The sequence below is a fragment of the Phytoactinopolyspora mesophila genome (genome assembly GCF_010122465.1).
Lineage (GTDB): Bacteria > Actinomycetota > Actinomycetes > Jiangellales > Jiangellaceae > Phytoactinopolyspora > Phytoactinopolyspora mesophila.
Genome location: NZ_WLZY01000006.1, coordinates 1 through 114,586, shown reverse-complemented (window position 1 = coordinate 114,586; position 114,586 = coordinate 1). Strand labels below are relative to the sequence as shown.

At 66.4% G+C, this 114,586-nt stretch carries 114 protein-coding genes, 2 tRNA genes and 1 pseudogene (1 of these 117 cut by a window edge); 45 read left to right on the top strand and 72 right to left on the bottom strand.

Going from position 1 to position 114,586, the window contains the following annotated elements; translation table 11 throughout:
- The 7 genes from F7O44_RS17695 to F7O44_RS17665 form a co-directional block, all read right to left on the bottom strand.
- Positions 1-423 carry the beginning of a PucR family transcriptional regulator gene (locus F7O44_RS17695; protein ID WP_162451610.1) on the bottom strand. The gene continues 1,179 nt to the left of window position 1, outside the view, so the window shows 423 of its 1,602 coding nt (coding positions 1-423); the start codon lies at positions 421-423; the stop codon falls past the left edge of the window.
- 187 nt (positions 424-610) lie between these two features.
- Entirely contained in the window at positions 611-1,729 is a 1,119-nt protein-coding gene (menC, locus tag F7O44_RS17690; RefSeq protein ID WP_174255955.1) for an o-succinylbenzoate synthase, read from the bottom strand.
- Positions 1,726-2,643, bottom strand: a complete 918-nt coding sequence (locus F7O44_RS17685; protein ID WP_222851457.1) for a hypothetical protein — start codon at positions 2,641-2,643, stop codon at positions 1,726-1,728. Before F7O44_RS17685 ends, menC begins: the two co-directional genes overlap by 4 nt.
- Before the next feature lie 61 nt (positions 2,644-2,704).
- Complete coding sequence (locus F7O44_RS17680; protein ID WP_162451609.1) at positions 2,705-4,303, bottom strand: ABC transporter substrate-binding protein; 1,599 nt, start codon at positions 4,301-4,303, stop codon at positions 2,705-2,707.
- Between the two features lie 18 nt (positions 4,304-4,321).
- Positions 4,322-5,227 carry a serine hydrolase gene (locus tag F7O44_RS17675; RefSeq protein ID WP_162451608.1) on the bottom strand — a complete coding sequence of 302 codons (906 nt, stop codon included), beginning with the start codon at positions 5,225-5,227 and terminating at the stop codon, positions 4,322-4,324.
- Position 5,228: 1 nt separating this feature from the next.
- Positions 5,229-6,620 (bottom strand): serine hydrolase domain-containing protein, encoded by a 1,392-nt coding sequence (locus tag F7O44_RS17670; RefSeq protein WP_162451607.1) that lies wholly within the window; start codon positions 6,618-6,620, stop codon positions 5,229-5,231.
- 131 nt (positions 6,621-6,751) lie between these two features.
- Complete coding sequence (locus F7O44_RS17665; protein WP_222851456.1) at positions 6,752-7,846, bottom strand: M20 family metallopeptidase; 1,095 nt, start codon at positions 7,844-7,846, stop codon at positions 6,752-6,754.
- A gap of 286 nt (positions 7,847-8,132) precedes the next feature.
- Between F7O44_RS17665 and F7O44_RS17660 the strand changes: the two genes are divergently transcribed.
- The gene (locus tag F7O44_RS17660; RefSeq protein ID WP_222851455.1) at positions 8,133-9,179 is read left to right on the top strand and encodes a lysylphosphatidylglycerol synthase domain-containing protein; all 1,047 of its coding nucleotides are present in this window, start codon (positions 8,133-8,135) and stop codon (positions 9,177-9,179) included.
- Between the two features lie 11 nt (positions 9,180-9,190).
- Here the strand turns inward: F7O44_RS17660 and F7O44_RS17655 are convergent, their stop codons facing one another.
- The 6 genes from F7O44_RS17655 to F7O44_RS17630 form a co-directional block, all read right to left on the bottom strand.
- Positions 9,191-12,532, bottom strand: a complete 3,342-nt coding sequence (locus F7O44_RS17655) for a serine hydrolase (RefSeq protein WP_162451605.1) — start codon at positions 12,530-12,532, stop codon at positions 9,191-9,193.
- Complete coding sequence (locus tag F7O44_RS17650; protein WP_162451604.1) at positions 12,529-13,509, bottom strand: ABC transporter ATP-binding protein; 981 nt, start codon at positions 13,507-13,509, stop codon at positions 12,529-12,531. The genes F7O44_RS17655 and F7O44_RS17650 overlap by 4 nt, the downstream gene beginning before the upstream one ends.
- Positions 13,506-15,401, bottom strand: coding sequence for a dipeptide/oligopeptide/nickel ABC transporter permease/ATP-binding protein (locus tag F7O44_RS17645; protein ID WP_162451603.1), 1,896 nt, complete (start codon positions 15,399-15,401; stop codon positions 13,506-13,508). Before F7O44_RS17645 ends, F7O44_RS17650 begins: the two co-directional genes overlap by 4 nt.
- 1 nt (position 15,402) lies before the next feature.
- Positions 15,403-16,407 carry an ABC transporter permease gene (locus F7O44_RS17640; protein WP_162451602.1) on the bottom strand — a complete coding sequence of 335 codons (1,005 nt, stop codon included), beginning with the start codon at positions 16,405-16,407 and terminating at the stop codon, positions 15,403-15,405.
- The gene (locus F7O44_RS17635; RefSeq protein WP_162451601.1) at positions 16,404-17,987 is read right to left on the bottom strand and encodes an ABC transporter substrate-binding protein; all 1,584 of its coding nucleotides are present in this window, start codon (positions 17,985-17,987) and stop codon (positions 16,404-16,406) included. Before F7O44_RS17635 ends, F7O44_RS17640 begins: the two co-directional genes overlap by 4 nt.
- A 122-nt stretch (positions 17,988-18,109) precedes the next feature.
- A complete protein-coding gene (locus F7O44_RS17630; RefSeq protein WP_162451600.1) occupies positions 18,110-19,666 on the bottom strand; it encodes an N-acyl-D-amino-acid deacylase family protein in 1,557 nt (518 codons plus the stop codon).
- A gap of 231 nt (positions 19,667-19,897) precedes the next feature.
- Here F7O44_RS17630 and F7O44_RS17625 point away from each other — a divergent pair, with 231 nt between their 5' ends.
- Entirely contained in the window at positions 19,898-21,292 is a 1,395-nt protein-coding gene (locus F7O44_RS17625; protein ID WP_162451599.1) for a sodium:solute symporter family protein, read from the top strand.
- A gap of 10 nt (positions 21,293-21,302) precedes the next feature.
- Here the strand turns inward: F7O44_RS17625 and clpX are convergent, their stop codons facing one another.
- From clpX to F7O44_RS17610, 3 genes are all read right to left on the bottom strand, one after another.
- A complete protein-coding gene (gene clpX, locus F7O44_RS17620; RefSeq protein WP_162451598.1) occupies positions 21,303-22,604 on the bottom strand; it encodes an ATP-dependent Clp protease ATP-binding subunit ClpX in 1,302 nt (433 codons plus the stop codon).
- A gap of 227 nt (positions 22,605-22,831) precedes the next feature.
- Positions 22,832-23,440, bottom strand: coding sequence for an ATP-dependent Clp protease proteolytic subunit (locus F7O44_RS17615; protein WP_162451597.1), 609 nt, complete (start codon positions 23,438-23,440; stop codon positions 22,832-22,834).
- 39 nt (positions 23,441-23,479) lie between these two features.
- Positions 23,480-24,115 (bottom strand): ATP-dependent Clp protease proteolytic subunit, encoded by a 636-nt coding sequence (locus F7O44_RS17610; RefSeq protein WP_425501394.1) that lies wholly within the window; start codon positions 24,113-24,115, stop codon positions 23,480-23,482.
- A 1-nt stretch (position 24,116) separates the two neighbouring features.
- Between F7O44_RS17610 and F7O44_RS17605 the strand changes: the two genes are divergently transcribed.
- Positions 24,117-24,320, top strand: a complete 204-nt coding sequence (locus F7O44_RS17605; RefSeq protein ID WP_162451596.1) for a hypothetical protein — start codon at positions 24,117-24,119, stop codon at positions 24,318-24,320.
- Between the two features lie 246 nt (positions 24,321-24,566).
- Here the strand turns inward: F7O44_RS17605 and tig are convergent, their stop codons facing one another.
- Positions 24,567-25,988 carry a trigger factor gene (gene tig / locus F7O44_RS17600; protein ID WP_162451595.1) on the bottom strand — a complete coding sequence of 474 codons (1,422 nt, stop codon included), beginning with the start codon at positions 25,986-25,988 and terminating at the stop codon, positions 24,567-24,569.
- Positions 25,989-26,090: 102 nt separating this feature from the next.
- Positions 26,091-26,166 (bottom strand) — tRNA-Pro (locus tag F7O44_RS17595).
- A gap of 63 nt (positions 26,167-26,229) precedes the next feature.
- Between F7O44_RS17595 and F7O44_RS17590 the strand changes: the two genes are divergently transcribed.
- Positions 26,230-26,303 (top strand) — tRNA-Gly (locus F7O44_RS17590).
- An 81-nt stretch (positions 26,304-26,384) separates the two neighbouring features.
- Here the strand turns inward: F7O44_RS17590 and F7O44_RS17585 are convergent.
- From F7O44_RS17585 to F7O44_RS17560, 6 genes are all read right to left on the bottom strand, one after another.
- Entirely contained in the window at positions 26,385-27,548 is a 1,164-nt protein-coding gene (locus tag F7O44_RS17585) for a site-specific integrase (protein ID WP_162451843.1), read from the bottom strand.
- Positions 27,548-27,745, bottom strand: coding sequence for an excisionase family DNA-binding protein (locus tag F7O44_RS31970; RefSeq protein WP_162451594.1), 198 nt, complete (start codon positions 27,743-27,745; stop codon positions 27,548-27,550). The genes F7O44_RS17585 and F7O44_RS31970 overlap by 1 nt, the downstream gene beginning before the upstream one ends.
- A gap of 16 nt (positions 27,746-27,761) precedes the next feature.
- A complete protein-coding gene (locus tag F7O44_RS17575; RefSeq protein WP_162451593.1) occupies positions 27,762-29,306 on the bottom strand; it encodes a replication initiator in 1,545 nt (514 codons plus the stop codon).
- A 4-nt stretch (positions 29,307-29,310) separates the two neighbouring features.
- Complete coding sequence (locus F7O44_RS17570) at positions 29,311-29,586, bottom strand: hypothetical protein (RefSeq protein ID WP_162451592.1); 276 nt, start codon at positions 29,584-29,586, stop codon at positions 29,311-29,313.
- Positions 29,586-31,109, bottom strand: coding sequence for an FtsK/SpoIIIE domain-containing protein (locus F7O44_RS17565; protein ID WP_162451591.1), 1,524 nt, complete (start codon positions 31,107-31,109; stop codon positions 29,586-29,588). The genes F7O44_RS17570 and F7O44_RS17565 overlap by 1 nt, the downstream gene beginning before the upstream one ends.
- Before the next feature lie 240 nt (positions 31,110-31,349).
- Positions 31,350-31,790 carry a hypothetical protein gene (locus F7O44_RS17560; protein WP_222851453.1) on the bottom strand — a complete coding sequence of 147 codons (441 nt, stop codon included), beginning with the start codon at positions 31,788-31,790 and terminating at the stop codon, positions 31,350-31,352.
- Between the two features lie 121 nt (positions 31,791-31,911).
- Between F7O44_RS17560 and F7O44_RS17555 the strand changes: the two genes are divergently transcribed.
- On the top strand, positions 31,912-32,832 hold the full coding sequence (locus F7O44_RS17555) for a DUF5919 domain-containing protein (RefSeq protein WP_246221207.1): 921 nt from the start codon (positions 31,912-31,914) through the stop codon (positions 32,830-32,832).
- Positions 32,819-33,586 (top strand): inositol monophosphatase family protein, encoded by a 768-nt coding sequence (locus tag F7O44_RS17550; protein ID WP_162451589.1) that lies wholly within the window; start codon positions 32,819-32,821, stop codon positions 33,584-33,586. The genes F7O44_RS17555 and F7O44_RS17550 overlap by 14 nt, the downstream gene beginning before the upstream one ends.
- A 226-nt stretch (positions 33,587-33,812) precedes the next feature.
- Here F7O44_RS17550 and F7O44_RS30445 read toward each other — a convergent pair whose 3' ends face one another.
- From F7O44_RS30445 to F7O44_RS17535, 3 genes are all read right to left on the bottom strand, one after another.
- A complete protein-coding gene (locus F7O44_RS30445) occupies positions 33,813-34,109 on the bottom strand; it encodes a hypothetical protein (RefSeq protein WP_246221192.1) in 297 nt (98 codons plus the stop codon).
- A gap of 573 nt (positions 34,110-34,682) precedes the next feature.
- A complete protein-coding gene (locus tag F7O44_RS17540) occupies positions 34,683-34,970 on the bottom strand; it encodes a winged helix-turn-helix domain-containing protein (RefSeq protein WP_162451587.1) in 288 nt (95 codons plus the stop codon).
- A gap of 5 nt (positions 34,971-34,975) precedes the next feature.
- Positions 34,976-35,242: a hypothetical protein gene (locus F7O44_RS17535; RefSeq protein ID WP_162451586.1), complete on the bottom strand. Its 267-nt coding sequence runs from the start codon at positions 35,240-35,242 to the stop codon at positions 34,976-34,978.
- Between F7O44_RS17535 and F7O44_RS31200 the strand changes: the two genes are divergently transcribed.
- The gene (locus tag F7O44_RS31200) at positions 35,243-35,365 is read left to right on the top strand and encodes a hypothetical protein (RefSeq protein ID WP_281353597.1); all 123 of its coding nucleotides are present in this window, start codon (positions 35,243-35,245) and stop codon (positions 35,363-35,365) included. It begins immediately after the preceding gene.
- A 479-nt stretch (positions 35,366-35,844) separates the two neighbouring features.
- Here the strand turns inward: F7O44_RS31200 and F7O44_RS17530 are convergent, their stop codons facing one another.
- Entirely contained in the window at positions 35,845-36,597 is a 753-nt protein-coding gene (locus F7O44_RS17530; RefSeq protein ID WP_162451585.1) for a class I SAM-dependent methyltransferase, read from the bottom strand.
- A gap of 739 nt (positions 36,598-37,336) precedes the next feature.
- Between F7O44_RS17530 and F7O44_RS17525 the strand changes: the two genes are divergently transcribed.
- Together F7O44_RS17525 and F7O44_RS17520 are read left to right on the top strand one after the other, a co-directional pair.
- Entirely contained in the window at positions 37,337-37,813 is a 477-nt protein-coding gene (locus F7O44_RS17525) for a hypothetical protein (RefSeq protein WP_162451584.1), read from the top strand.
- Positions 37,800-38,204 carry an aminoglycoside phosphotransferase/kinase family protein gene (locus F7O44_RS17520; protein ID WP_162451583.1) on the top strand — a complete coding sequence of 135 codons (405 nt, stop codon included), beginning with the start codon at positions 37,800-37,802 and terminating at the stop codon, positions 38,202-38,204. The genes F7O44_RS17525 and F7O44_RS17520 overlap by 14 nt, the downstream gene beginning before the upstream one ends.
- A gap of 81 nt (positions 38,205-38,285) precedes the next feature.
- Here F7O44_RS17520 and F7O44_RS29680 read toward each other — a convergent pair whose 3' ends face one another.
- Entirely contained in the window at positions 38,286-38,486 is a 201-nt protein-coding gene (locus tag F7O44_RS29680; RefSeq protein ID WP_222851452.1) for a PIN domain-containing protein, read from the bottom strand.
- 1 nt (position 38,487) lies between these two features.
- Positions 38,488-39,009: a helix-turn-helix domain-containing protein gene (locus tag F7O44_RS17510; protein WP_162451582.1), complete on the bottom strand. Its 522-nt coding sequence runs from the start codon at positions 39,007-39,009 to the stop codon at positions 38,488-38,490.
- Between the two features lie 580 nt (positions 39,010-39,589).
- Between F7O44_RS17510 and F7O44_RS17505 the strand changes: the two genes are divergently transcribed.
- The 6 genes from F7O44_RS17505 to F7O44_RS17475 all read left to right on the top strand — a co-directional run bounded on the left by F7O44_RS17505 (position 39,590) and on the right by F7O44_RS17475 (position 42,610).
- The gene (locus F7O44_RS17505; RefSeq protein ID WP_162451581.1) at positions 39,590-39,796 is read left to right on the top strand and encodes a type II toxin-antitoxin system VapB family antitoxin; all 207 of its coding nucleotides are present in this window, start codon (positions 39,590-39,592) and stop codon (positions 39,794-39,796) included.
- Complete coding sequence (locus F7O44_RS17500; RefSeq protein ID WP_162451580.1) at positions 39,787-40,209, top strand: PIN domain-containing protein; 423 nt, start codon at positions 39,787-39,789, stop codon at positions 40,207-40,209. The genes F7O44_RS17505 and F7O44_RS17500 overlap by 10 nt, the downstream gene beginning before the upstream one ends.
- A gap of 781 nt (positions 40,210-40,990) precedes the next feature.
- Positions 40,991-41,326, top strand: a complete 336-nt coding sequence (locus F7O44_RS17490) for a hypothetical protein (protein ID WP_162451579.1) — start codon at positions 40,991-40,993, stop codon at positions 41,324-41,326.
- Positions 41,327-41,616: 290 nt separating this feature from the next.
- On the top strand, positions 41,617-41,889 hold the full coding sequence (locus F7O44_RS17485; RefSeq protein ID WP_162451578.1) for a type II toxin-antitoxin system Phd/YefM family antitoxin: 273 nt from the start codon (positions 41,617-41,619) through the stop codon (positions 41,887-41,889).
- Positions 41,886-42,137 (top strand): type II toxin-antitoxin system RelE/ParE family toxin, encoded by a 252-nt coding sequence (locus F7O44_RS17480; RefSeq protein ID WP_162451577.1) that lies wholly within the window; start codon positions 41,886-41,888, stop codon positions 42,135-42,137. The genes F7O44_RS17485 and F7O44_RS17480 overlap by 4 nt, the downstream gene beginning before the upstream one ends.
- A gap of 260 nt (positions 42,138-42,397) precedes the next feature.
- The gene (locus F7O44_RS17475) at positions 42,398-42,610 is read left to right on the top strand and encodes a hypothetical protein (RefSeq protein WP_162451576.1); all 213 of its coding nucleotides are present in this window, start codon (positions 42,398-42,400) and stop codon (positions 42,608-42,610) included.
- 138 nt (positions 42,611-42,748) lie between these two features.
- Here the strand turns inward: F7O44_RS17475 and F7O44_RS17470 are convergent.
- The 3 genes and pseudogenes from F7O44_RS17470 to F7O44_RS17460 all read right to left on the bottom strand — a co-directional run.
- Positions 42,749-43,657 (bottom strand): annotated as a pseudogene (locus F7O44_RS17470) (phosphotransferase enzyme family protein); the annotation flags it as partial.
- 776 nt (positions 43,658-44,433) lie between these two features.
- Positions 44,434-45,282 carry an alpha/beta hydrolase-fold protein gene (locus tag F7O44_RS17465; protein WP_162451574.1) on the bottom strand — a complete coding sequence of 283 codons (849 nt, stop codon included), beginning with the start codon at positions 45,280-45,282 and terminating at the stop codon, positions 44,434-44,436.
- A gap of 66 nt (positions 45,283-45,348) precedes the next feature.
- Positions 45,349-45,963 carry a TetR/AcrR family transcriptional regulator gene (locus tag F7O44_RS17460; protein WP_162451573.1) on the bottom strand — a complete coding sequence of 205 codons (615 nt, stop codon included), beginning with the start codon at positions 45,961-45,963 and terminating at the stop codon, positions 45,349-45,351.
- Between the two features lie 92 nt (positions 45,964-46,055).
- Between F7O44_RS17460 and F7O44_RS17455 the strand changes: the two genes are divergently transcribed.
- Entirely contained in the window at positions 46,056-47,456 is a 1,401-nt protein-coding gene (locus tag F7O44_RS17455) for an MFS transporter (protein ID WP_162451572.1), read from the top strand.
- On the opposite strand, the gene F7O44_RS17450 is transcribed toward F7O44_RS17455, so the two are convergent.
- Both F7O44_RS17450 and F7O44_RS17445 read right to left on the bottom strand, forming a co-directional pair.
- Positions 47,448-48,251, bottom strand: a complete 804-nt coding sequence (locus F7O44_RS17450; RefSeq protein ID WP_162451571.1) for an aminotransferase class IV family protein — start codon at positions 48,249-48,251, stop codon at positions 47,448-47,450. The genes F7O44_RS17455 and F7O44_RS17450 overlap by 9 nt on opposite strands.
- Positions 48,252-48,330: 79 nt before the next feature.
- Positions 48,331-49,380, bottom strand: coding sequence for a LacI family DNA-binding transcriptional regulator (locus F7O44_RS17445; protein WP_162451570.1), 1,050 nt, complete (start codon positions 49,378-49,380; stop codon positions 48,331-48,333).
- A gap of 93 nt (positions 49,381-49,473) precedes the next feature.
- Between F7O44_RS17445 and F7O44_RS17440 the strand changes: the two genes are divergently transcribed.
- From F7O44_RS17440 to F7O44_RS17425, 4 genes are all read left to right on the top strand, one after another.
- A complete protein-coding gene (locus F7O44_RS17440) occupies positions 49,474-50,763 on the top strand; it encodes an ABC transporter substrate-binding protein (protein ID WP_174255954.1) in 1,290 nt (429 codons plus the stop codon).
- Positions 50,764-50,827: 64 nt separating this feature from the next.
- A complete protein-coding gene (locus tag F7O44_RS17435) occupies positions 50,828-51,712 on the top strand; it encodes a carbohydrate ABC transporter permease (RefSeq protein ID WP_162451568.1) in 885 nt (294 codons plus the stop codon).
- A gap of 5 nt (positions 51,713-51,717) precedes the next feature.
- A complete protein-coding gene (locus tag F7O44_RS17430; RefSeq protein ID WP_162451567.1) occupies positions 51,718-52,623 on the top strand; it encodes a carbohydrate ABC transporter permease in 906 nt (301 codons plus the stop codon).
- A complete protein-coding gene (locus tag F7O44_RS17425) occupies positions 52,620-55,220 on the top strand; it encodes a glycoside hydrolase family 78 protein (RefSeq protein WP_162451566.1) in 2,601 nt (866 codons plus the stop codon). Before F7O44_RS17430 ends, F7O44_RS17425 begins: the two co-directional genes overlap by 4 nt.
- A 53-nt stretch (positions 55,221-55,273) precedes the next feature.
- Here F7O44_RS17425 and F7O44_RS17420 read toward each other — a convergent pair whose 3' ends face one another.
- The 5 genes from F7O44_RS17420 to F7O44_RS17400 are packed head-to-tail and all read right to left on the bottom strand — an operon-like array spanning position 55,274 to position 61,489.
- A complete protein-coding gene (locus F7O44_RS17420) occupies positions 55,274-56,824 on the bottom strand; it encodes an FGGY-family carbohydrate kinase (RefSeq protein WP_162451565.1) in 1,551 nt (516 codons plus the stop codon).
- The gene (locus F7O44_RS17415; protein WP_162451564.1) at positions 56,773-57,834 is read right to left on the bottom strand and encodes an ABC transporter permease; all 1,062 of its coding nucleotides are present in this window, start codon (positions 57,832-57,834) and stop codon (positions 56,773-56,775) included. Before F7O44_RS17415 ends, F7O44_RS17420 begins: the two co-directional genes overlap by 52 nt.
- Positions 57,831-58,901, bottom strand: coding sequence for an ABC transporter permease (locus F7O44_RS17410; protein ID WP_162451563.1), 1,071 nt, complete (start codon positions 58,899-58,901; stop codon positions 57,831-57,833). The genes F7O44_RS17415 and F7O44_RS17410 overlap by 4 nt, the downstream gene beginning before the upstream one ends.
- Positions 58,898-60,397, bottom strand: coding sequence for a sugar ABC transporter ATP-binding protein (locus F7O44_RS17405; protein ID WP_162451562.1), 1,500 nt, complete (start codon positions 60,395-60,397; stop codon positions 58,898-58,900). The genes F7O44_RS17410 and F7O44_RS17405 overlap by 4 nt, the downstream gene beginning before the upstream one ends.
- Positions 60,398-60,406: 9 nt before the next feature.
- Complete coding sequence (locus tag F7O44_RS17400; RefSeq protein WP_162451561.1) at positions 60,407-61,489, bottom strand: autoinducer 2 ABC transporter substrate-binding protein; 1,083 nt, start codon at positions 61,487-61,489, stop codon at positions 60,407-60,409.
- Between the two features lie 201 nt (positions 61,490-61,690).
- Here F7O44_RS17400 and F7O44_RS17395 point away from each other — a divergent pair, with 201 nt between their 5' ends.
- Entirely contained in the window at positions 61,691-62,485 is a 795-nt protein-coding gene (locus F7O44_RS17395) for a DeoR family transcriptional regulator (RefSeq protein ID WP_162451560.1), read from the top strand.
- A gap of 101 nt (positions 62,486-62,586) precedes the next feature.
- On the opposite strand, the gene F7O44_RS17390 is transcribed toward F7O44_RS17395, so the two are convergent.
- The 4 genes from F7O44_RS17390 to F7O44_RS17375 all read right to left on the bottom strand — a co-directional run bounded on the left by F7O44_RS17390 (position 62,587) and on the right by F7O44_RS17375 (position 66,192).
- Positions 62,587-63,387, bottom strand: coding sequence for an endonuclease/exonuclease/phosphatase family protein (locus F7O44_RS17390; RefSeq protein ID WP_162451559.1), 801 nt, complete (start codon positions 63,385-63,387; stop codon positions 62,587-62,589).
- Between the two features lie 62 nt (positions 63,388-63,449).
- Positions 63,450-63,971 (bottom strand): hypothetical protein, encoded by a 522-nt coding sequence (locus F7O44_RS17385; protein ID WP_162451558.1) that lies wholly within the window; start codon positions 63,969-63,971, stop codon positions 63,450-63,452.
- Positions 63,972-64,086: 115 nt separating this feature from the next.
- Positions 64,087-65,343, bottom strand: a complete 1,257-nt coding sequence (locus tag F7O44_RS17380; RefSeq protein ID WP_162451557.1) for a hypothetical protein — start codon at positions 65,341-65,343, stop codon at positions 64,087-64,089.
- A gap of 207 nt (positions 65,344-65,550) precedes the next feature.
- Positions 65,551-66,192 carry an NADPH-dependent F420 reductase gene (locus F7O44_RS17375; protein ID WP_162451556.1) on the bottom strand — a complete coding sequence of 214 codons (642 nt, stop codon included), beginning with the start codon at positions 66,190-66,192 and terminating at the stop codon, positions 65,551-65,553.
- A 360-nt stretch (positions 66,193-66,552) separates the two neighbouring features.
- Between F7O44_RS17375 and F7O44_RS17370 the strand changes: the two genes are divergently transcribed.
- Positions 66,553-67,665, top strand: a complete 1,113-nt coding sequence (locus tag F7O44_RS17370; RefSeq protein WP_162451555.1) for a fatty acid desaturase family protein — start codon at positions 66,553-66,555, stop codon at positions 67,663-67,665.
- A gap of 234 nt (positions 67,666-67,899) precedes the next feature.
- Complete coding sequence (locus F7O44_RS17365; protein WP_162451554.1) at positions 67,900-68,988, top strand: ROK family protein; 1,089 nt, start codon at positions 67,900-67,902, stop codon at positions 68,986-68,988.
- 15 nt (positions 68,989-69,003) lie between these two features.
- Here F7O44_RS17365 and F7O44_RS17360 read toward each other — a convergent pair whose 3' ends face one another.
- Positions 69,004-69,756: a sugar phosphate isomerase/epimerase family protein gene (locus F7O44_RS17360; RefSeq protein WP_222851450.1), complete on the bottom strand. Its 753-nt coding sequence runs from the start codon at positions 69,754-69,756 to the stop codon at positions 69,004-69,006.
- Positions 69,757-70,089: 333 nt separating this feature from the next.
- Here F7O44_RS17360 and F7O44_RS17355 point away from each other — a divergent pair, with 333 nt between their 5' ends.
- From F7O44_RS17355 to F7O44_RS17325, 7 genes are all read left to right on the top strand, one after another.
- On the top strand, positions 70,090-71,679 hold the full coding sequence (locus F7O44_RS17355; RefSeq protein ID WP_162451552.1) for an amidohydrolase family protein: 1,590 nt from the start codon (positions 70,090-70,092) through the stop codon (positions 71,677-71,679).
- A gap of 44 nt (positions 71,680-71,723) precedes the next feature.
- A complete protein-coding gene (locus F7O44_RS17350) occupies positions 71,724-73,013 on the top strand; it encodes a type III PLP-dependent enzyme domain-containing protein (RefSeq protein WP_162451551.1) in 1,290 nt (429 codons plus the stop codon).
- Between the two features lie 71 nt (positions 73,014-73,084).
- Positions 73,085-73,549, top strand: a complete 465-nt coding sequence (locus tag F7O44_RS17345) for a RidA family protein (RefSeq protein ID WP_162451550.1) — start codon at positions 73,085-73,087, stop codon at positions 73,547-73,549.
- Complete coding sequence (locus tag F7O44_RS17340) at positions 73,549-75,030, top strand: M81 family metallopeptidase (protein WP_162451549.1); 1,482 nt, start codon at positions 73,549-73,551, stop codon at positions 75,028-75,030. The genes F7O44_RS17345 and F7O44_RS17340 overlap by 1 nt, the downstream gene beginning before the upstream one ends.
- Positions 75,031-75,237: 207 nt before the next feature.
- Positions 75,238-76,506 carry an aminotransferase class III-fold pyridoxal phosphate-dependent enzyme gene (locus F7O44_RS17335; protein WP_162451548.1) on the top strand — a complete coding sequence of 423 codons (1,269 nt, stop codon included), beginning with the start codon at positions 75,238-75,240 and terminating at the stop codon, positions 76,504-76,506.
- A 110-nt stretch (positions 76,507-76,616) separates the two neighbouring features.
- Positions 76,617-77,513: an SMP-30/gluconolactonase/LRE family protein gene (locus F7O44_RS17330; protein ID WP_162451547.1), complete on the top strand. Its 897-nt coding sequence runs from the start codon at positions 76,617-76,619 to the stop codon at positions 77,511-77,513.
- A complete protein-coding gene (locus F7O44_RS17325) occupies positions 77,510-78,283 on the top strand; it encodes an SDR family NAD(P)-dependent oxidoreductase (protein ID WP_162451546.1) in 774 nt (257 codons plus the stop codon). Before F7O44_RS17330 ends, F7O44_RS17325 begins: the two co-directional genes overlap by 4 nt.
- Before the next feature lie 67 nt (positions 78,284-78,350).
- Here the strand turns inward: F7O44_RS17325 and F7O44_RS17320 are convergent, their stop codons facing one another.
- Positions 78,351-79,616 carry a glucarate dehydratase family protein gene (locus F7O44_RS17320; RefSeq protein ID WP_162451545.1) on the bottom strand — a complete coding sequence of 422 codons (1,266 nt, stop codon included), beginning with the start codon at positions 79,614-79,616 and terminating at the stop codon, positions 78,351-78,353.
- The gene (locus tag F7O44_RS17315; RefSeq protein WP_162451544.1) at positions 79,613-80,524 is read right to left on the bottom strand and encodes a 5-dehydro-4-deoxyglucarate dehydratase; all 912 of its coding nucleotides are present in this window, start codon (positions 80,522-80,524) and stop codon (positions 79,613-79,615) included. Before F7O44_RS17315 ends, F7O44_RS17320 begins: the two co-directional genes overlap by 4 nt.
- Positions 80,525-80,681: 157 nt before the next feature.
- Between F7O44_RS17315 and F7O44_RS17310 the strand changes: the two genes are divergently transcribed.
- The 3 genes from F7O44_RS17310 to F7O44_RS17300 all read left to right on the top strand — a co-directional run bounded on the left by F7O44_RS17310 (position 80,682) and on the right by F7O44_RS17300 (position 83,065).
- Positions 80,682-81,482: an IclR family transcriptional regulator gene (locus F7O44_RS17310; RefSeq protein WP_162451543.1), complete on the top strand. Its 801-nt coding sequence runs from the start codon at positions 80,682-80,684 to the stop codon at positions 81,480-81,482.
- Positions 81,483-81,495: 13 nt separating this feature from the next.
- Positions 81,496-82,341 carry an NAD-dependent epimerase/dehydratase family protein gene (locus F7O44_RS17305; protein ID WP_222851449.1) on the top strand — a complete coding sequence of 282 codons (846 nt, stop codon included), beginning with the start codon at positions 81,496-81,498 and terminating at the stop codon, positions 82,339-82,341.
- A gap of 73 nt (positions 82,342-82,414) precedes the next feature.
- Positions 82,415-83,065, top strand: coding sequence for a LysE family translocator (locus F7O44_RS17300; protein ID WP_162451541.1), 651 nt, complete (start codon positions 82,415-82,417; stop codon positions 83,063-83,065).
- 15 nt (positions 83,066-83,080) lie between these two features.
- Here the strand turns inward: F7O44_RS17300 and F7O44_RS17295 are convergent, their stop codons facing one another.
- Positions 83,081-83,449 (bottom strand): hypothetical protein, encoded by a 369-nt coding sequence (locus F7O44_RS17295; RefSeq protein ID WP_162451540.1) that lies wholly within the window; start codon positions 83,447-83,449, stop codon positions 83,081-83,083.
- Between the two features lie 205 nt (positions 83,450-83,654).
- On the opposite strand from F7O44_RS17295, the gene F7O44_RS17290 reads away from it, so the two are divergent.
- Positions 83,655-84,089, top strand: coding sequence for a hypothetical protein (locus F7O44_RS17290; RefSeq protein ID WP_162451539.1), 435 nt, complete (start codon positions 83,655-83,657; stop codon positions 84,087-84,089).
- Positions 84,090-84,148: 59 nt separating this feature from the next.
- Here the strand turns inward: F7O44_RS17290 and F7O44_RS17285 are convergent, their stop codons facing one another.
- The 4 genes from F7O44_RS17285 to F7O44_RS17270 are packed head-to-tail and all read right to left on the bottom strand — an operon-like array spanning position 84,149 to position 86,865.
- Positions 84,149-84,787 (bottom strand): LysE family translocator, encoded by a 639-nt coding sequence (locus F7O44_RS17285; protein WP_162451538.1) that lies wholly within the window; start codon positions 84,785-84,787, stop codon positions 84,149-84,151.
- Positions 84,788-84,846: 59 nt separating this feature from the next.
- Positions 84,847-85,575, bottom strand: a complete 729-nt coding sequence (locus tag F7O44_RS17280) for a maleylpyruvate isomerase family mycothiol-dependent enzyme (protein ID WP_162451537.1) — start codon at positions 85,573-85,575, stop codon at positions 84,847-84,849.
- Positions 85,572-86,234 (bottom strand): pyridoxal 5'-phosphate synthase, encoded by a 663-nt coding sequence (locus F7O44_RS17275; protein WP_162451536.1) that lies wholly within the window; start codon positions 86,232-86,234, stop codon positions 85,572-85,574. The genes F7O44_RS17280 and F7O44_RS17275 overlap by 4 nt, the downstream gene beginning before the upstream one ends.
- Positions 86,209-86,865, bottom strand: a complete 657-nt coding sequence (locus F7O44_RS17270) for a TetR/AcrR family transcriptional regulator (protein WP_162451535.1) — start codon at positions 86,863-86,865, stop codon at positions 86,209-86,211. The genes F7O44_RS17275 and F7O44_RS17270 overlap by 26 nt, the downstream gene beginning before the upstream one ends.
- A gap of 203 nt (positions 86,866-87,068) precedes the next feature.
- Here F7O44_RS17270 and F7O44_RS17265 point away from each other — a divergent pair, with 203 nt between their 5' ends.
- Positions 87,069-88,049, top strand: a complete 981-nt coding sequence (locus tag F7O44_RS17265; RefSeq protein ID WP_162451534.1) for a hypothetical protein — start codon at positions 87,069-87,071, stop codon at positions 88,047-88,049.
- Between the two features lie 245 nt (positions 88,050-88,294).
- Positions 88,295-88,480: a hypothetical protein gene (locus F7O44_RS17260; protein ID WP_162451533.1), complete on the top strand. Its 186-nt coding sequence runs from the start codon at positions 88,295-88,297 to the stop codon at positions 88,478-88,480.
- Positions 88,481-88,569: 89 nt separating this feature from the next.
- Here F7O44_RS17260 and F7O44_RS17255 read toward each other — a convergent pair whose 3' ends face one another.
- A complete protein-coding gene (locus tag F7O44_RS17255; RefSeq protein ID WP_162451532.1) occupies positions 88,570-89,043 on the bottom strand; it encodes an NUDIX domain-containing protein in 474 nt (157 codons plus the stop codon).
- Positions 89,044-89,272: 229 nt separating this feature from the next.
- On the opposite strand from F7O44_RS17255, the gene F7O44_RS17250 reads away from it, so the two are divergent.
- From F7O44_RS17250 to F7O44_RS17220, 7 genes are all read left to right on the top strand, one after another.
- Positions 89,273-89,719, top strand: a complete 447-nt coding sequence (locus tag F7O44_RS17250) for an SRPBCC family protein (RefSeq protein ID WP_162451531.1) — start codon at positions 89,273-89,275, stop codon at positions 89,717-89,719.
- Entirely contained in the window at positions 89,716-90,075 is a 360-nt protein-coding gene (locus F7O44_RS17245) for an ArsR/SmtB family transcription factor (RefSeq protein ID WP_174255952.1), read from the top strand. Before F7O44_RS17250 ends, F7O44_RS17245 begins: the two co-directional genes overlap by 4 nt.
- Positions 90,072-90,464 carry a VOC family protein gene (locus tag F7O44_RS17240; protein ID WP_162451530.1) on the top strand — a complete coding sequence of 131 codons (393 nt, stop codon included), beginning with the start codon at positions 90,072-90,074 and terminating at the stop codon, positions 90,462-90,464. The genes F7O44_RS17245 and F7O44_RS17240 overlap by 4 nt, the downstream gene beginning before the upstream one ends.
- Positions 90,465-90,523: 59 nt before the next feature.
- Positions 90,524-91,018, top strand: a complete 495-nt coding sequence (locus tag F7O44_RS31955) for a cation:proton antiporter regulatory subunit (protein WP_162451529.1) — start codon at positions 90,524-90,526, stop codon at positions 91,016-91,018.
- A gap of 12 nt (positions 91,019-91,030) precedes the next feature.
- Entirely contained in the window at positions 91,031-92,209 is a 1,179-nt protein-coding gene (locus tag F7O44_RS17230; protein ID WP_162451528.1) for a cation:proton antiporter domain-containing protein, read from the top strand.
- Between the two features lie 236 nt (positions 92,210-92,445).
- Entirely contained in the window at positions 92,446-93,285 is an 840-nt protein-coding gene (locus F7O44_RS17225; RefSeq protein WP_174255951.1) for an alpha/beta hydrolase, read from the top strand.
- Between the two features lie 63 nt (positions 93,286-93,348).
- A complete protein-coding gene (locus F7O44_RS17220; RefSeq protein WP_162451527.1) occupies positions 93,349-94,101 on the top strand; it encodes an SDR family NAD(P)-dependent oxidoreductase in 753 nt (250 codons plus the stop codon).
- Between the two features lie 25 nt (positions 94,102-94,126).
- Here F7O44_RS17220 and F7O44_RS17215 read toward each other — a convergent pair whose 3' ends face one another.
- The 4 genes from F7O44_RS17215 to F7O44_RS17200 form a co-directional block, all read right to left on the bottom strand.
- Entirely contained in the window at positions 94,127-95,218 is a 1,092-nt protein-coding gene (locus F7O44_RS17215) for a PP2C family protein-serine/threonine phosphatase (protein ID WP_162451526.1), read from the bottom strand.
- Between the two features lie 78 nt (positions 95,219-95,296).
- Positions 95,297-96,124, bottom strand: a complete 828-nt coding sequence (locus F7O44_RS17210; protein WP_162451525.1) for an Fpg/Nei family DNA glycosylase — start codon at positions 96,122-96,124, stop codon at positions 95,297-95,299.
- Between the two features lie 177 nt (positions 96,125-96,301).
- Positions 96,302-96,814: a ribose-5-phosphate isomerase gene (locus F7O44_RS17205; protein ID WP_162451524.1), complete on the bottom strand. Its 513-nt coding sequence runs from the start codon at positions 96,812-96,814 to the stop codon at positions 96,302-96,304.
- A 211-nt stretch (positions 96,815-97,025) separates the two neighbouring features.
- Positions 97,026-97,685, bottom strand: a complete 660-nt coding sequence (locus F7O44_RS17200; protein WP_162451523.1) for a mycothiol-dependent nitroreductase Rv2466c family protein — start codon at positions 97,683-97,685, stop codon at positions 97,026-97,028.
- Between the two features lie 211 nt (positions 97,686-97,896).
- On the opposite strand from F7O44_RS17200, the gene pepN reads away from it, so the two are divergent.
- The gene (pepN, locus tag F7O44_RS17195; RefSeq protein WP_162451522.1) at positions 97,897-100,455 is read left to right on the top strand and encodes an aminopeptidase N; all 2,559 of its coding nucleotides are present in this window, start codon (positions 97,897-97,899) and stop codon (positions 100,453-100,455) included.
- Here the strand turns inward: pepN and F7O44_RS17190 are convergent, their stop codons facing one another.
- Positions 100,456-101,391 carry an aldo/keto reductase gene (locus F7O44_RS17190; protein WP_162451839.1) on the bottom strand — a complete coding sequence of 312 codons (936 nt, stop codon included), beginning with the start codon at positions 101,389-101,391 and terminating at the stop codon, positions 100,456-100,458.
- A gap of 202 nt (positions 101,392-101,593) precedes the next feature.
- Positions 101,594-103,276: a molybdopterin-dependent oxidoreductase gene (locus F7O44_RS17185; protein WP_162451521.1), complete on the bottom strand. Its 1,683-nt coding sequence runs from the start codon at positions 103,274-103,276 to the stop codon at positions 101,594-101,596.
- Positions 103,277-103,479: 203 nt separating this feature from the next.
- Here F7O44_RS17185 and F7O44_RS17180 point away from each other — a divergent pair, with 203 nt between their 5' ends.
- Positions 103,480-104,220: a phenylalanine--tRNA ligase beta subunit-related protein gene (locus F7O44_RS17180; protein WP_162451520.1), complete on the top strand. Its 741-nt coding sequence runs from the start codon at positions 103,480-103,482 to the stop codon at positions 104,218-104,220.
- Between the two features lie 34 nt (positions 104,221-104,254).
- Here the strand turns inward: F7O44_RS17180 and rdgB are convergent, their stop codons facing one another.
- The 13 genes from rdgB to F7O44_RS17115 form a co-directional block, all read right to left on the bottom strand.
- On the bottom strand, positions 104,255-104,881 hold the full coding sequence (gene rdgB, locus F7O44_RS17175) for an RdgB/HAM1 family non-canonical purine NTP pyrophosphatase (protein ID WP_162451519.1): 627 nt from the start codon (positions 104,879-104,881) through the stop codon (positions 104,255-104,257).
- The gene (rph, locus tag F7O44_RS17170) at positions 104,878-105,600 is read right to left on the bottom strand and encodes a ribonuclease PH (RefSeq protein ID WP_162451518.1); all 723 of its coding nucleotides are present in this window, start codon (positions 105,598-105,600) and stop codon (positions 104,878-104,880) included. The genes rdgB and rph overlap by 4 nt, the downstream gene beginning before the upstream one ends.
- A gap of 198 nt (positions 105,601-105,798) precedes the next feature.
- On the bottom strand, positions 105,799-106,539 hold the full coding sequence (locus F7O44_RS17165; RefSeq protein ID WP_162451517.1) for a PIG-L deacetylase family protein: 741 nt from the start codon (positions 106,537-106,539) through the stop codon (positions 105,799-105,801).
- A 17-nt stretch (positions 106,540-106,556) separates the two neighbouring features.
- Complete coding sequence (locus tag F7O44_RS17160) at positions 106,557-107,312, bottom strand: MBL fold metallo-hydrolase (protein ID WP_162451516.1); 756 nt, start codon at positions 107,310-107,312, stop codon at positions 106,557-106,559.
- Positions 107,313-107,400: 88 nt separating this feature from the next.
- Positions 107,401-108,246, bottom strand: a complete 846-nt coding sequence (gene murI, locus F7O44_RS17155) for a glutamate racemase (protein ID WP_162451515.1) — start codon at positions 108,244-108,246, stop codon at positions 107,401-107,403.
- 103 nt (positions 108,247-108,349) lie between these two features.
- Positions 108,350-109,297 (bottom strand): PLP-dependent cysteine synthase family protein, encoded by a 948-nt coding sequence (locus tag F7O44_RS17150; protein ID WP_162451514.1) that lies wholly within the window; start codon positions 109,295-109,297, stop codon positions 108,350-108,352.
- Between the two features lie 15 nt (positions 109,298-109,312).
- Positions 109,313-109,588 carry a MoaD/ThiS family protein gene (locus F7O44_RS17145; protein ID WP_162451513.1) on the bottom strand — a complete coding sequence of 92 codons (276 nt, stop codon included), beginning with the start codon at positions 109,586-109,588 and terminating at the stop codon, positions 109,313-109,315.
- A 186-nt stretch (positions 109,589-109,774) separates the two neighbouring features.
- A complete protein-coding gene (locus tag F7O44_RS17140) occupies positions 109,775-110,185 on the bottom strand; it encodes a Mov34/MPN/PAD-1 family protein (RefSeq protein WP_162451512.1) in 411 nt (136 codons plus the stop codon).
- A 53-nt stretch (positions 110,186-110,238) separates the two neighbouring features.
- Positions 110,239-111,210 carry an RNA polymerase sigma factor SigJ gene (sigJ, locus tag F7O44_RS17135; RefSeq protein ID WP_222851447.1) on the bottom strand — a complete coding sequence of 324 codons (972 nt, stop codon included), beginning with the start codon at positions 111,208-111,210 and terminating at the stop codon, positions 110,239-110,241.
- On the bottom strand, positions 111,165-111,602 hold the full coding sequence (locus F7O44_RS17130; RefSeq protein ID WP_162451511.1) for a carboxymuconolactone decarboxylase family protein: 438 nt from the start codon (positions 111,600-111,602) through the stop codon (positions 111,165-111,167). Before F7O44_RS17130 ends, sigJ begins: the two co-directional genes overlap by 46 nt.
- 191 nt (positions 111,603-111,793) lie before the next feature.
- Positions 111,794-112,228 (bottom strand): TA system VapC family ribonuclease toxin, encoded by a 435-nt coding sequence (locus F7O44_RS17125; RefSeq protein ID WP_162451510.1) that lies wholly within the window; start codon positions 112,226-112,228, stop codon positions 111,794-111,796.
- The gene (locus F7O44_RS17120; protein WP_281353596.1) at positions 112,225-112,410 is read right to left on the bottom strand and encodes a hypothetical protein; all 186 of its coding nucleotides are present in this window, start codon (positions 112,408-112,410) and stop codon (positions 112,225-112,227) included. Before F7O44_RS17120 ends, F7O44_RS17125 begins: the two co-directional genes overlap by 4 nt.
- A gap of 209 nt (positions 112,411-112,619) precedes the next feature.
- Positions 112,620-113,741, bottom strand: a complete 1,122-nt coding sequence (locus F7O44_RS17115) for a GGDEF domain-containing protein (protein ID WP_222851446.1) — start codon at positions 113,739-113,741, stop codon at positions 112,620-112,622.
- Positions 113,742-114,586 lie beyond the last annotated feature (845 nt).

Here is a 114,586-nt window from a genome sequence, read left to right as displayed (position 1 = left end):
GGCCCCGGCGCCGGCCAGGGTCTCGCCGTCGTCGCTGCCTAGATCGTCGACCGCCAGCAGGGACCGCAGCAGGGAAGACACCTGCACCCAGGACGCGCCGCGGGTCAGCCCGAACACGGCGACCCGGGTGTGCTCGACCGCCTCGTGTACCTCTGCCGCGGTCTCGATGGGCGCTCGGACCACCAGGCCGACACCACCGGAGGCGCCGATGTCATGCAGCACCTTGACTATTTCGTCCGACGCGGCCAGTCCCACGCCGAGCACCAGCGCGTTGGCCGGCAGCTCAGGCGGGTCAAGCGGGTCGTGTATGACAACACCGCCCACCTCTGTGCCGGCGTCGATCCGACCGGCGATGACTTCGAGCAGGGTGGATCCGAGATCGTCGAGCACGCGGCCGAGCGTGGCTCGTGGGCGGTGCACCATCGGCAACACTCCTTGACCGTAGCCGCTGCCGACCCGTCGGAGAGTTGTCCGATCCTACGAGGTGTCGCGCGTTTGTCGGAAGATCCGACAAGCCGCCCCTTTGCCGAATGATCATGTTTGGTGGGTTTTCTCGGGCGTCACCATGCCTGCAGTCATGGTGACGGACGAGAAAAACCACCCAACCTGATCATTTATTGGGGGCGGGCCGCCACTCGGTGGAGGTGGTGCGGGCGGCGAGGATGTCGGGGACAGGTTCTACGCCGAGACCGGGTCCGGCAGGCACGGCCACGCACCCGTCGGCATCGAGGAGGAACGGCTCAGTGATGTCCTCGGCGTAGTAGCGATCCGAGGCGGACGTGTCACCAGGCAGGCTGAATCCCGGTAGCGCGGCCAGCGCGATGTTCGCCGCCCGGCCTAGCCCGGTCTCCAGCATCCCCCCACACCAGACCGCCACCCCGTGCGCTTGGCACAGGTCGTGAATCCGGCGCGCCTCGAGGTATCCGCCGACCCGCCCGGGTTTGATGTTGACGATCCGGCACGCTCCCAGTGCGATCGCATCGGCAGCATCCTTCGCCGACTCGATGGATTCGTCGAGGCACACCGGCGTGCGTAGCAGCTTGGCGAGTTCGGCGTGCTGGCGAAGGTCGTCTTCGGCCAGCGGTTGCTCGATCAGCAGCAGGTCGAACGCGTCGAGCCGGGCCAGCGTCGTCGCGTCGGCGAGCGTGTAAGCGGCGTTCGCGTCCACCTGCAGCAGCAGGTCGTCACCGAACCGCTCGCGCACCGCCCGCACCGGTTCGACATCCCAGCCCGGCGCGATCTTCAGCTTGACCCGCACATACCCCTGTCCCACGAAATCCCGCACCACGTCGAGCAGCTCAGGCACCGTATCCATGATCCCCACCGACACGCCCGCGGGAACACGGTCGCGCACCGCCCCGAGGTATGCGCCTAAGGACTCACCGCGTTCGCGCAGCCACACGTCCAGCACCGCCAGCTCCAGCGCTGCCTTCGCCATCCGGTGCCCCTTGACCGGCTCGAGCACGGCAGCCACTTGCTGTGGGTCCAGCTCCCCGGCGGCCAGCAGCCGCGGAATCAGGAAACGGCGGACGACGTCGGCGGCGCCATCCACGTACTCCGAGGAGTACAACGGCTGACTCATCGCGACGCACTCGCCCCAGCCGTCCGCGTCCGGCGTGACGACCCGGATGAGCAGGACGTCGCGCTCGGACTCGACACCGAAGGAGGTGCGGAACGGAGAACGCAGCGGCATCGAGACCCGGCGCAGTTCAAAGCCATCGATCTTCACGACGCGGTCCTCTCGACGACGTAATACCCCGTACGGGAGAAGCCGCTCACCCGCGCACCCCCGGCGATCAAGTCGCCGAGGACCTCACGTACGGCGAGCCGCCACTGCTTCGCCAGGCCCGGAGCGTGCATCCGCATCGTCTCGATGTCCCCGGGTACCTGGACGAGCAGCTGGGCGGCGCGGTCACGGGCGACGACCGGGCTGGCCTCAGGGAGCCCGGAATCGGTCTCCGCCAACGCCAGCACCGCTCCCGCGGCTTTCAGTTGTTCGGCATCGGCCTCGGTACGGCTGCCGTCACAACTGGCGACGACGACCGGATCCATCAGTTCCCACGCGACCAGGAGCCGGTCGCTGCCCTGTCCGGCGTTCACGGCGTCCGGGATGTCACCGTAGAAGTCGACCAAGTACTCCCGTGGTCGCGCACCCAGCTTGACGAGGTTGAAGTACGCGTTGCGTCGCACCAGCGGGTCGAAGGTCCACGTGATCTCCGCGAGTCCCCGCTCGAGGGCCCAGGCACGCTGATGCAGCTTCAGCGCGAATCCGACGCTTCGTCCGCGCATCCCACCGGACACGCCCGCGATATGGGAGTGCAATGAGCTGCCCGCCGGCGCGGCGAAGAACCCGACGCAGGCCCCCACCAGGAGACCGCCATCGAAGGCACCGGCCAGGTAGTTGCCGCTGTGCGTGAGAGCACGCAGTTGCTCGATGGTGACCAGCGGACTGGACTCGTCGGGCTGCCACACGCTGTGGAACAGCTTGGCCACCGCTTGCAGCTCAGACATCTCGCGCAGATCGCGCACCACCACGCCGGAGTGTTGTGCCGCGCTCCGGGCGGTGTCGTGCGCGATTTCCGCGGCATCGGGAACATTCACCGTCATAACCTCCACGGTGCCTGGCCCACGCTCGTCCGTCATGGTTGCCTCCTCCCATCATCACCCGGGTCTTTCGTCAGCGCGAACGACGGGCCGGTGTTCGTCACTCGTACATCCGGATGGTCGGAGGCGAGAGGTTGTTGGCCAGCAGGCGAGACTCGACACCGTTGAGGAACATCGGCGTGACCAGATCGACGAACGGAACGACGTCCGCCTGGCTCACCAGCGCACGCTCAGCGTCCTCCCACAGGGCGCACCCCTCCTCGAGCGGGAGCTCTGCCGCCTCGGCGGTCAGCGCCTCGTACTCCTCGTTGCCGAGGTGGGCGAAGTTGGTTCCGTCAGGCGGCACCGGACCGGAGAAGAACGGCCCGAGCTGGGATGGAAATGCCACGCTGAGCATGATCAGCCCGGCGTCCCAGTCGCCACTGCCGAACAGCACCTCGTTGATCTGGGCCTGCGTGATCGATTGCAGCGAAACGTCGACGCCGATCGCGCTCCATTGCTGGGCCAGCAGTTCGGCGCCTGCTGCCAGGCCGGGGCCTATGTCGACCACATAGAGCAACGAGAGCGCCAGTGGCTGGCCTTCCTTGGCACGCACCCCGTCCGGGCCTGCCTCCCAGCCTGCGTCCTCGAGTTGCTGTGCAGCCCCGTCCACGTCGTGCGCTGGAAGGCTGCCGGTCACCGTGTCCGCCGGGCATGGCCTCGGTTCGAGACCGCCAACCCCTTCGGAGGGCTTGCCACGACCGTCAGCCGTGACCGTGCCGAGGGCAGTGAGGTCGGCCGCCTGGGTCAACGCCAGCCGCACCGCCGGATCAGCCCCGGCACGTCCGTCAGCCTGGTTGAAGTACAGCTGACCGAGCGGCGCTGTGATCTCCATGATGTCCGCGCCGGACTGCTCCGCGCGCTGGGCGTCCGGACCGGTCGGCAAGACCGCGTCGATCTCGTCCGCGAGGAACATGTTGACCGCTGTCGACTCGTTCCCCACGACGTGCAGGGTGACCGACTTCGGTGTGCCCGGGTCGGACGCCGCCGCCCCCTCGGGTCCCCATTCGTAGTCGTCGCGCCGCTCGAACGTGTAGTGGTCGTTGGGTGCGACGGCTGCGAGCTCGAACATGCCGGTGCCGGCCGCGCCTGATTCCAGAATGGAACGGTCCGCCGTACCCGCCGCGCACACGATCTGCAGCAGCCCGGTCGCCTGCAACAGGAAGGGGTCCGGATTCGGCGACGTCAGTGTCACGGTGCGCGCGTCGTCGTCCGCCGTGACGGCCACGCCCGGTGGAACCCATACGCCGAGCTGCGGTGATCCATTGGCCGGATCGGCGACGAACTCGAAGTTGGCGGCAACGTCGCTGGCCGTCAGCGGGGTTCCGTCCGAGCACGTGATTCCCTCAGCGAGGGTATAGGTCACCTCGTCCAGGCCCACCTCCCACGACTCCGCCAGGTAGGGGACGGCATCGCCCTCCTCGTTGATGAAGATCAGCGAGTCGTACATGAACGTGGTCACCCACCGGGTGTTCGAGAGCACCGTCATCAACGGATCGAGGTTGCCCGGATCGGCCGCTATCACCGCACGGAACGTGCCGTCCTCCACCGGTGCGCGTTCAGCCGGTTCCTCGGTCGGCTCCGCGTCGCCGCTGCCGCCGCACGCGGATATGAGCACCATCAGGGCAGCGGCACCGGCCGCCAAGAATCTCGTACGCATGATTCCTCTTCTCATACGTCACCTGCGCAAATGTTCGACGGCAAGCCGGGCGGCGGTTCCGATCGCCGCATCGACCTGTGGCAGCCGGTAATCAAGGACGTCGGTCCGGGTGAAGACCGCGACCGCGTATTTCTGGCCATCGGGGTAGCTGACAACTCCGGCTTCGTTGCGGACGCCGGGCAACGTACCGGTCTTGCCGGCTACGTCCACCTCGTCCGGGAAGCCCGACGACAGCCGATGCGGCCAGATCTGCTGTGCCATGATCGAACGCACGTCGGCACAGGCCGCCTCCGGAGCCGCCGCGCCGGTCCAGATGGCGGCCAGGAGCGTGGTGGTGTCGCGAGGTGTCGTGGCGCTGGTGCGCGACGGGTCCAGGATGGCCAGTTTCCGGATTCGCTCCGGAGTCGCGTCGGCGAGGGCACCGCCTAGACCGTCGAGTCCGACACCGAGATCATCTGCCATCGACGCGAACAAGTCCGCACAACAACCGACGATGCGTGTACCGGTCAGGCCGAGATCGTCAAGAACCGCTTGGATCCGTTCCTGTCCCACCCGGCGGTAGATGATGTCCGTGGCGGCATTGTCGCTCATCGTCATCATGAACGTCGCCAGGTCACGCCAGCTCATCTCGACGTCGTCGGCGCAGCCGGCGGTGCCGACGCCGCCAATACGGTCGCGTGCGGTGACGGTGGTGCGCTCCTCCGGGTCCAGCCGACCGGCCGCGACCTCGCGGGCGTAGGCGACGACGAACGGGATCTTGAAGACCGACGCGAGGATGACCGGGTTGCCGGCGTTGATGTCGACCTCGCCGTGTTTCGCCTCGGCCACCTCGGGTGATGACGCCACGACCGGCCGGGCGTGCAGGAACCCTTCGACCCCGGCGGAGCGGAAGACCGCGCGGATCTCGTCTACGATGGTCGGCACGTCAGGCCCGCACTCGAGGTACGGCACGCCCCTGATGCAGGAACTGTGCCCGGCCATCGTCGTCGAAATCCACGAACGCGGTCGGCAAGAACATGCCGTACACACGTTCCCGGGCAACGAACGTGTCCGAACGCAACCTGACGATCTCGACTCGTTGTTCCTGTTGCCCGGCGTCCGCGAGGACACCCTTCGGGGTCATGGTCTGCCACAGCCGGCCGTCGCCGTCGGCGTCGACCTCGTACACGGCGACGTCGGAGGCATAACGGCCCACGTACCGCTCGGGCTCAGTTACCGGCTCAGGTTCGGCCGGCGGGGCCAACGGCGTTGGGACGCTCACGCCCGCCAGATCACTCAGCACGCGGCCGGCAACCTCGAAGAACACCGGCATCGGATTACCACCGTTGGTCAGCAACGCGACCGCCACGCCGGCTTCGGGAACGATCCGCAAGAACGCCGACTGCCCGATTGTGCCACCGTCGTGACCGATCACGGTCCCGCCTGGCCAGTCGAAGATCTCCCAGCCAAGCCCCCACGCGTCCCCCAGGATTCCCAGGTACGGAAGGTCCACCTGTCGCTCGCGCATCGCAGCCACGGAGGCTCCGGAGATGATCTGGTTCCCGTCTGGCGATACGCCGCCGGACAGATGCATCTGTGCGAAACGGACCAAGTCGGCAGCGCTCATACTCAGCAACGAGCCGGCCGGAGCGTTCGACGCGGCCAATGACCACACCGGAGCGGGTACGGGCTCGGCCCCCGGCTCGGGTTCGATGTGGCCGAGGGCGGCTCGGTGCATGATGGCCTCGTAGGCGTCGGCGGCACAGTGCTCCAGGCCCAGGGGACCGATTAAGTGATCACGCAGCGCCTGGCCATACGGCTTACCTCGCAGGACCTCGACGACTCTGCCCAGTACGACGTAGCCGGCGTTGTTGTACGAGAAGCGCTGGCCAGGCGGGAACAACTGCTGCACACCGGTGATCACGTCGAGGTACTTCTCCACGGCGTCGTCGCCACGCCCGGTCTCGGTGAAGATGTCACCCTCGAAGCCGCTCACATGGCAGGTGAGCTGCCGGACGGTGATACGGGCGCTCGCTTCCTCGTCCGCCACGCGGAACTGGGGTACGTATGCCCGGACCGGCGCGTCGAGGTCGATAGCTCCTTCGTCGACCAGCTGCATGATCAAGCTGGTGGTCCACACCTTGGTGATGGAACCGATCTGGAACACGGCATCGGTTGTGGTCTCGACGCCCGTGCGTCGGTTCACCACCCCGGCGGCCGCTTCAGCGATGTTCCCGCCGGACAGCACCGCCACTGCCGCCCCCGGTACCTGGTTTTCGGCGATCAGCTCGGCCAGCCGGCCCGGAAGCCAGTCGCGGATCTCATGGAGCTGCCCCATGGTCCCCTCCTCCTCATCGGAAAGCACCAACGTAGGGGCCGTGGCCGCGCGCCGATTCGTCTCAGACGATGAACCGGCGGTCGCGAAGTTGTGCAACGGTCCAGCAGCGTCGGATCGCTGACCGGACGCCGTCAGGCGCCGAGAAGGCGATGAAGCAAGCCGACGACGACGCTGGTGCGGACCGGCATGTGTTCGAGCACCACGTGTTCACCCGGCGCGTGGGCGTTTCCGCCTACCGCGCCCAAGCCGTCCAGCGTGGGCGTTCCAGCGCCGGCGGTGAGGTTGCCGTCCGAGCCGCCGCCGACATGTGCCCAGCCCAGCGGGTCAATACGCAGTTCGGCAGCCACCTCCTCGGCGAGGGCGTACAGGTCTGCCGAGGAGTCCGGCTCCAGCGGAGGATGTGCCGGACCAGCGACGACGTCCAGTCCCGCTCCGGCCAGCCGCGGCGTCAGGCCACGAATGGCCGCGTCGACGCGGCGGTGCTCGGCGACGCTGGGGACCCGGACATCCACCTTCACCGATGCCTCCGCCGGCACCGTGTTCGACGCTGTGCCGCCGGTCATCAGCGTGGGTGTCACCGTGGTGCCGTCCGGACCGGTGCCCAGCTCGGCCAGTGCGAGAATCTGGTGAGCCAGCTCCACCGAAGCGTTCACGCCCTGCCAGGGCTCGAGACCGGCATGCGCGGCTCGGCCGCGAACTCGCAGCTCGTAGAGGGCTATGCCTTTGCGTGCGGTCTTCAGCCGGCCGCCGTCCGCGCTTCCCTCCAGTACGAGTGCCGAGGCACATCGACGTGCCTCGTCCTGGATCAGCTCGCGTGACGTAGGCGCCCCCAGTTCCTCGTCACCACTGACCAGAACAGTCACACCTCGAGGCGACGGCAGCGACGCGAGCGCATGGAACATCTGCACCAGGCCCGCTTTCATGTCGAAGCATCCCGGACCGTAGGCGAGGCCGCCGGCGACGCGCCACGGATGCTTGTCCAGCGATCCCAGCGGCCAGACCGTGTCGTGATGACCGAGCAGCAGCACCTGGTCCCCGGCGCCGAAGCGCCACCGGAGGTGTGTACAGCCGCCCAGCTCGATCCGTTCCGGTTCGGCACCGGTCAGCCGCGAACCCAGCTCCGCCACGACGTCCGCGCTGCGGGCGATCGCCGCCAGGTCCGCGGAGGGCGATTCACAGGTGACCAGCCGACGAAGATCCTCGGCCATCGCTCCCACGGTGGTCATCAGCCGATCTTGTCATGGCAGGCAGGGAGGTGTCTTTGGCCAGTTGTCCAACGATCGGGACGAAGCGTGATCGCGATGCCTCATCTCTATGTGCGCACCCCAAGCCAGCGGTCTCTTTACCTCGCCCGCGACGCCAGCAACACGCACGACACGCCGGTGACCTGCTATTCTTCTATGAATTCCGCCACACTCGATCTAAGGCAGCCGACCTATCGCCGACACGTACGCAGGCCCGCGACCCGAAGCAGCGCCCGTTTCCGCTGCTTCAAGATCGCCGCAGAGTGTGGTGGTAGCGAGCGACACTCAACGCGCTTCCCGTCGTCGCCGTCTCCGGCTGGTGTACCGCGTGGCCGGGATCTCGGCGTTGATAGCCATCATGGTGGTCGGTGGCGTCCTGGTGCTCCCCGAGGCGCTGCCCAACCTGCTGGAAGGAATGCGCCGGCAACCGTTCGCGCCACTCATCGCGGCGGGCTTCTGGGCGGCTGCCACAGCTGCGTCGATCACCGGCAAACGACTCATCGCAGCCGGCCACCTCGGGTGGACAGGCACAACGACCGCGCACATCACCGGAACCGTCGCCAACCGGCTGATCCCCGCCGGAGTAGGGGCGGCCGGAGCGTTCGTCGCGGCACTCAGGCGCGCAGGCGCGTCGAACACGATGGCCGCCGGCGCGGTCGCCATGTGGTCGGCCGGTGGCTGCGTGGCCTACGCAGGCGGGCTGTTGCTCAGCCTGGCCTGGCTCTGGGGAGGCGGGTCACTTCTGGTGGTCGCCATCGCGATGGTGGTGCTGATGATCGTCACCGGCCCCAATCTGGCGCGTCGAGCCGGGAGCGCTATTCGCGGCCTTCCCGTGTGGGCCCGGGCCTCTCGCGGCGCTGGCAGCCAGCCCAGGACCGGCATGGGGCGAGTCCTACGAGATCGGATGTACCGCGTGGCATGCGCTGCCCGCGAGATCGCCTCGTCGGTACGTGCCCGGCCGAAGGTCGCAGTGGGCGTGGTGGTCACACAGATCCTCGCCATGCTGAGCATGGCGGCAGGGTTCGCCATGGTGACGGCCAGCTTCGGACTTCCGGTGACGATAGCCGTCGGCATGGCCGCCTACGTGGCCGGCACCGCACTGGCGGCCACCACACCTACCCCCGCGGGCATCGGCTCGGCGGAGGCCACACTGGTCGGCGCGCTCGTCGTGGTCGGTGTGGCCGCCAGCGACGCACTACCCGCGGTGTTGTTGTTCCGTGCGGTGGTCCTGCTGGCGCCGGTGGTCATTGCCGTGATTCTCGCGACCGTGTGGCCGGCCGCGCACAAGATCGCACACGGCCGGCGTCCGGCCTGAGCGGAGCGGGCTCAGGCGACCTTCGGCGTAGCGCGCGCACCGAAATGCATGTAGGGCCGGCCGTCGTCGAGCGTGTAGAAGGTCACCGGCGTCCACGTTTCGGCGCCGGGCTGACGCAGCACGAACAGGTCCTCGCGCACCGGCACCAGGTCGTACTCCTTGACCTCCTCGTCGAGACCGAGGGAGGTCTGGTCAACCGTCATGCGCATCCGCGGACCATCCGAGCCGGCGAAGACGTCCATGGTCACCAGCGTGCGCTTGTAGGTGCCCAAGTACGGCGTGATGTCCACCGGCACGGGGTCCGCCGGAGGCGCCAGCGGTGTGACCATCTCCACCCCGGCGAGGTCCCGGAAAACCTCACGCACCAGCGACTCATACAGGTCGCGGGTATGGCCGCCGTTGGTGAGTAGCGTCACCGCCAGCCCGGCTTCGGGAAGGATGCGCAGGAACGCCGACTGCCCGATCGTGTTGCCGTCGTGACCGACCAGCCGGGTGCCGTTCCAATCGAGCCGGAACCAGCTCAAGCCCCAGGAGTCGGCCACTGTGTACGGATCAGGCAGGTTGACTTCGTTGGCCTGCATCGATGCGACCGATTCCGCCGCCAGGACCCGGGTCCCGTCGGCAGCCAGACCGCCCGACAAGTGCATCCGGGCGAAGGCAAGCACATCGCCCACGGTGGAGGCGATGAGCCCGGCGGGTCCACCCGAGCGCGGCAGACCCCATACTGGCGCCCGCCTAGGCGCCTCATCCCCTTGGTGCACGTGTCCTACGGCGCTTCGGTGCAACAGGGCATCCTCGGGCAGCGTCACGGTGTGGTCGAGGCCTAGCGGCGTGTACAGCAGGTCTTTCATCGCCGCGTCCCAGACCTGCCCGGTGAGCTTCTCGATCACCCGGCCGGCAAGGGTGAAGCCAGCGTTGCAGTAGGACCAGGTAGCACTGAGCGGATGGTTGTGCTGAAGGCTGCTGAGCGCGTCTACGTAGCGTTCCAGGCATTCGTCACCCCGTCCGGTGTCGTGGAAGAAGTCACCGTCGATCCCGCTGGTGTGGGTCAGCAGATGCCGCATGGTGACCTTCGCGGTCACGTCGGCATCCACCAGTCGCAGTTCAGGCAGGTACGTCACCACGGGTTCGTCGAGATCCAGCTTCCCGGCGTCTGCCAGCGCCATGACGGCTGACGCCGTCCAGACCTTCGTGATCGAGCCGATCTGGAACAGCGTGTCGGTGGTGACCTCGATACCCGTGTCGACGTTGGTGACCCCATAGGCCACCTCCACCGTGTGCTCACCGCTGGCGATCCCCAGGGTCGCACCGGGGACCTTGTACTTCTCCGCGAGTTCGGCGAGCCGGTGCTGCCAGTGGTCGCGGTCGAGAGGGGCAGCGGTCATCAGACTCTCCTTCACGGTATGACGGGTGACCCAGTCGACGAGTCGCTGGGAATAGTCGAGACGGTGAGACGGGCGGCCTTCGAGGATGAACAGGTGCGACGCTTCGGGGTAGAGCACCAGCTCGGACGGCACACCGCGGTTGCGCAGCGCCGCGAACCACAGCTCGGCCTGCCCGACCGGACAGCGATCGTCAGCGAGTCCATGCAGGATCAACGTCGGGGTGCTGACCTGGGACACGTAGGTGTAGGGCGATTGCCCGGCGAGCCGGTCGGGATCGCGATACGGCAGCGAGCCCAGTTCGAGGTCGATGAACAGCGGGCCGACGTCAGACGTGCCCGCCATGCTGGCCAGGTCGGAGACCACCCCGGCGGCTACCGCGGCGGCGAATCGATCGGTCTGGGCGGTGAGCCAGCACGTCATGTAGCCGCCGTAGCTGTATCCGGACAGCGCCAGCCGGTCCGGATCGGCGATTCCATCGGTGACGAGTTGCTCGACAGGTTCGAGGAAGTCCCGCTGATCGCCGACACCCCAGGCCCCGACCGCGGCGGTGAAGAACGCTTCGCCGTATCCGTCGCTCCCCCTCGGATTCAGCAGCAGCACCGACCACCCCCTGGCGGCCAGCAGTTGTTGGTAGGCATGCCCCGGATCCGGCGCCGGGCTCCATGCGTTGTGCGGGCCACCGTGGACGTCCACCAGCAACGGTCCCGGCGCCGGCGCGCCGGGATCACGGATCAGCCACCCGTGCACCTCGGTGCCGTCGGAGACCATGAACACCCGCTCCTCGGGCGTGATCAGGTCTAGTTCAACGGTCATGTGCGCCGTGACCACTGTTTCGTCACCGGCGTCCAAGTCGACGACGGACACCTCGCCGTACGTGTCCCGGGATGCCACGATGACCGCTACCCGGTCAGCATCCGACGCCACGGAGAGACCGGACACGACCCGGCCGGCGTCGCCGACGAGCAACCGCGGCGCGCCGCCGGTCAGCTCGACCATGTAGACGTGGGTACAGCCCCGATCCTGCACACAGAAGACCACCCTGCGCCCGTCGGCACTGATCTGCGGCAACCCGCCGGGGTAGCCGGGCCCACCCGGCATCACGTTGCGGTCCAGGCCGGCTGCCAGGTCGACGACGGGGCCGCCGTCCAGTGGCACGCGCAACAGCATGTTGTGCCCCACGCTCACATCCTGGCGGCCGACCACGAGCAGGTGATCACCATCGGGTGTCCACGTCACCGGGCCGGCCAGACCGTCGTAGTCCCCCGCCCGTACCGGAACCGGGTCCGCCGCCTCAACGTCGATCACGTACACGGCGGACACCCCGGTGCGATCGGCGTCGGCACTCTTCGCGGCCGGAAACGCCAGCCGTGTTCCGTCCGGCGACCACTCGGGCGGGCCCGCGTGCCAGTCACCCCGGGTGAGCTGCCGGGTCTGGTCCGTTGCGACATCGACGACGTGCACGTGCTGCCGGGCTCCGCGGAGCAGCCCGGCACCGTCACTGCGATAACCCAGGCGGTCAGCGACTATCGGCGCCGAAGCACGCCGAGTCCGCGCGTCGTCGTCCTCGCCGGGTCCCGCCCAGGTGTCGACGGCTGCGGTGAAAGCGATCCTGGTGCCGTCCGGGCTCCATACCGGGGCACCGGCGCCGCCGGGCAGGCTGGTCAGCTGCCGTGGCTCGCCGCCGTCAGCCGCCAGCAACCAGACCTGCGAGGGGCCACCGGCGGCCCGCAGGAACGCGATGGTCTGGCCGTCCGGCGACCACGTGGGCGACGAATCCGCTGCTCCGTACGTCAGCTGCCGCGGCTGGGCCGTGGCGGCGGTGACCCGCCACAGTGCCGCCCGGTTCTCGTCGGCGTCCAGGTCCGCGGTCCGAAGCACGTAGACGACGGTGCTTCCGTCCGGGGAGATGGCCGGCTGCGCCGGGATCTCCAGCGCGAACAGGTCCTCCTCTCTCATGCGGCGTTTCATGGTGCCTCCAGGTGTGTGGCCAGGATGTCTTGCCCGGCGAAGTGACACGCGGCGCGGTGCGGACGCATCTGCGCACCGGTGTGTGGGTCTTCGTCAGCGCAGATCGTGCGCGACGGAAGAATCAACGGTCCGTACGGGCACCGGCGGTGGAACGCACAGCCCGGCGGCGGTTCGTGGGGCGACGGTGGATCTTGATCGAGTGCGGCGTTGTCGGCCGGCACGGCGTCGTCGAGCGACGTGCCGATCCGGGGCGCGGCGTCCAGTAGCGTTCTGGTGTAAGGGTGTCGCGGCGCGTTGAGCACGTCGCTGGCCGGACCGGCCTCCACGATGCGGCCGAGGTACATCACCGCGATGATGTCGCTGACATAACGCACCACCGCCAGGTTGTGCGAGATGAACAGGATGCTCAGGCCGAGCCGACGCTGCAGATCACGGACCAGGTTGAGTACGGCTCCCTGGACGGAGACATCGAGCGCCGAGGTGATCTCGTCGGCCAGGATCACCTCCGGCTCGGCGGCCAGTGCCCGGGCCAGCGCCACCCGCTGGCGCTGGCCACCCGAGAGTCCCGAGGGAAGAGAGGACGCCCGTGCCGGATCGAGATCGACCAGCTCGAGGAGTCTGGCGAGCTCGGCGCGCCGCTCCTTGCGGCTGCGCCGCTCCGGGATCGCCTCCGCTATGGAGTCACCGATGGTCATCCTGGGGTCGAGCGAGGAGTACGGATCTTGGAAGACCATCTGCAGCTTCCGCCTGGTGCGGGAGCGGTCCAAGACGGCGCCATCGAGCAGGACCTGCCCGCCGGCCATGGGCGCCAGGCCGACAGCGGCTTTGGCCAGGGTCGATTTTCCGGAGCCCGATTCACCCACCAGGCCCACGATGGACCCGGCTGGCACTTTGAGGCTGACGCCGTCGACGGCCGTCACGGCGGCCGGTCCGGTTCCGAAGCGCACGGTCAGGTCGCGGAATTCCAGCTCTCTCATGCCTTACCCCCTGCGCTGGTCCCACCGGCGGGCTCCAGCGAACTCAGCTGCGGATGCCAGCAGGCCGCACGCTGGCCCGCGGACACCGGGGCGAGCGCCGGGAGCCGGCGACAGGCGTCGTCGGCCAATTCACACCGGGGCGCGAAAGCACACCCAGGCGGGCGGGCACCGGGATCCGGGGGCCGGCCGGAGATGGTCACCAGTGGTTGCTCCCGGTCACTGGTCATGTCCGGTACTGCTCCGAGCAGCGCCCGGGTATAGGGATGGGCGGCGGCCGAAAGCCGCGACACTGGTAGCTCCTCGACGACGCGGCCGGCGTACATGACGACGATCCGCTCGCACATCTGCGATACGACGGCGATGTCGTGCGAGATGAGCACGACGGCAGCGCCGGTCTCCTCCTGCACTTCCCGCAACAACCGGAGCACTTGGCGCTGGACCGTGACATCAAGCGCCGTGGTGGGCTCGTCGGCGATGATCAGCTTGGGCGAACTCATCAAACCCATCCCGACCATGGCCCGCTGGCGCATCCCGCCGGAGTACTCGTGCGGGTATTGCCGGGCCCGCCGCTCCGGACTGGGAATACGCACCTTGCCAAGCCGGTCCACCGCCCGGGCGAAGCCCTCCCGGCGCGCTGCCCCCTCATGGATCCGGGTGACTTCGGCCAGCTGCCAGCCGATGCGCATCGACGGGTTGAACGACGTCATCGGGTCCTGGAAGACCATGGCCAGAGAGGTCCCGAGAAGCTTGCCTACCTCGGGGTCGGAGCGGCCCAAGAGCGAGGTGCCCGAGAATTCGAGCCGGTCGGCGCTGACGGTTGCGGTCTCCGGCGCCAGGCGGGCAACGGCCAACGCGGTGAGACTCTTCCCGCTGCCGGACTCACCCACGATTCCCACGGTCTCGCCGCGATGCACGGTGAGGTCCACACCGTCCACGGGGTAGGTGGATCCACTAGCCGACGAGAAGCCCACCCGGAGCCCCTTCGCTACGAGCACGGCGTCGCCGGTGTCCTCGTCAACCGCTCCGGGTACCGCAGGCATTTTGCCCGCCCCCGCCCGCGCCGGTTCCGTCCGCAGCCCCACCACCTTGGCGATCGACTCACCGAACAAGGTGAACGCCAGCCCGGCGACGACGACGGCCACCCCAGGTGCCAGTGATGCCGCTGCGTTGAGGTAGATCCGGTCGAGGCCTTCGCCGAGCAGCCGGCCCCAGTCGTAGGCGGGCGCCTGCACGCCGAGGCCGAGGAAGGACAGCCCGGCGAAGGCCAGCAGAGCGCCGCCGGCCATCAATGCGGCGTTCACCACGAGTGGCTCGCCCACGTTCGGCAGGAGATGCCGGAAGATCAGCCGCAGTCGCCCGACACCGGCAATACGCGCCGCCGAGACGTAATCCCGTCCGGCCACCGCGGCGATGTTCGTCTGCACGAGCCGGCCGAACGCGGGAGCACCCGCGATGCCGATGGCCAGCACCGCACCCTTGGCCCCGATGCCGAAGATGACCGCGAAGAACAACGCCAGCAGCAACGCCGGGAAAGCCACAGCGAGGTTCACGAACGCCACGGCCAGTCGCCCGGCTCGGCGCCCGAGCACGGCGGGCAGCACGCCCAGCACCAGGCCGATCGACACCGCGATCGCGGTGGATGCCAGCGCCAGTCCCAGCGACGTCCGGGTGGCCACCAGGACGCGCAACGCGATGTCCCGGCCGAGTCCGTCAGTACCCAGCAAGTACTCAGACGACGGCCCCTGTGACAACGCCGCCGGGTTGGTCTCGTCCGCCGCGTCGCCCCAGATGATCGGCGCCACCACGGCCAGCACCGCCAGCAGAGACAACAACGCCGCCGCAACCGCGCCGACGGGGCTGCGCAGCGCGTTCAGCCATTGCCGCCGTCCCATGTCACGCCTCCCTGATCGTCGAACGCGGATCGACGACGGCCAGCATGAGGTCGACAACGAGGTTGACCAGCAGCACGGTCCCGCCATACACGAGCACGGCGCCCTGGACCAGCGGGTAGTCCTTGGCCAGGATCGACTGCACGATGGTCATTCCCATCCCTGGCCACGCGAAGACGTTCTCGACCAGCACCGTCCCCACCACCATCGAGCTGAGCAGTAGGCCGCTAATGGTCAGCGTGGACGTCAAGGCGTTCGGGAACGCGTGCCGGAAGTAGACCCGCCATCGGGGCAGCCGCTTGGCCCGCGCGGTCCGGACGAAGTCTTGTTCCAGCACCGCGAGCGCCTCAACACGCACGATGCGGGCCATGACCAGCGCCGGCCCCACCGACAGTGCGATGACTGGCAGCACGTAGCTGACCGGTCCCCCACGCCCGGCCACCGGCAGCCAGCCAAGGGTGACCCCGAAGACGAAGATCAACCCCACCGCGAGAAGGAACTCCGGGATCGCCGCCAGGGTCGCGCTGGTCGAGGTGAAGCCCAGCTCGACACCGCGTCGCCGCCCGCCCCTGGTCAACACGGCCATGAACAGGCCCAGCGGAATCGATAGCATCATGATGACGACGAACGCCATCAGCCCGAGCGAGGCCGACGCCGGCAACCGCTGGGCGATCGTGTCGTACACCGGGATCCCAGAGGTCATCGATATTCCGAGGTCGCCGCTGAACAGCGACGTCACGTAGGTCCAGTACTGCACGACGAGCGGGTCGTTCAGGCCCAGTGCCTCCCGCCGGGCCTCGACCAGCTCCGCCGGTGCGGTCAGCCCCAGGGCTCCGCGCACTGGGTCCCCCGGCACCAGGTGGATCATCAAGAACGCGAGGGTCACCAAGAGAGCGAGCGACACGAGCAGCCTGAGCACCCGGCGAGTCAGGAACAGCACCCACGGGTTGCGTACCCGCGTGAACGGTCTGCGCGCCGTGACTACCGATACCGCGGGCGAGGCGGTCATGGCACCACGCGGATGGTCGGCGCCACGATCCCGTCCGAACCCCGCTCCAGCGTGACCCCCTGCAGGAAGGTCGGAATCGTCTCGTCGGCGAAGAGCAGGACGTCGTGTGCGTCGAACAGGGCCTGTTCGGCTTGCCGCCACAGCTCACAGCTCTGCTCGCCCGGCAGCGTCATCGCCTCGGCCACCGCGGATTCGTAGGCGTCGTTCTCCAGGTGGGCAAGGTTCACCCCGTCGGGCGGCACCGTGCCCGAGAAGAACGGAACGAGCTGGCTCGGCAACCGTACGTTGATCGGCAGCAGCGCAGCGTCCCACGCTCCGGTGCTGAAGATGACCTCGTTGTACTCGGTCGGCGGCATCCCCCTCGGGGTGACACCCGCCCCGACGTCGCCCCATTTCTGGGCGATCAGCTCGGCTGCCGACGCCGTCGTGTCGCCACGCGTGCTGTTGTAGACCAGTTCGATGGACAGGCGCTGCCCGTCCTTGGCCCGCACACCGCTCGCGTCCAGCTCCCAGCCCGCCGCGTCGAGCGCGGCGTCCGCGGCGGCCGGATCGGCTGCCGGCAGGTTGCCATCCACCGCGTCGTAGTCGCAGGCCACCGGGTCGATCGCGGCGACAGCTCGCGACCGCTCACCAAATCCCCCGGTGATCACCGCCGTGAGCTCCGAGTAGTCAAGCGCCTGTGCCAGGGCGGCCCGCACCTCTGGATCGGCGCCGGGACGCCCGTCGGCCTGATTGAAGAACAGCTCACCCACCGTGCCCCGGGCCGCTACCTGTTCGTATTCCTCCTCGAGCCGCTGCCGGTCGGCGCCGGTAGCGGTGACCGCGTCCAGCTCACCGGAGAGGAAGAGGTTGACCGCGGTCGACTCGTTCTCGATGACGCGCAGGGTGATGGTCTCCACCGTCCCCTCGTCTGCCGCCGAGATCTCGCCAGGACCCCAGCTGAACTCGTCCCGGCGCCGGAGGATGTAGCGGTCGTCCGGCACCGCTTCGGTGAGCTCGTACATGCCGGAGCCGACCCCGCCGGCCGTGAGTAGATCGGGATCGTCGAGTCCGGCCCGGCAGGCGATGAACAACTCTCCGGTGCTGTGGAAGAGGAACGGGTCCGGCTCATCGATGCTCAGCGTCACCGTCCTGGATTCGTCGTCGGCGGAGATGTTCATCTCGGCCGGGACCAGAACCCCGCGCACCGGTGAACCGTTGTCCGGATCGACGATGAACTCGAAGTTGGCCGCTACGTCGCTCGCCGTCAGGGGCGAACCATCCGAGCAGGTCACGCCCGCCCGAATGGTGTAGGTAACAGTGTCCGGCTCGACTTCCCACGACTCGGCCAGCCAGGGCAGTTGTTCACCGTCCATGGAGAAGTAGACCAGCTTGTCATACATGTATGCCGCCACCCCACGGGTCGCGGCCAGCGTGGTCATGTGCGGATGCAGATCACCGGGATCGGCCGGGATCGACGTGGTGAACGTCGTGTTCCGGGCCTCATCCGACTCGGCGCTGCCGTCGTCGCCGCCCGGTCCACACGCTACGCGAAACAACATGGCCGATCCGGCTACCGCGATGGTTGGACCCATACGCATGGTGGCTCCCTCGCGAACGGTTGGTTTCCGCTCAGCCTCGCCCGGATGGGTGCCACGAGTCTTTGGTGAATCAGACAACTCGTCGGCGCAGACCTCGTCAGAGTGTCCTATCCGCCGCTCGCTCAGCCCTTCAGCACCCGGCCGGCCCGGTTACCGCTGAACTCGCCGTCGACCACTACCGGGGTTCCCTCGAGAAGTACGGCTTGAATGCCGTCCGGAGTGATGTCCGGCTGGACATACGAGCCACGGTGACCGATCCGTGCCGGATCGAAAACGGTGATGTCAGCGTGGCAACCGGGCAACAGGACGCCACGCCCGGCGAGCCCGAACTGGCGTGCGATCAGCGACGTCGCCTTCCGTATCGCCTCTTCCCAGCTCAGGACCTTCTCGTCCCGTACGTAGGTGCCGAGCAGCCAGGGGAAGCACCCGTAGGTACGGGGATGCTGCAGCCCGACCGGCGGACCGTTGTCGGACCCGACACCGACCAGTGGGCTGGTCATGATCTCCCGGACGTCGTCCTCCACCATCATCTCGAGCACGATGGCCGCCGCGGGATCGGCAACCAGCAGGTCACACAAGGTATCGAACGGGTCCGCCGGGCCGGCAACCTCGGCAAGGGTGCGTCCCACTACGGCGGTGTCAGCGTGGGTGGTGACGATGACTTTCGCCGCTTCGGTGCTGGCCCACATGCCGTCGCCGGGGTTGCCTCGCTCAGCGGCTTTCCGCAGTTGAGCACGTTGGAGCGGATCGGACAGCCGGGCTTTCATCGCGCCGCCCCCGCCCGCCGCGGCGGCGTTCGGCAGGAGGGCCAGCATCACCGTGCCGCCGGCCAGGTACGGGTACTGATCGCCGACCACATCGACGCCATCGAGCCGGGCGCGCTCGATTCGCTCCAGCAACGCCCTGGCCTTGCCATGTGCCGGCAGCCCCGCCGCCTTGCAATGCGAGATCTGCAGCCGGATGCCACCGGCCTGGGCGATGGCCACGGCTTCGTCGATCGCGTCTTCGAGAAAGCGTCCCTCGTCACGCATGTGCGTGGCGTAGATCCGGCCGTACACACCCGCGACCCGCGCGATCTGTTCCACTTCGGCGCGGTCGGCAAAACACCCCGGCGGGTAGATCAGCCCCGTTGAGAAGCCGACGGCGCCGGCCTCGAAGGCCTCCGCGGCCAGATCGCGCATCGTCTCGACGGCGCCCGGGCGGAGCTCCTCATCGGCGCCGTTAGCACTCAACCGCAACGTGTGGTGTCCCACCAGGTACGCCATGTGATTGGTCGGCCCGTCGCGCTGGGCTGTGTCCAGGAACTCGGCGAACGAGCCGACCGGCACCTCGACGCCCCCGGCCAGCTCTCCGAACATCTCGCGCACCACCACCGCCGAGTCAGGGGTCAGCGGAGCGAAACTGAACCCACAGTTGCCGGCGATCTCTGTGGTCACCCCCTGGAACAGCTTGAACGGCTGAGGCTCGTCCATACCCGGCACCAGGTCGCTGTGCGAGTGCGCGTCGATGAACCCCGGCGTGACGTACAGTCCGTCGCAGTCGATCTCCCTGGCGCCGGCGGCTTCGACAGCACCGATGTCGCGCACCTTGCCGCCCTCGACGAGAACGTCGCCGCGGCGTCCGGGTGTACCCAGGCCGTCGAACACAGTGCCGCCACGCAAAACCAGCCGGTCTGTCATAGATGCCAGCTCCTCTCCGGTATCGCCTCAGGCACACCGTATGGGCCGCCGAAGCCAGAGGGTTCGTCGGCTCCGACGACACCTGGACCGCCGGCGTCGTGCGATCGTCCAGGTTCGCTCCGATCACCCTGTCCATCGCGACGAAGCCAATGCGGTTGACTTCTGACTTAACTGCATAATTGTCAGCGCTGAACTAGCCGGCCGGATGCCGGTCAAGCATGGGAGGTTGGCATGTACGTCGCTACGATCACCATCTACCTGGTGATCATCGTGGCCATCGGCGTCTACTTCAGGCGATACATCAGTGGAGTCGAAGACTTCGCTCTGGCTGGTCGTAGCCTCGGCTTGCCCGTCCTGGTCGGCACCTTGTTCGCCTCCTACATCGGTGGCGCCACTGTCGTGGGCTGGACCGGGAGCTTCTACGCGATGGGGGCGGCTTGGTGGTTCAGCGGGATCGGCGGCGTGCTCGGTATCGTCTTCGCCACGGTGGTGATGGCCGAACGCAGCCGCAAGTTGCGGCAGTTCACCGTTCCGGACCTGCTGGCCATCCGCTACGACAACTCCACCCGCTATGTCAGTGCGGTGATGATCATCATCGGGGACATCGCGATCGTCACCGTCCAGATCCTGGCGATCGCCGGGATCCTCACCACCTTCACCGACCTCACTCGGGTGCCCGCCATGGTCATCGGCGTCGTAGCGTTCACGCTGATCTCCCTGTTCGGCGGGATGAAGGGGGTCGCCTTCACCGACAGCCTGCAGGCGTTGCTGATCTTCGGTGGCCTGCTGGCGGGGGTCATCCTGCTCTTCAACAACCACGGCGGCTTCGGCATTCTCGGCGCGGACACGCCCGACGGCTATTTCCAGCCCTTCACCAACACCGACGGACTCGGTGCCTTCAATATGGCCATCGCCGTCTTCGGCACCACCGCCGTCTCGCAGGCGATCATCTTCAATCGGGTGTTCTCCGCCCGCGACGAACGGGTGGCGAAGAAGGCACTCACCCTCCTCATTCCGCTGGCGCTGGCCGGATACTGCATGGTTGCTCTTCTCGGCTGGGGCGGACAGGCCGTGCTCGGCCCGGATGTGCTGCCCGACGACGTCTTCGCCACGGTGGTCACCGAGCTGATGCCTGCCGTCGTAGGCGCACTGCTACTAGCGACCGTGGCCGCGGCCATCGTCACGTCCACCAATTCGATCCTGCTCAGCGCCAGCATCAACCTCACCCGCGACCTCTACCGGCAGCTGATCCGCCGCGATGCGTCCACCATCGAGCTGCGCAAGGTGGGCCAGGCGGCCGTCGTCGTGTTCGCCCTGCTGAGCTTCGGCCTCGCCGTCGCCATGCCGGACATCGTCACCGCCGTCGTCTTCGCCTACACGATGTATGCCGCGGCACTTCTGGTCCCTCTGTACGCCGGGTACCTGTGGCGCGGCGCCACCGCGGCGGCCGGAACCGCCAGCGTCGTCACCGGGGGCGGCACCGCGCTGATCTGGTATCAGCTCGACGACCCGCTGGGCCTGCCACCCATGGTGCCCGCGCTGGTGCTCTCGCTGGCCGTAATGGTCGTCGTCAGCGCGTTCACCCGCAAGCCGAGCGAACAACAGCTGTCGGTGTTCGACGCCTAGCGCGCCAGGCTCAGGCCGACTTCTCCCGGCGATCACGGCGACGCTGCGGCGCTTCTCTGGGGACCAGGGTGGGCAGCACGTTCTGCAGCACCACGTCGCGGTCGATCACGACACGCCCCACGTCCTCACGGCTGGGGACCTCGTACATGACGTCGAGGAGCACTTCCTCGACCACCGCGCGGGTGCCCCGCGCGCCGGTGCCGCGTAGCAACGCCTGGTCCGCGACCGCGGCGATGGCTTCGGGGGTGAACTCGAGCTCGATGTTGTCCGCGATCTGGAACGTGCGCTTGTACTGCTTGATCAGCGCGTTGCGCGGCTCGGACAGGATCCGGATGAGCGCCTCGCGATCAAGCGGGTTGACCGTGGTCAGCACCGGCAGCCGGCCGATGAACTCCGGAATCAAGCCGAACTTCAGCAGGTCGTCAGGCATGACCTGGCCGAGGATCTCGTTCGTGGAGTTGTCGTCGTTGCCGCTCATGTCAGCCGCGAAGCCGAGCCCGCGGCGGCCTACCCGCTGCTGAATGATGTCTTCCAGGCCGGCGAATGCGCCACCGACGATGAACAGCACGTTGCTGGTGTCGATCTGGATGAACTCTTGATGGGGGTGCTTGCGCCCGCCCTGCGGCGGCACGCTGGCGGTGGTGCCCTCGAGGATCTTCAGCAGTGCCTGCTGGACACCTTCACCGGAGACGTCCCGGGTGATCGACGGGTTCTCGCTCTTGCGGGCGATCTTGTCGATCTCGTCGATGTAGATGATGCCGGTCTCGGCCTTCTTGACGTCGTAGTCCGCCGCCTGAATCAGCTTCAGCAGAATGTTCTCGACGTCTTCACCGACGTAGCCGGCCTCGGTGAGCGCGGTGGCGTCGGCAATGGCGAACGGCACGTTGAGCATCTTGGCCAGAGTCTGAGCCAGATACGTCTTTCCGCAGCCGGTGGGGCCGACCAGCAGGATGTTGGACTTGGCGAGTTCGACGGCCTCTTCTTTGTCCGACGTGCGCATCGCGCCCGACTGCTTGGCCTGCACCCGCTTGTAGTGGTTGTAGACGGCCACGGACAGCGCCTTCTTGGCTGACTCCTGGCCGATGACGTACTGCTCGAGGAACTCGTAGATCTCACGCGGCTTCGGCAAGCTCGACAGGCCACCGGCCTCGGGGTTCTCGCTGAGCTCTTCCTCGATGATCTCATTGCACAGGTCGATGCACTCGTCGCAGATGTACACCCCAGGCCCTGCGATGAGCTTCTTGACCTGCTTCTGGCTCTTGCCGCAGAAAGAGCACTTGAGCAGATGGTCGGCGTCGCCGATGCGTGCCACGCGGTTCGTCCTTCCGTCTCAGGTGCCGTCTTGCCCGCCTACCGCGAACGAGTCGCGTGCGCGTCCTTCGACGGTACATCCTTTCCCGGCCATGTGGCACCCAACCCTACCTATCGGGCGCGTCGCGTTCGGGATCGAACCCGCCCGGGACCGGCTCGGCGGGCAACATGCCCACCCGAGCCCGGATCCCGGGCCGGGATCGATGTCGGCGCACCCGGACATATCTTCTACTTCGTCAGACTGGCCTTGCGTGACGCCGTGAAGTTGTCGACCAACCCGTAGTCGATGGCCTCCTGCGTCGTGAGGATCATGTCACGCTCGACATCCGAGCGGACCTCCTCGGGGGTCTTGTTCGAGTGCTTCGAGATCATCTGCTCCATCAGCGTCCGCATCCGCTGGATCTCGTTGGCCTGGATTTCGATGTCGCTGGCCTGGCCGAAAATGGCCTCGCCAACGGCCGGCTGGTGGATCAGCACCCTCGCGTTGGGCACCGCCAGCCGCTTGCCAGGCGCGCCGGCTGCCAGCAGCACGGCGGCCGCCGAGGCCGCCTGCCCCATGCAGACCGTACGGACGTCGGGCTTGATGAACTGCATCGTGTCATAGATGGTCGTCATCGCCGTGAACGAACCGCCGGGCGAGTTGATGTAGATCTCGATGTCACGATCCGGGTCCATGGACTCCAGGCAGATCAGCTGGGCCATGACCGCGTTCGCGACGTCGTCGGACACGGGAGTGCCCAGGAAGATGATTCGCTCCTCGAACAGCTTCGCGTACGGGTCGATACGTCGGAAACCGTAGGAGGTGCGCTCCTCCCATTGCGGGATGTAGTAGTTCATCGCGGAAGTCTCTTTCGTCTCGGTGGGCGCGGAGGCAGCTCAGGAACCGTTGCTCGGGAGCTCGGAAACACTGGTGATCACCTGGTCCACGAAGCCGTACTCGCGGGCCTGGTCGGCGGTGAAGTACCGGTCCCGGTCGGAGTCGCGCTCGATCTCCTCGGTGGTGCGGCCGGTGTGCTGAGCGATCAGCCGTGCCATCTCACGCTTGGTGCTCAACAGCGACTCGGCGTGGATCATGATGTCGCTGGCCGTGCCTCCCACGCCGCCGGACGGCTGGTGCATCAGGATCTTGGCGTGCTGCAGCGCGTAGCGCTTGCCGGGAGCGCCTGCACACAGCAGGAACTGGCCCATCGAAGCCGCGAAGCCCATCGCGAAGGTGGCGACGTCGGGCTTGATGTACTGCATGGTGTCGTAGATGGCCATGCCGGCCCAGACGGAACCGCCAGGAGAGTTGATGTAGAGGTGGATATCCCGGCTCGGGTCCTCCGCTGCTAGCAGGAGCAGCTGGGCACAGATCGCGTTGGCGTTCTGGTCACGCACCTCGGACCCGAGGAAGATGATGCGTTCACGAAGCAACCGGTTGTAGATGTGATCGTCCAGGCCCATGTTCGCCGGAGACGGCGAGTGGGCCTGGGGGGCAGAGACGGAACCAGGCGTCTCGAGACGTGGGTTCACCGTGCAACTCCTCAAGGCTCTCGAAGATGGTGGTCATAGGTTGTCGCTGGCAATTGTCTCGATCGATGCCGGCCTTGCCCGCCCCGGAGTCGCTCCGGATGAGCCACAGGTCGACGTCGATGCTCTGACACTAACCAACCAGAGCTCGTCCACCATCCACGGAACGCCCCTGTTCGCTGTCGGCGTGCGCCGCTGTGTCACCTGATCTCCGATTTGTCACTTGATCGTCCGCCTGATGGCGATCAGGTGTGCGGATGTGACGAGATCCGGCCGTGCCTGTCATCTGACCACGCACCGGATACCCGGCGAATGATCAGGCGCCGAAACGCAGATCAGGTGGCGAAGCCAGCCGCGCCCATGACGGATCCGGCACAACTGCCAGACCAGGCCAAGGCGGGGTCAGCTTCACCACCTGATCATTCAGAAATCAGCGCTCGCAACGACGCAAGGCTCAGGACTTCGACTCGTCCTGCTCTTCGTCGCCGTCCGCGGCCGCAGTCTCTTCGCCGGCCTCGTCGGCGTCGGCCGACTCGTCCAGCTCGGCGAACTCGACCGACGACACATCGGCGGCCGGGGCGCCCTCGACGTCCTCGCCCTCTTCGGCCAGCGAGCCGTCCTCGAGCAACCGGTCAAGCTCTACCGCCTGTCCAGATGCGTCGGTGATGGACGCCTTCTCAACAACGAGGGCGAGCGCCTTGCCGCGGCGCACGTCGGCCATCGCCGACGGCAGTTCCCCGCTCTCGACAAGTCGTTGCGCCAGCTGGTTCGGGTCCATCCGGCGCTGCATCGCCTGCTGGACGACGTACGAGGTCAGCTCTTCTTGCGAGACCTCGACCTCTTCGCTCTTGACGAGCTCGTCGAGCACGAACTGCTGGACGAGGTTCTGCCGGAACTGCTCCTCGAACTCCGAACGGTGATCGTCGTCGCCGTGGCCGTCACTGAAGTGCTGCTCGACCTGGGCCTGGACGATCTCGTCGGGCACCGGGATCTCCCCGGACTTCTCGATCAGCGCCTCGAGGACCTTGTTGCGGGCCTCCGTGGCCTGCTCGATGCGGGCCGCCCGCAGCGCCTGCTCACGCAGGTCTTCCTTGAGTTCGTCCAGCGTGTCGAACTCACTGGCCAGCTGGGCGAAATCGTCGTCGAGCTCGGGCAGCTGCTGCTCCTTGACCGCGGTAACAGTCACCTCGACGTCGACTTCCTCGCCCTCGTGGGTGCCCACCAGGGTGGTTCGGAACGTCGTCGTATCGCCGGCCGAGAGCCCAGTGACAGCCTCATCGAGGCCATCGATCATGCCGCCCTTGCCGATCTGGTACGACACGCCGGTGGCCTGCCCACCCTCGACCGGCTCACCGTCAGCGGTGGCGTTGAGATCGATCTGCACGAAGTCGCCGTCCGCGGCAGCACGCTCGACACCCACCAAGGTGCCGAACCGCTCACGCAGCGACCCGAGACGCTCGTCGACGTCCTCGTCGGTCACCTCGAGGTCGTCGACCTGGATCTCAAGGCCTTCCCACTCGGGCAGCTCGATCTTCGGCTTGACCGCGACCTCAGCGGTGAACTTCAGCTCTTCGCCGTCGTTGAGTTCCGAGACGTCGAGTTCGGGCTGCCCGATGGGCTGCAGCTCGTTCTCGCGGATCGCATCGCCGTAGAGCTTGGGAATGGCGTCGTTGATGGCCTCTTCGAGCACCACCGGGCGGCCCACGAACTGGTCGATAGCCAGCGGCGGCACCTTTCCCTTGCGGAAGCCAGGGATACTCACCTGGCCGCCGATGCGCTTATAAGCTGACTTGATGTTCGGCTCAAGTTCGGTGAATGGAACTTCCACCGCGAGCCGGACCCGCGTCGGGTTGAGGGTCTCGACGACGCTCTTCACGCTGACGTGTCTCCTGTGATGGGTGGCCTATGTCTAGGTGGCTTGTGTCACGGCCACGGCGGCGGGCTCCGTGAACCGGAACCCACCACCATATCCGCTGGCTGGTCGGGGCGACAGGACTCGAACCTGCGATCTCCTGCTCCCAAAGCAGGCGCGCTAGCCACTACGCTACGCCCCGGGCGCCCGGACAAGTCTACGGCAGAACACGGTATAGTCTTTACCGCGGGGCCACGAGCCCCACGCGGGTGTAGCTCAATGGTAGAGCCCCAGCCTTCCAAGCTGGTTGTGCCGGTTCAATCCCGGTCACCCGCTCCACGCACGAAGGCCCAGGTCAGGCGGAGTTTTCGCCGAGCCTGGGCCTTCATCGTCTCACCTCCTCTCAACCCCTCGTGCCCGTCACGTGCCCGATCGAGCACCGACGAGCGGCGGACCTTCGTCGTCACCTTCGCCAGTGTCAGCGGCCCCAATACCGGCGATCAACGAATCCAGACCGGCCGCGATGGCGCGGTCCCGGTCGCTGGTGGCGTGCTGATAGATCAGCGCCGCTCGTGCGCTGGAGTGACCCAGCCGTTGCATCAGCTCACGCAGGCTCGCTCCGGTACTAGCCGCCAATGTGGCACCGGAATGCCGCAGGTCATGAAAGTGAAGTTCGGGCAGGCCGACTTCATGAGTCGCCCGACGCCAGATCCGATGGAAGTTCGTCCGGCTTGGCGTAGCGCCCTTCGGACCGAGGAACACACGCCCGTCCGGCCCAGGCTCCGCGAACACCCGCAGGTGCCACCGCATCTCGGGCACGATCGCCTCAGGAACTGCAACCCGGCGCCGACCCGCCCAACTCTTGGGCGATGTCACCACGGGCGCACCCGAGATCTGTTGAACCGACCGGCTGATCTGGATAATGCGGCCGTCCAGGTCGATGTCACTACGGCGCAGGCCCAGCAGCTCGCCCCATCTCATCGTTCCGAACGCCGCAAGGAGAACCAGCAACCGATACCGAGGCTGGATCGCGTCTGCCAAAGCGAACACGTCGGTCAGACTCGCGGTAGATCGTTCCGGGCTCGGCTCGTGTCCCGCACCCGTGATCTGGCACGGGTTACGCCGGATCAGGCCGTCCCGCACGGCCGTGTTCATGATCGCGCTCAGCAGCCGGTACGACTTGGCCACCGTCACTGCACCCGTGCCCGCGTCGAGCCGGTCCTTCCGCCACGTCCGCACCCGTCCCGGTGTGATCTCCAGCAGCCCGAACGAGCCAAGGTCTGGCGCAACGTGGATCCGGAACAGCGTCTCGTAGAGGGCCACAGTGCGCGGCTTCAAGTTCGGCCGCTCAGCGATCCACGCCTTCCCGTAGTCCGCCAGCGCAACCATGCCGGATTCGGGGTCGATCCAGTCACCACGCCGGATCTCGGCTTCCTTCTCCGTCAGCCACACGTTCGCATCGGTCTTCGTTGCGAAGGTAGATGGTGCCGGGTGGTCCAGTCCGTCCGGCCCCAAATAGCGCGCCTGATAGCGCCCGGATGGCAGCTTCCGCACCCGCCCGAACCGTCGTTTCGCCTTCGCCATCACGCCGCCCGCCGACACGACCGGCGAGGCTCTACTGTGCCCGCCTCCACCATCTGGACCAGCGACGACGCAGGTATCCGCACATGTCGGCCGATCTTGACGAACCGGATACGGCGCTCTGCAATCAGTCGCCGTGGAAACCGAGTTGTGGTCCCCAGCAGCTCGGCGGCTTGAGCCACGGTGAGTAGACGTTCCATGGTCGGTTCCTTTCGATCATGCCGCTGTGGCGGCTCCGGGGATGGTTGCCGAAAGATTCGGGTCGGGTGGTCCGGCGCGTTGTTTGGCCTGTTCGTATTGCTCGCGCCAGGCCTGTCTTCGGTTGATGGCGTGGGCGATGAGCCGCAGATACGACGGCGCGTCTGCCTCGCCGGGGCGGACGGGTGACCAGACGTAGCGGGGTAGGCCGTCTGCTCGGGTGGCGGTTGCCGAAAACTCGCCATGGTCGTCCATATCGATACCGGCGTCTTCCAAGACAGTCCGGACAATGGCGGCCCGGTCCGCTTTGTGCTCGGTTAGCGTCTTGCCGGTCCATTTCCGGGAGACGAGGACGCGGCGGCCGCCGAGGCCGAGGTGGTCCCGGTCGTGTGCTTTGGACCGGCACAGCCCCGGTACCTGCCCGGGTCGGGTGTTCTTCGGTTGCACGCCGAAGCGGAGCCAGTGCGCACACGTCGGGGCACACGGTAGCCAACGCACTTCGTCGGCGATCCGATCGATATGTGCTTGCCGGGCCGCCGAGACTTCGCCATCGTCGTTGAGGTCGTCGGCGATGTTCTTGGTCAGGTATTTGGTGAGGTAGCCGACGCGTCGGTCGGCGGCGGGGGTTCCGGCGAGGATGCCTTGCATGTCGATCTGGGTACCGAACCGGACCACGTGCGCCGGTTCGGCGTCGGGGTGGGCGTCGAGTTGGTCGAGGGCTTCGTCCCAGGTCGGCAACGAGGCCCCGGTGTCGGGATCGACGTAGCCGCACGCGTGCTCGTCCCAGACCGGTAGCCGGTCCACGTAGGCCGGCTCATCGAAGGAGGGCCACCAGAGTTGGTGGTAGGTCGCGGTGACGACTTGCCGGATCAGGGCACGTGGGAAGGTGCCCCGGACGGCGGCGTGCAGGTGCGGGGCGAGTCGTCGTTGTGGTTCGACGGTGGCGAAGTATTGCACCGGGACACCGGTGGCGCGGCGTAGGTTCTGCCAGAACCGGTCGATGAGTTTCGGGAAGTGCAGCGCATCCAACGCCGCTTGCCGGTAGTCATACGAGCCTGGATCGACGGGAACGCCTTCACGGGTCACCCGCCCATAGGACGGCATCGTCAACGTGAGGAACATCGACGGCCGGTAGGTCTTGCCGTCCGGGGTGTCGAAGCTGCGGCCGAGAGTCGTGTGCTGCTTCGGCGGACGTGGCAGGTCGTCGGCGTCATCGCGGCGGCGGGTGGAGCGGACCCGACGCACCCCACCTTCCCCCGCCCCATCGCCGTCGCCCTCGCCTTGGTCCTCGTCGGTGTCGTCGTCGTCCTGGCTTTCGTCGTTGTCGGTGGTGGGTTCTTCGCTGAGGTGCCACCCTTCCCGGCATTGCTGCATGCGCAGTCTCCGCGCGCGGTCGGCGCAGGACGGGCACACTTGTTCGCGGGTGGCTCCGCACGGGATGAGCACCGTGCGGGTGTCACCGGTCTCAGTGTCGGTGAGTTTGGACAGGATCGGGCGCACACACACCTTCTCGGCGACGGCGAGCCCGCGTATGGTGTCGTCGTCCAGGGTCGGCGTGGTCATGGGGTCACGCTCCGAGGGAGGCGACGGCGGCGGGGCCGGTGAGACCGAGTTCGCTGGCGAGGGTGTCGATGAGTGACCAGTCCGGGTCATCGCAGTGAAGCCCACCGTCGGCGGTCTTGGTCGCGACGATCTCCGCGAGGGTCATGGCGGTGATCGCCTTGTTACGGGTGAGCTGTTGCTCGGGTAGCCAGGACACTTCCCAGTCGTGCCCGTGGACACGGCGAGCGTGGTGCGTGCTCGCGCGGCTGATCATGTGGTCGTGGTCGATGTGGATGCTCATCACGCCGCCTCCGCTTCTGTCGAGACAGCCCGCACCACCGGGCCACCGGATGCCCTGGCGGTGGACCGGTGGGGTGCGAAGCGTTCACACAGGGTGGTGATGTCGTCGTCGGCGAGGTAGGCCGCGCGGACTCGGATGGGTTCGGCGCGCCCATCTACGGCGACGTACCCGACACCTGGGGTGTGTTCGGGTATGCGTTCGCAGTGGGCGCCGCGGTGGTGGGTGCCGTCGCCGAGGACCATGTCCACCTGATCGGCCTCGGTCATGCGTAGCGCGATGCGGGTGGGGAACAGATCGCGCATGTTCACGATCTCTTTACGTGGGTCTTGCACCGCCGCGAGCACGCACAGCCCGGCCGCGCGGCCTTGGGACAGCACCACCGACAGGGCCGACGCGAGGCGTTTCGTCAACGCCCGGTCGCGCATGTATGCGGTGAGGAACGCCAGTTCGTCGATGATGAGCAGCACGAACGGATCACGTGTGGTCGGGGTGTGTTGGCGGGTGTGTCCGCGCATGGCATCGGCGCGAGTCCGGATCAACCCCGCCGCCTCCTCGATGAGCTGGACCATCGCTTCGGGTTCGTGGGCGAAGCGAGCAAACATGCCCGCGCCGGGGGCCAGTTCGATGCCGCCTTTCGGGTCAACCGCCCACACCTGCACCCACCCGTCCCGGATCGCCGGGGCCACGGCGCAGATGGTGGACCAGATCACCGACCCCTTCCCCGAGTTGGTCGCACCAGCAACGAGGACATGGGTGCCGGGCAGGCCCAACTGCCACGGGGCACCGGTGTCGGTGGTACCGAGGGTCAGCGCATCGAGCGCTACCGGGTCATCCGGCTCCAACGGCGGTACCGGCTCGTGTAGCGCGTCGGCGTGAACGAACCGCAACCACAGCACCCCCGGCTTGTCTTCTTCGACCCGGCAGGCGAGCGCCCCGAAGGTGGCGGCGAGCGCGTCCGCGCGGGCGGCGAAGTCGTCGCTGGTCTGTCCGGGGAGCAGTTTCACCCGGACGTGATCGGTGTGCGGATCACAGCGCACGGTGATCACGTGGGGGGCGTACTGCTTCGCGCCCCACCCTTTCGCCAGGCCGCACATGTGCATCGCCGACGACCAGCCCCGGGAGTAGACGCGCCAGCGTCGCCACCAGGCACGCACCTGGTGCACCACGAACCGTTCGAAGCTGTCCGGAGCACGCCAGTACCAGACCACCAGTCCCGCGATCAGGGTCAGGGTGAGGACAGTGAACGCCACGCCGTGGAAGAACAGCAGCCACAGCCCGACCACGATGGTCGGGGTCGCGACCGGGTGGCGCCACAGCAGCACGAACGGTACCGCTGCGAGCATGAACACGAGCTTGACCACCGAGATGATCAGCGGGTCGTCATCACCGGGACGGCGTGGGGTGTAGTACTCATCCCCGTGCGCCGGGTCGTTGGCGTAGTGGGCACCCATCACGACCGCCCCCTCTCCGAACCGGTGGAACGTCGGCCGGCTCGGACTGGGCGGGTCGATGGTTCGGCGCAATCAGCGCACCACTCGCCGGGCTCGGTGACGGTCAGGGCGTGGCAGCCGGCACAGGGAAACAACAGCCCCGGCCTTGTGACGCCGTTGCTGACACCAAAGGTGAACAGCGGCTCAGTCCACGTCTGCTCGTGGTGGTGGTGGGTAGGGTTGGACATGCCGATCCCTCCAAGCTGGGGGTGTTGGAAGGCGCGGGGATCAAAGGTTGGTAGCCGGTCTGATCCCCGCGCCGGTCTATGTGGGTCAGGCCGCATCCCGCGCAGCCGCATCCTTCGCCGCTGGCTTGTTGCCGGGTTTGCGCATCCCCGACGCCCGGAAGCTGAATGCCTGCCGTGCACGTGGGCCGTTGGTGTCCACATACGGCGTCACCGTCAACCCCTCAAACTCCACCGGGCGAAACGGCGTCCCGTTCAAGATCTCCGGCGGCACCGGCTGCACCTCCGCCGCGATCTTCACCGTCAACTCACGCTGCCCCTTACGAGCCTCCGGGTCGGCATCCATCACCGGCACCTGCCACACCGGCAACCCGCTGACCTTGTCCCGCTTCTGCACCCGGTTGTCCCGCGTCGACGCATCAAAATCCGCCTCCGCCGTGACCTCACCGATCACAAACGCACCATGCGGAAACACCACACCAAACTCCACCGGGATAGCACCCTGCAACGCCATGACCGCCTCCGGCAATCGCTCCAGGAGCGTGAATCGCTCCACTAGCAACCAGTACACCTAAAAGCGATTCGCTTGTCAAGCGATTCACTACCGGGACTTCGCTTCTGGAACGAGTTGTGGGAACATCGAACCCGTGATGACTTCTTGGGATGCGGTTATTCGGGGCCTGTTGATGGAGGCTCGCCGCGCGGCCGGTGGAGCTTCGGCCCTGGCGGCCGCGTTGAAGGATGCGGGGGTTGGACCGGAGTCCGGCGCCTACTCCGAGTCTGCTGTGAGCAACTGGATCAAAGGCAGGACGAGACCACCGGCCGATGTCGTGCTGGCATCCGCCGCGCTTTACTCATTGTCGTTGGATCAGCCGCTCGGGGTAACCGAGCCCGCGGCCAAGGTCGAGCTGCCCCAGACTCCCGAAGGCGACGAAGTGGGCGAGCTTCGTGCGGCAGTCACCCGACTTGAAACGCTCGTGAACGCCCGAATCTCACCCCGAGGCGGCCCCATGGACGCGCCAGCGGTGAAGGACATTGTGGCGGTATATTCGACTCGGGAAGAGACCCAGGCAGCAATGCCGCTTGTGCGAACTCTCGCCGCAGCGGATCGAGCCGACGTCATGGGACTAAGTCTCAACGCAGTCTGCCAAGGCATCTCAGACGTCACGCTCGCCGAACTGATCGAGAACGGTCTACATCTGCGGTGCCTGTTCCTCGACCCAGACGGCACATCGATTCGGGCGCGTGAAGACGAAGAAGGTATGCCAGCCGGGCACCTAGCCGAGTTGACGCGTACGAACATGCACGCACTTCTCCGGCTCACCGACCAGCTGTCGCCGCAGGCCGTCGAACGGCTCCAGATCCGCACCTATGACGAGACTCTGCGCTTCAACATCACCATCGTTGACGGCTACCGCGCGATAGTGCAGCCCTATCTCCATGACGCCCGAGGCCTGGACTCACCAACGCTCGTCATCGAGGCCAACGAACACGAGCCCCACGGCCTGTTCCCGATCTTCGGACACGTATTCACCCAAGCTTGGGACGCCGGACACGATGTTCACGCGTGAACACGCCTCGACTGCCGCCATCGACCAGGCGCTGGAAATCCTCGGCCGAAGTCGCGCACTTGAACGCACATACAAGTCCGATCGGGACTACGCCACAGCCACCGACTTCGCCATCGAAGACGAGCTGCGCACGCTCCTACGCGACCTCACACCTGACATCGGCTTCCTCGGCGAAGAGCGTGGCCACAGCGGGCCACCAGATCCCTACTGGTGCCTGGACCCGATTGACGGCACCACGAACTTCAGCCGAGGCCTACCCAACTTCGGAGTAGCGCTGGCGCTCATCGAAGCAGACACCCCCGTACACGGAGAGATCGCCCTGCCCGCCCACCGCGAACGGTACGCGACGCGCGACGGCCGGGCGTACTGCAACGACAGATCCATCCGTGCCAGCCAGACAGAAACCGTTGATGAGGTCCTGGTCGCAGTCGGCGACTTCGCCACCGGCCCCACCAGCAGTAACAAGAATCGACAGCGGTTGGCGACAATCGCCAACCTCGCCGACAACGTAGGCCGCATCCGGATGCTCGGGTCAGCCGCAACCGACCTCGCATGGCTCGCGGCCGGACGAATCGACGCAGTTGTTGTGCACTCCAACAAGCCATGGGACATGGCCGCAGGCATCGCACTCGCCCAGACCGCCGGTGCCATCGTCACGCACCACGACGGCAGCCCGTACACCCTGACCGGGCCGGACGTCCTGGCTGCCGCCCCCAGGGTGCATAGCGCGCTGGTTGCCCTGATCGGCGCATGAAGACGGTTAGAGCAACAGCCCCAGAAAGCAGTAACCCCGGCGGCATGCAAAGCAGCGGCGACCGGGGTCTTCGTCATTAAGTATACGGAAGGCAGCACGGATGAACAACCGCCGCCCTGACGGTCTTGAACGGGCACTCTCCCGAGAGCGCCTGTCGCCCTACCGCACGCATGTCGGTGGCGACCTTCAAGCCGCCATCTCACTCTATGAGTGGAATGCCACTATCTCAGCCGCCTTCTGGCTCGACCTTAGCCACATCGAAGTGCTCGTCCGCAACGCCATGCATGCCCAGCTCACGGCCTGGTGCATCACGACGCACGGTCATGACCGCTGGTTCGACGACCCCGGCCGCGTCCTGACCCAACACCACCGTGAGGACATCCTCACCGCGCGGAAGCGTCTCAAACGCACTGGAAAACAGGCCGACCCCGGCCGGATAGTCGCCGAGCTCAGTTTCGGCTTCTGGCGCTACCTTGTGGCGTCGCAGTACGACCGCACTCTCTGGAAACCAGTCCTGCGCCATGGCTTTCCACATCAGCCGCGCCGCAGGCCGCTACACGATTGCCTCACCCGTCTTCACCGTCTTCGCAACCGCATCGCACATCATGAGCCGGTATACCGTATGCCCCTCGAACAACACCTTGCCGACCTCAAGACTCTCGCTCGCTGGGTCGACCCGGACCTATGCGCCTGGATCACATCGCAGTCCGAAGTCGCGGCCATCTTCACAGAACGCCCCGCCTAACTTGCCGAGTTGACCTCTTAGAGATCAAGGCGGCGCTGACGCGCCGCACCGCCCGGCCTGCGCCGGGCGTGCGGCCTGGCGGCCGTTCCGGGCGCGACCGGGCGGCCTGGTCGCAGTATCGATACCTACAAGAGCCGAACTGAAAGCTCGCCCAATCGGCATCCCCCTCGTTGCAGCCATCCTCTGAGCATCGCGTCCCGCGTCAAGGGCAAAGTCGCTTCGCGATCTCGCAAGCTCGACCCTTGACCCGGCCCGCTCCGCCCACAGGACCGGCAGCTACGAGGAGGACGCCTCAGAATGAGGGCAGCCAAGAGGAGCACGGCTCAGCACCCCCCATGATCTGCCGCGCTGTCAGGCAAAAAGCGGCCCCTGGCCGACGCCACCGGCCGGGACCACATACGTCCCCTTCGCAGGCAGCACCACGACCAGGCCGCGCTCACGCAGTTCAGCGACCGCGCGGCGGGCAGTGCCAAGCGATACGCCGTACTCCTCGGCCAACGCCCGCTCGCCTGCCAGTCGCCCATCAGGCGAGAGTTCACCGCAGCGGATACGGGCCTCGATGTGATCAGCCACTTTCGCGAACAAGTAGCCCGGACCACCCCGATCAGGTTCGAACGGCTTGACCGGTTCGCGTGTCATCGCGCTCACCGCGCGGCCGGTTGGTTGAGGAGCTGGTGGGCGCGTTGGTGGGACACTCCGAGGATGGTGCCGATGTCGCGCAACGACAACCCCTCAGCCGCCAGCGCACTAACAGCGGCGCGGCGAGCGGCGGCAGCCTCACGATTCGCCCACGCAGCAGTGGTGCGCAGCTTCCACGCCCGAGCGATGTGATCCCTGACCGCATCGGGCAGCAGCGGCTGCACATCAACGGTCAGGTTGGCCACCGGCACACCCACAGCGGACGCAAGCACGTGCCGTTGACGTCTGGTGGCCTGGGCCAGAAGACGCCCACGCGTACGTACGTGCGGGTGCTGGACACACTCGACAATCCAGAGATCATCGTCACGTCGAGCAGTACACGAGAAGGTGTGTAGATTCTGATGCACGGCCGGAACCTCCTAGTTAGGTTCGGTCGAGGCCCCGCCACGGAGGTGCTACTCCTGGCGGGGCCGCCTGAACTGAAGTCCTCTTCTGTAGAACGGGTGCGCTCGCGTGCCCGATACGTGCCCGATCGATCGGCAAACCCGGGACAACAACGGTCACATGCGGCCAGCGGGCGCATGTTTACCAGCGAGAATGCCGCCACAGCTCACGCCATCCGCGCCAAGTCGGGTCGGACGTTATCTTCCAAGCTGGTTGTGCCGGTTCAATCCCGGTCACCCGCTCCACAGCAAAACAGCAGGTCAACGACGCACCAGGAAAGCCCGGCCAGTCAGACTGAGCCGGGCTTTCGCATGTCGTGGGCCACGCACGGGCCACAGTAGTGGTCATTCGGAGTCCTCCCCTTCGCCGTCGTCAGCGCCAGCCAGGGCATCCATAGCGTCGGCGATTGCCCGTGCCGCCGCTTCTTCAATCACGCGGATTCGCAGATGCAGAGTTGAAGCGCCGCATCACCGGCAAATGGTCGACTGGACCAGTCGCTGAAGCGCTCGACGAGCCGAAGGCCGCCGAGTGAGAGGAGCAGCGGCAGCTCTTGCGGGAAGATGCTCCTGATTTCCAGCGGTGCGACGACGAAGTCGGGCTCGGAGCTAGTCGAGAGGTACCACGTCCCGCGAGTCACTTGCGCGGGCGCATCGTAGACCTCAGCGACATCGACGCTAACGTTGCCACGGTCAGGGTCCAAGAACGACAACGACTCCCGGGTGCGACGCACGCCATCGGCTTCAGCAAGTAGGCGCACGCTTGGGTTGAACACATCGAAGACCAATCGTGCTCCAGGTGCCAGGTGTCTTCGAACCGACCGGAAGCAGCTCACCAGATCCTCAGCCTCATGCAGATGCAGTAAGGAATTGGCTGCGATAAACACGAAGTCGAATGTGCGGTCCAGATCGAAGGTTCGCATGTCGCCCTGCACCCATTCCACCGCTACACCGCACTCGTTCGCCTTGCGCTGAGCCTCAGCCAGCATGTCTGACGAGAAGTCCAGACCGACGCACGGATGCCCGTCGGACGCGATGGGGATCAGCTTGTGCCCGGTGCCGCACCCGAGTTCGAATACGCGCCCGCCTCGCCGATTGGCCTCGGTGCGGTAGAAGTCGACCGCGGGCACGCCGCCCGGGAACATGAGGTCGTACAGCGTCGCGTGCGAGTAGAACGCTTCACTCATGAAACGCCTCCTCCTTCCGGCTCATCCGCAGTTGGCTGTGGTGGCCTGCTGATTCAAACGTGTCGCCATCGGCGTGTCGGCCGATGGCTGGGTAGCAGGATACGAGCCTCGTATTGCCGGTAGTTGCGGTAGCGGCGCCCATGCACTTGATCGCGGTGTTCGCGGCGCATGCGGTGGGACGACGTGGCGCTCATTCTCGTCACGCAAGTTGATGCCGCCATGCGCGAGGTTCCCAGCCAGCGACGAATGCGTCTTCGAACGTGTCGTTCATCGAATGCAACCGCGCATCCACGCGACCGCCGCTTCGTTCGGCATCCTTACGTCATCTCAACGGAACAAGGCTCTACGTTGAGATGACGTAAGGATGCCGATCACACCAACTCGCGTTGAGATCTCGCACTACATGACAAAGAATCACGAGTAGATTTGATATGTGAACCTCACGACGTTCTCAAACAGCCCCATCGGCTACGGCGCAGTCGTGACCCAGCGCCGTCCCGGATGCCGCGCGGCACCGCGCGTTCAGTGACACCGTCTCGCCCGCGACCGGTACCGGGTGCAGTCCTTGACGAATGCACGGCTGCTCTGCGACAGTGCCTGCACGGCGGCGACCAGTCGCCGAGCTGTGGAACATCCACCCCAGCCGGGGTTCCATTGGCGAAGGGGAAATCGCCCTCTCGGTCGTCGACGTCACAAGCCATTCTCCAACACCGCGTCGCTGGGGGACGAAGGTGTTCAGATGAGGCTTGTTCCCATGACCAGGGACGCCAGCTTCAAGAAGGTTGTCCGGCGCCACGCCCAAGAAACCGGGCAGCGCTACACCGAAGCGCTGACCGATCTCGAGGGCCTCGGTACCCGCATGAACCACGAACCCGCCGCTGACCGCCTGCTCGCCCATCTTCGGGATTGCTACGGCATCCACCCGGTCGCGGCGACGAAGGTCAGTGTGCACAAGACCTACGTCTTCCGCATCGACAGGCGTGACGGCGACCCGTGGATCGCGCGTGCGTTCCCTCCCGCCCGTCCGAGGGCCGGCGTCGAGGGCGACGCCGCGATCCTGCGATTCCTGGAGCGGCACGACTACCCCGCGGAACGCCTCGCGCTCGACGGCGGTGCTGGATCTGAGTTCGACGGAAGCGCGGCGCGGTCAAGTACGCCGATCTCTCCCCCATCGCGAGCGATTCGCGCAGATCCGCGCCCAGATGCGCTCGGCTGACGACGGTCACGGCCTTCCCGAGGCGTTGCTCCACGGCAACCTCCTCCACGCCCCCGATCACGCCGTCGTGAGCGAACACGGACCCGTCGCGATCAACTGGAAGGCGTCTGGGCGCGGTCCGCGACTCGTCGACTTCGCCTACCTGATGTGGGGCACCTGGCTGAATGAGGAACTGATCGACGCGGGCGTCAACGCATACCGGCGACACGTCGAGCTGACCGACGAGGAACTCGACCGACTCGGGGCGGTGATGTGCATACGGCCGCTGTACCTCATGGCGTTCGACTATCGGCGTTACATCGATAGGCACCACGGCGGTGAGGTCGAGTGGTTCGATCCCGAATACATCCGCGCCGCTGCAGCCGCGACCCGAGCCGCGTTCCACAAATGATCAGGACCTGTCTGAGCGTTGGGCACGCCCGAACGTCGCGCGGGCCGACGCGCACCGGGCTCGCGTCTTCGAACGTGTCGTTCATCGAATGTAACCGCGCGTCCACGCGACCGTGGGGTCCTCATCAGGATGGATCCCGAGAACCGCAGTTCGTGCCTCGTCGAGGATCTTCTGCGACCAGACAGGCCGATACAGCTCCACCTCGGCGATTCTCAGCAATGTGTCCGCAAGACTGATCGGCACAAGGACGCACGCGTCCAGCACGACGACGAACCTCGACACGTCAAACTGCCGGCTTCCCGCGAGCCTTGCGCAACGCCTGCGTGTACGCCTCGGACGAAGCGTCGTACAACCCGTCCTCAACAGCCTGGCGAGTCATATCATCAAGCCGAGCCCGCCGTTCCTGACGCCGACGATCACGGTATGCAAGGACATCGCTCAGGCGAACCCGGCGGTGCCGGCCAGGTTGCTCGTATGGGATCTCGTGCTCGTCAAGCAACTTCACCAGCGTCGGACGACTGGTCCCCAGGAGATCCGCTGCCTGCTGGGTTGTCAGCCGCTGCTCCAACGGCGCCACCGCGATGGCCTTACCCGCCTTCATCGCAGCGACGACCTGCACAAGCACTTCGTACACCTCCAGCGGAAGCGGCACCTGCTCACCGTCAGGCCCGACCAGCCCCGGGGGCTCGCTGTGCCGCTTCAACAGGCTGGCAAGCCGCACCATTGCCGCCATATCGCTAGGCGGAAGCACAATAAGCTCGTCGTAGCGGGCGCTGTCCTGTACATCCGTGTTGATAGCAGCCATCCTGCCGAGCAAAACGAAAAAATCGCAACAACTAGGCATCATCCCGGGCGTTGTTCTTGCATCCCCTTCTCAAATTACCGCGAGGAGTGGCTCGGCTCGCGGATGAATCCCCGACGAGCAGGTCCCCAGCGCTCACCGAGCGCAAGCTTCATCCATCATCAACCGAGGTCGCTTAAGCGATTCTCATCAGCATCCGCGCCGGGGACGGCAGACTTCGGGCTCATCGACCTCCGGACGGTAGCCTGTCGCAGCGTGGTCGGCAGTAGAGACACTCGGTTGGTGATCTTGCGCGGCAACTCCGGCGCAGGAAAGTCGACGGTCGCCCAGCAGCTCCGCCGACGACTCGGCCGAGGTGTGGCCTGGGTCGAACAAGATCATCTTCACTGGACACCGGCCCGAGAACGCCACCGCGCTTCGTGGCTACATTGAGGCGTTGCGGCACCATCGCAACCGCGAAGGGGGTTCTGGGTCGCCAGCGCTGCCCCCGAAGCCGCACAAGATGCCGCCACCGGCACCGCCCCTCGCGCGTGATACATAGTGTGAGATACACTTGCTGAGATCTATGCGAAGGGGTATCCGAATGTCTAAGACTCAGATTGACATCGACGACGACCTACTGGCGCAGGCCGGAGAGATCCTCGGCACAACGACGAAACGCGCCACGGTCGAAGCCGCGTTGAGAGCGACGACGGCCAAGCACGCACGTCGTCGGCTGGGCGACCTTATCGCCGAGTCGGACATGACACCTGCCGAGCTTGACCGTCAGGCGGATGAAGCGTGGCGCTGACGGGATATCTGCTCGACACCTCCGTCATACACCGCTTGGCCACGCCTGAGGTCGGCGAGCGTGTCGAAGAGCTGGGAGTCTTGCGCCCCCTGTACCGCTGCGCCATTGTCGATCTCGAGGTGCTCAGAAGTGCCACCTCGGCCAAAGACTACGATTCCCGTCGAGCTGCTCTGGTCAGCGGTTTCACTGAGCTGCCAATGACGCACGAGGTCATGACGCGCGCACTCGGAGCTCAGCGGCAGCTAGCCAGCAGAAGCCAGCATCGTGGAGTCTCACTAGCCGACCTCACCATCGCCGCGTGCGCCGACGTCAACGACGCCGCCGTCTTGCACTACGACGCTGACTACGACCTGATCGCCGAGGTCACTGGGCAGCCGACAGAGTGGGTTGTCTCGGCTGGTTCGGTAGCCTGACCCACTCAGCCAGACCAGCGCCACTAGTCGACAGGCGGTGCCCATCGAAGGCTCGCCACCGCAGCAAAGGCCAACGCCGCGTCAATGTCGACGTCCCCACCTGGATGATCCCCTCCCGGGACCTGGAGCACGACGACCGGGCGTCGCCCGCCAGTCCATCATCAAGATCTGGATCGCCGAACGCATCGAACAACAACGGGGCACGGCCGCTTAGAGGAACGTGTCCAGGAGTCTCCTGCGTCGTGCGATTCGCGTGCGATAAGGCCCAGCCAATCAGAAGCCTGATCGGACAACCACGGTCACCGTTCGCACTGGTCAACGGCCCAGCACCTGGCTTGGCGCCGTTCTTCCAAGCTGGTTGTGCCGGTTCAATCCCGGTCACCCGCTCCACGCGCTAAGGCCCAGGTCAGATGGTAGTTTCCGCTGATCTGGGCCTTCATCGTCTCACCTCCTCTCAGCCCTTCGTGCCTGTTACGTGCCCGATCGAGCGCCGACGAGCGGCGACGAGCGGCGGACCTTCGTCATCGTTGCCTGTCTCAACGGCCTTGAGACCTGCGATCAGCGTGTCCAGACCGGCCGCGATGGCGCGGTCCCGGTCGCTGGTGGCGTGTTAGTAGATCAGCGCCCTCGCGCTGGAATGACCGAGCCGTCGCATCAGCTCACGCAGGCTGGCTCCAGCAGCTGCGGCAAGAGCACTGTGGCAGCACTGCTCAAGGTGTTGGCAGCCCATCCGGATGCATTCGGCGTCGGTCCCCGCATGTCATGGGATGGTGAAACTCCGATGCCCGGCGAGCTGAGCGACAACACCGGCATCTACCTCAACCGTCTTCACCCATGCTGCGCGTTGATTCCGAACGCCCCGCTCTTTCGTGATATTGCCGAGCAGGTCGGACTCTCGTGCGCTCGCATGCTGTACGCCGACCACGACGAGTATCTCGACACCTTCGAACTGATGACTAGAGTCATGCGAGCGCACGGGCGCCGTCACGTCATCGCCGACGACAAACTGATCATTCATGCCTTCGCCGTCTCCTATCCGGACGAATCCAGCAGACTGATCCCGGCGAAGGGACAGCGCCGTGAGAGGTGGCTAACCACCATGCGGGCCAGCGTCTGACCGCCACTCCGCACCGACAAGCCCCCCTCACCTTCTTTGTGGCCCTTGAGCAAGGGCTCTGGTCGCCAGGCCCCGGCCCCCGATGACCGATCAACTCTTCCAGCCAGCCTCACTGAGAACCCGATACGAAACCCATCACGGCCAGATCTGGATGGACCACCCCGTACGCGTCATCGCCGACTCCGGCGATCAGTTCGCGGCCCTGCTCAGCCCAGGCTCGACTTCCGATTTCACGATGATGATCACACGCCCTGTTGTCCGCGCCAGACCACGAGTGTAACATGTTGAACATGAGTACACACAGCTTACGTGACCTGCGTAACCAGCTCGGCTCGATCGTCCGTGAAGTCGCCACGTCCGGCGAAGAAGCCATCATCACCGACAGCGGCTCTGAGGTGGCCGTCATCGTCTCGATGGCGGACTACGAACGCCTACACGAACACGCAGACGTCGCCGACGCCTTGCGCCTTCGGGGACTCCGCGCCGAGGGCTTCGCCGCCGTGCCATTGTCCGAGATGATGGAGGCCCTCGGCGTCAGTGCCGATGAGGTCATAGCCTCGTGAAAATTCAGTTCCACCCCGACGTTCTGAAGCAGCTCCAACGCCTACCACGCGATGCCTTCGAGACCGCGCTACTTAGGATCATCGACCTGACAACGGAACCGCGCCCGCACGGCGCGAAGAAGCTCGCAGGCAGCGACCACGATTGGCGCATCCGATTCGGGCAGTACCGCATCGTGTACGAGATCAACGACGCTGAACGAACCGTGACAATCTTCACCGTCGCGAAACGTAGCGACGCTTACCGCTAGCGCCCTGCGCCCACGAGACCATCTCTGGCGAGCAGGACCAGGCCGCCGTATCCGCCGACTCGCCGCCGAGCACGCCGCTCCTGACGCCGGCGATCACGGTATGCGAGGAGCCGATGCCCCAAAATTGAAGGCGGTTCTGTGCCAGTTTTCACGCAGAGATCCTCCCTGCCTCCGAGTCCGCGCGGAGTATCACAGGCCTCCTCCGTCGAAGGACGGAACAAGTCACGATCCACCACTCCTGTTCCCGGTAAGCTGCCCGCGTGAGCGGAGAACGCGAGGAGTTGGCTCGGCTGGTCGCGGAGCTTCCCGATGAGCAGGTACCGCGTGCGCTCGCGGAGATGCGTGAGTGCCTGCGTGCAAGCCGAAACCGGCCTTGGCCACCGGCGTGGTTCGGAAGCACGGGCGGAGACGGCACCGCCGTCGGGGCAAACAGCGAAGAGCACCTCGCCGAAGGGTTCGGCCAGTTCAAGTGATCGGCTGCGACATGGCCCCCGAGCGCGGTCGCACTGAGGAGTCGGCATGGCCAGCCTCATTGAGCAGTATGCCGACCTACCTAATGGCCACCTACCTGGACCTGGAATCCAACGATTCTCGCAACCTCATCAGCCTCTTTATGAATGTGGATCGCAGAACGCGGTTCGCCATCCAGGGGTCTCGAGTAGGTTCAGAGCCCATTCGTACTCCGGGCCGCGGAGTGTGGTCAGTTCCAGGCGGCTGGACGGGCCCAGGTAGGCGAGGTCGCGCAGGAATGTCAGAGGCGTCCGAAGGATCGCGTAGGGAAGGGCAGCGCGTTCGGTCGGGCTGAGCGGCACGGTGACGGCGGCGTCGTAGAAGTCGACCAGGTTGCGCAGCGTGGCGATGCGAGCCTGAGAGGTGTCGTCGCGACCAATGTGTTCGTTGATGAAGAACAGGGTGACGGCCAAGTCGTCGACCCGCGGGCGTTCACCGAGGAAGTCCATGTCGAGGAGCAAGGTGAGCTGGTTGCCAGAGATGTAGACGTTGCCGGCCCAGAAGTCGCCGTGGACCAACTGGCGGGGCAGCTCAAAGCCTCGGGACTCTTCGGTGAGTGTCACGGCTAGCCGCTCGGCGGCCTTGAGGTAACTCGCCTCCTCCGGGGAGAGGTTCCAGGCGCCGATGCCGGCGATCATGGGTGCAACTACAGCATCGGCTTCGAGATGATTCGCCATCGGAGGATTGGCCGCTGCCGGCGAGGCAGACACGGCGCGAAGGTCTTCATGGAGCCGCGCGAGCCACCGGATGCCAGCGTTGATCGCAGGCCAAGTGGTCATGCTCGTGCCGCGTGGCTCGACGTACCGCTCGACCTCCACGAGGCGGCCGCGCCATGGAGCCAGGCCCCTGTCCGATCGAGTACGAATCGTCTGGGGAATGGGCCAGCCCTGGCCGCGGAGATGCTCACGCACCGCCTGCACTGCCGTAAGCCGGTCCACATCGACCCACTCTGGTGAGACCCGGACGACGAAGGCACCTTGGGCGGCAGAGACCTGCATATTCAGGGTTGAAGTTCCCGCCGAGGTCGCGCACGAAGCTCACCTCGGCCAATGGGTACTCCCGGCGGACGAAATCCAGCCAGTCCGCGGTCGCCACCGCTCGTACCCCGCTCACAGCCTTATCCTCACGGTCATCCCGAAGCCAGGGCAACTTGACTCCCCGGTAGCCCACATTGTCGGCCAAGGTCGCGGCATCTCCACGGGCTGCCGAACCCCAGATTTGCCGACCGGCCCATCCGTGTTTTGTCGATCATGCGACCGCGAAGCATGAGTCAGGCGCAACCGAACTGAGGCGACCTAGGGATCGATACATCGAGTTGGAGACACTACCGGGTTACGCCCCGATGAGGCCTGCCCGTGGCGGTCCGGTCCGCGGGATTCGGGCCGGTGATCAAGCACGGCACGATAGCCACGTTCAGTCGAGCCGTCTGTGCGGCTAGGGGTTTCTCCGGGTAGGCACCAGATCACCCGCCGACAGGGGTTGCCACCAGAATGAGTAGACCCGGCCCACGAGGGGGCCGGGCGGTATGTGTCTCTGGTATGACGCGCTTCGCGCCAACGTGACAACTCGAATTACGAGCCGGGTGGCCGATGGAGACGCCCGACTGTTTGAGGGTGCTGAGACGTCCGCGGCGTGAAAACTTGACTTCAATACCGTCAGACCTGATTCGCGGCTGTTCTCGCGGGTTTCTTCAACCTGGCGGTATTGAAGTCCCGTTGGGCACAGGTCCAAGTAGTGTCCGCCCGAGACCTGCCCTTCAAAGACAATTTCTAGTTGAGATCTCGCGCTACGCGCGCCACAGCCAGCGGAGCGCGTCGGGCAGCAGCACGCCACCGTGATTCGGGCTGTGGCCACCATCGCCCAAGACGAGACGGAAGTCATAACCCGCTTCGGCGAGTGCCGCGGCCACCCGCAGGTTGTTCGCCAGCCAATTCCACTCCGGTTTATTCCAGCCCAGGTCACGGTGGCCGGCCTGCAAGAAGATGCGAAGCGGCTTGCGCGCAGTCTTGGGAATCAAGTCCGGGTACGGATTACCTTGCGGCATCTGCACGAAGCTGGACAGGAAGCCGATGACCCGGCGGAATCTGTCCGGGCGCAACCATGCGGCCGTGAATGCGCAGTTGCCGCCGCTGCTGCCGCCGCAGATGCCCCACCGGTCAGGGTCCTCGGTCACCGAGTAGCGTTCCATGACCTGCGGGATGATCTCACTGAGCAGGAAGCCGACGTAGCGGTCATCGAAGGCGTCGTACTCAACGTTGCGGTTCTTCCGCCGCTGAGCATCCGCGACATCGTCATACACGCCGGGATCGACGAATAGGCCGATCATGACCGGGATGTCACCGCGGTGGATGAGATTGTCCAGGACGATGCCGCCGCGGACCTCCCCGTCGGGGTCGAGGTACAACCGGCCGTCCTGGAACACCATCAGCGCGGCCGGCTCCGCCGGATCGTAGGATGCCGGCACGTGGGCCCAGAACTTGCGCGTGGTGCCCGGATAGGTCGTGCTGTCTGTCCAATGGAACTCGACCGTCTCGCCAGCAGGCACACCCGGCTGCACCACCGAATCCGGGCCGTGGGCGTATCGAACATCCGACTGATCCACCGGGATCGGGCGATAGGGCACCTGCGTGGTCACGGGCGTCAGGGTACGGACTACCGAATTGCCGAGCAATCGACTTTCGCGGCGCCGGCGCAGCCTAGGTCACTCGGCTCCCACTGCAGGGACGACCCCGGATGAAGGTACGTTCAGCAGCGACTGAACCGAAGCCGTGACGACATAGGCCACGTCGGCGCCGTCGAGACGGCCGCTGCTCTCCTCCTCCGAGGCGGCATGCAGGAGATGGTGCACGGCGCTGACCAGCCAGGACATCGGCAGGTCGGTGCGGAAGACCTTCTCCTCCTGGCCCCGGCGGATGAGTTGCTGGACGCGCTCGGCCGGGGCAGCATGCAGCTCGCGGAGCCGCCCTGCGGGCAGGACTCCCTGCGCCGCTTGAAGCAATGCCGCGGACTCGGCGACGAGAGACCAGCTGGATTCGAGCAGCCGCGCCAGCGCGTCACGCGGATCGCCGCTGAGATCGACGGCGGACAGAGTCTCCTCGCCGGCACGCAGGGCCTCGACGAGTGCCGCCTCGACCAATGCGGCGCGGGTCGGGAAATGGCCGTACAGCGTCATTCGCCCCACACCCGCGGCCTTGGCGATGTCGTCAATGGTCGCGTCCGGGTCCTGGCTGAGGCACGTGCGCGCCGCCGCGACGACGCGGGCGATGCTGCGTTCAGCGTCGGCGCGACGACGCGGGCGTGGTTCGGCAGACGGCATGTCACCAACTGTAACTCGTACGGGAATACACGAGTTAGACTCCCAGTTCTTAACTCGTACATCGAGATACGAGTTACGGCGGGAGGCCGATCATGAAGCAAGACCAGGCAGTCGAGGCACGCGCGCCTCACCCCCTGCGCTGGCACATTCTGGGATTCCTCGGGGTCGCTCAGTTAATGCTGATCCTGGACATCACCGTGGTGGCGATCGCGTTGCCGCACATGGAGATGGATCTGGGTCTGACTCGCGAGGCGCTGACCTGGACCGTGAGCGTGTACGCGCTGACGTTCGGTGGTTTGATGCTGCTGGGCGGGCGGCTGGCCGACCTCGTCGGAGCCAAGCGGGTAGTGCTCACCGGACTGCTGGTGTTCACCGCGGCGTCGCTGGTAGCGGGGCTCGCCGATTCCCCCAGCATGCTCATCGGCGCACGTATCGCTCAGGGAGTCGGGGCGGCGCTACTGTCACCGTCAGCGCTATCACTGGTCGTCACCCTGTTTCACAACGACGAGCGCAATCGCGCACTCGGAATATGGTCCGCACTCGGAGGTGGCGGCGCGGCACTCGGTGTGCTGGTCGGCGGCGTTCTGACCGCTGGCCCGGGTTGGCCTTGGGTCTTCTTCATCAACATTCCCATCGGATTGGTGATCGTTGGCGCCCTCGCCCGCATGCTTCCGCGACAGGTCCCCGCCGCGCCTCGCGCCCGGTTGGACATCCTTGGTGCGCTACTGGTCACCGCAGCGTCAGGCACGTTGATCTATGCGTTCATCGCCGCGGGCGAGAACGGCTGGCTCACAGCCACCACCGGGTGGCTCGTCGCGCTCGCGGCCGTGGGGTACCTGGCGTTTGTGACCTGGCAGAAGCGGGCCACCTCGCCCCTGATGGACGTCAGGCTGCTCGCCCGGCGCCCGGTGGCAACCGGCACATTCCTGATCTTCCTGGCAACCGCGCTGATGATCGCCGTGTTCTTCCTCGGAACGTTCTACTTCCAGCACGCTCGCGGGTACGGCGCGATGCAGACCGGCCTGCTGTTCCTCCCCGTCGCCCTGGCGACAATGGCCGGAGCCAACCTCACCGGCCGGAGCATCGCACGCCTCGGTACCCGCACGCTGGGCGTCGTCGGCCTGCTGGTCGCGGCGGCCGGGATGGCCATCCCGGCGCTGTCGCTACACCCGGCCACCGTGGCGGTCGGGGTGTCGATCGCCGCCTCCGGCACCGGCGCGATCTTCGTGGTGGCATCGGCGACCGCCCTGGGTCAGGTGGCCCCGCACGAAGCAGGCATCGCATCCGGCATCGTCAGCACATTCCACGAGTTCGGCGCCGCCAGCGGCGCAGCCATCATCTCCAGTGTGGCCGCCGTCAGCCTCGTGGACAACACACTCGACGGCTTCACCAACGGCTTCGTCGTCGCCGCGATCGCCGCGGCCGTGGCCGCTGTGGTTGCCGTCAAGCTGACCCCGCCGAGACCGGCTCACGACGGTTCAGCCTCACGGTGACACCAGCGGTTCGGCCTGGTAAGCCCGGTGCAGCAGTTCGACGAAGGACTGCGCACCGGGCAGCGGCACCGAGCCGATTCGATGCACCGGCACACCAGGTGTCCAAGAGTTCATGACCACACCACCGGACAACCCCGGCAGGTCGGCCACCGTGACCTCTTGGACACGCTGGGGAACGTCGAGACGGTCCAGCTGACGGCGGACAATGCCCATCGTGGTTCCAACCAGCATGTCGGCCGCCGGCCAGATCACCGTCGAGCCGTCCCAGAAAGCCAGGTTCCAGATGGTTCCCTCGCCGAGGCGGCCATGGCGGTCGACGAACGCGGCGTCGTTGAAACCCTGCTGCACAGCTCGGCGGCGAAAGTAGGCTTTGGCCACCTCTCCGACGTGCTTGACATCCGGGAGCACACGTTCGTACTCCACCGCCGCGAGCGTCAGCGGTCCTTCCGGACCAGAGGCGGCCGGGCGGGTGCGGATCAGCAGGTCGAGCCCGGCGTCCGCCTCGCGGGCAGTCAACTCACCGGCCGATGAGTACACCGTGGCCGTCAGAGAAAGATCGGCCGGTCCCGCCTGCAACGCCCGCCTTAGGCAGGACCGCACCCAATCGTCGGAGAGAACCTGACCGAACATCTCCATTGAGGCATGTCGCAGCCGCTCCAAATGGAGGTCCAGGCCCCGTATGTGACCGCCGCGCACCTGCATGGCAGTGAAATGGGCATACCCGGCGAACGCAAGCGGCGCCAGTTCGGCCGCGCTAGCTTCCTGGCCGTTTCGATGCACGACATATGACGTCATCTACCGCTCCAAGCACCTGCGAAATGTCGTTTCATGGGCTCCTGAGCCGACGCCCGAAATCGCACACACATGCGCCGGCTCACCTACCAGCGGTGCTGGCCCGGACGATGAGCTCCGGGTCCATGGTGATGGTCCGGTGCTGATGAGACGCGCCGGAGATCTCCTCCAGGAGGAGCCTGGCGGCCGCCCGCCCCATGTCGACGCCGGGCTGCCCAACCGTCGAGATAGGTACAACGTGGTCGGCAGCGAAATGGTTGTTGTCGTAGCCGATGACGGCGATATCGCCCGGCATCTCCATTCCTTCGTACATCATCGCCTGCACAGCGCCGGAGGCCAGAGCGTCGGCCGCCGAAACGAGCCCGTCAGGCCGGTCGCCAGGCGCCCGGGCCGCGATGCCCCGCCCGACGTCCAGCCCGCGCTTCACCGTGAGTTTGTCCGTCTCAAGCAGTTCAAGCTCGACCACGCCGGCTTGTTCGGCCACCGCACGACGCGCGCCGGACAGCCGCTCAGCGACGGCGCTCAACGTCAGCGGCCCACCGGCGAAGAGCAACCGCCGGCAGCCGATGTCGATCAGGTGCCGGGTCGCCGTATACCCGCCGAGTTCTTCGTTGACGACGACGCCGCAGCTCTCACCGTCCACGCCTGGCCAGTTGACATACACCACGGGCGTGCCCCGCTGCCGCGCCGCCTCGGCCCGCGTCATCGGTGCGTCGAGCGGCGCCAGCAGGATGCCGGAAACCCGCGATTCCTCGAACAGCTCGATGTAGGTGCTCTGTTTGGCGAGGTCGACATCGCTGTTCGCGAGGAGGATCCGCACACCGGACTGATCCATCACCTCTTCGACTCCGCGCGCAATGTCGACGAAGTAAGAGTTGGCGAGGTCAACCGTGACGAATCCGATGGTGTTCGCGTGACCGACGGCGAGAGAACGGGCTATCCGGTTCGGGATGAACCCCAGCTCGGCAATGGCCGCGTTCACCCGCTCACGTGTCTTGGCGGTCACGATCCCCGGGTTGTTGAGCACGTTCGACACCGTCCCGAGCGAGACACCGGCATGCCGCGCGACGTCCTCCATCACGGGGTTGGCGCGATCACGTCGCGCGGGCTCAGGTGCGGTATCGGTCGACATCGTTTAGCACGATACCTCTCGGGAGGGTTGCGGTGAGGCACACATGGCCCTAGATTTGAAGCGCTTCAAATTGAACCCATTCAAGGAGGAATGATGGCTCGCTCCCGAAGGACGGCGCGCACCAGCGCCGGAGTGGCAGGATTGTCGATGGCCTTGATCGCCGCCTGCGGGGGCGGCGACGGCGCGACCGGCGGCAGTGGTGAGTTCGATGTTCTCATCCACGTCGAGAACACCGACGTACCCGCTGTGCTGGAGACTCTCGCCGGCGGAGCGTGCGCCGCGGAGAGCGAGGCGGCCCCGGTAACCGTTGAAACGGTGCCCCAAACCAACCTCGATCAGCAGCTGCAACTCCTGGCGGGCCAGGACGGTCTCCCCGTGCTGTACGCGGCGGGCAATGCTCCAGCGCTGACGCAAACCCTGGCCGAGTCCGGGCATGTGCTGGACTTCGAACAAGCGCTGAGTGAGCTGGACGCAATCGAGCACATCCAGCCCGCGGCCGTCTCCACCATCGAGGCGCTCTACGGCGGGTTCAACGCGCTTCCGCTGGAATACAACATCGAAGGCATCTGGTACAACACAGCCCTCTTCGACGAACACGGCGTGTCCGTACCGGCAACCTGGGACGATCTCGTAGCCGCGGCGAAGACATTCGCCGAGGCCGGTGTCGTTCCGTTCTCGGCCAGCGGCGACCAAGGCTGGCCCATCACCCGGCTGATCGGCAACTACATCTTCCGCAGCATCGGCCCGGACGCCTTACAGCGGGTCGCCGACGGAGAAGCCGAACTCACCGACCCGGAGTACGTCGAGGCAGCACAAGCTGTCGCCGATCTCGGCGAAGCCGGATACTTCGGCCGCGGCGTGGGATCGATCGACATGGACACCTCGACCAACGAGTTCCTGAACGGCAACGCCGCCATGTACTACATGGGCAGCTGGGCACTGAGTGATTTCGCCGACGAGGAGCGCAACGCGATCGGTGCGGAGAACATCGCGTTCATGCCGTTCCCGGATGTGGCGGGCGGTGCCGGCCACAGCGGCCAGCTAGCCGCCAACGTGGGGTTGCCGCTCACCATGAACGACCGGAAGTACGACGACGACGCGAGCGCGTGGCTGTCCTGCATCGCCGAGAACTACGGCAGCACCGCGCTGGAGGAGCGCAGCCGTATCTCCGGGTTCGCGGTGAACACGCCGGTGGACGACGTCCCGCCGCTTGCTCAACAGGTCCAGGAACAGATCGAGGCGACCGACGAGACAGTGCTCTGGTTCGAAGCACTCTTCAGCACCGAAGCCACCATCACCAGCCAGACAAACGCGGCGCCGCTGGTGACCGGATCGATCTCAGCCGAAGAGTTCATGCGACTGGTGCAGGACGACCTTGACTGAAGCGCGTCCTTGTCCCCTGCCAAAGCAGCGCCCAGCGCTGCAGCGCTGTCCATGAGGAGGGCAGATGGAACACGTACTCGGCGATAAGCGATCCGTCGCCATCCTCGTCGGACCGGCGCTGCTCGTCTACACGCTCGTCATGCTGGTTCCGATCATCTGGTCGCTGGGCTACACGGCGTTCGAGGGCAATGCGGTCACCGGATTCAGCTTCGTCGGCATGGACAATCTCACGCAGCTCGCCGGCGACCGCAAGGTCCGCGAGGCATTGGGATTCACCCTGCGCTACGCCGCGGTCATCACCGTCGGCCAGGTCCTTCTCGGCTACGGGCTGGCCTTGCTGTACGTCTTCGTACTGCGACGGTATTCGAGCGTGGTCCGCACGCTCGTGTTCTTCCCCATTGTCCTGCCGACGGTGGCCGTGGCGCTGCTCTTCCAGCAGATGTTCGCCATCGCACCGCGTGATGGGCTGGTCAACTCGTTCCTCAACGTCTTCGGAATCGAATCCGTCGACTGGTTCGGAAGCGGCGGCACCTCGTTTCTCGTCATCGCGATCATGGATATCTGGCGATCGATGGGCTTTTACGGCGTGTTGCTGTACGCCGGTCTCGTCGACATCCCCGAAGAAGTACTCGAATCAGCGCGAGTCGACGGCACCCGCGGCTGGAAATTGGTCCGGCACATCGTGTTGCCCCTGTCGCTTCCGGTCCTTGTGTCCGCGATCATCTTCAGCATCAACGGAACCCTGAAGGTGTTCGACAGCATCCTGGCGCTGACCGGCGGTGGTCCCGGAACCGCCACCACACCCCTCACTATTCACATGTTCCAGACGTCGTTCGCCTACGGCCAATACGGCTACGGCAGCTCGATCGCGTTCCTGCTGACCTTGCTCTGCCTCATCGTGACCGTGTTCATCTTCCGGGCCTCCCGGCGCGACCTCACCAAGGGGTGACCACTATGACCACGGTTGAGCTCCACACAACCCACGGCCGGGTCGGCGGCGGCCGCCAGCAGCGGCGCGGCGCTCGACGATGGCGACAGCGATTCAAGCGGTGGCCTGCGCACCTGCTGGTCACGCTGCTCCTCGTAGTCGTCTGCTATCCCATGGTCTGGTTGCTTCTCGGCTCGTTCAAGACCCAGCGGGAGTTCCTGGAGAACTCGGTGGTCGCCCTGCCGGAGCAGTGGAACTTCGACAACTACGTCGAGGCATGGACCACGGGAAACTTCTCACAGTACTTCCTCAACAGTGTCACCGCGGTGGGGCCGGCATTGCTGGTGATGCTCCTGCTCGGCACCGCTGCCGGTTTCGCGTTGGAGGTACTGGTCTGGAAAGGCCGTAATGCGGTCCTACTGATCTTCCTGGTCGGGATCATGGTGCCGATCCAGATGATCCTGCTGCCCTTGTTCACGGTGTACTTCCAGACCGGCCTGACCGGTACCTTATGGCCGCTGATCATCACCTACACCGCCACCGGACTGCCGCTCACCGTGTTCCTCATGGCCACGTTCTACCGGGCGGTTCCCCGCGAGGTCTTCGAGGCCTCGACGATCGACGGCGCCGGCATCGTGCGGTCGTTCTTCTCGATCGGTCTGCCGATGATGCGCAACGCACTGTTCACGGTTGGACTGGTGCAGTTCTTCTTTTTCTGGAATGACTTACTCATCGCCCTGACATTCACCAACTCCGGCTCGTTGCGCACTATTCAGGTAGGTCTATTGAACTTCAGCGGCCAATACGGCACCACTCAGTACGGACCGCTTTTCGCGGCAATATCGTTGAACATCTTCGGAATGCTGGTGATCTACCTCGTGTTGAATCAGAAAGTCCAGAAAGGTCTGACGGCCGGGTCGGTGAAAGGATGACGAAACTGAACGCTCCGATCGTCAGTCCCATCCAGTTCGAACATCTCAGTGAAGCACTCGGAGTAGGTGCGGCCCGGCCCCGGCTCAGCTGGAAAGTGCGGGCTGAGCGCCAATGGCGGCAAACGAGCTACGAGATCGAGATCAAACGAAACAGCGACGCACCAGTCTCATATCACGTGGAATCATCCGAACAGGTGCTCGTTCCGTGGCCCGGCGAACCGCTGGCCTCACGGGATGTCGCCGAGGTCCGGGTGCGGGTCTTCGGCTCTCATGGCGCCCGCTCCGGCTGGAGCGATCCGGCGACCGTCGAAGCGGGTCTGCTCTCACCCGATGACTGGTCCGCGCGGCCCGTCGGTCCGGGCTGGGCAGAGACCCCGGGCACTGATCGCCGCCCGGGCCTGGTCCGGCGTGACTTCAGGGTCGGAGATCAGATCCTTCGAGCGCGCCTCTACGCCACGGCACACGGTGTCTTCGAAGCCGAGGTCAACGGCAGGCGAATCGGCGACGAGATTCTCGCACCCGGGTGGACCACATACAGCCACCGGCTGCGATACCGCACCTACGATGTCACCTCGGCGCTGCGCGAGGGCGAGAACACGATCGGGGCTTGGCTGGGCGACGGCTGGTATCGGGGACGCCTCGGCTTCAACGGCGGACACCACGACATCTACGGCCACGATCTCTCCTTCTTGGCGCAGCTCGAGATCGTCTATGCGGACGGAACCCGCGACACGATCGCCACCGACGAGACGTGGCGGGCATCATTCGGCCCGATTCAGCTCAGCGGCCTGTACGACGGCGAGCGATACGACACCCGGGACGAGATACCCGGCTGGTCGAGTCCCGGCTTCGACGACACGACATGGGCGCCGGTCAGCGTCGCGCACCGCGCCCCGGAAACGCTCGTCGCGCCCGAACTGCCGCCGGTCCGGTGCACCGGGGAACTCACACCCACCGGCACCACGGTGCTGCCGGACGGCACGATCCGGCTCGACTTCGGGCAGAACATCGTCGGGCGGCTGCGGCTGCGGGTCGACGGGCCCGCCGGTCACGTCGTCACGGTGCGCCACGCCGAAGTGCTCCAAGACGGTGAACTCCACACCCGCACGTTGCGGCTGGCGCCGTCGGTCGACACACTCGTTCTCGACGGTGCCGGACCCCGGGTGTGGGAGCCCCGGTTCACGCTGCACGGGTTCCGCTATGCCGAGATCGAGGGCTGGCCCGGCGGGGTGGGCGAGGATGACGTCGTCGCACGTGTCTACCACACCGATATGGAACGCACCGGCTGGCTCGAGACGTCGAACCCGCTGCTGAACCGCCTGCACAACAACGTGTTGTGGAGCATGCGCGGCAACTTCGTGGACATCCCCACCGACTGTCCCCAGCGCGACGAACGGCTCGGCTGGACCGGCGACATCCAGGTCTTCGCCCCCACGGCGTCCTTCCTCTACCATTGCGCGGGTTTCCTGACCTCCTGGCTGGTGGATCTGGACAATGAGCAACTCGACGACGGAACGGTCCCCTGGTTCGTGCCGACCATCCCGGGCGGCCCGATGTGGACGCCGCCCCGGCCTGCGGCCGTCTGGGGAGACGCCGCCGTCCTGACCCCCTGGGTGCTGTACCAACGATTTGGCGACCGGGACATCCTGGCCCGGCAGTACCGTTCCGCGAAGGCCTGGGTAGATCTCGTTGTCCGGCTGGCAGGTCCGGATCGGCTCTGGGACAGCGGGCTCCAGCTCGGCGACTGGCTCGACCCAGCCGCCCCGCCCGACGACCCCGCCGCTGCCCAGACCGACAAGTACCTCGTCGCCACCGCGTACTTCGCGTGGTCGGCCCGCCATCTGGCCGCGACCGCCCGAGTTCTCGGCCGATCAGACGACGAGCGGTATTACGCGGACATCGCCGACCAGGCGAAAGAGGCGTTCGTCGGCGAATACATAACCGACGACGGTCTGATGCGAAGCGATGCCCAGACGGCTTACGCCCTGGCCATCGTCTTCGACCTGTTGGACGACGAACAGCGGACTTGCGCTGGGACACGTCTCGCCGAACTCGTACGTAAGGCGGGAAACCGGATCGCGACGGGATTCGCCGGCACTCCGCTGATCACGGATGCGCTGTCCAGCACCGGTCACGTCGACGTCGCGTACGATCTCCTGCTCGAAGAGGAGTGCCCGTCGTGGTTGTACATGGTGCGTCAGGGGGCGACGACCATCTGGGAGCGCTGGGACAGCATGCTGCCGGACGGCTCGGTCAACCCCGGGGACATGACGTCGTTCAACCATTACGCGCTGGGCGCGGTCGCCGACTGGATGCACCGTGACATCGGTGGGATCGCGCCGATGGCTCCGGGCTACCGGCGGGTCCGGTTCGCGCCCAAGCCGGGCGGCGGACTGACATACGCGAAGGCCAGCTACGAGTCGCCCTACGGCCCGATCCATTCACACTGGCGCATCGAATCCGGCATGTTCCATCTCACCGTCGAGCTGCCTACGGGGACAACCGGCCTCGTCGAGATACTGGGCCGCCCCGCCGTCGAGATCGGCCCCGGGACACACACCTTTCGCTCGAGCGCACCTGGCGATGGAGACACCTGAGCATCCGCGTCCAGTCGCACACCCAAGCCGCCGACGCTGCCGGTGTGCCCGGCTCATTCCTGACCCTGAAGCCGCGCCAGCGTGTGGACCTGATCGCGGGTGGCCGGGTAGAGCTCGGTATAGGTCCGGTACGTCTCGGCGTAAACCCGCCGGGTACCGGGATCCGGTTCGACGATCTCGACCGTACGTGCCCAGTCCGTCTCCGGTGGGACCAGGCCGGTGCCGACCGCTGCCATCAGACCGGCGCCGTAGCTGGCGCCGATGGTCTCGGCCGGAACGTGCTGGGCGAGCCCGGTGACGTCGCTGACGATCCGCGTCCACAGTCCGCCCTGGGTGCCGCCGCCGACCGCGACGACTCGCAGCGGTGGGCCCGCGGCGGAGTCGAGCGCGTCGATGATCTGCCGGATGCCGTAGGCGATGCCTTCGTAGACCGCGCGGAAGAGGTGACCGCGCTGGTGCCGCAGGGTGAGCCCGGCAAGGACACCACGAGCCTGAGGATCGAAGATGGGCGAGCGCTCGCCGGCGAAGTAGGGCAGCACGACGAGCCCGTCGCTGCCCGGTGGCACCGCACTGGCCTCCTCGACCAGTTCGCCGAACGACGCTCCACCGGTGAGTTCCTGAACCCAGCCGGTGAGCGATCCGGACGTCGCCATCCCCGCGGCCAGCGTGTGTGAGCCGGGCTCGACGCCGGACGTGGTCCACAACCCACCTGCCACGGTGAACGCCGGCACCACCTGCACCATGAACATCGTCGAGCCGTACATGAGCATCAGGTCGCCGGGGCGGCGCACCCCCGCGCTGTACGCCTCCGCCCACGCGTCGATGGTGCCGGCCATCACCGGCGTGCCCCTGGGCAGGCCGGTGGCCGCCGCCGCATCCGGCAGCACGGCGCCCACCTGCTCAGCGGGCCACACCAGCCGCGGCAAGGACATCCCCGGGAAGAACTGCTCTGCCCAGTCGTCGGCCCACGCCTGGGCCTCGACGTCATACAGGGGGTCGCACTGACTGGCGGTCTGGTGATCCATGATCCACTCACCGGCCAGGCGCTCCACGACGTAGGTGTGTGAGCTGTGCCAGTGATCGGCCGGATCCCACGCGTCGGGCATGTTCCGCTGCAGCCACAACAGCTTGGGACCGGCAGCCTGGGTGGAGAGGTCCTTCCCGCAGCGTTTCAGAATGGCGTCGGCGCCCAGCCGCTCGGTCATCTCGGCGATCTCGGCCGTGGCGCGCATGTCGATCCCGTACAGGATGGCGGCGTGCCGTGGCGCGCCGGAGCCGTCCACGCGCAGGACACATGGACCGATACCGGACACGCACACCCCGGCTATCTCGCGGCTGCCGGCGCTGGCCATCAGCTCCCGGGTGACTTCGGTGAAGCCGTCCCAGAAGTCCCGCTCGGCATCCATCTCGGCCCAGCCGGGCCGGGGCAGCGACATCCGGTGTGCGCGCCGGGTCGTCGCGACGATCTCGCCGGTTGGGGTGGCCAGCACCCCCTTGGTGCTGCCTGTGCCGATGTCGACGCCGATCACCGCCGGCTCCTGCACCGCTGTCGTCACGCTGCGACCTCCGCCCTGTCTTTCGGCACCGGCGCCTGCCGGCGCCATTTGTTTCTACGATCTGACCACCACGGAACGATCCGGGTGCTCAAGAGCATCATCATGATCAGCAACATCCCTTGGGCCACGTTCACCAGGTGCGAGCTGACTCCCTGACTGAGCAGGCCGGTGGCCAGGAACTGCATGGCCAGGGCCGCGATCACCACGCCGAACACGGTGATGTACCCGCCCTCCGGGTTCACGCCGGCGAGCACGGCGACAACGATCGCGAGCAAGATGTAGCTCAGGCCGTACTGCGAGTTCGCGCCTGATGCCCGGGCGGAGATGATCAGTCCGGCCACGCCCGCGAGCGCGCCGCTGATGACGTACGCCTGGACGAGTACCCGCCGGCGCCGGATGCCCGAATAGTCGGCCGCCACCGGGTTGGCCCCGACCATCCGCATCCGGAAACCGAGCGCCGTTCGCGAGACAAGCACCGCGACAGCCCCAGCCAGGAGCAGCATGATCAGGAAGATCAGCGGGATACCGGCGACCGTCACCAGCGCTAGATCGGTGAAGGATGACGGCAGCCCCTTGATCACGGTCCCGCCCGAAATCACCAGGGCCAGCCCCAGGAAGAGCTGGGACGTACCGAGTGTGGCGAGGATCGGCGGCACGTTGAACTGAGCCACCAGCACGCCGTTGACCAGGCCGCAAGCAAGCGCGGTAGCGAGCCCGGCGGCGCACCCGAGCAACAGCCAGGTCGGTGAACCGTCGGATGCGACGAGCACCTGTGCCGCCACGATGGCCGACAGGTTGGCGATGCCCACCACTGACAGGTCGATCCCGGCCGTGAGCATCGCGATGGCGATCGCCAGGCTCAAGATGGCCAGCTCCGGTGTCGCCAGCGCGATGTACTGAAGGTTGCTCCCGCTGAGGTAGACGCTCGGGTTGAGCGCGCCGAAGACGAGGACGATGAGTGCTGACACCGCCAGCAGGCGCAGGAAGCTGCCTCTGGTGCCGAGCAGCTTGACGATGTCGAGCCAGGACCGGGCTGTACCCGCCGAAGGTGTGGTCATGCCGGCAAGACCTCCTTCTCACGTGCCGCGGGCGCGGCGAGGATGGACCGGTCGGGTTTGCGCGACGCCGTGACGGTCTGCAGGGTCACACCGATGATCAGCAACACGCCGACGGTGGCTTGCTGCCATATCGACGGCACACCCAGTGGGACCAGCGACGTGCTGATCAGTCCGATCAGCAGCACGCCGAGCACCGTGCCACGCACCGTGCCTCTGCCGCCCGTGATCAGCGCACCGCCGAGCACCACGGCCGCCAGGATGTTGAGTTCGGCTCCGCTGAACGTGGTGGGGTCGGCCCGCCCGGACAACGTCACATGCGTCATTCCGGCGACGCCGTACAACGCGCCGGACATGGCGAAGACCAGCGTCCGGGTCCGCGGCACCGAGATCGCGGCCCGTTCGGCGGCCAGCGGGTCGCCACCCACGCTGTACACGCTGCGCCCGGCGATGGTGAAGGTGAGAAACCCCCAGACCAGCACACAGATGACGGCGACGAGCAGGATCAAGATGTTCAGTCTGGTGGTGCCCCGCGCCGCGCCGGGCGCGGTGAACAGGTTGAGCTGACCGAGTTCGCGCAACGGTTCGGGCAGCGTCGGGATGACCCGCCCACCGATGTAGGCGAACATGATTCCGGTGTAGATCGCTCCGGTGGCCAAGGTGGCGATCAGCGTCGAGACCTTGGCGCCGAGCACCACGGCAGCGTTCACCAGGCCGAGCATCAGGCCGATGGCCCCGGCCAGGGCAAATGGCAGGATCGTCGCCCACAGCGGGCCGTCGTCGGGTATCAGCTGCACCGTCAGGTAGGCGGAGAAGATCCCTATGGCCAGGAACGAGACGTCGATGCCCCCGCTGATCAGGACGAGCAGCACTCCCAGGGCGAACAGGATCGAGACCATCGAGCCCCGAAGCACGTTGAACAGGGTCTCTACGTGGAAGAAGCCCGGAACGGCGATGATGATCGCCGCCAGCAGCAGGAGAATCAGGCCAACCAGCAGGATCTCCTGGTTGGCCAGGAGACGATAGCTCAAGGGCAGGCGCCGGGCGCCGGAGCGGGCAGCAAGTTTCATGCGGCGATCGCCTCCAGGAGCCCATCCTCGGTGAGCTGATCTCCAGACAGTTCGGTCATCAGCCGCCCGCTGTGCACCACCAGCACGCGGTGGCACATGGAGATCAGCTCGGGCACGTCGTCGCTGATGATCAACACGCCGAGCCCCTGCAGGCTCTGTGCGGTGAGCACAGCCAGGATGTCGAACTTGCTGCCTACGTCCACGCCCACGGTCGGGCCGTTGAGGATCAGCACCTTGGGCTCACCGATCAGCCATTTGCTCAGCAGCACCCGCTGGGCGTTGCCACCGGAGAGACTGCGCACGGGATCGTCGGCGGAGCCCATCTTGATCCGGAGGTCGCGGATGGCGTCGCGCACGGTGGTGCGTAGCCGGCCGGAGTTGAGGAATCCGACACCGCGACCGGCATGGTGGTCAAGGTGGGTGACGGCGATGTTGTCGCCGATGGGCTGGTCGAGAAACAGCCCCTGGGTGAGGCGGTCCTCCGGCACGTAGCCGATTCCCGCGGCGACGGCCTCCGGCAGGGACCGGACCCGGACCGGCGTCCCGAGCACCTCGATGGTGCCGGCGGTGGCCGCCTTGATCCCGGCGATGGCCTCGGCGATCTCGGTGCGCCCGGAGCCGAGCAGGCCGGCCAGTCCGACGATCTCGCCCTGTCCAACGCTGAACGACACGTCGGCGAACAGTGGATCGCGTCCCAACCCGGTGACGGACAGCGCCGGCGGGTCGTGGCTGACAGCCCGGTGCGGCCGGTCGGTGGCCGATGTCTTTCGACCGGTCATCGTCTCGGCGAGCGAGGCATGGGTGAACTCCCCCGGGCGCCCGGACTCAACCACGCGTCCGTTGCGCATCACGCTGACCCGGTCACTGACGCTGAAGACCTCCTGCATCTTGTGGCTGATGAAGACGACCGACACGCCGTCGCGGCGCAACCCGTCGACCGTCTCGAAGAGCGCGTCGACCTCCTTCCAGGTCAGCGCCGTGGTCGGCTCGTCCATCCCGATGAAGCGGGCGTCGTGGGCGAGAGCTCGCGCAATGGCGCACAGCTGACGCTCAGCCACCGAGAGGTCACCCACGGGGGTATCGAGCTCCAGATCCACGCCCAGCCGCGCGACGGCACGCTCGGCCACCTCAAGCGCGTGCCGCCCCCGGTACACCGCCGAGCCGGCCGCGACCAGGTTGGGCAGGGCGATGTTCTCCGCCGCGGTGAGGTTCGGCATGAGCGAGAAGTCCTGATAGATGACGTCCAGGCCGAGCGAGAACGCCTGCCGCGGGTTCAGGTGCGGATACGTCGCGCCGTCGACCACCACCTCGCCGGAGGTCGGCCGGTGGGCCCCGCTGATCACCTTCATCAACGTGGACTTCCCGCATCCATTCTCACCGGCGATGCAGTGGACCTCGCCGGAGTTGAACGAGATCGACGCGTCGTCCAGCGCGAGCACGCCGCCGAACCGCTTCGTGATGTTCCTGGCTTCGACCAGGGGAACCGTCTCGCTCATCAGCGACCCTCAGAAGTCGTAGTCGTCGACGGTGTCGGCGGTGATCTTCAGCTGGGCGTCGCCCATGAACACCAAATCGCTGTCCGGGGACTGCACCAGGCTCTCGTAGCCCTCCACTCCCAGGTCGGTGCCCTCGGTGAGCTCGCCGCCCTCGGCGATGATCCGCCCAGCCTCGAGCATCGCCTGCCCGGAAAGGGCGGGATCCCACAGGTAGATCGCGTCGATGGCGCCGGAGGTCAGGAACTGCCGCGTCTCACTCGGCACACCGGTGCCGAAGACACACGTGTCGTCTTCCAGGCCGGCTTCTTCGATGGCCCTGGCGATGCCGGGAACGTCCTGCGACGACGCGCCCTGGAAGCCGACGAGCTCCGGGTGCGACTGCAGCAGTTGTTTGGTGCGCTCGTAGGCGGTGTCGGCGTTGTCGTCGGATTCGACCGGGTCGGAGACGCGAGTCATGTCCGGGTAATCGCTCTGCTGCAGCTCGAGTGCGGCGTCACTCCACTCCATGTGGGTCTCCGCGGTGAGCTTGCCGACGAACTGCACGTACTCACCCTCGCCGCCCATACACGCCGCGAGGTCTTCCATGATCGTCTCACCGTAGACGTCGTTGGCGAACGGCTCGATGTCGGCGTCGGCGTCCTGGATCTGCGGCGCCTCATGGGTGACGACGACGATCCCCGCCTCGCGAGCCTGGGTGATGACCGCCTGCATGGCGCCGGGGTCGGAGGGAACCACCCCCATCACGGTCGGCCGCTGCGCGATCAAGCTCTGGATACTCGCGACCTGCTGCTCCGGGGAATCTGTCGACGGTCCGGTCTGGGTCGCGTCGATTCCCGAGCTGTCGGCAAAGGCGCGTACACCTGCCTCCATACGGTCGAACCAGGCGATGCCGGTCAGCTTCACGACGTTGACGTAGCTGCCTTCTTCGACGTCCTCGTCCGGGACGTCACCGGTGTCCTCGTCGCCGCCGCCTGCATCGGCCGGGGCCTGCTCCCCGTCCGGGTTGTCGGCAGGTGCATCGGTGTCAGCGGTTCCACAGGCGGCAACGGTCAGCAAACCGGCCGCGGCGGCTGCGATCAGGGTTCGACGCATGGGCCACTCTCCTTTGGGTGATTCGCGCATGGCTCGTGCCGACGACCAGATCGGTTACTGCGCGATGACGGGAAGATGTCTGCACGATTTCGTGCAGAGAACGTAGCGCACTCGTGCATCGGCGTCAATGGCCCACTACATTGATGACCAACGCGTGACATGATGTCGCCATGGAGACGGCGTGATCGTTAAGGAGGAAGCGTGCGGTTGAGCTCTCGGCAGCGCGCCATCTTGGGCGAGATCAGCGATGGCGCGTACGTCGAGGTCAAAGACCTCGCCGCACGGCTCGACGTCGACGTCTCCACCATCCGGCGAGACCTGCAGGCTCTGGTCCGGCACGACCTCGTGTTACGCCTGCACGGCGGCGTCCGCCTCAACACCCCCGACGACGGCTCGCCGATCCCGCCCACACTGATCCCACCGGCCACGACGGAGGACAGCCGGCACCGCGCCATCGCCAGCACAGCCAGGCGGATGATCCGCGACGGAGACTCCATCGTCCTGAGCGCGGGTCCGTGCACCGATGCGCTGCTTCCGTTGTTGCTGGACGTGGAGGACCTCACCGTCGTCACCCACAACCTGGCCATCGCGCAACGCCTCGCCCAGCAACCACAGACCCGCGTCCTGGTGGCCGGCGGCGAGATCAAATCCGGCGACGTCGGCATCACGTCAGGACCTGCATGCGCGGAGTACATCGAGGCACAGCGCGCGCGGTGGGTCTTCCTCGAGGTGGACGGGCTACACCCCTACGCCGGCGTGACAACTTCCGCGCCGTGGCGGGTCTCGGCCCATCGCGCGATGCTCGCCGCAGCGGAGCGCCGGTGCCTGCTCGCGCCCAGCCCGGTGTTCGGCGCCAGGTGCGTCGGATTCATCGCTGACGTCGACCATGCCGACCTGATCATCACTGACGAAGGCCTCGCCGACGAGGATCTCCCCGCATTCGCGGGCCGGGTGGTGCGCGGGGTCATCGACCCGGTGGACGACTGGCACCACTGACGCGCCGGAGCCGCTCTGCGAACACTGCGTCCTGCACATTGTGGCCAACAACGCTCGGGTTGCAGGACGCACCGAACCCAGCGGCGATCGCGCCGTGGGACCTACCAGGAGCTGGGCGGCCGAGCTGGCATGCGAAGATCGGCGACGACGCCGAAGTGGTCGGTCGCCCACACTCCGTCCACCGGCTGGTCGAAGGCGAGGAAGCAATCAGCGACCTCGAGCGTGGGTCCGTGGGAGCCGCAGCGCACCATGATGTAGTCGATCCGGCGACCGGTCTCGAGGAACATCTCGCCCTCGCGCACAAGCGGATTACGCGGGGAGAAGGTGTGTCCCGGATCGTCCGGGTGAAGCGCTTCCCATGCGTCCTGGTAAGCCACGCTCATCCCACCCAGAGACTGGCGACCGGTCCAGAACCTGATGCTCGACGAATCCGGTGTCGCGTCGAAGTCACCGGCCAGCACCACATGTATGCGCCTTCCGGCGCGTTGCTCCTCGATGAAACGCGCACAGCGCAGCGCCTGTTGTTCCCTTTCGTAGGTCTGTGGGATCGGCCAGCTGGGCTTGTTGTGCACGAACAGAAAAGGTTCCGGCGCGAGGATCTCGGCCACCACCACGCCTGCCCACGGAAAATCTTCGGTGCGGTTATTGACCTGCAGATCCGTCTCCGCGACGGTTCCGAGCGGCCAGCGGCTGGCCAGCGCCGCGCCGACCCCGTCGGCAGATCTGCGGCCGTGCCACGCCAGCGCATAGCCGGAGTCCAAGAAGTCCGCCGTGACCACTTCTTGCAAGGCGATCACGTCGGGGCGGAGCTCAGCCAACGTCGACTGGAGCACGGGCTGGCGACTGTCCCAGTCCGCGTGCTCCGGGGAAAGGACATTCGTCGTCATCACACGTACGGACATCCCCGACCTGTACCCGCTGAGCATGGCCCCAATCCGGACGCTGGAGCGGCGACCGGCTGCGCTCAGCGGCGGCTCATATGACCGAAGATTGCCTCTGCCGTACGTTTCCGCAGTTCTTCAACTCGTTGCGCCTGCTTCTCGGCCCGGTCGGACAATTCGTCCAGACGCCGAGCGGACAAGCGCTGGTCGTTCTCGGCAATAGAGCGAAGGGTGCGCCAGCCTGACGCCTTACCTTCGATGCCCAGTCGCATCACCTCGAGTTCAACGAGGGTGCTCAACGGTGACCGGCGCACGAGGCGACCGTTAGGTTTCAGCCGTCCCGCCAGTTCGGCCGCGACAGACAGCTGGATCTTGTAACGCCGCACTGGTATGCCGAGGCTGTTCATCATGCTTTCGAGTTCGGCGCGTTCACTGGCGATCTCATCGGCCAGCGTGGCCAGCTCAGGGCCGAACTGTGACTCTTGCATGATGCGGGCCACTTCGCGCATGCGCCGGGTCCCGGCGGTGGCGCCAGCCAGGTGGTCATTGAGATAGATCGCCAGGAGTTGCTGTGCTTCTCCGCGGCGTAGCGAATCGTCACCCATAAGGAACAACCACCCCTGCACTGTCCGGTCCCGGGAGGATCACCCGATAACCGACGGCGATACCCGCCGGGCCGCAGCCCAAACCCGCCAGCTCGGGACCAGGGGTCAGCAGCCCTCAGGAGACCAAGTGGCCGTCTTGCTGGCACAGCCGGTCGACCTCTTCCCGGACCGACGCCAGCACCTCCGGAAGCGCGTCGGCTGCCTCGCGGGGCTGCGGCAGTAGTCCGTCGAGGTGCGAGCCGGGCTCGGCATCACCGGCAGAGGTAGCCAGGCTGGCCACCCGCTCGGCCACACCCGCGATATGGGTGGCGCTGTCGAGGTCGGCGAGCTCGCGTGACAAAGCCCGCAGGCGGTCGCGGTAGGCGGCCAGCAGGCTGACCCGATCTTCGAGGCGACTGGCGACGGCGTCCAATGAGGCCAGCGATGTCTCGCGGACCGCGGCAGCTCGCCGGCCCGTTTCGGAGAAGCCCTCGGGTTTATCACCGATCTCAGCTCGCAGCCCAGCGATTTCATGGCAGCGCAATGCGATCCGCCTGACTTCGTCGTCGAGATCGACACGAAGGTGGTGCTCGTCGAGATGGTGCGAGTTCCAGGTGGGCATGGCGCGGATCTGGGCGACAACAGACATGAGCTGGTGGAACACGTACGACTCCGTGCCCTCTGATCGCTTGATCTTGGCGGAGTCGACAGTGACCAATGCGCTGAGGACGGCCTCGACATGTTCTGTCGGCACCGGCCCGGGTTCGCGGCTACTGTCTTCCGCGGGATCCGCGTTCGCCAGGAAGCATCCGCCGCCCGGCAAACACGCCGCGAGGTGGCGGCGGACCTCGCTGCTCGGCCAGTAGTCGAACTGGCTCAGCTGCCGTTCGACCATGTCGATGTCGATCACTTCGGCCGTGCCCGGCGCGAGCTGGTCACGGTCGAGGACATACACGGCTCTTCCGTAGGCGCTGGACATCCAGTGCGCTTCCGCGCGCAGAGCCTTCACCGCGCTGACGGTGCTCGCCTTCGCCCGATTGCTCACCAACGCCGTGAGATGCTCGTCCACAAGATCGTCGTCGAACACCGTCAGGCTGGAGCCGAAGACGTCCGTGCGGCCATACCCCGAGGTCACCGTCAGCCGGCTGCGGAACTTACGAGTCAGGCGCCAGGTCCGGATCTCGTCGGCGAGCGCCTGGCGGCGAATCCACGTCAGTGGCTCAGCGGTGGAGTCGAGAGTCAGTACCCGCGCGTTGGTGACCACGAGGCAGTCGACGGCAGGCTTCTTGCCGTTGAGGCGCACGATGAGTTCGATGTGCTCGCCCGGCGCGATCTTCAGGCTGCTCTGGATCCGACTCCTGAGCCTGTCATGGACATCACGGCCTACCCGCATGTCCGCCCCTCCGTGTTAAAAGACGATCATCGACCCATTGCCACTCTCACAGGTAAAACACCCGCGCACAACCAGAATCGGAAAAACCATCGCCCGCTGGGCGATAGCGGATTCCTCGGTTCACAGTCGTCGCCGATGATCTTAGTACGCCACCGGTGGTCGTGTCTCCCGGCTCCACCCCAATGCGCGGCCACCGCGCGCTACCAGTCAGTTTCGTACGAGCTTGAACGCGTGATCCCATCCATGACTGACCACGCCTGCCACGACCCACAGCATGCACAGAGGCTCGATGGCTCGGGCCGCTTCCGCGGCCCCCATGTCGGCGACGTCCCAGCCGAATTGGTCCAGAATCTGGCTCACCGTCCGCTTGGCGTCGCCGTTGTTGCCACAGATGAACATCGTGGGCGGACCACCTTCGAACCTGGGATCCACCATGTGCTGGTTACCGACCGAGTTGAACGCCTTCACCAGGCGCGCATCCGGGAACTCTCTCTGCAACTGTTCCATGAGGGAATCGTTGGGCCCGGTGAAGAAGCTGATGACGCCGTTGGTGGCGGGCCCGTCCGCGATGGGATTAGTGGCGTCGATCACCGGCTTGCCCGCCAGCGCCTCGGAACCAACGGCGCCAAGGACCTTCGCCGCGACCGTGCCCTTGACGGCGAGCACCACGACTTCACCGTGGCTCGCGGCCTCCGCGAAGCTCCCCACTCGCGCGGACGCGTGAGCGGCCACCCAGTTCTCGAGCTTCGACGCGTCCCGGGTACCGATGACGACCTCGTGGCCATACTCGACGAAGCCGGCCGCTAGCGCCTTCGCGACATCGCCCGAACCTAATACACCGGCCTTCATGCCGGCTCCCTTCCGTTTTCTGTTGTGAACACGCCCCGCGACAACCGCATTCCGCTCCGGACATCATGGGCGTGTGTAGCGCCCAATCTAGTCGGCCCGGAAAGTGACGCATGGGCGAGGCAGCCAGAACCACAGGTTGTCGCCCGTCTGCGGTATATGTCGTTCCCGACTGTCGCGTGTACTGTTGAGGTATCGGCCGTGCAGCCGGTTGGCACTCCCCCGAGCCTCGGCGGACGCCGCGGGCAGGGAGTGGTGCCAGACACGGGCGGGAGCCGGCTCCATGGAACGTTCTGGGCGAAGCTTCAACTACAACGTGTTCTCCACGCGCACTCGCCCCACAGAAGACGGGACTCGGGCTCCATGCCAACAACCAATTCCGCCGCAACTGTCCAGGCAGCGCCTCTCAACACGGCTGCCGACCAAGCACAGGGACCACGCGGGCGTTACGTCAGCGCATACACCGACCTCGCCCGCCAGGTCCGCGATTCCGGACTACTCAAGCGCAGGTATGGATACTACTGGTCCATGATCATCACCGGCATCGCGGCGTTCGCCGGGATCTGGGTGGCCTTCGCGTTCGTCGGCGATTCCTGGTACCAGTTGTTCCTCGCAGCCGGGCTCGCGGTCGTTCTAGCTCAGTTCGGATACCTCGGCCACGACAGTGCGCACCGGCAGATCTTCGCCTCGAACCGCTGGAACGAGTGGGCTGCCCGGGTCTTCTCCGGCTTGTTCACCGGCTTGAGCTACGGATGGTGGCAGTCCAAGCACAACCGGCACCACGGGAACCCGAACAAAGAAGGTGCCGACCCCGATATCGCCTCCGGCGCTCTCGCCTTCACCCCCGCGATCGCCCAGGAACGCCGCGGACTGAGTGCCCGCCTGGTGCGCAAACAGGGGTACTACTTCTTCCCGTTGCTCTTCCTCGAAGGACTCTCGCTGCACGCCGCCAGCATCCAGACGATCATGAGCCGCAAGCCTTTGAAGCACCGCGCTTGCGAAGCGGCGTTTGTTCTCACTCGTCTCGGCGGATACGTCGCTGTGCTGTTCATCTTCCTGCCGCCTGGCAAGGCGGCGGCGTTCCTCGGTGTGCAGATGGCGCTGTTCGGCTTACTGCTCGGCGCGTCATTCGCCCCCAACCACATCGGTATGCCGATCGTGCCCTCGAACGCGAAGGTCGACTTTCTTCGCCGGCAGGTGCTCATGTCCCGCAATATCCGGGGCGGCTGGGCCGTCGACGTGGCCATGGGCGGCCTCAACCATCAGATCGAGCATCACCTCTTCCCGAACATGCCCCGGCCCAACCTGCGCCGGACCAAGCCCATCGTGCGCGAGTACTGCAATCGGCACGGCATCGCCTACGCCGAGACCGGCATGTTCGAAGCATTCGGCTTGGTCGTGCGATACCTGAACCGGGTCGGACTGGCCGGCAAAGACACATTCCGCTGTCCGCTGACGCTCCAGTACCGGGCTTGACCATTGTTCGCGTGATGAGTTCGTGAACTGTCAGTTCTTCGATAAGTATCTTCGATATCTGACGTTCCACGGTTCATGTAAGGTCTCAGCGTGGCACGAAGCGCTAGCCGCTCAGGGCGGAGAAGAACACCAGACCCCCGCCCCAGTACCGGTGGGGACCGCTCCTTACTCCGGCGCATCAATGCCGCCGCAGCGCTGTCAAGAATCCGCCAAGGGCCGGCCACCGTGGCCCAGGTGGCCGACGCCGTTGGCGTGTCGCGCACCGCTGCCCAGCAGATCGTCGATGAGCTCGTGGGGCTGCGATGGGTATCCGAGGACGGCAGCGCAGGCAACACACCCCCTCGAATCGGCCCAGCCCCGCGGTACTACCGGTTCCGAGCCGAGGCAGGCTACGTAGCCGGCGTTGACATCGGCCGGCATCGGGTGTCCACCAAGCTCGCTGATCTAAGCGGTGCCGTCGTCGCGGCTGCCAGCCGGCCGGTGGCGATAGACGCCCCCGTGGCCGCGCGCTTCGACGCCGTGCGTGACCTCGTGGAATCCTGTCTCACTCGGGCTAGGGTTCGGTCGAGCCAACTGTGGACGCTAGCCGTTGGCTCCCGTGGTGTGGTGCACGACGGACGCGTCATCTATGTAGGCGAGTTCCCCGGATGGTCGGGGATCAACCTGGTGGACACGGTCTCCGAGATGTTCGACCGCCCGGTGGTCGCCGACAACGACTGCAACCTGGCCGCCATGGCAGAGCACTGGGCCGGCGCGGCAAAGGACGTCGATGACGTCGTTTGTATCGAGGTGGGCCGGGCCATCGGTGCGGGTGTCATGATCGGCGGCCGGGTCCTGCACGGGTTCGGCGGATACGCCGGTGAGCTGCACCATCTTCCGTTCAACGGCTGGTTGCACGCCGCCGAGCACCTCGATGCCGATCCGCGACATGCCTCGGACATCAAAGCCGTGTTCGATGCGGCACGCGAAGGCGATGCGGTGGCGGCATCCGCCGTCGACAAATACTCCAGGGTCCTCGCCGAGGGGATCGCCACCATCTGCGCGGTGGTCGACCCCCAACTCGTTGTGCTGGGAGGCGCGGTGTCCGAGAGCGGCGACACCCTGCTCGAGCCGGTCCGCCGTCATCTAGAGCAGTTCACGGCCCGCATGCCGCGGATCCAGTTGTCGACGCTCGGCGCGGATGCCGTAGCGCTCGGCGCCGTCCGGGCCGCACTCGACCATGTCGACACCCTCGTCACCGCCGCCACCGATCGGCGCGGAGACCTGCCACCACCACAACGCCGGGTCATCCAGCCGCGGGCTCAGCAACGCCGCGGCGCTTGAGCGCCGTAAGGGACGTCAGCCAGCCTGGTTATCCTGACGGTCCGAGATCATGATCAGGCGGCGTAGCTCGGCGGCATCCCGGACCACGTTGGATGGGTCGTCACCCGGGACGAACTCCATCAGCGCGTCGACCGGTCGCGCCCTGTCTCGCAGGACCGCGAAGGTGTCCTGCCACAGCGCGGCGCGGTCACCCAGCGGCAACCGTTCGGTACCCGGCCACCATGAGAACACATGTACGGCCGGAACGATATCGCCGAGCCTGCGCAGCGTCTCCACGGCCGCGGCATCCGCCATACCGTTCGGCGGCTGCCAGTAGCTGGTGACGTTGTCCCGGCCGACCTCCGCCAGCAGCCGCAGGGCGGAATCGACGTCGTCGGTCAACGTGTTCCCGTGAAACTCGTAGCCCAGCGCGATTCCTTCGGCTGCGGCCAAGTCGGCCGCGCGCCGGGTGGATTCCACCACGGCCCGTCGGTACGCGGCGTCCGCCTCGGCGGAGCCCAGTGTCCCGGCCCAGATCCGGATGCGCGTCGCACCCAGCGCCGCAGCGCTGGCCACGACGCTCCCGAATTCGTCGTCGTCGCTGGCGCCTGCTCGGAAGTAACTCCCGTAGGATGCCACCGCCAAGCCGGCATCGGACGTCAGCGCCGCCACCCGCCGAGCCGTCGCGACGTCGCCGGCCGGAACGTGAATGTCGCCACCCCACTCCACACACCGCAACCCGGCACGCACCGCCACGTCGAGAACCTCCTCGACGGATAGCGCTCGCAACGTTATCGAGCAAAGCCCTGGTCGGATCACAAACACCACTCCCGCTCGCTGCGCCTTCCGGCGGCCGATGTGCAACCGGCGCGGACCATGGCACCAGGCAGTCCGCCCCGGTTACGCCCCGTCTCGGGCGAATGCCAGCCGGAGCTGACTGACCAAGCGTACGGAATCCGCTTTCCCATTCCATCGTCCGGTCGATGACTACCGCGGCGGAGCGCGCTACGGAGGGGTGCCCTCATCGGACGCCCCGGATCACAGGATGTCCACGATGGTAGGATTTCTCGGCAACCGGAAATGGGTCATCATCTAGTGGGACCGACCGTATGGGAGGCGCGCGTGACGGATCTGCTGATCCACGGCGGGCTGATCATCGACGGCACCGGAAACGATCCAGCCGCAGGTGACGTGCTGATCGAAGATGGGCGTATCACCACGATCCTGCAGCCTCAGACACCCCCGCATCACCAGGCCGCCACCGTCATCGACGCCTCCGGCCTCGTCGTAGCGCCAGGTTTCATCGACATCCATACCCACTCCGACGTCAGCGTGCTGCTCGACGGACGCGCCCAGAGCAAGATCCACCAAGGTGTGACCACCGAGGTCACCGGCAATTGCGGCTTCTCGCCGTTCCCGCTCACACCCAGTCACCTCCACGACCATCTCGCCCTGCTGGCCGGGATAGGCGATGATCCCGTGCAACCGACGTGGACCGACCTCGACGGGTATGCCGACGCGGTCGAGCATGCCGGCATCGCGCTCAACATCGCGCCGCTCGTCGGACATGGCCAGCTACGCATTGCTACCGCCGGCCTCGCCGAGCACGCCGGCACCGAGACCATCGGAGCCATGCGCGCACTTCTGTCAGAGTTGCTGGAGCAGGGCGCGTTCGGCCTCTCCACCGGCTTGACCTACGTCCCGTCACGCTACGCGGACTCCGCCGAACTCGAGGCCCTGTGCACCACCCTGGCCGGGTACGGGCGGCTCTACGCCACCCATTCCCGTGCGGACGGATTCGCCGGAGCGGCCGAAGCGAGCACGCTGGGTCGGCGCACTGGGGCCAGGATCCAGTTCTCGCACCTTGCCATCAATCAGCCCGGGCTCTGGGGTCAAGCGGAATCGTTGCTGAAGATCTTCGACGACGGCCGCCGCGGCGGCGCGGACATCGCATGTGATGTGTATCCGTACGACGCCTCGGCCTCAGCACTGACCCAGTATCTGCCCCCGTGGGTCCAGGAAGGCGGCGTGGACACGATGCGCGCCCGGCTGGCTGACCCTGGCATCCTCGCGCGGGCCGAGAGTGAACTCGCGGCCGGGTGGGGCGCGGGCGGGCGGATCCCGTGGCATTGGGATCGGGTGGTCTTGTCCCGCACTGACGGCGTACTCGACGCCCCGGAAGGCGCCACCGTGCAAGACGCCGCCGCGGCCGCCGGCGTCAGTCCGGCACGTTACACGCTGGAGCTCTGCCGTGAGGGCGGCAACCGCGTGCAAGTGGTCCTGTTCTACCGCGTCGAGCACGACATGCGCACCTTCTTGCGCCACCCGCATACGCTCATCGGGTCCGACGGCTCCGCATTGCCCTACCAGCAGCACGGCCGGCGCCCGCACCCTCGCGCCTATGGCGCCCATGCCCGGGTACTCGGCCGATACACCCGCGAGCTGGGCGACCTCGAACTCACCACCGCCGTACACAAGATGACCGGCGCCGTGGCCGAGCGGCTGGGACTCACCGACCGCGGAGTCCTGCGCGCCGATGCCGTGGCCGACCTCGTGGTGTTCGACCCCGAGACGGTCATCGACCACGCCACCTATCTCGAGCCGTGCCAGCCGCCGTCGGGCATCCGGGATGTGGTGGTCAACGGCGAGCTCGTCCTCGCCGGCGGGATCCAAACCGCCGCTCGCCCGGGGCGTGTGCTTCGATCGCGATGACGGAAGTGCCCGATGCGAGAGACGAGGCGGCCCACGTGAGATCAATGGGAGTAACGATTCCGGCGGTCGAGGCCACGGACACATGGACCATCGACTGGCGCTGCAAGAGTTTCCCGCCGTCGGCCGAGGGTATGCCGGCGGCGGATGTGCCATCGGCTGGCTGGCGCCTGCCGAGCGACTTCACGACGCCCGTGGCTGCCCTCACCGAGAGCGCGCTGGCCCACAACCTGGCTCTGATGCAGCAGTACTGCGGCAACCATGGCGTCCGTATCGCGCCCCACGGCAAGACCACCATGTCGCCTGAGCTCATTGCCCGCCAGCTCGAGCACGGTGCGTGGGCTATGACAGCGGCTACCCCCTGGCAGGCACGTGCCATGTTGGGATTCGGCGCACGGCGCGTCATCATCGCCAACGAATGTCTCGACCCGGTCGGACTACGCTGGGTGGCCGAGAGCATGCGTGCCGACCCCGATGTCGAGATCTTCGTCTTCGCCGATTCCGTCGCGGCCGTCGAGTCGATGCGGCAGGTATTAAGCGAATGCTCATCCGGGCGGCCGGTCCCGGTGCTGGTCGAGATGGGCGTCCCGGGGGGCCGGGCCGGTGCCCGGGACACCGCGGTGGCTGTCGAGGTAGGCCGTGCCGTGGCGGCGGCACCCGAGCTGGAACTGGCCGGCGTCGCCGGATTCGAGGGAGTCATCGGCTCCAGGCGGGTGCCGGACGTCGTCGCCCCCGTCCGCGAATTCCTTGGGACCATCCGCGAGGCCGCCGAGCAGCTCATGAGCGCTGAGGCGTTTCCCGCGCACCGGCCGGCGATCCTGTCCGCGGGCGGCAGCGCGTTCTTCGATCAGGTGGTCGAGGTCTTCACCGCCGATCGGCACCGATACCCCCGGCCCGTCGAAGTCGTGATCCGATCCGGCTGCTACATCACCCATGACCACGGGGCCTATCGGGAAGTCTCGCCGTTCGCCGGTGACGCCGCACATGACTTCCGGCCCGCCTTGCATGTGTGGTCCCGAGTTCTGTCCACGCCGGAGCCCGGGTTGGCGATCGTCGACGCCGGCAAACGCGATATCTCCACCGACGGCCGGATGCCGGTGCCTCTGTCCCGGATGCGCGGCGACAGCCTCGCCGCGCTCTCCGGCGTCGTCGTCGATCATTTCAATGACCAGCACGGATTTCTCCACACCGCAGCGGCGCCCGAGGGGGAACTTCAGGTCGGTGATCTCGTGATCATGGGCGTCTCACATCCTTGCACCACATTCGACAAATGGCGGGCGATCCCGGTGGTCGACGACGACCACCGGGTCGTCTCCGCCATCCGGACCTACTTCTAGCGACGCTCATCAGCCGAACCCGGAGTTTGTCCCAGTTCCATCTAGTTCCACAACCGAGTTGAGAGGTACACATGAACACTCCTGACGCGCGACTGACCGCTGCCATGCCCCACGCCCCCGCGAAGCTGCCGCCGGGTGCGCCCATCGAGGCGGTCGTCGTGCAGGACGGCGTGGCCTACGTCTCCGGCCAGGTGGCCTTCGTCGGCGAGGAGGCTCCCCTGCTGGGGCAGGTGGGTGACGATGTCACCGTCGAGCAGGCCGCCGAGGAAGCACGCAAGGCCGCGGCCAACGGCCTGTACCGGCTGATCGAGACCTTCGGCTCGCTGGAACCGGTCGAACGCATCCTGAAGCTGACGGTGTTCGTCAACGCCGTCTCGGGGCTGACCACCCAGCCGGCGGTCGCGAACGGCGCGAGCAACCTGCTGATCGACGTGCTCGGCGAGCAGGGCCGGCATGCGCGCTCCGCGGTCGGTGTGGCGAGCCTCCCGCTCGGCGTTCCCGTCGAGATCGAGCTCGTCGCGAAAGTGTCCGCCTGATGCGCCTGGCGGCGGTGGGTTTCGGCCATGAGGCCAACTCGTTCGCCCCGGTTCAGGCCAGCCTCGACGTCTGGCAGCGATGCGGCATCTTCGAAGGTGCCGCGATCCGGGACCGTTACGCCACCTCCGAGTCGATCCTGGCCGGGTTCTTCGCCTACGAGGCCGAAGAACCCGGCGTCGAGATCGTGCCGCTGGTCTTCAGCTGGCTGACCCCCACCGGCATCAGCACCGAGGAGGCGTTCGAGCACCTGACCCGCCGGATGCTCGGCGCGCTGCGCGAACACGGCCCCTGGGACGGCGTCCTGCTGCCCCAGCACGGCGCCGCTGTCGCCGAACATCACCTCGACGCCGACGGTGAGTTCATCAGTCGGGTCCGTGATGTGGTGGGACCCGGAGTTCCGGTCGGGGTCACGCTCGACATGCATGCGAACATCTCGGATCGGATGGTGCGGGCCGCCGACGTCATCACCGTGTTCCAGACCAATCCACATGTCGACGCCCGCGAACAAGGCCTGGCTTGCGCGCGGCTGATCGGGCGGCAGATCCGCGGTGAGATCAGACCGGTGCTGGCGCTGGCCGATCCGCCACTGGTGATCAACATTCTGCGGCAGGGTACCGCCGACGAGCCGATGGCAGGGCTGCTGCGGCTGGCGCGTGAGCAGGAACGACGTCCAGGCATCCTGTCCGTCAGCGTGGTCGAGGGATTCCCGTACGCGGATGTGCCCGAGATGGGTATGTCGTTTCTCGCGATCGCCGAGGACGACCCCGGGCTGGCCGCCGATGTCGCGCAGGCTCTCGCCCATGCCGCATGGGATATGCGAGAGTCGTTCGTCGGTGACGCGCACAGCATCGACGACGCGCTGCTGGAAGCCGCGGCGGCCCCCGACGGCCCCGTCGTCATCCTCGATATGGGCGACAACGTCGGCGGCGGGAGCCCGGGAGACTCCACCCACGTGCTGCACGCGGCGCGAAGACTCGCCGTCGGCGGCCTGATCGAATCGCTCTACGACCCAGAGGCCGTACAGGCGTGTGCGGCTGCCGGCGTCGGCGGGCGCGTCGATCTGGCCGTGGGTGGCAAGGTCGACAACCGGCACGGCGCCCCGTTCCCCATCACCGGCGAAGTCATCGCCGTCACCGATGGCAAGTTCGAGGACCCGACCCCCACACATGGTGGCAGCCGGTTCTTCGACCTGGGGGCGTCGGCGGGCGTCCGCACCGATGACGGGTTCGAGCTCGCCATCCATTCCCGGCCAGAAGGCACTCGAAGCCAGGTGCAGTTCCGCAATGTCGGAATCGAGCCGACCGAGGCGAAGATCATCGCGGCCAAGGGTGTACATTCTCCGCGCGCGGCTTTCGAGCCGATCGCCACCGCTCTCATCTGGGTGGCCTCGCCCGGCTCGACCAGCGCCGACCTGTCCTCCTTCACCTACCGCCACCGGCGGCGCCCCATGTTCCCCTTCGAACCAGACGCTACCTGGTAACCCCCTCTCCCACGCCCCACCCGTGGGTGAGCCCAACCAGAATCCGCCAACGGTCATCGCATCCAGAGGCGCTGGGGTTTCAGTCAGTGAAACTTCTTTGCCAAGGGCCGCGTCGTGTCGTAGGGTGTGGTTTCAATAGACAGCAATGAGATTTTATTAGATGGGACTCCCTGAGTTCTCGTCACGACTGGGAAGGTTAGGTGTCTGGTGTCGACGTTGACGCGCGCCCGATCCGCTGAGCTCTTCGAACGCGCTTGCAGCCTCACACCAGGCGGGGTGCACTCCAACGTACGGCTGGCCAGCCCTCCGGTCTTCTTCGAGCGCGGCAGCGGCGCCTGGCTGTACGACACCGACGGCCATGACTACGTCGATTACCTGCTCGGCCAGGGCCCCAACTTCCTTGGGCACGCCCCGCCGTCGGTTACCGAGGCCGTCGCCCGCGAAATGCGGCGCGGCTCCGTGTTCGGCGCACAGCACGTGCTGGAGAATCAGGCGGGCGAGTTGCTGCTCGACAGCCTCGGCTGGGCTGACAAGGTGCGTTTCGGCGTGACCGGCACCGAGACAGACCAGGCGGCGCTCCGCCTGGCCCGGGCCGCCACCGGGCGCACCAAGTTCGTCCGCTGCGGCGGCGCCTACCACGGCTGGCTGGACAACGTGCTGAGCACCACCGTCGACGGCCAATCCGAACCGGCCAGCGCGGGTCAGCTGCCACATCACCTTCAGGACAGCTACGTCGTTCCGTTCAACGACGCCGCCGCGCTCGACACAGTGCTCACCGAGCATGACGACATCGCGGCCGTGATCGTGGAGCCGGTCATGTGCAACACCGGCGTGATACCTCCGGTTCCCGGATATCTCGAGAACGTCCGCCGGCTGTGCGACCAGCGCGGCGTCGTGCTGATCTTCGACGAAGTCATCACCGGCTTCCGCCTTGCCCTCGGCGGAGCGGCAGAGCGCTTCGGCGTCACGCCGGATCTCGCGGTCTACGGCAAAGCCATGGCCGGCGGCTGGCCGGTGGCCGCGCTGGCCGGCAAGGCCAGTCTGATGGACATGCTCGCAGGCGCGGTCACCCACGCGGGAACGTTCAATTCGTCGATCCCCGCCTGCGCCGCCGTCATCGCGTCATTGAGCTTGCTCCGCGAGCATCCGCCGTATGCCGGTGTCGAAGCACACGGATCCAAGCTGATGGAGAGCATCGAGAAGCTTGCCGCCCGGCACGGGGTCCCGCTCCGCATCCAGGGGCTGCCGGCAGCTTTCCATGTCTCGTTCGGCGACTCCGAGGTCATCCACGACCACACCGGCCTGGCGAAGCTCGACCTGGCGGGTTACGCCGAGTTCGCGAAGACACTGGCCAACCACGGCGTCTGGGTTGCGCCACGGGGCGTCTGGTACGTGTCGGCCGCGCATGGGGACGACGAACTCCGGGCTGCCACTGAGCGCATCGACGCCGCCCTCGCGAGCCACGCCGAGCGCTAGCACCGGACAACTGGCCGGCTCACTCCATGAAAGACACGTTACATTTGATTAATGAATCGCTCATTACATCTGATGACACGGCTACCGTCTATTCGAAGGATGTGCATGGCGTGCATGCCGAGCTAGTCGCTGAGCGCGATGGCCCGCGCACCGTCCTCGGTGAGAGCCCACGCTGGGACGGCGACACATGGTGGTGGGTCGACGCCACCGACGGGGTGTGGTGCCGCCGCCCGGGTGGACCGGCCGTCGCGGTATGGCAAACAGGTGAGCGCACATCACTGGTTCATCCCGAGCGAAGCGGGGGCGTTGTCGTGGCTCGGGGCACGGACCTGTATCTCCTCCGGCAGGGAGCCGACGGCGAATGGCGCCCGCTCGGGCCATGGTGTGAGCTTCCCCTCGAGGACGGCTGGCTGGTCAACGACGGCGTGGCGGATTCTCACGGACGCCTGTGGATTGGCGCCATCGCCCCCGATCGGGCCCCGCTGGCGGGCGTCCTCCTGCGGATCGAGCCGGACGGCGTCGTCCACGAAGCGGCCGACGGCTTTACCCTGACCAACGGGATGGCGTGGGGCCCCGGGGAGAAGCGGCTCTACCACGTCGACACAGGAGAACGCACCATTTGGGCTCACGAAGTCGACAGCCGCTCCGGCCGGGTGCTCGACCGCGAACCATTCCTCGATTTCGCGCGGGACGACGGCCTGCCGGACGGTATCGCGATGGACACCGACGGCGGGATCTGGGTGGCCATGTACTCGTCCGGCCAGATCCGCCGGTACGACGCCATGGCCATGCTGGATGTGGTGATCGACCTCGACACCCCGCAATGCACCAGCGTCGAGTTCGGCGGACCGGACGGCCGCGACCTTCTCATCACCACAGCACGCGAAGGGTACGACGAATCACGAAGCGCCCGCGAACCACTGGCCGGCAGGCTGTTCCAAGCCCGCACCCGGCACGCCGGACTTGGCAAAGCCAAAGCCGCAGTCGAGACGGGGACGTTCAAATGACAGCCGCACGCCTGACTGACCGGGTTGCCATCGTGACCGGCGCCTCACGCGGTATCGGCGCCGCCGTCGCACGCGCTTACGCCGCTGAGGGCGCGGCCGTGGCCGTGGCACACGAACCCCGCCCTGAACCGACCGAACAGGCCGAAAAGCTGGCGGCCGAACTCGCCGCCGCTGGTGCTCACGTCCTCCCGTTGGCAGCAGACCTGGCCGACCCGGACGCGGTGGAGCGTTTGGCTGCCGTCACCCGATCGGAGTTCGGCGGCATCGACATCGTCGTCAACAACGCGGCGGCGTCATCACGCGCCCCGTGGCACGAGCTCACGGTCGAGGAATGGGACCACGTTCACCAGGTCAATCTGCGTGGATCCTGGCTCCTGACCCGCGCGGCCTACCCTGATCTGCGCGCCAGCGAGCACGCCTGCGTCATCAACGTCACGAGCGTCATGGTCGAGACCGGTCAGCCCGGGGCCGTGCATTACACCGCCAGCAAGGCCGGCATCGTGGGACTCACCCGCGCGCTGGCACGGGAGATGGGCGGCGACTCGATCCGGGTGAACGCCGTGATGCCGGGCGCGATCCGCACCGAGCACGAAGCCGAGGTCGCCCCCGATCCACAAGCGGTCTTCGAGCGTATCGTCTCGGCGCAATCACTCAAACGCCGCGGATACGCCGACGATCTCACGGGTGCGTTCGTGTTCCTCGCCAGCGACGAGAGCTCGTTCATCACCGGCCAGGTGCTGAACGTCGACGGCGGCTGGGTCCACTACTAACCACCTCTCCCCATGATCATGAACACTTGGTAACCAATATGGTCACCAAGTGTTCATGATCATGGGGTTACCAGCGCGCGTCGTTCCTGGTGAAGCCGGGCTGGAACCTCTGCATGTAACCGGTGTCGTCGCGCTCCCGGATGCCACAACGCACGTAGTTCTCGTGCAGGCGAGCCAACGCGTCCCGGTCCAGTGACACACCCAGGCCAGGTGTGGTCGGCACCGGCACCGCGCCACCGGTGAACACCAGCGGGTTCGCGACGACGTCGACGCCGTTCTGCCACGGCGTATGTGTGTCCGCGGCATACGACAGATGCGGCGTGGCCGCACCCAGATGTGTCATCGCCGCCAAGCTGATTCCGAGGTGGCTGTTCGAATGCATGGACAGCCCGAGACCCCAGGTCTCACAGATGGCAGCCAGCTGAGCGGACATCTTGAGCCCGCCCCAGTAGTGGTGATCGGCGAGGACGACGCCGACGGCGCCCTGTTCGATCGCCGACGGCAGGTGGGCGAACTCCACCACGCACATGTTGGTCGCCAGGGGCATCGGCGCCCGCTTCGCGACCTCGGCCATCCCGGCGATGGTGGGCGTCGGGTCCTCGAGATACTCGAGGAGCCCATCTGTCTCCTCCGCCACCTTGACCGACGTCTGGACCGTCCATGCCGTGTTCGGATCGATACGCAGCGGAAGCGCCGGGAATGCCGCGCGTAGCGCGCGGATGGCAGCGATCTCCCGTTCCGGCGGGAACACACCACCTTTGAGCTTCACCGACCCGAATCCATACAGTTCGATCATCCGCCGCGCCTGCTCGACGATCCCCTCAGGATCGAGCGCCTCGCCCCACTCGTCCGGCTCGGCGCCCGGGTGAGCCGCCCACTTGTAGAAGAGGTAGGCCGAGAACGGCACCGTGTCGCGAACCCTGCCGCCAAGCAGATCGCTGACCGGACGGCCGATGGCCTGGCCTTGCAGGTCCAGCATCGCCACCTCGAACGGAGAGAAGGCGCTCAGTTCGGTCTTGCGCTCGCTCGACCCGCCGGTCAGCCCATGCCGATCCGCCGCGGCTGCGCCACCGACGACGCGTGCGACGCGTCGGCGCAACTGGGCGAGATCGAAGACATCCAATCCCGGCAATTCGCCCGCCACCTGGCGGAGCCGATCTAGGTGTCCCGCGTCGCCGTAGCTCTCCCCCAGCCCCACCAAGCCGTCACCGGTACGTATCTCGATAATGCTGCGCAGCGCCCACGGCTGGTGCACCCCGGCGACGTTGAGCAGCGGCGGATCGGGGAACGCGACCGGAGTGATGTCGACGCCGGTGATCTCCAGCGCGCTCATCCGATGACCTTCCGGCCCTGTTCGATGATCGCCGCCAGAGCGCGCACGTCCTCATCCGCCGGTTCCACCAGCGGTGGGCGCACGCGACCCACGTCGAGCCCAGCCAACCTGGCTCCGGCCTTGGGCAGCGCCACCGCATAACCACGCACCTTGTCCCGCAACTGCTCTAAAGGCACATAGAAGTCGGCCAGCAGCCGGTGCGCCAGGTCGTCGTCGCCTTCGGTGAAGGCCCGGTAGAAGGCCACCGAGATATCCGGCGCGAACGCGAGGACGGCCGACGAATAGCCGGCGATGCCGATAGCACGGTAGGCGTAGGCGGACAGCTCAGCCGTCGGCTGGCCGTTGAAGAACGCGAAGTCCGGGCCCCGCGGATGTCCACTGGTGCGTATGGCCGTGACCAGCCGGGTCATCAGGTCCACGTCGCCGTGACCGTCCTTGATTCCGACCACCTGCGGCACATCCAGCAGTGCGACGGCGGCAGGAACATCGAGGATGGCGTTGGCCCGCTGGTAGACGACGACCGGCACGGTGCTAGAGCGGGCAACGTAGCGAATGTGCTCGAGCAAGCCACCCGGGGTGCACGCCACCAGGTACGGCGGCAGCAGCAACACACCGTCGGCGCCGGCCTGCGCAGCCGCCACGGCGAATTCGCGAGCCAGCTTCGGCCCGCCACCGATACCCGCGAATACTGGCACCCGGCCCGCGCTGACACCCACGGCCGTCGAGACCACCTCTCGGTACTCCGGCAGCGAGAGGGCGGTGAACTCGCCGGTGCCGCAGGCCACGAACAGCGCCGACGGACCGGCGTCGACCTGCTGCGAGATATGGTCCGCCAACACGTCTAGATCGACGGCGTCGTCGGCCGTGAAAGGCGTCAGGGGGAACGACAGCAGGCCGTCGATACGCACTCAGAACCTCCGTGTCCACATATATGGACAAAGTCTTGATATATGGCAGGCTTGCACTTATAAGGTAGGTGGGAGGACCGCTGCTGGTCAACGGCTCGTGTCAGCGCCGCGATCGCCCACAGCCGGCGTGCGCCGCAAGCCGGAGAAGGAGTTGTTCATGGCTGACGCACCTGCCGATGCCGCCGTCGTCCCGCCGGACGGCCGCGGAGTCAAGTCCGCCGGGCGGACGGTGAAGATCCTCGAAGCGCTGGCCGGCTCCCGCCACCGCGTCACCATGTCCGAGTTGCAAGCGATCACCGGTTATCCCCGATCCAGCTTGCACGCCCTCATCCGCACTCTCCGCGACCTCGGCTGGGTGGAAGCCGACGAGACAGGCTCGGCTTTCACGGTCGGCCCGCGGGCGTTGCTGGCCGGAACGTCGTACCTCGACAAAGACCCCGCCCTGCCGCACGTCCACGCGACTCTCGAAGACCTACGCGATGAGCTCGGCTATACCTTCCACTTCGCCCGGCGCGTCGAAGCGAACGTGCTCTACCTGGCCAGTCGAGAGGCGCGCGACCACACGCGAACCGTCTCCCGGGTAGGGCGGCAGCTCCCGGCTCATATCACCGCCCTGGGCCATGCGCTCCTGGCCGAGCTCACTGAGCCGGAGGTCGACGCCGTGTTGCCCGACCCGCTGATCGCCCACACTCCGAACACCATCACCGATCGCGCCATGTTGCATCGGCATCTCGAGTCGGTGCGCACGAATGGATGGGCCGTAGAAAGACAGCACGGAACCATCGGCGTCGCCTGCGTAGCCACCGCAGTCGGGTACCGCATCCCCGCCACCGACGCGATCAGCTGCTCCATGCCCGCCGGCCTCGCCAGCGATGCCGAGGTCAGCCAGATCTCCCAGACGCTTGTCTCGCGTGCACAGGCGCTCGCCGCCCGTCTGCGCCGGGAGGGAATCCGATGAAAGGAATCGCCAGGTGACCGGTGCCGTCCAGACCGTCGTTGTCACCGGAGCGTCCGGACGTATGGGGCGCCAGCTGCGTCCCAAGCTGGCGAGTCCTGGCCGCCTGCTGAGACTCGTCGACCTGGTGCGGGCCGACGACGCCGGCAGCCGTGCCGTCGACGAGGAATTCGTGTCCGCCTCAATCACCGACGCTGCCGCCATGGCCGACGTCTGCGCGGGAGCCGACGCCGTCATTCACCTGGCCGGGGCATCGGCCGAGTCCGATTTCGGCACCGTGACTCAGCTGAACATCCACGGCACCCACAACGTATTGGAGGCCGCTCGGCTGGCCGGTGTAAAGCGAGTGGTGTTGGCGTCGTCGCATCATGTGGTCGGCTTCACCCACCGCACCGACGTGTCGGAACGTTTGCCGGCCGGCACACCTGCCCGGCCGGACACGCTGTACGCATGGAGCAAGGCCGCCCTCGAGACAGCCGGGCAGCTCTACGCCGACCGGTTCGGCCTGGACGTCACTTGCGTGCGTATCGGCACCTTCCGCCCGGTGCCGCTCACCCATCGCGACCTTTCCTGGTGGCTTTCCGTCGGCGACGCCACCCGGCTCTTGGAAGCGTGTCTTGCCAACCAGCAGCCGGGCTTCCGGATCGTTTGGGGCGTGAGCCGGAACACCCGCGGATGGGGCTCACTCGACGAGGGCGCCGCCATCGGATATCTCCCGGTCGACGACGCCGAGGATTACCTGGACGCGATCGTCGCCGAGCACGGCGAGCCGGACTTCGTCTCCGATCCGACACTGAACCGTGCCGGTGGTCCGTGGTGCGACATTCCGCTGGGTGTGCCTCTGCGCAAGACTCGCCGGTGAGGTAGTGCGTTCGGCACGAGCGGGCGCGAATAACAGGTTGCCCTGAGGCCTTTCGTTCATCAGGATTCCGGACATGGAACTCGTGGCTACGCTCCCGGTCTTCGTTCTCGCCGTGATATTGATTTCAGCGTCGCCGGGACCAGCGATGGTGCTCGTGGTGCGGCGCGCCGCGGAAGGCGGCTTCACCCGGGCCGTGCCCACCGTTCTGGGCCTGCAAACAGGCCTGTATATCTGGGCGCTGCTGGCAGCCGGGGGGCTGGCCGCGCTGGTCGCCGCGTCAGAGGCGGCCTTTGTGGTGCTCCGGGTGCTCGGCGCGGCGTTCCTGCTCTACCTCGGAGTCAAGGCGTGGCGTTCGGTGTGGAAAAGCCGCGGTGCCGTGCCCCGGGAGGACATCCCGGCCGGCGCTGGGCAGAGTCAGTGCCTCGCCTGGTGGAAGGCGTTCGGCGAGGGCCTCGTCGTGATGCTCGCGAATCCCAAGGCCGCGGCCTTCATGGTCGCCTTCTACCCACAGTTCGTACCGGCTGATCAGCCACTGTTCGCCACCACCGCGGCGTTGGCGCTGCTTCAGGTCGCCATTGAGATCGGTATATACCTCGGACTCGCCAGCGTCGTCGGGCGAGCCCGCGGGTGGTTCACCAGCCCGGCCGTACGCCGCAGGCTCGAGGCGGTCACGGGCACCGTCTTCGTCGCGCTCGGGCTCAGAGTCGCCATGGCGAGCCGCTAACGGCCCCAGAACCGGTCAACGTGCGGGGCGAGGTCTGCCCAGCCCATGATCACGCGCCCAACCGCCGGTTTCCGGCACCGACTGCGCCGACACCGTCTCCGGCGGCTCGTCGTCGCGTTCGTTCTTCTCGTGCTCGGCGACCTTCTTGCGAAGATACTCGATCTCCCGTCTGCGTTCCTGTACCTGGCGGAGCCCGACGGCGAGCACAGCCAGGCCCGCCACCAGGAGCAGCCCGGCCGCAAGCCCGCCGACGAAGACAGCCCAGACAGTGGACTCCACGCTGAAGCCGAGGGCCTCGATGGTCACCGTGCCGCCGCCCTCCACCACCACGGTGGCAATCAGCGCGATCACAGCGGCAAGGAGAAGTACCGCGAGGACGATCATGACTCAGCCCTCCATATTCGGGCAGCAACGGTGGCGACGAGCACCGGGAGGTGCCGGCCGCGCGCCAGCAGCCTGCTAGTCCGCTTCACACCAACATCATTACCGGTGTGCCGCCCGAGCAAACCCCGGGTTGAGCGGCAGCCAGGGCGACGCCGATCCCTCGCGGACATATCGCCGCGGAGGTCAGCACGGGCACAATGACGACGTGCAGAAGCGCCACCGTGTTCGCGAGGTCGTCAACTGGGTCAACTTGTCCACGCCACTCGGGTTGCTGGTCAGCGTTATCGGCAGAGCACAGATCGAACGCGGTGAACACGGTTTGTTCCTGGCCAGGCACTACCGCTTCCCGCTGCCTCCGGCCCCCGCCTTCACCGTTGGCAACGTGATCCTCGTGCGCCTCGACGAGGCGAAGCTGGCGCGTCGCCCGCGGTTGCTGCTTCACGAAGAGCGCCACGCCACGCAGTACGCCTGGTGCCTAGGCCCGGCCATGCTGCCCCTATACGGCCTGGCGGCGGCCTACTCATGGTTGCTGACCGGCGATCCCGCATCCCGGAACGTGTTCGAACGCCGCGCCGGCCTGAAAGACGGCGGCTACAAGGAGCGACCGCTGCGCCGGGTCTTCCGGGTAAGGGGCGAGTGATCAGGCGGCTGGCCGCCCGCGCCACGTCCTTGACGTGTATCAGCGATACAGCACAGTGCTCACTCTTTGCGTCCGGTGGCCGCCAGACCGACGCCGAGGCCGACCATGGTGAGCCCCGCGGCGCCACCGACCAGGTCAAGCCTTCTCGGAGAACGGGCGAACCAGCCGCGGACCGTCCCCGCGGCCAACCCCCACATCGTGTCCAGCGTCAGCGCGACCACGCAGAAAATCGCGCTGAGAAGCAGCATCTGCACGCTCGCGTGCCCGCGAGCCGGATCGACGAACTGGGGCAGGATGGCGGCGAAGAAGATCACTGTCTTCGGGTTGGTCAAACCCACCACGAACCCCTCCCACCAGGTCCGCCGTCCACCGATCTCGCGCCCACCTGCCTCGAAGGCCTCCCGGAGTGCCCGACGGTGCCGAATGGCCTGAAATCCGAGGTTGACCAGATACGCCGCACCGAGCAGCTTCATGACGGTGAACACCACGATCGACGTCTGAACAATCGCGCCGACGCCCACCGCTACCGCCGCAGCCAGCACGAACGTGCCCGCGGTACCGCCGAGCACAGTGGTCACCGCCGCCCGCCGGCCGTACGCCAGGGCCCGGCTGATCACGAACAGGACCATCGGCCCGGGAACCACGATCAGCACAAAGGATGCGGCGGTGAACGCGAGGACGAGATCAGGCGCCACCATCCGGCTCACTCTAGACGATACGCAGCGGCTTCAGGCCCGCGCTCGGCGCTGCCCTCGCGTCACCGCGCCGAGGGCCATGGGTCAAGCGCCGGCAAGACACGCCGCTGGCCATCGACGAAGGCCACCGGCATGCACGCTGGCACACGACCGGCGAGCCACATGGCGATGTCGTGTATGTCCCCATGGACGGACACATACGGAGGCGTCGACGGCGCATCCGGTGCTCGCCACGGCTCGTGACCATTCGGCCGCAACTCGACCGTCGTCCCCGAAGGCAGTCGGGGTGCCAGGAACTCGAACAGGTGGCGGCAGAAGGTCTCGCTCCAGGTGTCGGCTCCGATCCCGGCGTCGAGGTCGACCAGGTGGATTCGTGTCTCCCTCCACCAAGCCAGAGCCACCCCGAACACTGTTCCCTCGCGGTAGCTGACCCGCTGATCCCACAAGGCTGAGCCGGGCGGCGGCCACGTCTGTTCCAGCCGGTCGAACACTCGCGCGAGACGTTCCTGGTGTTCGGAAGCAGGTAGGACCGCACCCGCCTCGATGGCAGCGTTGCGACCTTCGCGTCCACCGTCATAGAACTCGACCAGCTCAGCCCGGGCAGCGTACTCCACTTGCCGGGCCGCGGCGTCGCCCACATTGGCGATGTGGGCCAAGACGTGACCGCGCGACCATCCCGGCAACGCCGATGGGGCATTGACGAACTCATCGTCCACAGCGGCCAGCACGTCACGCAACACCCCGCCGGCCGATGCGCATTCTTCCAGCACCACCTCAACGTCCGGGGTCACGGCCACAGTCTCCGCTTCCGCCAGGTTCCGGCTGGCTTGTCGTAAAGCAGCCGGATGTGGGCACGGTCATGTGAACCTTGCCAGAACTCGACCGACGCCGGCTGAACCCGGTAGACCGTCCACGACGGCGAGACGATCTCAGGGTCGGCCGCCACTTGCTCGGTCGCTCGTGCCAGTGCGCTGCGGTACTCGGACTCGTCGCCCAGCGTCTCGCTCTGCCGTCCGACCAGGGTGGCCGCGCGTGAGTCCGCCGGGCGGGCACGGAAGTCGCGAGCATTGGTGGCGGCATCCATCGGGGTCGCGGTGCCCCGAAGCCGGATCTGGCGCCCCTGCTGCACCCAGAAGAAGGTCAGCGCGACGCTGGCGTTCGCGGCGATGTGCCGGGCCTTCGGGCTGTCGGCGTGCGTGGCGAACGACCACCCCGAACTGTCGGCGTCTTTCACGATCAGCACCCGTGCCGCGGCCCGGCCGTGACCGTCGACGGTCGAGAGCGTGACCGCGTGCGGGGCCGGGACACCGGCGTGGATCGCGGATTCGAGCCACACACCGAACAAGGTCACGGGGTCTTCCGGCGCGCTGTCCGGGTCGAACTCCGGCATGGCGGCAGGGAAGACCGGCAATCCACGCAGCAAGTCACGTGTGTTGGTCTGACTCGGCACCTGAATTCCTCTCACGAGCATCGGGGACAGCCGCGGATGTCTCGAGCATGTCGAGGAGCCCCTCCACGGCACGGGTCAAGGCTTCTGGATCACCGAGCGCCCGGCTCAGCACATAGCCGCCTTGTACGGTCGCCACGGCTGCGTACGCCCGGCGACGAGCCTCCGCGGACGACGTGTCAGGGAGGTCGGCGAACACCGCTTGGATCATGTCGATCAGCGCGGAAAAGTATTCTTCGACAGGTTTCCTGAGCACCTGATGGTCGACCACGTGCTGTTCGTACACAAGCCGCCCTACACGGCATCCCCGCAACGCCGCCCGAGGCCGCGACAGGTAGCCGCGCAACTGCTCAACCGGGGTTTCGGCCTCACCCAGCGAATTCCGGACCTGGGACAGCGCCTCCGCCGCGGTGGCGGCGATCGCGGCGGAGGTCAAGTCTTCTTTGGAAGGGAAGTGGTGGTAGAAACTGCCCTGCCCGACACCACTGGCCGCCATCACCTGGCGCGGGCTGGTCACGGCGACACCCTGGCTCCAGAAGAGCTCCTGCGCCGCCGCGATCAGTCGGTCACGGCTGCCCGCTCCACCTGGCTGGCCGGCCGGGCGGGCCGAGTCTCCAGGGATCTGCTGATTCATCCCGCGACCGTACCATACCTACCTCCAGGTATGTCCGCACTGTCGTCGTGAGAGATGAGATAAGCCCCCACCCCCTCGCACATGTTTCGCAATTGACTGTTTCGTGACCGAATCCGCTGTTTGCAAGACGCGTCGGGCATTTGTCAAGGACACTGTCACGTGGTTGTTCCGTCATCGAGCTGCCGGCAGTAAAGGAGTCTGATGTGACCGCCAGCACCAGGGTTTCCCGAATCATCGTGTCTGCCGCTTTGACGTGCCTGGCGGCTTCGGGCGTGGCCACACATGCGACGGCCGGCGACGCCACTCCGGACGACACCGCGTCGGTGGAAGAGCTGAAGCTGGCCAACGCATGGGTGCCCCAGAACCAAGATTTACGCTTCGGCGCCGTACCGCTGGGCTACGTCCGCGACGCTGCCGCACAAGCCGCCGACCAGGCCTCATGCTCCATCTCACACAATGCCGCCACCGCCTTGGTGATCGCCATGACCTGGCCGGAAGTCGCACCGTCCGGAGCGGCTCCGTCGCCGATGACACTCTCGAGATACGACACCCAGTCCTCGCTGGGGGATCCGCAGAACCGTGCTCCCGGCCTCTGGTTCCATCCGGGTATCGGCATGTGGCAACTCGACTCGGCTGGGCTCGGCACGGACTACACCGCCGCCGAGGCCATGGATTCGCGGTACGCGGCCAACCGGATGGCGCCGTTCATCGTCAACAAATATTGCACCCGGATCAACAGCGGAGCGTCGCCGGCAGCAGCCCGATCACACGCGTGGACCGACTGGGTGGCCTGCCGCCAAGGAGCATGCGAAGACACATACCAGCGCGCACTGAGTGGCGTCACCGCGGTCGACGGTGTGGACCGGCGCGGCGGCACCGAGATGCGCCGTTGCTGGTACCGGGGCGCAGCCCATGACTGCGCCTTCGTCGACCCGGCCAAAGCCCAGGGATCGGCCTGGTGGGCCGCACCGGGAGGCGGGCGCTCCCCCATCGCCGCACCGTTCTACGTGATCAAGCTGGAGGGCAGCAACACCACCGAGTTGCGCTACTGGCTGTCCCAGGATTCAGGCGCCAATACCGACGTGGAAGCCAGACGCCCGTTCGGCACCAACGCCCGCGGTGGCCTGACCTGGAATACGGGCCCCGGAATATGCGATCTGACGGCCCAGCGCGGCGATTGTTGACACACCGGAGCTCGAGCGGCGGCGCATCGCCCGATGCGCCGCCGCGGAAAACTGCTGTACACGGCTGACAACGGTCGTGTACTGTCGCCAGCATGTGATTTCTCCTGATCGCGACGCCGTCCATGCGGACCGGTTCGCGTCTTCGCCGCCCTGCATGTCCACCGAGCATCGGCCCATCGCCGTGGCTCTTTGGCAGACGTAGCGGTCTGGCCAGTGCTCACAAGCACCTCAGGAGGTCCCCAACCATGTCTTCGCCGAACCAGCATTCCAGCGATTCCACGAGCGCACCGTCGAACCGCGCCGCCCGCCGCGCCAAAGGTAAGGGCAAGGCCGGCGCCGAACAGCCATCCCTCGACCGCAGAGGTGGTCCGCTGAGAGACAGTCAGGTCAAGGCGCAGCCCAAGCTCAAGGGCCGCCGGGGCAACCGCTAGCCGCTTGATCGACCCGCACTCAGGTGCCGAAGTGCCGACATCGCGGTGGCAACAGCAACCGCGATGCCGGCACATCGAGACAGGACCTTTCAGCGGCCGAATCCGAACGTCAGCACCGGCGGCACCGCACCAGCACGGATGTGATCGAGCACGAGGCTTTCGTGCGGAACCATCGGCACCGGCAACTCGCCGAGGGTGAACCATCGCAGGTCCGCGGCCTTCTCCGGCTCCACGAGCCTGGGCGTCCCCGACCATTCGCGGCATTCGAAGAAGAAGTCCACCCGTTCGTCGACCGGCAGGCCCGTACCGCCGGTCCGGTGCATGACACACAAGGGCTTCAGCTGCGAGAGGTCCACGGCCAGCGCCAGTTCCTCACCCGCTTCGCGGCACGCCGCCTCGAACACCGTCTCCTTCGCTTCCACATGCCCGGCCGCGGCCATGGCCCAATGGCCATCCATGTACCCGGTGTTCTGGCGCAGCTGCAGCAACACCTCATCGCCGGCGGCTCCGCCCCGGAGGAACACGATGTAGGCCGCAGGCACGACCAAGAAGCGTTCTGTCACCCCCCGAACCCTATCGCCGCGCCAGCGCTCGCTGGCGACGCCCGCCCGGCATGCGCATGAGCTGCCCCTCCCCGCCCACGAGGCAGCACGGCGTGGAATCCCCTGCCTGCTAGCGACAAGCCCGAGCTTGGCGGCACCGAGAATGCAAATGCGCAACCCATGAGTTGCACTAAAGCACCGGACGTGCAACCATGTGATTGCACTTAGAACTTACGAAGGAGACTGACGGATGCAAGACAGCATCGAACGCGAGGTGGTGGTCCGGGCGCCTATCGAGCGAGTCTGGGCGGTACTCACCGAGCCCACCTACGTCGGGCGGTGGTTCGGCCAGCATGCCGAGTTCGACCTCCGCGAAGGTGCCCCGGCCCGGTTCGGCTGGGATGAACACGGCTGGTTCTCCGCCCGGATCGAGAAGGTGGAACGCCCGCACCTGTTCAGCTTCCGCTGGGCCGAAGACCCCGATGTCGCACTGGAAGACAGCCCGTCCACCTTGGTGGAGTTCACCCTGACCGATGCCGGCGAGGGCACCCGTGTGCATGTGACCGAGTCCGGGTTCGCGTCCTTCCCACAAGCGCGTCACCGAGTGGCGCTCGACGACCACATCGAGGGCTGGCGCATCGAACTCGGCGACCTGGTCGCACTGCTCGACGAACTCGACGGGGTGGTGGCGCCATGACCATCACCCGGCAGCACTCGCCAGAGTCGGTCGTGTTCTTCGCGATGGCCGACGACACCCGGCGCGAGCTGTTCCAGACACTCATCCGCAACGGCGGTACCAGCGCCAGCGAGCTGGCCCGCGGCCTGCCCATCAGCAGGCAGGCCGTAGGCAAACACCTAGAGGTGCTCAGCGAGGCACGGCTCGTACGCCCCCGCCGAAGCGGACGCGAGGTGCGCTACGAGCCGCAGACACAAACACTCAAGGAAGCATCCCAATGGCTGAACACGCTGGCCCGCCAATGGGACCGACGTCTCGACCGGCTGGCCAACCTGGCCGAATCAGGCCTTCACGACAATCCAGATGAGGAAGCATGACACCCACGTTCTCCGGCAGCGCCAACATCGCCATGAAGATCCCCCACTCCGACTACGCCGCCACGCTCGCGTTCTACCGCGACACGCTCGGCCTCCCGGTGGTCAAGGAAGACGCGTCCAGCACGCCGACCGTCTCCGAGACCTACAAGGTCCAGTTCGGGCCGATCACGCTGTGGCTGGATCGCGTCGAGACCTACAGCCAGACAGACCTGTGGCTCGAAGTCCACACCGATGACGTCGACGCCGCGACGGCACGGCTGGACAAAGCGGGGATCACCACCTGTGACGAGATCGAGCCCTTCGTCGGCGATTCCGGCACCCATTGGATCAAGAACCCGGCCGGCGTGGTGCACCATCTGGCATCGAGTTCCGCGGCACCGGCCTCGTAAGCTCCCGCAGCCCGCCCGAACGGCCCCGTGTACAGCGCGTCTGCTGATAGCTTGGGCTTGTGGGCGTACGCGTCGAGAAGACGGACCTGCCGGGCATCGGGGTCCGGCACGAGATCATCACAGCAGCAGGTCGACGCGTCGGCGTCATCACCCATCACGACGGCCGGCGCGACCTCCTGTTCTTCGATCCCGAAGACCCCGACTCCTGCAAGGCGTCAGTGCCGCTCGACAACGACGAAGCCGGTGCCATCGCGGAGATCCTGGGCGCATCCGTGATATTCAGCCAGCTCGCCGACCTCAGGCTGCAGGCCGAAGGCGTGCTCACCGAGCAGTTCCCCATCCCAGCCGGGTCCCCCTTCGCCGGACGCCCGCTCAGAGACACTGCGGCGCGCCGGCACACCGGCACATCCATCGTCGCCGTCCTGCGCCAGCAGAACGTCACGGCCTCCCCGGGGCCCGAGTTCGTCTTCGAAGCCGGTGACATCGTCGTCGCCGTCGGCACCAGAGACGGACTTGATCAGCTCGCCCAGCTTCTCACCGACGGTCCGGCCTGACCCGGGTGCACCGTGCATGAGACCACGATGCTCCTGATCGAGGTCGGAACGCTGCTGCTCGGCCTGAGTTTCCTGGCCCGGGGCGCCCGCCGCGCCGGACTGTCGCCGATCCCGCTCTATCTGCTTGCCGGCCTCGCGTTCGGCCACGGCGGGCTGTTGCCGCTTTCCGCAAGTGAGGAGTTCTTCGAAGTGGGCGCCGAAATCGGCGTCATCCTCCTCCTGGTCATGCTCGGCCTCGAATACTCACCCAGCGAGCTCGTCACCAGCCTCCGAAAATCCGCTCGATCCGGTGTCACGGACGCGCTGTTCAACGCTGTGCCCGGGGCCGCCTTCGCGCTCCTGCTCGGCTGGGGACCGGTGGCGGCCGTCGCGCTGGGTGGCGTGACGTGGATTTCGTCGTCGGGCGTGATCGCGAAGATGCTGGGCGATCTGGGGCGACTGGGTAACCGCGAGACGCCGGTGATCATCTCGGTGCTTGTCATCGAAGACCTCGCGATGGCCTTCTACTTGCCGTTGCTCACCGCAGTGGCGATAGGCGCCACGCTGGTTGAAGGAGCCACGACGCTGGCCATCGCCGTCGCCGCCGTGCTCACCATCCTCTACGTCGCGCTGCGCCACGGTCAGCTGATCTCCCGGCTGTTCTCCGCCAAAGACGCCGAGTCTCTCCTGCTGGGAGTGCTCGGCCTGACGATGCTGGTCGCGGGTGTTGCCGAGAAGGTGAACGTCTCCGCCGCGGTGGGGGCGTTCCTCGTCGGCATCGCTGTCTCCGGTCAGGTCGCACACCAGGCCACTCAGGTACTGACGCCGTTGCGCGACGTCTTCGCCGCGGCGTTCTTCGTCTTCTTCGGGCTGGCCACCGACCCACGTGACATCGCTCCGGTGCTGCTGCCCGCGTTGGCCCTCGTCGTGGTGACGACTGGAACCAAGATCGCTACCGGCTACATCGCCGCGCGGAGGGCCGGGATCGGCGTTCCGGGCCGGTGGCGAGCCGGGCTCGCGCTGACGCCGCGAGGCGAGTTCTCGATCGTCATCGCAAGCCTCGCCGTGAGCGCTGGCATAGAACCACGGCTCGCTCCGCTGGCGACGGCATACGTGCTCATCACGGTGGTAGTCGGGCCTGTGCTGATGCGCCTCACCGACTCGCCCCGATTCAAGGCGGCCGTGCGTCGCCACGCCCGCCCGACACCCTAGCGCCGGCCCCGCCGCGGTGATCATCAGTACGCTGTGGTCGTCACCCCGCAACCACAACGCACTGACGATCACCCCACAGTGACCACAGCATACTGATGATCATGGAGGGTTTCGGGGGACGCCTGGCGCCACGCGGGCTACAAGATCGGCGGTCAGGCGCCGTGGCTCATCAGCTCGCGGCGCATGTACCCCGTCACAACGGTGCCCAACGAAATCCGGTGAGGGAAACTGGGGACATGGCTGTCAGTGGTGGGTCGATCCTCAAAGGCGTGGTGATCGTCGTCGTCATCGTCGTCGCCCTGCTCGCCATTCTGTGGCTGACGCAGCGCCGGCTCATCTACCTGCCCGACAACTCAGCGGTCCCGCCCGCGGCCGACGTGATCCAGGATGCCGAAGATGTCACCCTGACCACGACCGACGGCCTCGAACTAGGCGCCTGGTACATCCCGCCGCAGGCTGACGAACGCAACGTCACGGTGCTCGTGGCCAACGGCAACGGCGGCAACCGTGCTAGCCGCGCGCCTCTGGCCGAGGCCCTCTCAGAGGCCGGTTTCGCGACGCTGCTGTTCGACTACCGAGGCTACGGCGGCAACCCCGGCGACCCGAACGAGGACGGTTTGGCGCTGGATGCCCGGGCCGCGTACAACCATCTGGTCGACGACCGGGGCGTGTCGCCGGATCAGCTGCTCTACTTCGGCGAAAGCCTGGGAGCCGGGGTGGTCAGCGAGCTCGCCACCGAGCACCCACCTGCGGGCCTGCTGCTACGCTCCCCGTTCACCGATCTGGCCGAGGTGGGGCAGCGGCACTATCCCATCGTGCCGGTGGGACTGCTGCTGTGGGATCGCTACCCGGTCGCCGAGCACGTCAGCACCGTGGACGTCCCGACCACCGTCGTCTACGGCACCAGCGACTCGATTGTCCCGCCCGGGCTCAGCCAAGATGTGGCGGCTGCCGCCGCCGGCCCCGTTGAAGAAGTAGACATCGAGGGCGCCGGGCACAACGACAGCGTGATGTTCGGTGGTCCGGAAATCGTCGACGCCGTCGTCGGCCTCGCTGAGCGGGCCACTACGCCCTGAACCGTCGAGCCAACGGACCGGTAACATGACCGCTAAACATCGGATGACTCTAGGAGCGGGCTCATGGGCGATCTGGATGGCCTGGCAGCAGTGGTGACCGGGGGCGCGTCGGGTATAGGCCTGGCCACCGCGGAACATTTGACCGGACTCGGCGCCCGGGTCGCCGTGCTCGATCTCGATCCCGACGACGTCACCGGCCCGCTGATCGGCTTCCGCTGCGACGTCGCCAGCCGCGCCTCCGTCGACGACGCCATCGGTGCGGCGGTCGCGGCGCTCGGGGGTATCGATATCGTCGTCAACAACGCTGGCATGGGTGCGATCGGCACCGTCGAAGACATCGACGACGCCGAGTGGGCCCGCCTCTTCGACGTCAACGTCACCGGTATGGCGCGGGTCGGCGCAGCCGCGTTGCCACACCTGCGGGCCTCCCGGCATCCCGCCATCGTCAACGTATGCTCCATCGCCGCCACGGCGGGCCTGCCACGGCGCGCCCTGTACTCGGCCACCAAGGGAGCCGTTCTCGCCCTCACCCGCGCCATGGCAGCCGATCACATCCACGAGGGCATCAGGGTCAACTGCGTCAATCCCGGCACGGTGGACACACCGTGGGTCGGCAGGCTGTTGAACCAGGCGGCAGACCCCGAGGCAGAGCGCGCGGCGCTCAACGCCCGCCAGCCGACCGGCCGGCTCGTCCACGCCGACGAGGTCGCCCACGCGATCGGTTATCTCGCTTCACCGCGAGCGGGTTCGACGACGGGCACCAGCCTCGCAGTGGACGGTGGCATGCAAGAGCTACGGCTGCCCAGGACTTCGTAGCGGCGGCCCCGCGACGGAGTCCAGTTCAGCCGCGCCAGAGGAGCAGCAGCGCGCGGTCGTCGGCATCTGATGACGCGACTGCGTCGATGAGTTTTCGCGCACCGTCGCGGAACCCCTTGGTCACCAGCCGCTCCGCCTCGCCCTGCAACTTGTCGATACCGTCCGCCAGGTCACGCCGGGGCGCCTCCACCAGGCCGTCGGTGTAGAGCATGAGAGCGTCACCCGGCCGAAGCAGACCCGAGCTGGGCTCGTACACGTCCTTCTCGAAGACACCGAGCAATCCGCCCGTGGCATCCAGCGTGGCCCATCGGCCGGAGCCGGACTGATAGTGAATGGCCGGCGGATGTCCGGCGGAGCGCACCTCGAACCTCCCGGATGTCAGATCGACGACGGCGTGCACCGCAGTGGCAAATCCCTCCGACCAATTCTGCCGAAGCAGATATGCATTCGCCGCCGGCAGAAACTCAGCCGGCGGCAGCGAACCAAGCAATCCGCCGAAGGCTCCCGAGAGCAGCAACGCGCGGGTGCCGGCGGCGTGCCCTTTACCCGACACGTCCACCAGCGCGACTTCGAGCACCAAACCCTCCGACGAACGCGCGGCCACCAGAAAGTCGCCGGAGAACTCTGATCGACCAGCCGAGCGGTGGACCATCTCGATCCCCCAGTTCGGCGGCACGGGCGGCAGTTTTCCGTGCGCGATCAGCCGGTCTCGCAGATCCACCAACATCGATTCCCCCGTGGTGCCCGTCACGCCGAGCCGGGCGCGGGACCGGGCCAACCCAAGGGCGACCACGGCGGTGACCAGGACGACGAGGGCCGCCCCGAGAAACCTCCCGCTGAAGTCACGGGCCAGGCCGGCGGCCAACAAGCAGCCGGCTGTCACGACGATGAGCCAGCGCAGCGAGGCAAGTGAGAGCACTATGCCTCCGAGCAGGACCGGCACGACGAAAACACTCGCCGAAAGCGCATCCGCCCAATTCACGGTGGCGAGTCCGAGCGCGAGGGTCAGCGTGACCAAACAGCCCAGGAGTACCGGCTGATGTGCCAATGAGTAGTTGACGCCGTGGCCAAGCCGCCGCAACACGGGACCGACGAACCCGAAACGGTTGGTCGGCATGACATTCACAGTACGTGACACTAGTGGCATTCCCACAGGTGCAGAACCCACTTGGCTATCTGGACAGGTATTCGCCGTCTACTGTTGCCGACTCGGTTCTTGGCAATTCGGACACCAAAATAGATTCCGGGCGGCCGCCTCGCGGGTCCGGATCTCAGTACCGCATAGGAAACACGGCAAACCAGTTCGCCGATAGACGTAAACCTCCCCGCCGTGAGCATCGACCCGCGGTGGTCTCCCCATGGCATCGGGTTCGTGTTCCGGCCGGACAGTGTCGATCCGGCCCGTCCGCACCCCATGGTTCATCAGTTGCACGAGGTCTGCCCAAATGCCGCTCAGCACCACGGGGTCCACGTCCCGGCCAGGCGTCGCGGGGTCGAGCCCGGCGCGGAACAGCACTTCGGCCCGGTAGGCGTTGCCGACCCCCGCCATCACCTTCTGATCCATCAGCAAGACGGCGATCGGCGTTCTGCTACGGCTGATCCGCCGCAACGCGTGCGCCGGATCGTCACCACGGATCGGGTCCGGCCCCAGGCGCTCGTGCACAGCCAGCTTGTCGGTGTCATCCACCAGCTGGCAGCGCGTCGGCCCGCGAAGATCGGCATAGGCCGTCGCCGTCGCCAGCCGCATCCGCACTTCTCCCCACGGTTGTTCAGCCGGGCCGGGCGAGATCCGGAACTTCCCATACAGGCCGAGATGTACATGAACCCAGCGTCGTTCCGTGGCCGCGCCGAACCCTAGGAACAGATGTTTGCCGTGAGCGTCCGTCGTATGAAGAACGGTGCCGTCTATCACCGCGGCGCCGGAGCTGAACCGTCCCTGCGGGCTACTCACCTCCACCACGCGCCCGGCGAAGGTGGCATGCAGGTCACGGGCGAGCCGGTGGATCGTATGCCCTTCGGGCACGTACTGTCCTTTCTATGGCTAGCCGGGAAGCACGTGACGAACAACGACTCGATCAGGTCGATCGCCGTTCACAGGTCAACGTGTCACGCGCCACGCGCGCCCGAGACGTGTCCCGGCCCGACCCGAAGACGCTGGCGGAAGCGCTCGAGAAGCTCGAGTCCAACGGCGTTCAGCGATTCAAGCCGGTGGAGACGCCGTCGTTGACACCGGAGTCTCGGCCGGCCCCGGCAGCGGAGGAAGCTCCCCCGACTCCTCGTAGCGACTGAGCATCAAGATCCGGTTGGTGTGCCGCTCCTGCTGCGAATAGGCCGTATCCAGGAACACCTCGACGAAACGCGCGACGTCGTCGACCGGATGCATCCGAGCGCCGATGGCGACCACCCGTGCGTCGTTGTGCTCTCGCGCCAGTCTCGCGGTGTCTTCCGACCACGCAAGCGCGGCACGAATACCTTTGACCTTGTTCGCCGCCATCTGCTCGCCGTTTCCCGAGCCTCCCAGGACCACACCCAGGCTGTCCGGCTCGGCCGCCACGGCTTCGGCGGCGCGTAGACAGAACACGGGGTAGTCGTCGAGGGCGTCGTACACGAAGGGGCCGTGGTCGATAACCTCATGCCCGGCCCCCCGAAGCACCTCCACGAGGTGGTTCTTGACGTCGAAGCCGGCGTGATCGGTGCCAATGTGGACTCGCATGCCGCCTACCTTAGATGTCGAGCCCTCCGAACCGGTCTCGGGTGCCCCGCCCCCTCGCCACCCTCCGCTAAATGATCATGTTTGGTGGGTTTTCTCGCGCGTCACCATGCCTGCAGGCACCTCAAGGCACGAGGAAACCCACCAAACATGATCATTTAGGCGCGCGGGTGCCCCGTGGAGGTTGGGTGGGTAGGCCCGGCGGCTGCCGCGGTCAGTCGAAGATAGGGTCGCGGGTCCGGGTCCGCTTGAGTTCGAAGAACCCGTCGTAGGAGGCCAGAGTCACCACCGCATCCCAGAGCCGGCCGGCTTCCTCCCCCTTCGGAGCGGGCGTGATGACTGGGCCGAAGAACGCATACCCGCCTACGGCGATCACCGGGGTGCCAACCTCCATCCCGACCTGATCCATGCCGGCATGGTGGCTCTTCTTGAGGGCGTCGTCGTAGTCTTCGCTATCGGCATAGTCTGCCAGCCGAGCCGGGAGGCCCACCTCTTCCAGCGACTCGCGGATCACACCCTCAATGTCGTCCTTCTGCCCGCGCAGATGAATGCGCTCGCCCATCGCGTCGTACAGCGGCTTGATGTACTCGTCACCGTGCAGCTCACTCGCAGCCGTGATCACCCGCACCGGACCCCAGCTCTCGGCCAGCAGGCGGGCATAGCCCGAGGAAACCTCGCGGTCCTGGTTCAGATACCCCAGAGACATGACATGCCAGCTCACATGGATCGGGCGGACCTTCTCGACCTCGAGGATCCACCGCGAGGTGATCCATGCCCACGGACATCTCGGATCGAACCAGAAGTCGGCCGATTGTGGCTCCTCCCCTCCGGCTGCGGCCGGGGAAACGTCGTTCTGTCCAGTGGAAAACGTCACAGCACACCTCTGATCGTCACGAAACCATCACCTCACCAGGATCACCAGCGCGGGAACGCCGTCGGTTCCTCCATCGCCGTGTCCCTACTCCGTCCAACCACACCGACGGTCGCCGGATTCCACGCCAGCGTGCCGCGTTTCGCACCCGCGACGACACGCAAGTCTCCTCAACGGCTACCCGCGCCGACGGGCATCTGCCAGGATCAAAGCCATGACTGGCACCAATCTCACCCGCGCCGAGGCCCGCGGTCGCGCCGAAGACGTCCAATCGTCGTCCATCGAATACGCCGTGGAACTCGATCTCACGACGGGCGACAAGACCTTCCGGTCGAGCACCACCGTACGGTTCAGAGCGGAAAAAGGCACCTCGACGTGGCTGGATCTGATCGCGCCGGCCGTGCATGAGGTCACGCTCAACGGCGTGCCGCTTGATTCTGCCGAGGTCTTCACCGGCTCCCGGGTCACGTTGCCCAAGCTGACCAAGAACAATGAGCTCACCGTCGTTGCCGACGCGGCGTATATGCGCACAGGCGAAGGTCTGCACCGCTTCGTCGACCCGGTCGACGGCGAGGTGTACCTCTACTCGCAGTTCGAGGTGGCCGATGCGCGTCGGGTATTCGCCTGCTTCGACCAGCCCGACCTCAAGGGCACGTTCTCCTTCACCGTCGACGCTCCGGCCCACTGGGTTTTGGTGTCCAACTCTCCCGCGGCCGAGGTAAGCGACGTCCGCGACGGAGTGAGACGCTGGCGCTTCGAAACGACGCCAGTCATGTCGCCGTACATCGCGGCCATCGTCGCCGGGCCGTACCACGAGGTGCGTGATGAATACATCGGCCGCAACGGCACCGTGCCGCTCGGATTGTTCTGCCGGAAGTCGCTGGCCGAGCACCTCGACCCGGACGAGTTGTTCGACGTCACCAAGCGCGGGTTCGGCTTCTTCGAGGATGTGTTCGGGCTCCCCTATCCGTTCGCCAAGTACGACCAGCTGTTCGTTCCCGAGTTCAACGCGGGAGCCATGGAGAATGCCGGAGCCGTCACAATCCGCGACGAGTACGTCTTCCGCAGCCGCGTCACCGACGCCGCATTCGAGCGCCGCGCGGAGGTGATACTGCACGAACTTGCCCACATGTGGTTCGGCGACCTGGTGACCATGAAGTGGTGGGACGACCTGTGGCTGAACGAGTCGTTCGCCACCTGGGCCAGTGTCCTCGCACAGAGCGAAGCCACGAGGTGGGAGGAGTCGTGGACGACATTCGCCGTCACCGAGAAGCTGTGGGCTCTCCGACAGGACCAGCTCCCCTCCACACATCCGGTCTCGGCGGACATCCGCGATCTCGAGGATGTTCAGGTGAATTTCGACGGCATCACCTACGCCAAAGGCGCGAGCGTGCTGAAACAGCTGGTCGCGTGGGTGGGGCGCGAGCAGTTCCTTGACGGCGTCCAGGCCTACTTCACCCAGCACGCGTGGGGCAACACCACCCTGGCCGATCTGTTCGCCCACCTGGAAGAGCAAAGCGGGCGGGACCTGTCCGGCTGGGGACAAGAATGGTTGCAGACCGCCGGTGTCAACACGCTGCGCCCGGCGGTCACCATGAACGACGGCACGTATGCCTCCGTCGCCATCGAACAGACCGCTGATCCGAGCCACCCGACGCTACGCTCACATCGGGTCGCCGTCGGCCTCTACGATCTCGACGACTCCGGCCGGCTGGTACGCCGCACGAGGGTAGAACTCGACGTGTCCGGCGAGCGCACCAACGTGCCCGAGCTGGTAGGCGAACCACGAGCCGCCCTCCTGCTCATCAACGACGACGACCTCACCTTCGCCAAGGTCCGGCTCGATGAGGTCTCCCGGCAGACCGTGGTGGATTCCATCGCTACCCTGCCGTCACTGCCCCGTGCGCTGTGCTGGACGGCAATGACGGACATGCTGCGCGATGCCGAGCTCCCCACCCGTGACTATGTTGAGCTCGTGCTGCGCGGCATCGGGAGCGAGAGCGCCATCACGGTTGTCCAGCACGTTCTCCAGACCGCCAGGATGGCGATCCTCTTGTATGCCGATCCAGCTGAACGGATGCGGCTCTCGGCACGGTGGGTGACCGGGCTGCGGGAGCTGGCCAGCTCCGCCGAGCCCGCCAGCGACGCCCAGCTGGCATTCACCCGGGCTTGGGCGTCGTCGGTCGCCAGTGAAGAGCACGCCGCAGATCTGTGGGCCCTGCTGAACGGCTCGGAAGACATCCTGCCGGGCCTGGCGGTGGACACCGACCTACGGTGGCATCTGCTGCAGCGGCTGGTGATCATCGGCCACGCCTCGGACGACGACATCGACGCCGAGCTCGAACGCGACAACACCGCCAGCGGCGAACGGCATGCCACCATGGCTCGCGCCGCCCGGCCCACCGAGCAAGCCAAGCTCGACGCCTGGCTGAGCGCCGTCGAGACCGACGAGCTTCCGAATGCCCTGCTCACCGCCACGGTGCAGGGATTCGCCCAGCCTGAGCAGCGCACGCTCCTGCTGCCCTACGTCGACCACTACCTCGAAGCTGTGCCCCGCGTCTGGGCAGAGCGGACCAATGACTCCGCCCAGACGATCATTCAAGGGCTGTTCCCCCGGCTGCTCGCCGACGCCAGCACCGCATCGCGGGTCCGGGAGTGGCTGGACACGGTGGACGAATTGCCCCAAGCCGCGCGGCGGCTCGTCGTCGAAGGACTTGCTGACCTCGACCGGGCGCTGCGAGCACAAGCCTGCGACCGCGAGGCCGCACCATGATCAGCCCGCGGCGATCTCCTCGAGCGCGGCGAGATCCTCCGGCGTCGGCCGCCATGCGGCAGCCTCGACGTTGGCCACGATCTGCTCAGGTTTGGTGGCCCCGGCGATGACCGATGCCACGGCCGGCTTCGCGGCCAACCCGCCGATCGCGACGTCGAGAATCCCGATACTCCGCTCCGCCGCGTAGCGCTCCAGCGCTTCGATCACGTCGAAGTCGGCGCCTTCGAGCCGGGCCGGCTGGGTGGCCAGCCGGCTGTCCTCCGGTGCCGCGTGCCCGCGCTTGTACTTTCCGGTCAGCAGGCCGAACTCCAGCGGGAAGAACGGCAGGATGCCGACGCCGGCGTGCTCGGCCGCCGGCACGAGTTCGGCCTCGGCAGAGCGGTCGTAAAGGGAGTACTTGTTCTGGGCGCTGATGAAACGGTCGAACCCGCTGGAACGAGCCACCCAGTCGGCGTCGGTGACTTGCCAGGCGGCAAAGTTCGACGAGCCGACATAGCGGACCTTGCCTTCGACAACCAGCTCGTGCAGGGCCCCGAGCGTCTCCTCGATCGGAGTCCGCGGATCGGGAGCGTGCATCTGATAGAGGTCGATCCAATCAGTGCCTAGGCGTTTCAGGCTCGCTTCGACGGCCTTGCGAATGTAGCGGCGGGAGCCTCGCACGCCCCAATCCGGCCCATTCGAACCTTGCATGTCCATACCGAACTTGGTGGCCACGATCACGTCGTCGCGCCGCCGGCCCAACGACTTGCCGAGCAGGGTCTCGCTTTCCCCCTGTCCGTAGATGTCTGCGGTGTCGAAAAGGGTGATGCCCTGGTCGAGTGCGGTGTCGACGACGGCACGGGTGGTGTCGGCATCTATCCGGGAGCCGAACGCATTGCACCCGAGGCCGACGACGGAAACGGTCAATCCGGATTCGCCCAACTGGCGGTGTCGCATTTCAGTCACGGTGTCTGAGCCTACCTAGCCGTGCGGCGCTCCCCCAGGCCAACATGCCCCACTTCAATACCGCCAGGTTGTGTTCGGGCCCGAGATCGGCCGGGAGCACAACCTGGCGGTATTGAAGTGGCGGCTGAACTCCGGCGAAGGTCATCCGTGACGAGTGCGAGCCTCTGTTCACGCGGGTTCCAAGGTTTCGGTCTCAGGCGACGTTGACCGAGATTCGGTGCCAGCCGGTGGCGCCGTCGGGCGCGGGCTGCGCGACGACGCCGGTCTGTTCCTCCCCGTCGGCCGTCGTCGCCCGGACCTCGAGCGCGTGTTCGCCCGGCGCGGCCTCCCACGCAAACGCCCACTGTCGCCAGGTGTCGTCGGTGAGGACCGCACCCAGGTCAGCCGATTGCCAGCCGCCGCCGTCGATCTTGACCTCCACCCGCTCGATGCCGCGGTTCTGAGCCCAGGCCGAACCAGCGACGACAACCGTGCCCGCAGCCACTCTGGCTTGATGACGCGGCACATCGATTCTCGAGGACACCTTGATAGGCCCGCGTTCCGACCACCCGCGAGTGGTCCAGTACGCGTCGAAGCTGTCGAATCGGCTGACCTCCAGCTCGACCACCCACTTGGTGGCGCTCACGTACCCGTAGAGGCCGGGCACCACCATACGCACCGGGAAGCCGTGCTCGACCGGGAGCGGTTCACCGTTCATCCCGACCGCCAGCAAGGAGTCCCGCCCGTCAGTCAGTGCCTCGAGCGGTGTGCCGCAGTTCCACCCGTCGTGTGATGTCGACAGCACCGCGTCCGCCTCGGCGAGCGGCCGGGCCAGAGCCAACACGTCGGCTACCGGCACACCGGTCCAGAGCGCGTTGCCGATCAGACTGCCACCCACCTGGTTGGAGACACAGGCCAGGGTCACCCATCGATCGACGAGTCCCATGCTGATCAGCGCGTCGTAGTCGAGTTCTACCTCCTGCTCCACCAGCCCACGGATTCGCAGCCGCCAGTCTTCGGGCGTCAGCAGAGGAAGCTGGAACGCTGTGTCTATGCGGTAGAAGTCTTCGTTCGGAGTGCGCCAGGGCTCGGCGTCCGGCACTTGGAGGTCGACGCCGGGCGGCACGTCAGGGCTTGGGAGATCGATATCTACGGCGAGTTCTTCCCGCGACGCTTCGACCACACCCCTGCTGCCGCCGATCCACCGGCCGACGGCGCCCGCTGCCACCGCAAGCGCCATGATGCCGCCGGCGCTGCGGAGGAACACGCGGCGCGCGACGTCGGTCCCAGCGCTGTCCGGGCCGTCGTGCCCGCTGCTGCCGTGTTCGCCGGCCGATCGGCCGCTTCGGTCATCGTCGTTCCCAGAGCCTGCCACGGCGCGCCCGACCAGCCACACGAGTACCGGCAACGCGACGCAGCCACCGACGAGCATGGGCACGAGGTCGGTCCCCGACGTATCCGGGCGGGAAGCGACCACCGACGCGGCGACACCGACGAGCAGCACGCCGGCCGCCACTCCGGCGGGCCGCGCCCAGGCTGTGAGGAACCCGGCGCCGGCACCGATGAGGGACAGGACGACGGCGATCCCGAAGCCCAGCGCCAGCTTGTCCGCCGTACCGAACAACGAGATCGCCGCGTCGGCCAGCCAGCCCGGCACTACCTCGATGAACCAATCCCCGACGGCCGCGATGGGCGATGCGGCAGCGCGAGACATGGCCCCCGCGACGAGCTCCGCCACACCGATGCCCAACGCGATCGCCGCCACCCCGCTCAACGCGGTCCAGCGCCGGCTGGGCGCAGCGCTCCCGCGCAGCCGTGACCAATTCCGCCGGCGTCCATTGCTGGGCCGGCCGTCCTGAGGCGCGCCCGGTGCATCGACGTTCGGGTGGGCGTTCATCCTCCGATGATGCGCCCTTTTCGGACCATTGTGTCCGCCCCCTCCCCGATCGTCATCAACCTTTAAGGACACTCGTGATCGGCGGCGATCTCAGGCACCCGGGTCAAAACGCGCAGCACAGCCGGAACAGCGCCATGTGGCCCAGAGAAACGGCAACTGGCTGGCTCTGTCAGCCGGACCGGCCCGGCTGACAGGATCGGCCCGTGAATGCAGAGCGATCAGCCACACACACCTTCCACCATGCAAGCCAACTTCGGGCAGAGCATCCCCGGCTGGCGGCGGGGGTGCTCTTCGCCGTCGGCATCAGCGCTGACGCCGATGTCAGCGGCCCCGTGGAACATCTCACCGGAATCGCCAGCTCACGGCTCTCGGCAGCATCGGAGAGCGAACTGCCTGAGGTGCAGGCCTGGCGTCGCGCGTTCTCGCGGATGGGGCTCAAGCCCACCCAGTTCCGGTGCGCCTCCGAGTCGTTGCTGCGTCGCCTGCGAAAGGAGGGCGCCCTGCCGCGGATTCATCCGCTGATCGACCTCTGCAATGCGGCATCGGTCGCTTTCGCGACGCCGGTGGCGGTGCTGGACGTTTCAAAGATCACCTGGCCGCTCGAGGTCCGTCATGCCAGCGGCGACGAGCAGTACACGACATTCTCCGGAGAGATCGAGAACCCGGCACCAGGCGAAGTGATCTTCGCGGACAGCGCCGGGCGAGCACACGCGCGGCGGTGGACGAACCGGCAAAGCGGCTATTCCGCGGTCAACGACGCAACGGACTCCGTGTTGATCGTTGCCGAAGCTCTACACGAATCGGCCCTTACCGACATTCAGGAACTCACGGCGACGCTGACAAACGCGCTGAACACTATCTGGGCGGTTGTCCCGGCCACGGCGATACTGACCCACCAGCAGCCCCGGTTCGACTTCTCACCCGCGCAGCATGTCACCTCGTGACAGGTGGCATGCCGCGCCTGGCATAGGTTGACGATCAGCCAAGGCGGTCGAACAGCAGCGGGGCAATGGCGCGGAAAGCCCGGCCCCGGTGGCTGATCGCGTTCTTCTCCTCGGGTGTCATCTCGGCCGTCGCGCGGGTGTCGCCTTCCGGAACGAAGATGGGGTCATAGCCGAAACCGCCGGCACCACGCGGCTCTCGCAACAGGGTTCCGGGCAGGCGGCCCTCCTGGACTATCTCCTGACCGGTGGCCGGATCGCGCGGGTCGACGAACGCCGCGACACAGACGAAGGCCGCGCCACGGTGCTCGTCCGGGACGTCGCGTAACTGGCCCAGCAACAGTTCCAAGTTCGCTGCATCGTCACCATGGCGTCCGCACCATCGCCCGGAGAACACACCAGGCATGCCGTTCATGGCATCGACGCTGATCCCCGAGTCGTCGGCCAGCGCCGGCAACCCGGTGACCTCAGCCACTGTCCGAGCTTTGAGCAGCGCGTTCTCGGTGAACGTCAGGCCGGACTCAACGACGTCGTCGACGTCGGGAAATTCCGTGACACCCACCAGATCGAGAGGCGCTCCCGCATCACCGAGAATCCGGCGTATCTCGACCACCTTGTGTTCGTTGCGGGAGGCCAGCACCACCCGCGGTGGCGTTGCCGTCATGAGGCCAAGGCCTGCCGCTGGAGTTCGGTCAACCGCGCACAGCCTGTCTCGGCCAATCCGAGCAGTGAATCCAGCTCCGACCGGGCGAACGGCGCGGCCTCGGCCGTGCCCTGCACCTCGATGTACGTGCCGGCGCCGGTCATCACCACATTCATGTCGGTGTCGGCGCGCACGTCCTCTTGGTAGTTCAGGTCCAGCAACGGCTCACCGTCGACGACACCCACGGAGATCGCGGCGATCGAATCGTGCAGCACGTTCTCACCCGCAAGCAGGCTGTGTTCGCGCAGCCAGGTCACGGCGTCGTGCAGCGCGACGTAAGCTCCGGTGATCGCGGCCGTACGGGTTCCGCCGTCGGCCTGAAGTACGTCGCAGTCCACCATCAGCGTGTTCTCGCCGAGAACCGACATGTCAACGACGCCGCGTAGCGAGCGGCCCACCAGCCGGGAGATCTCGTGCGTGCGGCCACCCACCCGACCCTTGATCGACTCGCGGTCAGACCGGGTGTTGGTGGAGCGGGGCAGCATCGCGTACTCAGCGGTGACCCACCCCTGGCCGGATCCTTTGCGCCAGCGTGGCACGCCTTCGGTGGCCGAGACGGCGCACAGCACCCGTGTCTTGCCGAACTCGACGAGGACCGAACCCTCGGCGTGATCGAGCCATCCGCGGGTGAAGCGGACCTGCCGGAGTTCATCGGCGCTACGGCCGTCAATTCGAGTCATAGGCCGAGGCTATCGACGCCTACCGACAGGGGACACAGCCGGGCCGGTCGGATGGCTGTGTCCTGATCTACCACTCGCACCCACAACTCCGTGTTGATCATGGGCAAAAGCAGAGTTGAATCGTTTGAACACCGGCAGGTGCCCATGATCAACACGGGTTGGTGCACCCGTGCCCGGCACTAAGGACCCGCGCGACCGCTAAATCGGGAAGACCTCGAAGCTGCTTGCGTAGCGGCACCCCAGGCGGGTGCCGGCCTGGCGAGCGAAACCCTCCAGGAACTCGGCCGGATCCATGCCGTCGCCGAGCCCTTCCAGGTACTGCCGGTGCGCCCGCAACGATTCCAGGCCCAGCTCGAACGTCTCCGTGGTGTCGACGGCGTGGCGTCCTTCCGGCGATGCCGCCGCCCAGACCGCCCGGACACCGTTCCACGGCTCGAGTCCTTCATCCAGCAACTCACGGAAAACCCAACGGTTCCCGGCGTCACGCACAGCATCGAGCACAGCGCGGCCACCGGCGATGTGATCGGCCTGGTTGAGAAACTCACCGCCATAAGTCTCGCGGAAATTGCCGGTCAGCACGATCTCCGGGCGGTGCTGCCGAATCGAACGAGACAGGGCACGACGCAGCGGCAGACCATACTCGAGCACGCCGTCGGAGAAGCCGAGGAACTCGACGTCGTCCACGCCCACGATGCGCGCCGAGGCGCGCTGTTCCTGTTCGCGGATCGGGCCGGCCACTTCCGGTGGTATCGCGTCGATGCCGGCTTCGCCGCTGGTGATCATCGAGTAGATGACGGTCTTGCCTTGCGCCGTCCATCGGGCCACGGCGGCTGCCGCGCCGTACTCGATGTCGTCAGGGTGCGGGGCGATGAACAGCGCCCGCTGCCAATCCTCAGGTAACGGCTCGAGCGGTTCCGGTGCTGCCTGGGTGTCAGTCATTGAGACGTTCCCCTCCCTCAGAGCTCGAACGTGGCACCAGTGCGTGCGGCCTCCACCGGCCCGGCGAACGCCGTCCGGGCCTCCGCCACTGCCTCTTCGGCGTCTCCCCATGGTGGCACGTGAGTGACCACAAGCCGTCTCACTCCGGCCTGCCGGGCGTGCTCCCCGGCCTCGCGGCCGGTCAGGTGCAAGTCGGGAGGGTTGTCCTCACCTTCGCGGAAGGCGGCCTCACACAGGAGCAGATCCGCCCCCCGGGCCAGGTCCACGAGGGCTTGGGTCGGGCCGGTATCACCGGAGTAGACCAGGGTTTGGTCGCCGTGCTCGAGCCTGATCGCATAGGCAGGGACGGGATGCGCCACCCGGCTCACCCGCACGTTCAGCTCACCGACGGTGAATCCACCGCCGGGGTAGGCGCGAAACTCGAACTCGTTGGACATGCCCGGATCCGGGTCCTCACCGTAAGCGACAGCCAGCCGCTCCGCGGTATTCTCCGGCCCCCAGACGGGGACTCGCCGACGAGGTTGGTGGGGACCGTAACGCAAGGCGACGTAATAGCCGCACAGGTCCATGAAATGGTCGGGATGCAGGTGACTGATCAGTACGGCATCGATCTCGCCTAGGCCTTCGCTGCCCACCTGGCGTTGGAGTTCACTCAGCGCGCCGTTACCCAGATCGACAACGACGCGTGTGGTACCGGCTTCGACGAGGTACGACGACGCGGACGACGCCGGTCCCGGCAACGATCCCGAGCACCCCAGAACCGTCAGCCGCATGCGGCCACCTCCACCCGTGCCGCGTTGACCGAACTGGAGACCGGATCCGTCGGCGCACCAGAGCTTTCCATCCTCAACAGCACGACCGTCACGACACGGTCACCTCCCGACTGATCACCGGAAACTCCGCCGTCTCCTCGACCACGCCGATCTCCGGCCCGAGGAACCGGTGTGCGAGCTTGCCGAACGAATGCGGATCGCCGGTCGACCGGAACTGATGATCCGGAGCCGGCAATGCGTCCGCTCGCAGGAGGTTCTCTGAGGTGAGCACCCGGTACACATCCTTAGCCGTCTCTTCCGCACTGCTGACGAGGGTGACGGCGTCACCCATCACATAGGAGACGACGCCGGTGAGCATCGGATAGTGGGTACACCCGAGCACCAGCGTGTCCACGCCCGCACGGCGGACGTCGTCGAGATAACCATGGGCCACACGCTCCAGCTCGGGGCCGTGCGTGATTCCCTTCTCGACGAACTCGACGAACCGGGGGCAAGCCTGTGTAGTGATGCGCAGTTGGGGAGCCGCGGCGAACGAGTCTTCGTAGGCTTTGGAATTGACAGTGGCCCGCGTCCCGATGACGCCGATGTGCCCGTTGCGCGTCGCCGCGACCGCGCGGCGCACCGCGGGCTGGATGACCTCGACTACAGGAACGTCGTACCGCTCACGAGCATCACGCAACATCGCGCTGCTGGCCGTATTGCAGGCGATGACCAGCATCTTCACGCCTTCGGCCACCAACGTGTCGAGAATCTCCAACGCATAGGCGCGTACTTGGGCGATCGGCTGCGGACCGTAGGGGGTGCGAGCGGTGTCACCGACATAGAGAACTGACTCGTGCGGCAGCTGGTCCAGCACCGCGCGTGCGACGGTGAGCCCACCGACGCCGCTATCGAAGATGCCGATCGGCGCGTCATTGTCCGCTGCGTCGTTCATCGATCCCTGAGATTACGCGCTTTGCGGCTTCATGATTATGAAAAGTGTCCAACGACACGTCGTGCGCCTGGCCGGCAGTCAAGGTGGTCGACGTCGCTCCGGCTCAAGCCCAGAGCTGACCGTCGAGTTTGTCCTCGGCATCGTCGAGGGTGCCTTCATAGGCGCCGGTGGAGAGGTATTTCCAGCCGGCGTCAGCGACGACGAACGCGATGTCCGCGCGTTCACCGGCCGCTGCCGCCTTCCGGGCGACACCCAGCGCGGCGTGCACGACGGCGCCGGTGGAGATGCCCGCGAAGATTCCCTCGTGTTCGAGCAACTCACGAGTCCGTTTGACCGCGTCCCGTGGGCCCACCGAGAAGCGCGAAGTGAGCACCGACTCGTCGTACAGCTCTGGCACGAAGCCTTCGTCGAGGTTGCGCAACCCGTACACGAGCTCGCCGTACCGCGGCTCCGCCGCGACGATCTGCACGCCCGGGACCTTCTCCCGCAAATATCGGCCGACGCCCATCAGGGTGCCGGTGGTGCCGAGCCCAGCGACGAAATGGGTGATCTCCGGGAGGTCTTCGAGCAGCTCCGGGCCGGTGGTCTCGTAGTGAGCAGCTGCATTGGCCGGGTTGCCGTACTGGTACAACATGACCCAGTCAGGGTGCTCGGCGGCGAGCCCTTTGGCCACTCGTACTGCTTCGTTGGACCCGCCCGCGGCCGGGGACGGGATGATCTGCGCTCCCCACATCCGCAGCAGCTGGCGTCGCTCCTCAGACGTGTTCTCCGGCATGACACAGATGAGCTGGTACCCCTTCAGCTTCGCGGCCATCGCCAGCGAGATTCCGGTGTTGCCGGACGTCGGTTCGAGGATGGTGCAACCTGGTGTGAGCTGGCCTGCCGCTTCGGCCGCTTCGATCATCCGCAGGGCCGGGCGATCCTTCACCGAACCGGTCGGGTTGCGGTCCTCCAACTTCGCCCACAACCGGACCTCGGCGGACGGGGACAGCCGCGGAAGCCCGACCAGCGGAGTCCGGCCGAGCGAGGCAAGTAGGGACTCGTAGCGCATCGGATCGGTGTCGTCTCAGGCGCCGCCGGCCACGGCGGGCAGCACGGTCACCGAGTCGCCGTCAGAGAGTGGTGTCTTCAGCCCGTCGAGAAAGCGGATGTCTTCGTCGTTCAGATAGACGTTGACGAACCGGCGCAGCTCACCGTTGTCGATCAGCCGATCACGCAAGCCTTGGTGGCGCGACTCGAGATCGTCGATGAGCGCCGACAGGGTGTCGCCGCTGCCTTCGACGACCTTGGCGCCGCCGGTGTATTGACGCAGGATCGTGGGGATACGGACCTCGACGGCCATCGAATCTAGCTCCCAGTGGTCTCGGTTGGCTCAAGCAGCTGACGTGTCAGTCCCGAAAGGACGCGGACATTCACGCCAACATTCACAACGGCCCTATCATTCCCGAGCGCTGTGCGCCGACGCCCGTCGGGCCTCCGGCACGTTGCCACCGGCTGACCACACCGCTGGCAACCGTCACGCCAGCCCTCAGGGTTCGATGATCTTGACTTTCTCCTCGGTCACGTCGCCGTCGGCGATGCGGAACGAGCGGAATTCGGTGTGATGGTCGTCGCGGGTGGACACGAGCACGTAATGGGCGAACGGCTCGGATGCGATCGAGATATCCGTGCGGGACGGGTACGCTTCCGTGGCCGTGTGCGAGTGATAGATCACGACGGGGTCTTCGTCGCGCTCGTCCATCTCCCGGTACAGCCGCAGCAAGTCCATCGAATCGAACTCGTAGAACGTAGGCGAGCGCGCGGCGTTGAGCATCGGGATGAACCGCTCCGGGCGATCCGACCCGGCCGGGCCAGCCACGACGCCACACGCTTCGTCGGGGTGGTCGCGGCGGGCATGTTCGATGATGGCGTCGACGATTTCGCGGCGGATGGTCAGCACCTCGACAGCATACGAACCTCCGCCCGCGAGGCCGGGTCCCGGCCTCGCGGGCGTCACTCGGCGGGCTGGAAGGCGGTCAGCTTGTCCGGGTTGACAACCAGGAAGACTCCGCTGATCACGTCGTCGGCGACCGCGAAGGTGATGGCGTGGGTCGTCCCCTCGGCCTGGAGCACTGCGCCCGGGGAGCCGTTGAGCTCGATCGGTGTGATCGCGAACGTGTTGCGGCTGTAAATGCCGGCGAAGAACCGGCTTACTCGGTCCAGGCCGTGGACGGCGTTGCGCGCGGCCCTGGCCTTGCCGCCGCTGTCGGACCAGACGACGACGTCATCGCGCAGCACCGTCCGCAGCGCCGCCAGGTCCCCGTCGCGGGCGGCTTCGAGAAATCGTTCGAGCAGCCTGGCGTGTTCACGCCGGCTTGGCCGGAAACGGCGGCGATCCTGGCCGATCCGTTGCGACGCGCGCCGGTGCAGTTGCCGGCAATGCTCGGCTGTGCGTTCCACCGTCTCGGCGATCTCGGCATAAGGCAGCTCGAACGCCTGCCGGAGCACGAAGACGGCCCGTTCCACCGGGTCGAGACGCTCCATCAGATGCATGGTGGCAGTCGCCACCGAGTCTCGCTGAACGGAAGTCTCCAGCGGATCGAGCCACGACGCCGCCTCGGTTGGCACCGGTTCAGGGAGCCACGAACCGACGTACGTGTTCTGGGCAGCCCGAGCCTGCAGCCGGTCGATCGCCAGCCTGGTGACGATCCTGGTCAGGTAACGACGCGGTTCCCGGATCCGATCGCGTTCGACGTTCAGCCATTTCAAGAACGCGTCCTGCAGGACGTCGTCCGCCTCGGAGACGCTGCCGAGCAGCCGGTATGCCACCCCGAACAGCATCGGCCGATGCTGTTGAAGCTGCTCGGCAGCATCAACAGCGCCAGCCGCAGGCGAGACATCATTCGCCGAGGTGCCTGCCGCACAGAGGCCGGTCACGGCTACTCCGGGGGCGCCTTCCGCGTTGGCACGGCGATGCGGTTCCACAAGTTGATTGTCCCAATCGTGAGCACCAGGTCGGCCAATTCTCTCTCATTCCAGAATGCCGCCGCCGCATCCCAGACGTCATCGGGGACGCCGTGCTCGCCTAGCTCGGTGACAGCGTCCGTCAACGCCAGCGCGGCACGCTCCCGGTCGGAGAAGAAGGGCGCGTCCCGCCAGGCAGCCACCGCGAACAGCCGACGGCTGTCCTCGCCTGCCGCCAGGGCGTCCCCGCTGTGCATGTCCACGCAGAATGCACACCCATTGGTCATGGAAGCACGCAGTTTGATCAGGTGAAACACAGTGGGTTCAACGTTCGTGCTGACGTACTTCTCCAACGCGAGCACAGCGCGGAACCCCTCGGGCGCAGCCACTGCAAGGTCGATTCGCTGACTCATGTGCAGTCTCCTGTCGTGTCGGTCATTGATGGACTCACCCTGACGACAGCTCCGGCGAGGTCGCGCGTGACAAAGCCCGATGTGATCCGCCACACACGGCGCTTAGCGCCCACGCGCCGTGCTGGTGATCGTTACCTCCAGCGTGTCACCCTCCCCGTGAGATCTCGGAGAGTGAGGGAGCCGGCGTGGACTCAACGAGCACTGAGCGGATTGATCCACATCAGGTCAGCAAACCGGCCGAAGTCCGCGTCGTTGGAATGCAGTTCCGCCCGCTCTTCGATGGCGTATGCCGCCAGCTGGGCGTCGGTGGTGAGGTTTGCCGCTGTTCCCATGCCGTCCAGCAGACCCAAGGCAATGTCCAGATGTTTTGGCCCCGGCGTCAGCAGATCGACGCGCGGCTGGGCCAACCAGTCCCGCACATGGCGGGTCGCATCTGTGATCGCCATCGGCGATTCGAGGACTCGCGGGTTGGTCACCAGCCGCAAGAAGCCGAACACGGCCGGAGAGGTCAGACCGACTGGCGTCGTGCCGTTGAGCGTCTCCTCCAACCACGCACGCGCAGGCTGATGCTGAGGAAAGCCGTCGATAGTCGCGTACAGCAGCAAGTTGACGTCAGGGATGATCACGACGAGCGCAGCGCCTTACCGACCGTCGGTTCGTCCTCGATCTCGTCAGCCAAGCGGTTCAAGCCGGCTAGGTCGACCCCGGGCCGGATGCCCGAGTGATGAGGAACGACCTTGTATATGGCCTGGTCAGTCCGCGGAGGTGTCAGAGCTCGCCGCAGCGCGTCGTTAACCACCTGTTTCATCGGCCGACGCTGCTGATGGACTGCTTCCTCAATCAATCGAGCGACGTCCTCATCGAGAGTCAAGGTGGTTCGCATATTGACATCATGATGCCTTGCCCGAAGAGCGTCAAGATGCCGGAGGCAAGTGTGAGTGACGCGCCCGGCTGCCCCATCGGCTCGCAGAACGGCGATTGAGGGCGCCACCGCGCCGTGGCGCCTACGTGGGCGTGTCAGTTCGGGCTCGGTCCAGGCGGGATTATTCCCGGCAGATCCTCCCCTGGAGGCTCTTGGACGACGGGCTTGGGCCCGGCCGGGCTCAGGCAAACCCGATTCCGTCCGCTGTTCTTCGCCTCATACAGTGCCGAATCGGCAGCTAGCAGGAGTTCGTCGAGCGTGGAGATGCCTTTCGCCGGATACACCGCGCCACCGATCGACGCGGTCAAGTTGACGGTATCTCCGAGCCCGACGTCGCCCGGCGGCTGAAGCGTCAGCGACTCGATACGCAGCCTGATTCGCTCGGCGACGCGCTTCAACGAATCCTCGCTACCCACGTCCGGCAACACGACGGCGAACTCTTCACCGCCCCAACGGCCGCATGCATCGTCATCTCGGACCTCGGCCTGAAGTTCGAGTGCGACAGCTTGAAGTACCTCGTCACCGAACGGGTGGCCGTAGGTGTCGTTGATGCGTTTGAAGTGGTCGAGATCGACCATGAGCAAGCCCATCGTCGAGCCACGATCGTCGGTGCGTGCCAAAGTCTGCTCGGCGAACTCGTGCCACCATCCGGCCGAGGCAAGTCCGGTCTTCGTATCTTGGCGAGAAGCACGCTGATACTGATTGACCAATGCGCTGCGATGAAGAACAACGATCGCGACAATTACGCCCGGCAACACGAATGGATTCGCTACAAGAATGACGGCTACCACTAACCCCAAGCCGTAAGCGCCCAGCTCAAGGAACTGCTGGCTAAAGTTTGTGAACAAGTCGCGCACACGCCGGGAAGCGTCCGAGATCGCAATAGCAGCCATGACCATCCCGGCATTGATAATCCACCGAAGCAGTCCAGCAACGACAATGACCCCCAGGTCTACGAACGCTGCGGGCGCCGAACTCGCCGGCGGGCCTGGGTAAGCGCTCATCCCATGCGCTAATACGAACGAAGCCGCATAAGCCCCGTTCAGAACGGTTGAGCAGGAGAAGACCCAGCGATGCTTCAGGTTATTCCTGGAAATAAGCTGAACCCTGCTCCAGGAGATCCAGTAGTTGACGATAATCAACAGCGTCACAAGCGGCAGCGGTAGGACGATCACTGCGGCAAACGTCCAGACGGCCTTGGTGTCGACATACGCCACGGAGCTAAGGCGAGAGTATTCGCGCTTCCGATCGACATGTCGCGTCAGCTCGGTTGCAAGCCACACACAGACGATGAGCACAGCGAATAGACGTAGATCCTCAAGCTCAACTGGCACAGTGAAGGCTGTCGCGAGCGCTACCACAGCTGCGAGGAAGTTGACACCCAACACGTAGGCGAGCAGCGGGCTCGGCAACTGCCAAAGGGCCCAGCCCCCAGACCACCTTCGTGGTCGACTCATCACGCGCACCTGCCTCCGCCGTCGCAGATAACCAGTCCCCGTGACCAAGCGTTCCTATCGTAGCTTGCTGAGGGACCGCCGTCGCCCCCGAATATGGACAATGGATACGTTATCGGGCGCGGCAGCTTGCGTCATCGTACGCGTCCGGGCCGAGGAACAGTAGGGAATCGCCGATGCGGCATCTGACGAACCACAGATAGCTGGCCCAAGTCCGCCGTGTGCTGCCACACCGCTCGAGAGACCCGGAAGTTCCAGGCGGAGCCGCGGAATGGGGGTTGATGCGACAAGCAACAACCTCCAAACACCTCGCGCGCTCGCCACGCCAACGCCACCCCACAGAAAGGAACCCGCCATGCGCGACAACCACTGGACCCCGTAACCACCCACAACCCCACCCCACAGAAAGGAACCCCACCATGCGCGACAACCACTGGACCCCGTAACCACCCACAACCCCACCCCACAGAAAGGAACCCCACCATGCGCGACAACCACTGGACCCCGTAACCACCCACAACCCCACCCCACAAAGGAGAACCCCCATGCGCGACAACCACTGGTAACCCACCCACCGACCCCACAACCCCACCCCACAAAGGAGAACC

Coding starts and splice junctions, on each gene's coding strand:
- F7O44_RS17160 (WP_162451516.1), bottom strand. CDS start 107,312: ATGCGGCTGACGGTTCTGGGGTGCTCGGGATCGTTGCCGGGACCGGCG.
- F7O44_RS17130 (WP_162451511.1), bottom strand. CDS start 111,602: ATGAGTCAGCGAATCGACCTTGCAGTGGCTGCGCCCGAGGGGTTCCGC.
- F7O44_RS17455 (WP_162451572.1), top strand. CDS start 46,056: ATGAAGCAAGACCAGGCAGTCGAGGCACGCGCGCCTCACCCCCTGCGC.
- F7O44_RS31970 (WP_162451594.1), bottom strand. CDS start 27,745: ATGGAACGTCTACTCACCGTGGCTCAAGCCGCCGAGCTGCTGGGGACC.
- F7O44_RS17445 (WP_162451570.1), bottom strand. CDS start 49,380: ATGTCGACCGATACCGCACCTGAGCCCGCGCGACGTGATCGCGCCAAC.
- F7O44_RS17215 (WP_162451526.1), bottom strand. CDS start 95,218: ATGCCGACCAACCGTTTCGGGTTCGTCGGTCCCGTGTTGCGGCGGCTT.
- rdgB (WP_162451519.1), bottom strand. CDS start 104,881: ATGACGGCAACGCCACCGCGGGTGGTGCTGGCCTCCCGCAACGAACAC.
- F7O44_RS17490 (WP_162451579.1), top strand. CDS start 40,991: ATGCCCGGCGAGCTGAGCGACAACACCGGCATCTACCTCAACCGTCTT.
- F7O44_RS17245 (WP_174255952.1), top strand. CDS start 89,716: ATGACCATCACCCGGCAGCACTCGCCAGAGTCGGTCGTGTTCTTCGCG.
- F7O44_RS17430 (WP_162451567.1), top strand. CDS start 51,718: ATGACCACGGTTGAGCTCCACACAACCCACGGCCGGGTCGGCGGCGGC.
- F7O44_RS17415 (WP_162451564.1), bottom strand. CDS start 57,834: ATGACCACACCTTCGGCGGGTACAGCCCGGTCCTGGCTCGACATCGTC.
- F7O44_RS17270 (WP_162451535.1), bottom strand. CDS start 86,865: ATGAATCAGCAGATCCCTGGAGACTCGGCCCGCCCGGCCGGCCAGCCA.
- F7O44_RS17165 (WP_162451517.1), bottom strand. CDS start 106,539: ATGACTGACACCCAGGCAGCACCGGAACCGCTCGAGCCGTTACCTGAG.
- F7O44_RS17285 (WP_162451538.1), bottom strand. CDS start 84,787: ATGGTGGCGCCTGATCTCGTCCTCGCGTTCACCGCCGCATCCTTTGTG.
- F7O44_RS17220 (WP_162451527.1), top strand. CDS start 93,349: ATGGGCGATCTGGATGGCCTGGCAGCAGTGGTGACCGGGGGCGCGTCG.
- F7O44_RS17585 (WP_162451843.1), bottom strand. CDS start 27,548: ATGGCGAAGGCGAAACGACGGTTCGGGCGGGTGCGGAAGCTGCCATCC.
- F7O44_RS17630 (WP_162451600.1), bottom strand. CDS start 19,666: ATGACAGACCGGCTGGTTTTGCGTGGCGGCACTGTGTTCGACGGCCTG.
- F7O44_RS17670 (WP_162451607.1), bottom strand. CDS start 6,620: ATGGGGCAGCTCCATGAGATCCGCGACTGGCTTCCGGGCCGGCTGGCC.
- F7O44_RS17350 (WP_162451551.1), top strand. CDS start 71,724: ATGGGAGTAACGATTCCGGCGGTCGAGGCCACGGACACATGGACCATC.
- F7O44_RS17510 (WP_162451582.1), bottom strand. CDS start 39,009: ATGGCTGCTATCAACACGGATGTACAGGACAGCGCCCGCTACGACGAG.
- F7O44_RS17450 (WP_162451571.1), bottom strand. CDS start 48,251: ATGACGTCATATGTCGTGCATCGAAACGGCCAGGAAGCTAGCGCGGCC.
- F7O44_RS17345 (WP_162451550.1), top strand. CDS start 73,085: ATGAACACTCCTGACGCGCGACTGACCGCTGCCATGCCCCACGCCCCC.
- F7O44_RS17575 (WP_162451593.1), bottom strand. CDS start 29,306: ATGACCACGCCGACCCTGGACGACGACACCATACGCGGGCTCGCCGTC.
- F7O44_RS17420 (WP_162451565.1), bottom strand. CDS start 56,824: ATGGCGCCGGCAGGCGCCGGTGCCGAAAGACAGGGCGGAGGTCGCAGC.
- F7O44_RS17635 (WP_162451601.1), bottom strand. CDS start 17,987: ATGCGTATGGGTCCAACCATCGCGGTAGCCGGATCGGCCATGTTGTTT.
- murI (WP_162451515.1), bottom strand. CDS start 108,246: ATGAACGACGCAGCGGACAATGACGCGCCGATCGGCATCTTCGATAGC.
- F7O44_RS17380 (WP_162451557.1), bottom strand. CDS start 65,343: ATGCGGGTAGGCCGTGATGTCCATGACAGGCTCAGGAGTCGGATCCAG.
- F7O44_RS17570 (WP_162451592.1), bottom strand. CDS start 29,586: ATGAGCATCCACATCGACCACGACCACATGATCAGCCGCGCGAGCACG.
- rph (WP_162451518.1), bottom strand. CDS start 105,600: ATGACTCGAATTGACGGCCGTAGCGCCGATGAACTCCGGCAGGTCCGC.
- F7O44_RS17485 (WP_162451578.1), top strand. CDS start 41,617: ATGAGTACACACAGCTTACGTGACCTGCGTAACCAGCTCGGCTCGATC.
- F7O44_RS17310 (WP_162451543.1), top strand. CDS start 80,682: ATGGCTGACGCACCTGCCGATGCCGCCGTCGTCCCGCCGGACGGCCGC.
- F7O44_RS17530 (WP_162451585.1), bottom strand. CDS start 36,597: ATGAGTGAAGCGTTCTACTCGCACGCGACGCTGTACGACCTCATGTTC.
- F7O44_RS17640 (WP_162451602.1), bottom strand. CDS start 16,407: ATGACCGCCTCGCCCGCGGTATCGGTAGTCACGGCGCGCAGACCGTTC.
- F7O44_RS17185 (WP_162451521.1), bottom strand. CDS start 103,276: ATGAACGCCCACCCGAACGTCGATGCACCGGGCGCGCCTCAGGACGGC.
- F7O44_RS17625 (WP_162451599.1), top strand. CDS start 19,898: ATGTACGTCGCTACGATCACCATCTACCTGGTGATCATCGTGGCCATC.
- F7O44_RS17555 (WP_246221207.1), top strand. CDS start 31,912: ATGACTTCTTGGGATGCGGTTATTCGGGGCCTGTTGATGGAGGCTCGC.
- F7O44_RS17150 (WP_162451514.1), bottom strand. CDS start 109,297: ATGCGCTACGAGTCCCTACTTGCCTCGCTCGGCCGGACTCCGCTGGTC.
- F7O44_RS17540 (WP_162451587.1), bottom strand. CDS start 34,970: ATGACACGCGAACCGGTCAAGCCGTTCGAACCTGATCGGGGTGGTCCG.
- F7O44_RS17525 (WP_162451584.1), top strand. CDS start 37,337: ATGAGGCTTGTTCCCATGACCAGGGACGCCAGCTTCAAGAAGGTTGTC.
- F7O44_RS17295 (WP_162451540.1), bottom strand. CDS start 83,449: ATGATCGTCCTCGCGGTACTTCTCCTTGCCGCTGTGATCGCGCTGATT.
- F7O44_RS17145 (WP_162451513.1), bottom strand. CDS start 109,588: ATGGCCGTCGAGGTCCGTATCCCCACGATCCTGCGTCAATACACCGGC.
- F7O44_RS17205 (WP_162451524.1), bottom strand. CDS start 96,814: ATGCGAGTCCACATTGGCACCGATCACGCCGGCTTCGACGTCAAGAAC.
- F7O44_RS17505 (WP_162451581.1), top strand. CDS start 39,590: ATGTCTAAGACTCAGATTGACATCGACGACGACCTACTGGCGCAGGCC.
- F7O44_RS17650 (WP_162451604.1), bottom strand. CDS start 13,509: ATGAGAGAGCTGGAATTCCGCGACCTGACCGTGCGCTTCGGAACCGGA.
- F7O44_RS17435 (WP_162451568.1), top strand. CDS start 50,828: ATGGAACACGTACTCGGCGATAAGCGATCCGTCGCCATCCTCGTCGGA.
- F7O44_RS17320 (WP_162451545.1), bottom strand. CDS start 79,616: ATGAGCGCGCTGGAGATCACCGGCGTCGACATCACTCCGGTCGCGTTC.
- F7O44_RS17190 (WP_162451839.1), bottom strand. CDS start 101,391: ATGCGACACCGCCAGTTGGGCGAATCCGGATTGACCGTTTCCGTCGTC.
- F7O44_RS17405 (WP_162451562.1), bottom strand. CDS start 60,397: ATGAGCGAGACGGTTCCCCTGGTCGAAGCCAGGAACATCACGAAGCGG.
- F7O44_RS17645 (WP_162451603.1), bottom strand. CDS start 15,401: ATGGGACGGCGGCAATGGCTGAACGCGCTGCGCAGCCCCGTCGGCGCG.
- F7O44_RS17425 (WP_162451566.1), top strand. CDS start 52,620: ATGACGAAACTGAACGCTCCGATCGTCAGTCCCATCCAGTTCGAACAT.
- F7O44_RS30445 (WP_246221192.1), bottom strand. CDS start 34,109: ATGGCGCAGGACTGGTTTCCAGAGAGTGCGGTCGTACTGCGACGCCAC.
- F7O44_RS17340 (WP_162451549.1), top strand. CDS start 73,549: ATGCGCCTGGCGGCGGTGGGTTTCGGCCATGAGGCCAACTCGTTCGCC.
- F7O44_RS17385 (WP_162451558.1), bottom strand. CDS start 63,971: ATGGGTGACGATTCGCTACGCCGCGGAGAAGCACAGCAACTCCTGGCG.
- F7O44_RS17375 (WP_162451556.1), bottom strand. CDS start 66,192: ATGAAGGCCGGTGTATTAGGTTCGGGCGATGTCGCGAAGGCGCTAGCG.
- F7O44_RS17655 (WP_162451605.1), bottom strand. CDS start 12,532: ATGAAACGCCGCATGAGAGAGGAGGACCTGTTCGCGCTGGAGATCCCG.
- F7O44_RS17300 (WP_162451541.1), top strand. CDS start 82,415: ATGGAACTCGTGGCTACGCTCCCGGTCTTCGTTCTCGCCGTGATATTG.
- F7O44_RS17680 (WP_162451609.1), bottom strand. CDS start 4,303: ATGCGTACGAGATTCTTGGCGGCCGGTGCCGCTGCCCTGATGGTGCTC.
- F7O44_RS17520 (WP_162451583.1), top strand. CDS start 37,800: ATGCGCTCGGCTGACGACGGTCACGGCCTTCCCGAGGCGTTGCTCCAC.
- F7O44_RS17685 (WP_222851457.1), bottom strand. CDS start 2,643: ATGACGGACGAGCGTGGGCCAGGCACCGTGGAGGTTATGACGGTGAAT.
- F7O44_RS17260 (WP_162451533.1), top strand. CDS start 88,295: ATGTCTTCGCCGAACCAGCATTCCAGCGATTCCACGAGCGCACCGTCG.
- F7O44_RS17460 (WP_162451573.1), bottom strand. CDS start 45,963: ATGCCGTCTGCCGAACCACGCCCGCGTCGTCGCGCCGACGCTGAACGC.
- F7O44_RS17225 (WP_174255951.1), top strand. CDS start 92,446: ATGGCTGTCAGTGGTGGGTCGATCCTCAAAGGCGTGGTGATCGTCGTC.
- F7O44_RS17250 (WP_162451531.1), top strand. CDS start 89,273: ATGCAAGACAGCATCGAACGCGAGGTGGTGGTCCGGGCGCCTATCGAG.
- F7O44_RS17550 (WP_162451589.1), top strand. CDS start 32,819: ATGTTCACGCGTGAACACGCCTCGACTGCCGCCATCGACCAGGCGCTG.
- F7O44_RS17120 (WP_281353596.1), bottom strand. CDS start 112,410: ATGAAACAGGTGGTTAACGACGCGCTGCGGCGAGCTCTGACACCTCCG.
- F7O44_RS17615 (WP_162451597.1), bottom strand. CDS start 23,440: ATGAACTACTACATCCCGCAATGGGAGGAGCGCACCTCCTACGGTTTC.
- F7O44_RS17390 (WP_162451559.1), bottom strand. CDS start 63,387: ATGTCCGTACGTGTGATGACGACGAATGTCCTTTCCCCGGAGCACGCG.
- F7O44_RS17325 (WP_162451546.1), top strand. CDS start 77,510: ATGACAGCCGCACGCCTGACTGACCGGGTTGCCATCGTGACCGGCGCC.
- pepN (WP_162451522.1), top strand. CDS start 97,897: ATGACTGGCACCAATCTCACCCGCGCCGAGGCCCGCGGTCGCGCCGAA.
- F7O44_RS17440 (WP_174255954.1), top strand. CDS start 49,474: ATGGCTCGCTCCCGAAGGACGGCGCGCACCAGCGCCGGAGTGGCAGGA.
- F7O44_RS17665 (WP_222851456.1), bottom strand. CDS start 7,846: ATGACCACCGTGGGAGCGATGGCCGAGGATCTTCGTCGGCTGGTCACC.
- F7O44_RS17370 (WP_162451555.1), top strand. CDS start 66,553: ATGCCAACAACCAATTCCGCCGCAACTGTCCAGGCAGCGCCTCTCAAC.
- F7O44_RS17400 (WP_162451561.1), bottom strand. CDS start 61,489: ATGCGTCGAACCCTGATCGCAGCCGCCGCGGCCGGTTTGCTGACCGTT.
- F7O44_RS17240 (WP_162451530.1), top strand. CDS start 90,072: ATGACACCCACGTTCTCCGGCAGCGCCAACATCGCCATGAAGATCCCC.
- F7O44_RS17410 (WP_162451563.1), bottom strand. CDS start 58,901: ATGAAACTTGCTGCCCGCTCCGGCGCCCGGCGCCTGCCCTTGAGCTAT.